96 protein-coding genes and 1 tRNA gene (2 of these 97 cut by a window edge) are annotated in these 115,343 nt (G+C 37.5%); 67 read left to right on the forward strand and 30 right to left on the reverse strand.

Annotated elements, in window-relative coordinates:
- The 3 genes in view from N0B48_RS09360 to N0B48_RS09370 are tightly spaced (at most 41 nt apart) and all read right to left on the reverse strand, a layout consistent with a single transcriptional unit that may run on beyond the window.
- Positions 1 to 1,289, reverse strand: partial view of a hypothetical protein gene (locus tag N0B48_RS09360; RefSeq protein WP_259838482.1) — the 5' end (the start) only. Its footprint begins 2,365 nt before the window's first position; only the first 1,289 of its 3,654 coding nucleotides appear in the window; its start codon is at positions 1,287 to 1,289; its stop codon lies off the left edge, out of view.
- 41 nt (positions 1,290 to 1,330) lie between these two features.
- Positions 1,331 to 1,750, reverse strand: coding sequence for a hypothetical protein (locus N0B48_RS09365; protein ID WP_259838483.1), 420 nt, complete (start codon positions 1,748 to 1,750; stop codon positions 1,331 to 1,333).
- On the reverse strand, positions 1,713 to 2,063 hold the full coding sequence (locus N0B48_RS09370) for a hypothetical protein (RefSeq protein ID WP_259838486.1): 351 nt from the start codon (positions 2,061 to 2,063) through the stop codon (positions 1,713 to 1,715). Before N0B48_RS09370 ends, N0B48_RS09365 begins: the two co-directional genes overlap by 38 nt.
- A gap of 1,137 nt (positions 2,064 to 3,200) precedes the next feature.
- On the opposite strand from N0B48_RS09370, the gene N0B48_RS09375 reads away from it, so the two are divergent.
- The 4 genes from N0B48_RS09375 (at position 3,201) to N0B48_RS09390 (ending at position 11,714) form a co-directional block, all read left to right on the forward strand.
- Positions 3,201 to 9,920, forward strand: a complete 6,720-nt coding sequence (locus N0B48_RS09375) for an RCC1 domain-containing protein (RefSeq protein WP_259838488.1) — start codon at positions 3,201 to 3,203, stop codon at positions 9,918 to 9,920.
- A gap of 139 nt (positions 9,921 to 10,059) precedes the next feature.
- Positions 10,060 to 10,470: a 5-fold beta-flower protein gene (locus N0B48_RS09380; RefSeq protein WP_259838491.1), complete on the forward strand. Its 411-nt coding sequence runs from the start codon at positions 10,060 to 10,062 to the stop codon at positions 10,468 to 10,470.
- Positions 10,471 to 10,618: 148 nt separating this feature from the next.
- On the forward strand, positions 10,619 to 11,026 hold the full coding sequence (locus N0B48_RS09385; protein ID WP_259838493.1) for a hypothetical protein: 408 nt from the start codon (positions 10,619 to 10,621) through the stop codon (positions 11,024 to 11,026).
- Between the two features lie 22 nt (positions 11,027 to 11,048).
- Positions 11,049 to 11,714: a hypothetical protein gene (locus N0B48_RS09390; protein WP_259838494.1), complete on the forward strand. Its 666-nt coding sequence runs from the start codon at positions 11,049 to 11,051 to the stop codon at positions 11,712 to 11,714.
- Positions 11,715 to 11,816: 102 nt separating this feature from the next.
- On the opposite strand, the gene N0B48_RS09395 is transcribed toward N0B48_RS09390, so the two are convergent.
- Positions 11,817 to 12,497: a hypothetical protein gene (locus tag N0B48_RS09395; protein ID WP_259838496.1), complete on the reverse strand. Its 681-nt coding sequence runs from the start codon at positions 12,495 to 12,497 to the stop codon at positions 11,817 to 11,819.
- Positions 12,498 to 12,876: 379 nt separating this feature from the next.
- On the opposite strand from N0B48_RS09395, the gene N0B48_RS09400 reads away from it, so the two are divergent.
- Entirely contained in the window at positions 12,877 to 13,587 is a 711-nt protein-coding gene (locus N0B48_RS09400; RefSeq protein ID WP_259838497.1) for an ATP-binding protein, read from the forward strand.
- Positions 13,588 to 13,887: 300 nt separating this feature from the next.
- On the opposite strand, the gene N0B48_RS09405 is transcribed toward N0B48_RS09400, so the two are convergent.
- The 5 genes from N0B48_RS09405 to N0B48_RS09425 all read right to left on the reverse strand — a co-directional run bounded on the left by N0B48_RS09405 (position 13,888) and on the right by N0B48_RS09425 (position 20,714).
- Complete coding sequence (locus tag N0B48_RS09405) at positions 13,888 to 16,290, reverse strand: hypothetical protein (protein ID WP_259838498.1); 2,403 nt, start codon at positions 16,288 to 16,290, stop codon at positions 13,888 to 13,890.
- A gap of 213 nt (positions 16,291 to 16,503) precedes the next feature.
- On the reverse strand, positions 16,504 to 17,049 hold the full coding sequence (locus N0B48_RS09410) for a DUF3575 domain-containing protein (RefSeq protein WP_259838499.1): 546 nt from the start codon (positions 17,047 to 17,049) through the stop codon (positions 16,504 to 16,506).
- 89 nt (positions 17,050 to 17,138) lie between these two features.
- Positions 17,139 to 18,275, reverse strand: a complete 1,137-nt coding sequence (locus tag N0B48_RS09415; RefSeq protein WP_259838500.1) for a helix-turn-helix domain-containing protein — start codon at positions 18,273 to 18,275, stop codon at positions 17,139 to 17,141.
- Positions 18,276 to 18,354: 79 nt separating this feature from the next.
- The gene (locus N0B48_RS09420; protein WP_259838502.1) at positions 18,355 to 19,434 is read right to left on the reverse strand and encodes a serine hydrolase domain-containing protein; all 1,080 of its coding nucleotides are present in this window, start codon (positions 19,432 to 19,434) and stop codon (positions 18,355 to 18,357) included.
- A gap of 155 nt (positions 19,435 to 19,589) precedes the next feature.
- Positions 19,590 to 20,714 carry a helix-turn-helix domain-containing protein gene (locus tag N0B48_RS09425; RefSeq protein ID WP_259838503.1) on the reverse strand — a complete coding sequence of 375 codons (1,125 nt, stop codon included), beginning with the start codon at positions 20,712 to 20,714 and terminating at the stop codon, positions 19,590 to 19,592.
- A 372-nt stretch (positions 20,715 to 21,086) separates the two neighbouring features.
- Here N0B48_RS09425 and N0B48_RS09430 point away from each other — a divergent pair, with 372 nt between their 5' ends.
- On the forward strand, positions 21,087 to 22,205 hold the full coding sequence (locus tag N0B48_RS09430; RefSeq protein ID WP_259838504.1) for a serine hydrolase domain-containing protein: 1,119 nt from the start codon (positions 21,087 to 21,089) through the stop codon (positions 22,203 to 22,205).
- A gap of 186 nt (positions 22,206 to 22,391) precedes the next feature.
- On the opposite strand, the gene N0B48_RS09435 is transcribed toward N0B48_RS09430, so the two are convergent.
- On the reverse strand, positions 22,392 to 22,598 hold the full coding sequence (locus N0B48_RS09435) for a hypothetical protein (RefSeq protein ID WP_259838505.1): 207 nt from the start codon (positions 22,596 to 22,598) through the stop codon (positions 22,392 to 22,394).
- A gap of 454 nt (positions 22,599 to 23,052) precedes the next feature.
- On the opposite strand from N0B48_RS09435, the gene N0B48_RS09440 reads away from it, so the two are divergent.
- The 13 genes from N0B48_RS09440 (at position 23,053) to N0B48_RS09500 (ending at position 38,565) form a co-directional block, all read left to right on the forward strand.
- Entirely contained in the window at positions 23,053 to 23,724 is a 672-nt protein-coding gene (locus tag N0B48_RS09440) for a hypothetical protein (RefSeq protein ID WP_259838506.1), read from the forward strand.
- A gap of 504 nt (positions 23,725 to 24,228) precedes the next feature.
- Positions 24,229 to 26,733 carry a PIG-L family deacetylase gene (locus N0B48_RS09445; RefSeq protein WP_259838508.1) on the forward strand — a complete coding sequence of 835 codons (2,505 nt, stop codon included), beginning with the start codon at positions 24,229 to 24,231 and terminating at the stop codon, positions 26,731 to 26,733.
- A 100-nt stretch (positions 26,734 to 26,833) separates the two neighbouring features.
- Positions 26,834 to 28,525, forward strand: a complete 1,692-nt coding sequence (locus N0B48_RS09450; protein ID WP_259838510.1) for a sodium:solute symporter family protein — start codon at positions 26,834 to 26,836, stop codon at positions 28,523 to 28,525.
- Between the two features lie 19 nt (positions 28,526 to 28,544).
- Complete coding sequence (locus N0B48_RS09455) at positions 28,545 to 29,063, forward strand: DUF2911 domain-containing protein (RefSeq protein WP_259838512.1); 519 nt, start codon at positions 28,545 to 28,547, stop codon at positions 29,061 to 29,063.
- A 421-nt stretch (positions 29,064 to 29,484) separates the two neighbouring features.
- On the forward strand, positions 29,485 to 31,017 hold the full coding sequence (locus tag N0B48_RS09460) for a toxin-antitoxin system YwqK family antitoxin (RefSeq protein WP_259838513.1): 1,533 nt from the start codon (positions 29,485 to 29,487) through the stop codon (positions 31,015 to 31,017).
- A gap of 65 nt (positions 31,018 to 31,082) precedes the next feature.
- A complete protein-coding gene (locus N0B48_RS09465) occupies positions 31,083 to 31,715 on the forward strand; it encodes a hypothetical protein (protein WP_259838515.1) in 633 nt (210 codons plus the stop codon).
- A gap of 393 nt (positions 31,716 to 32,108) precedes the next feature.
- Complete coding sequence (locus N0B48_RS09470; RefSeq protein WP_259838516.1) at positions 32,109 to 32,258, forward strand: hypothetical protein; 150 nt, start codon at positions 32,109 to 32,111, stop codon at positions 32,256 to 32,258.
- Between the two features lie 28 nt (positions 32,259 to 32,286).
- The gene (locus N0B48_RS09475; protein ID WP_259838517.1) at positions 32,287 to 32,901 is read left to right on the forward strand and encodes a hypothetical protein; all 615 of its coding nucleotides are present in this window, start codon (positions 32,287 to 32,289) and stop codon (positions 32,899 to 32,901) included.
- Positions 32,902 to 33,084: 183 nt separating this feature from the next.
- Complete coding sequence (locus tag N0B48_RS09480) at positions 33,085 to 33,777, forward strand: hypothetical protein (RefSeq protein ID WP_259838518.1); 693 nt, start codon at positions 33,085 to 33,087, stop codon at positions 33,775 to 33,777.
- Positions 33,778 to 34,140: 363 nt separating this feature from the next.
- Positions 34,141 to 36,309 (forward strand): SEL1-like repeat protein, encoded by a 2,169-nt coding sequence (locus N0B48_RS09485; protein WP_259838519.1) that lies wholly within the window; start codon positions 34,141 to 34,143, stop codon positions 36,307 to 36,309.
- A gap of 397 nt (positions 36,310 to 36,706) precedes the next feature.
- Positions 36,707 to 37,432 carry a hypothetical protein gene (locus N0B48_RS09490; protein WP_259838521.1) on the forward strand — a complete coding sequence of 242 codons (726 nt, stop codon included), beginning with the start codon at positions 36,707 to 36,709 and terminating at the stop codon, positions 37,430 to 37,432.
- A gap of 97 nt (positions 37,433 to 37,529) precedes the next feature.
- Positions 37,530 to 38,090: a hypothetical protein gene (locus N0B48_RS09495; RefSeq protein ID WP_259838522.1), complete on the forward strand. Its 561-nt coding sequence runs from the start codon at positions 37,530 to 37,532 to the stop codon at positions 38,088 to 38,090.
- A gap of 4 nt (positions 38,091 to 38,094) precedes the next feature.
- A complete protein-coding gene (locus tag N0B48_RS09500) occupies positions 38,095 to 38,565 on the forward strand; it encodes a hypothetical protein (protein ID WP_259838523.1) in 471 nt (156 codons plus the stop codon).
- Positions 38,566 to 38,741: 176 nt separating this feature from the next.
- Here the strand turns inward: N0B48_RS09500 and N0B48_RS09505 are convergent, their stop codons facing one another.
- Positions 38,742 to 41,669 carry a reprolysin-like metallopeptidase gene (locus N0B48_RS09505; protein ID WP_259838524.1) on the reverse strand — a complete coding sequence of 976 codons (2,928 nt, stop codon included), beginning with the start codon at positions 41,667 to 41,669 and terminating at the stop codon, positions 38,742 to 38,744.
- 56 nt (positions 41,670 to 41,725) lie between these two features.
- Entirely contained in the window at positions 41,726 to 42,895 is a 1,170-nt protein-coding gene (locus tag N0B48_RS09510) for a T9SS type A sorting domain-containing protein (protein WP_259838525.1), read from the reverse strand.
- Positions 42,896 to 43,312: 417 nt separating this feature from the next.
- Between N0B48_RS09510 and N0B48_RS09515 the strand changes: the two genes are divergently transcribed.
- Positions 43,313 to 44,791: a tetratricopeptide repeat protein gene (locus N0B48_RS09515; protein ID WP_259838527.1), complete on the forward strand. Its 1,479-nt coding sequence runs from the start codon at positions 43,313 to 43,315 to the stop codon at positions 44,789 to 44,791.
- Positions 44,792 to 45,365: 574 nt separating this feature from the next.
- Here the strand turns inward: N0B48_RS09515 and N0B48_RS09520 are convergent.
- Positions 45,366 to 45,442: transfer RNA gene (locus tag N0B48_RS09520), tRNA-Arg, on the reverse strand.
- Positions 45,443 to 45,501: 59 nt separating this feature from the next.
- On the opposite strand from N0B48_RS09520, the gene N0B48_RS09525 reads away from it, so the two are divergent.
- The 3 genes from N0B48_RS09525 to N0B48_RS09535 are packed head-to-tail and all read left to right on the forward strand — an operon-like array spanning position 45,502 to position 49,282.
- The gene (locus N0B48_RS09525; RefSeq protein WP_259838529.1) at positions 45,502 to 46,548 is read left to right on the forward strand and encodes an ABC transporter substrate-binding protein; all 1,047 of its coding nucleotides are present in this window, start codon (positions 45,502 to 45,504) and stop codon (positions 46,546 to 46,548) included.
- Between the two features lie 45 nt (positions 46,549 to 46,593).
- Positions 46,594 to 47,238: a monofunctional biosynthetic peptidoglycan transglycosylase gene (mtgA, locus tag N0B48_RS09530; protein ID WP_259838531.1), complete on the forward strand. Its 645-nt coding sequence runs from the start codon at positions 46,594 to 46,596 to the stop codon at positions 47,236 to 47,238.
- Between the two features lie 13 nt (positions 47,239 to 47,251).
- Positions 47,252 to 49,282, forward strand: a complete 2,031-nt coding sequence (locus N0B48_RS09535) for a transporter-like protein (RefSeq protein ID WP_259838532.1) — start codon at positions 47,252 to 47,254, stop codon at positions 49,280 to 49,282.
- Positions 49,283 to 49,636: 354 nt separating this feature from the next.
- On the opposite strand, the gene N0B48_RS09540 is transcribed toward N0B48_RS09535, so the two are convergent.
- The 4 genes from N0B48_RS09540 to N0B48_RS09555 all read right to left on the reverse strand — a co-directional run bounded on the left by N0B48_RS09540 (position 49,637) and on the right by N0B48_RS09555 (position 52,503).
- A complete protein-coding gene (locus N0B48_RS09540) occupies positions 49,637 to 49,933 on the reverse strand; it encodes a DciA family protein (protein ID WP_259838534.1) in 297 nt (98 codons plus the stop codon).
- A 200-nt stretch (positions 49,934 to 50,133) separates the two neighbouring features.
- Positions 50,134 to 50,508: a four helix bundle protein gene (locus N0B48_RS09545; RefSeq protein ID WP_259838536.1), complete on the reverse strand. Its 375-nt coding sequence runs from the start codon at positions 50,506 to 50,508 to the stop codon at positions 50,134 to 50,136.
- A gap of 132 nt (positions 50,509 to 50,640) precedes the next feature.
- Complete coding sequence (gene recF / locus N0B48_RS09550; RefSeq protein WP_259838538.1) at positions 50,641 to 51,744, reverse strand: DNA replication/repair protein RecF; 1,104 nt, start codon at positions 51,742 to 51,744, stop codon at positions 50,641 to 50,643.
- Between the two features lie 3 nt (positions 51,745 to 51,747).
- Positions 51,748 to 52,503 carry a UbiA prenyltransferase family protein gene (locus tag N0B48_RS09555; protein ID WP_259838540.1) on the reverse strand — a complete coding sequence of 252 codons (756 nt, stop codon included), beginning with the start codon at positions 52,501 to 52,503 and terminating at the stop codon, positions 51,748 to 51,750.
- Between the two features lie 18 nt (positions 52,504 to 52,521).
- Here N0B48_RS09555 and N0B48_RS09560 point away from each other — a divergent pair, with 18 nt between their 5' ends.
- From N0B48_RS09560 to N0B48_RS09670, 23 genes are all read left to right on the forward strand, one after another.
- Positions 52,522 to 58,416, forward strand: a complete 5,895-nt coding sequence (locus N0B48_RS09560; protein WP_259838542.1) for an alpha-2-macroglobulin family protein — start codon at positions 52,522 to 52,524, stop codon at positions 58,414 to 58,416.
- A 45-nt stretch (positions 58,417 to 58,461) separates the two neighbouring features.
- Complete coding sequence (gene eco, locus N0B48_RS09565) at positions 58,462 to 58,950, forward strand: serine protease inhibitor ecotin (RefSeq protein WP_259838544.1); 489 nt, start codon at positions 58,462 to 58,464, stop codon at positions 58,948 to 58,950.
- A gap of 614 nt (positions 58,951 to 59,564) precedes the next feature.
- Positions 59,565 to 60,974 (forward strand): TolC family protein, encoded by a 1,410-nt coding sequence (locus N0B48_RS09570; RefSeq protein WP_259838546.1) that lies wholly within the window; start codon positions 59,565 to 59,567, stop codon positions 60,972 to 60,974.
- Between the two features lie 18 nt (positions 60,975 to 60,992).
- Positions 60,993 to 61,949: an HlyD family secretion protein gene (locus tag N0B48_RS09575; RefSeq protein WP_259838687.1), complete on the forward strand. Its 957-nt coding sequence runs from the start codon at positions 60,993 to 60,995 to the stop codon at positions 61,947 to 61,949.
- 2 nt (positions 61,950 to 61,951) lie between these two features.
- On the forward strand, positions 61,952 to 63,142 hold the full coding sequence (locus N0B48_RS09580; RefSeq protein WP_259838548.1) for an ABC transporter permease: 1,191 nt from the start codon (positions 61,952 to 61,954) through the stop codon (positions 63,140 to 63,142).
- A gap of 265 nt (positions 63,143 to 63,407) precedes the next feature.
- A complete protein-coding gene (locus tag N0B48_RS09585; RefSeq protein ID WP_259838550.1) occupies positions 63,408 to 63,863 on the forward strand; it encodes a DUF1569 domain-containing protein in 456 nt (151 codons plus the stop codon).
- Positions 63,864 to 63,872: 9 nt separating this feature from the next.
- Positions 63,873 to 64,343 carry a hypothetical protein gene (locus N0B48_RS09590; RefSeq protein WP_072922324.1) on the forward strand — a complete coding sequence of 157 codons (471 nt, stop codon included), beginning with the start codon at positions 63,873 to 63,875 and terminating at the stop codon, positions 64,341 to 64,343.
- 2 nt (positions 64,344 to 64,345) lie between these two features.
- Positions 64,346 to 64,741, forward strand: a complete 396-nt coding sequence (locus N0B48_RS09595) for a hypothetical protein (protein ID WP_259838552.1) — start codon at positions 64,346 to 64,348, stop codon at positions 64,739 to 64,741.
- A 92-nt stretch (positions 64,742 to 64,833) separates the two neighbouring features.
- Positions 64,834 to 65,205, forward strand: a complete 372-nt coding sequence (locus N0B48_RS09600) for a VOC family protein (RefSeq protein ID WP_259838553.1) — start codon at positions 64,834 to 64,836, stop codon at positions 65,203 to 65,205.
- Between the two features lie 9 nt (positions 65,206 to 65,214).
- Complete coding sequence (locus tag N0B48_RS09605; protein WP_259838554.1) at positions 65,215 to 65,757, forward strand: SRPBCC family protein; 543 nt, start codon at positions 65,215 to 65,217, stop codon at positions 65,755 to 65,757.
- Positions 65,758 to 65,796: 39 nt separating this feature from the next.
- Positions 65,797 to 66,246 (forward strand): VOC family protein, encoded by a 450-nt coding sequence (locus N0B48_RS09610; protein WP_259838556.1) that lies wholly within the window; start codon positions 65,797 to 65,799, stop codon positions 66,244 to 66,246.
- Between the two features lie 195 nt (positions 66,247 to 66,441).
- Positions 66,442 to 66,843 (forward strand): DUF1398 domain-containing protein, encoded by a 402-nt coding sequence (locus tag N0B48_RS09615; protein WP_259838557.1) that lies wholly within the window; start codon positions 66,442 to 66,444, stop codon positions 66,841 to 66,843.
- 102 nt (positions 66,844 to 66,945) lie between these two features.
- Complete coding sequence (locus N0B48_RS09620; protein ID WP_259838558.1) at positions 66,946 to 67,623, forward strand: DUF2490 domain-containing protein; 678 nt, start codon at positions 66,946 to 66,948, stop codon at positions 67,621 to 67,623.
- A 91-nt stretch (positions 67,624 to 67,714) separates the two neighbouring features.
- Positions 67,715 to 68,719 carry a bestrophin family protein gene (locus N0B48_RS09625; RefSeq protein WP_259838559.1) on the forward strand — a complete coding sequence of 335 codons (1,005 nt, stop codon included), beginning with the start codon at positions 67,715 to 67,717 and terminating at the stop codon, positions 68,717 to 68,719.
- A 284-nt stretch (positions 68,720 to 69,003) separates the two neighbouring features.
- Positions 69,004 to 70,617 (forward strand): Na+/H+ antiporter, encoded by a 1,614-nt coding sequence (locus tag N0B48_RS09630; protein WP_259838560.1) that lies wholly within the window; start codon positions 69,004 to 69,006, stop codon positions 70,615 to 70,617.
- A gap of 21 nt (positions 70,618 to 70,638) precedes the next feature.
- Positions 70,639 to 71,064: an SRPBCC family protein gene (locus tag N0B48_RS09635; RefSeq protein WP_259838561.1), complete on the forward strand. Its 426-nt coding sequence runs from the start codon at positions 70,639 to 70,641 to the stop codon at positions 71,062 to 71,064.
- A gap of 5 nt (positions 71,065 to 71,069) precedes the next feature.
- Positions 71,070 to 71,579, forward strand: a complete 510-nt coding sequence (locus N0B48_RS09640; RefSeq protein WP_259838562.1) for a GNAT family N-acetyltransferase — start codon at positions 71,070 to 71,072, stop codon at positions 71,577 to 71,579.
- Positions 71,576 to 71,953, forward strand: a complete 378-nt coding sequence (locus N0B48_RS09645) for a bleomycin resistance protein (protein WP_259838564.1) — start codon at positions 71,576 to 71,578, stop codon at positions 71,951 to 71,953. Before N0B48_RS09640 ends, N0B48_RS09645 begins: the two co-directional genes overlap by 4 nt.
- Before the next feature lie 35 nt (positions 71,954 to 71,988).
- Positions 71,989 to 73,011, forward strand: coding sequence for a glutaminyl-peptide cyclotransferase (locus tag N0B48_RS09650; RefSeq protein ID WP_034724972.1), 1,023 nt, complete (start codon positions 71,989 to 71,991; stop codon positions 73,009 to 73,011).
- A gap of 320 nt (positions 73,012 to 73,331) precedes the next feature.
- On the forward strand, positions 73,332 to 74,357 hold the full coding sequence (locus N0B48_RS09655; RefSeq protein ID WP_259838688.1) for a glutaminyl-peptide cyclotransferase: 1,026 nt from the start codon (positions 73,332 to 73,334) through the stop codon (positions 74,355 to 74,357).
- 191 nt (positions 74,358 to 74,548) lie between these two features.
- Complete coding sequence (locus N0B48_RS09660; protein ID WP_259838567.1) at positions 74,549 to 75,514, forward strand: hypothetical protein; 966 nt, start codon at positions 74,549 to 74,551, stop codon at positions 75,512 to 75,514.
- Positions 75,515 to 75,544: 30 nt separating this feature from the next.
- Positions 75,545 to 76,159 (forward strand): deoxynucleoside kinase, encoded by a 615-nt coding sequence (locus tag N0B48_RS09665; protein WP_259838569.1) that lies wholly within the window; start codon positions 75,545 to 75,547, stop codon positions 76,157 to 76,159.
- An 86-nt stretch (positions 76,160 to 76,245) separates the two neighbouring features.
- Positions 76,246 to 76,596 carry an arsenate reductase family protein gene (locus N0B48_RS09670; RefSeq protein ID WP_259838571.1) on the forward strand — a complete coding sequence of 117 codons (351 nt, stop codon included), beginning with the start codon at positions 76,246 to 76,248 and terminating at the stop codon, positions 76,594 to 76,596.
- Between the two features lie 42 nt (positions 76,597 to 76,638).
- On the opposite strand, the gene N0B48_RS09675 is transcribed toward N0B48_RS09670, so the two are convergent.
- Both N0B48_RS09675 and N0B48_RS09680 read right to left on the reverse strand, forming a co-directional pair.
- The gene (locus N0B48_RS09675) at positions 76,639 to 76,944 is read right to left on the reverse strand and encodes a DUF493 family protein (protein WP_047451706.1); all 306 of its coding nucleotides are present in this window, start codon (positions 76,942 to 76,944) and stop codon (positions 76,639 to 76,641) included.
- Positions 76,945 to 76,984: 40 nt separating this feature from the next.
- Positions 76,985 to 77,656 carry a DUF4197 family protein gene (locus N0B48_RS09680; protein WP_259838575.1) on the reverse strand — a complete coding sequence of 224 codons (672 nt, stop codon included), beginning with the start codon at positions 77,654 to 77,656 and terminating at the stop codon, positions 76,985 to 76,987.
- A 349-nt stretch (positions 77,657 to 78,005) separates the two neighbouring features.
- Between N0B48_RS09680 and N0B48_RS09685 the strand changes: the two genes are divergently transcribed.
- The 7 genes from N0B48_RS09685 to N0B48_RS09715 all read left to right on the forward strand — a co-directional run bounded on the left by N0B48_RS09685 (position 78,006) and on the right by N0B48_RS09715 (position 88,123).
- A complete protein-coding gene (locus tag N0B48_RS09685; protein WP_259838577.1) occupies positions 78,006 to 80,828 on the forward strand; it encodes a SusC/RagA family TonB-linked outer membrane protein in 2,823 nt (940 codons plus the stop codon).
- A gap of 13 nt (positions 80,829 to 80,841) precedes the next feature.
- Positions 80,842 to 82,260: a RagB/SusD family nutrient uptake outer membrane protein gene (locus N0B48_RS09690; RefSeq protein ID WP_259838578.1), complete on the forward strand. Its 1,419-nt coding sequence runs from the start codon at positions 80,842 to 80,844 to the stop codon at positions 82,258 to 82,260.
- A gap of 72 nt (positions 82,261 to 82,332) precedes the next feature.
- Positions 82,333 to 83,718, forward strand: a complete 1,386-nt coding sequence (locus N0B48_RS09695; RefSeq protein ID WP_259838579.1) for a glucoamylase family protein — start codon at positions 82,333 to 82,335, stop codon at positions 83,716 to 83,718.
- A 101-nt stretch (positions 83,719 to 83,819) separates the two neighbouring features.
- Positions 83,820 to 84,527: a carboxylesterase family protein gene (locus N0B48_RS09700; RefSeq protein WP_259838580.1), complete on the forward strand. Its 708-nt coding sequence runs from the start codon at positions 83,820 to 83,822 to the stop codon at positions 84,525 to 84,527.
- Between the two features lie 188 nt (positions 84,528 to 84,715).
- Entirely contained in the window at positions 84,716 to 87,043 is a 2,328-nt protein-coding gene (gene bglX, locus N0B48_RS09705; protein ID WP_259838581.1) for a beta-glucosidase BglX, read from the forward strand.
- Between the two features lie 86 nt (positions 87,044 to 87,129).
- Positions 87,130 to 87,516 (forward strand): hypothetical protein, encoded by a 387-nt coding sequence (locus N0B48_RS09710; RefSeq protein WP_223605479.1) that lies wholly within the window; start codon positions 87,130 to 87,132, stop codon positions 87,514 to 87,516.
- Between the two features lie 193 nt (positions 87,517 to 87,709).
- Positions 87,710 to 88,123 (forward strand): hypothetical protein, encoded by a 414-nt coding sequence (locus N0B48_RS09715; protein WP_259838582.1) that lies wholly within the window; start codon positions 87,710 to 87,712, stop codon positions 88,121 to 88,123.
- 107 nt (positions 88,124 to 88,230) lie between these two features.
- On the opposite strand, the gene N0B48_RS09720 is transcribed toward N0B48_RS09715, so the two are convergent.
- Entirely contained in the window at positions 88,231 to 88,380 is a 150-nt protein-coding gene (locus tag N0B48_RS09720; RefSeq protein WP_167375224.1) for a bacteriocin-like protein, read from the reverse strand.
- Between the two features lie 403 nt (positions 88,381 to 88,783).
- On the opposite strand from N0B48_RS09720, the gene purB reads away from it, so the two are divergent.
- From purB to N0B48_RS09755, 7 genes are all read left to right on the forward strand, one after another.
- A complete protein-coding gene (gene purB / locus N0B48_RS09725; RefSeq protein WP_259838583.1) occupies positions 88,784 to 90,211 on the forward strand; it encodes an adenylosuccinate lyase in 1,428 nt (475 codons plus the stop codon).
- A gap of 45 nt (positions 90,212 to 90,256) precedes the next feature.
- Positions 90,257 to 91,216: a WG repeat-containing protein gene (locus tag N0B48_RS09730; protein WP_259838584.1), complete on the forward strand. Its 960-nt coding sequence runs from the start codon at positions 90,257 to 90,259 to the stop codon at positions 91,214 to 91,216.
- Between the two features lie 9 nt (positions 91,217 to 91,225).
- Positions 91,226 to 92,650, forward strand: coding sequence for a serine hydrolase (locus tag N0B48_RS09735; protein WP_259838585.1), 1,425 nt, complete (start codon positions 91,226 to 91,228; stop codon positions 92,648 to 92,650).
- 75 nt (positions 92,651 to 92,725) lie between these two features.
- Positions 92,726 to 96,421 (forward strand): phosphoribosylformylglycinamidine synthase, encoded by a 3,696-nt coding sequence (locus N0B48_RS09740; RefSeq protein WP_259838586.1) that lies wholly within the window; start codon positions 92,726 to 92,728, stop codon positions 96,419 to 96,421.
- A 458-nt stretch (positions 96,422 to 96,879) separates the two neighbouring features.
- Complete coding sequence (locus N0B48_RS09745; RefSeq protein WP_259838587.1) at positions 96,880 to 97,302, forward strand: barstar family protein; 423 nt, start codon at positions 96,880 to 96,882, stop codon at positions 97,300 to 97,302.
- 68 nt (positions 97,303 to 97,370) lie between these two features.
- Positions 97,371 to 97,997, forward strand: coding sequence for an SGNH/GDSL hydrolase family protein (locus N0B48_RS09750; protein WP_259838588.1), 627 nt, complete (start codon positions 97,371 to 97,373; stop codon positions 97,995 to 97,997).
- Entirely contained in the window at positions 97,997 to 98,329 is a 333-nt protein-coding gene (locus tag N0B48_RS09755) for a gamma-glutamylcyclotransferase family protein (protein WP_259838589.1), read from the forward strand. The genes N0B48_RS09750 and N0B48_RS09755 overlap by 1 nt, the downstream gene beginning before the upstream one ends.
- A gap of 101 nt (positions 98,330 to 98,430) precedes the next feature.
- Here N0B48_RS09755 and N0B48_RS09760 read toward each other — a convergent pair whose 3' ends face one another.
- The 3 genes from N0B48_RS09760 to N0B48_RS09770 form a co-directional block, all read right to left on the reverse strand.
- Entirely contained in the window at positions 98,431 to 98,973 is a 543-nt protein-coding gene (locus N0B48_RS09760) for a hypothetical protein (RefSeq protein ID WP_259838590.1), read from the reverse strand.
- A gap of 2 nt (positions 98,974 to 98,975) precedes the next feature.
- Complete coding sequence (locus N0B48_RS09765) at positions 98,976 to 99,353, reverse strand: hypothetical protein (protein WP_259838591.1); 378 nt, start codon at positions 99,351 to 99,353, stop codon at positions 98,976 to 98,978.
- Positions 99,354 to 99,831: 478 nt separating this feature from the next.
- Positions 99,832 to 100,188, reverse strand: a complete 357-nt coding sequence (locus tag N0B48_RS09770; RefSeq protein ID WP_259838593.1) for a diacylglycerol kinase family protein — start codon at positions 100,186 to 100,188, stop codon at positions 99,832 to 99,834.
- Positions 100,189 to 100,446: 258 nt separating this feature from the next.
- On the opposite strand from N0B48_RS09770, the gene dnaN reads away from it, so the two are divergent.
- From dnaN to N0B48_RS09790, 4 genes are all read left to right on the forward strand, one after another.
- Complete coding sequence (gene dnaN / locus N0B48_RS09775; protein ID WP_259838594.1) at positions 100,447 to 101,577, forward strand: DNA polymerase III subunit beta; 1,131 nt, start codon at positions 100,447 to 100,449, stop codon at positions 101,575 to 101,577.
- Between the two features lie 66 nt (positions 101,578 to 101,643).
- Complete coding sequence (locus tag N0B48_RS22880; RefSeq protein WP_283950700.1) at positions 101,644 to 102,477, forward strand: M23 family metallopeptidase; 834 nt, start codon at positions 101,644 to 101,646, stop codon at positions 102,475 to 102,477.
- Positions 102,478 to 102,783: 306 nt separating this feature from the next.
- Positions 102,784 to 105,186, forward strand: coding sequence for a phenylalanine--tRNA ligase subunit beta (gene pheT, locus N0B48_RS09785; RefSeq protein WP_259838596.1), 2,403 nt, complete (start codon positions 102,784 to 102,786; stop codon positions 105,184 to 105,186).
- Between the two features lie 590 nt (positions 105,187 to 105,776).
- A complete protein-coding gene (locus N0B48_RS09790) occupies positions 105,777 to 106,187 on the forward strand; it encodes an META domain-containing protein (RefSeq protein ID WP_259838598.1) in 411 nt (136 codons plus the stop codon).
- 50 nt (positions 106,188 to 106,237) lie between these two features.
- Here N0B48_RS09790 and N0B48_RS09795 read toward each other — a convergent pair whose 3' ends face one another.
- From N0B48_RS09795 to N0B48_RS09825, 7 genes are all read right to left on the reverse strand, one after another.
- Positions 106,238 to 106,477, reverse strand: a complete 240-nt coding sequence (locus N0B48_RS09795; protein ID WP_007845674.1) for a DUF8828 family protein — start codon at positions 106,475 to 106,477, stop codon at positions 106,238 to 106,240.
- 37 nt (positions 106,478 to 106,514) lie between these two features.
- On the reverse strand, positions 106,515 to 107,831 hold the full coding sequence (locus N0B48_RS09800; protein WP_259838599.1) for a hypothetical protein: 1,317 nt from the start codon (positions 107,829 to 107,831) through the stop codon (positions 106,515 to 106,517).
- A 4-nt stretch (positions 107,832 to 107,835) separates the two neighbouring features.
- Entirely contained in the window at positions 107,836 to 108,726 is an 891-nt protein-coding gene (locus N0B48_RS09805; RefSeq protein ID WP_259838689.1) for a 3-hydroxybutyryl-CoA dehydrogenase, read from the reverse strand.
- A gap of 12 nt (positions 108,727 to 108,738) precedes the next feature.
- The gene (locus tag N0B48_RS09810; RefSeq protein WP_259838600.1) at positions 108,739 to 109,149 is read right to left on the reverse strand and encodes a hypothetical protein; all 411 of its coding nucleotides are present in this window, start codon (positions 109,147 to 109,149) and stop codon (positions 108,739 to 108,741) included.
- Between the two features lie 70 nt (positions 109,150 to 109,219).
- Entirely contained in the window at positions 109,220 to 110,098 is an 879-nt protein-coding gene (gene bla-A / locus N0B48_RS09815) for a CGA/CIA family class A beta-lactamase (RefSeq protein ID WP_259838601.1), read from the reverse strand.
- A gap of 64 nt (positions 110,099 to 110,162) precedes the next feature.
- Positions 110,163 to 111,893: a cellulase family glycosylhydrolase gene (locus tag N0B48_RS09820; protein WP_259838602.1), complete on the reverse strand. Its 1,731-nt coding sequence runs from the start codon at positions 111,891 to 111,893 to the stop codon at positions 110,163 to 110,165.
- A 226-nt stretch (positions 111,894 to 112,119) separates the two neighbouring features.
- Entirely contained in the window at positions 112,120 to 113,082 is a 963-nt protein-coding gene (locus tag N0B48_RS09825) for a Gfo/Idh/MocA family protein (protein ID WP_259838603.1), read from the reverse strand.
- A gap of 138 nt (positions 113,083 to 113,220) precedes the next feature.
- Between N0B48_RS09825 and N0B48_RS09830 the strand changes: the two genes are divergently transcribed.
- From N0B48_RS09830 to N0B48_RS09840, 3 genes are all read left to right on the forward strand, one after another.
- Complete coding sequence (locus N0B48_RS09830) at positions 113,221 to 113,871, forward strand: protein-L-isoaspartate(D-aspartate) O-methyltransferase (protein ID WP_259838690.1); 651 nt, start codon at positions 113,221 to 113,223, stop codon at positions 113,869 to 113,871.
- 630 nt (positions 113,872 to 114,501) lie between these two features.
- The gene (locus N0B48_RS09835) at positions 114,502 to 114,657 is read left to right on the forward strand and encodes a hypothetical protein (RefSeq protein ID WP_259838604.1); all 156 of its coding nucleotides are present in this window, start codon (positions 114,502 to 114,504) and stop codon (positions 114,655 to 114,657) included.
- 187 nt (positions 114,658 to 114,844) lie between these two features.
- Positions 114,845 to 115,343 carry the 5' portion of a 2-hydroxyacid dehydrogenase gene (locus tag N0B48_RS09840; RefSeq protein WP_259838606.1) on the forward strand. The gene runs 479 nt beyond the window's last position, so the window shows 499 of its 978 coding nt (coding positions 1-499); the start codon lies at positions 114,845 to 114,847; the stop codon falls past the right edge of the window.

Genomic DNA, 115,343 nt, shown 5'->3' on the forward strand with positions numbered 1-115,343 from the left:
TTGGCCCACGCTGTCAGATAAGTGCTGTCGAGTACGGGTTTATCAGTGCCGGGATTGGCCAGGGATACTTCCTGACCAGGGAAATTGGCGGCGAAAGCAGCCTGTTTTGAGGTAAAACGTATGGTGTCGCCGGTTAAAGTGCCGGCGTTGTTTTTATAGGGAGTAAATGAAACCACTTCTGTACCGGAAAGACCGGGCAGTAAACTGTACTGTCCGTTTTCATCGGCAAAAGCAGCCTGTGATGCGCCTGGGTCGAGGTAGAAATCACCTTCGGGCGACAGGTAAAATGATTTGATCCCTGCAGCATCCTGCGGGGATATAACAAAGCGTGCACTGTTGTCTGTCGGAAAAAGATTATTGACTGGTGCTCCTGAATCCACCATGTCCACTGCAGGCCATAAAGTAAGAGGGTAGCCGGTATTGATGGCATAATAACTAGGGAGGCTGGCTGCTCTTGTCTTACCGGTATTTGCATTGTAGATTTGGCCAGTGATAGCGAAATAGGTATTCAGTCCGTCATTATTGGCCACGTCAAGCAGATCGATTTCAGTCTGAGTAAGGAGATAATCATTGGTACTGCCTGTCTGCAGGATGGGATAAGCAAAGTAAGAAGGTGCTGCGCTGTCACCATAGTAGTAGTTGTTTTGAAGACCGTATCCTTTAAAATCAAGATTCATATTCAGACCCAGCAAAAAACGGAAGGAGCCCGTACCCGGGCCGCTGAAAGGAATGGTAATGTCGCTTCTGAACAGAGAGCTGGTACCGAATACTTTGTTGGCAAAGGTCATATTGGGGTTGCCGGGTGTCCATGTGAGGCGCAAGGCATTGGAGTCTTCGTCCGGTTGCAGCTGCATCACGGTATTGTTCTGAATAGAGAGCGTACCGAAGCCGCTGCCAATGGTTACAGTAAATGGCTGTCCTACCACAAAAGGGGCGGTGGGGCTAAATTGTGCGAAGTTGAGGACGGTTGTATTTTGGGTGGAGGGTGTTTTGTCCGGGTTGGTTAGCCATGCTGTCGTGAGGTTGGCAATAACACTCTGCCGAAACTTAAACAGGTAAGGCCGGTAGCTGTCAATAAAGGTTTTTACATCAGCGGGGGCTGTTTTGGCGAACAGGAAGTAGACCTGCTGTTGTATAGCTACCTTCAGGCTGATGGTAGGGTCGGTATAAGAAGATCCATCAGGAAGCAATAAAGCGGTCCAGTGCTGTCCTATCTGATTACATATATAGAGCGCAGGATTTCCTGAATTTTCATTGCTGAATAGAGTCTCTGTTTCGGATGGTGCCATAAGAATAGGTATTGGTTCTCAAAATGGAATAAAGTGAATACTTAACCAGGGCAGAATAGCATAACAAGAATCACAACACCCATCAATGACAGGTTTAATACAGTGATTTTCTTGCCTTCAAAATTACCTACAACAATGAGCTGCTGGCCGGGCCTTAAAGAATGTATACCATTGAAGGTTGCCGCACTGTCTAGTTGGATGGCATCAGGTGCACCGGTTAAAACGGTCATCGCTATATTAGCCTGACTGGTATTGGTGATCGAACAGATACAATCGCTTCCGTTATTGGTTAATTTTTGTGCAAATTCAAAACGGGAAAGCGATACGGTATCAGCTTTAGACCTGGCCAACCCCTGACCCATTGCCAGGGTATGGCCAAGAATAATTAGTAAAAGGATCTGAAAGTGAAGTTTATAGCTGCACTTAGCTGGTTTGGCACTGAATAGTTGCCTCAGCATCATTTTGAGCATTAGTGATGTTTGTGATAGTGACTGTTGAGCCTCCAAAATCACCAAAAGCAGTCACTACAACGTTAGGAGAATTAGGTTTTAAAGAGTAAACTCCATCGAACACTGATCTTGAATTACCTGCGTCGTCTACAATAATACCGCTTCCGGGTGCTCCCGAAATAGCGAATTTCAGTACGTTGCTTCTGCTGGCGTTAGCAATAGTAATAGTCGAGTTTGTGCCGTTTGCAGTGTTCCAGGTACAAAATTGACCTGATTTAATGCTGGCCGTTCCGTTTTGGTTGATTACCGGGTTTTGTGATGCCATAATTATTAGTTTTAAGGTTATAAAAATTATATTTGAAAAATGTAATGTTATTACAGGATAAGTCATGATAGCTCTCCTTCATTTCTAACCTCAATTCTCTCTTATCTGAAACCTATCTGGTCTTCTCTCTTTTCTATTGTATTTTAAAATCAGGCTTTTAAAATTTGCCTGTCACTATAGATGAGAAGCTTCATTAAAGAACAATTCAAAGTAAAGAAAATAAAATAATCCCCTGCTAAGTGAAAATACCGGAATTATGAATTACGTATTTATACGTAGTATTTTAACTAGTTATTATATAGTTAGTTATGAATTAATGTAACACTACCACTGTAGGAATAAGGTTCTTTATATTCAAATTAAAGATCGATAGTTTTAAAGACCGAAAACTTGTAAAAAGACAATTTGATCATCGTACATTGGAGATAGAGAAACGCAAAAAAAAATCTCATTAAACGCAAAAAATTATTTTACATGAAATGGAGTGTTTAAAAGTATAATATTAATAAAAATGTAAAATTTATCCCTAAAAGTGTGGTACCATACGTGTTAAGAGATAAAATTATTATGATTATTTTTTTATAAACTGTTTGAAGATCCACAATAAAAATATATTTTTGCACTCAACAACATAAAATCCTAATGGATAATGGTTGTTTCAAAAAAAACTAAAAACCAAAAACTAACCTTGAAAACTAATTAAATCATGAAAATGAACAAAACTACACTGTATTTCATTTTACCTATTCATCACAACTCATTGTTTCAAACAATTTAAAATCAACAGTAAGTACTCAAAATTTCTACGGAGCACACGTCGTATTTAACCAATATGGCCGATTCGAATATTTCCACCAATCTGATGGAGACCCTACCGGATAATGAAAAGCATTACAGGTATTCCACTATCAATCCAGGGGAAAAGAAGCGTCTTTAGCGATGCTTGAGGAAGTTTGCTGTTGTATCAGTGATGATGTTACATTCTTTGATCATCCAAAATATTTTCAAAATCAATGTTTATTCATTGATTAAAACTCCTGTTTTTGGATGAGATCATTTTTTTATGGAGCTCAGAAACCATTTAAACGAAGCGGAACCGAAAAGCTAAACGAGTAGGGAAATTATTATAACTTAAATATGAAAAAAAACCTCTTTTTTCTATTATTATTTATCAGTTTGCAGTCATTTGCTCAATGCTGGAAAAGCATAAGCACCGGATCAAGCCATTCGATAGCAATAAAAACCGACGGAACACTTTGGGCCTGGGGAAATAATGGCAGCGGAGAATTGGGAGACGGTACAGCCGTAAGCAAAAGTGTACCTGTGCAAGTAGGAACAGGCAATAACTGGCTCAAAATATCTACCGGCAGCGCATCTACGATTGCTATTAAAACAGATGGAACACTCTGGTCCTGGGGATTTAATATGTATGGACAAGTAGGAGATGGCACAACTTCAAATAAATATTCACCTAAACAAATAGGAACAGCGACAGACTGGCAAAGTATCAGTGCAGAAGGTCCCCACGTATTGGCCATAAAAACAAACGGAACTCTATGGGCATGGGGATATAATCTTCACGGAGAATTAGGGACCGGAGCTACAGGGACTATATTAACTCCCGTTCAGGTAGGTACAGATACCAACTGGCGAACTGTTACGCTGGGAACATCTCATACCCTGGCTGTAAAAACAAACGGAACACTTTGGGGATGGGGAACCAATGGATCAGGTGAATTGGGTGATGGAACTACAATTGGCAAAAGTACTCCCGTTCAGATAGGAGCAGCTACGGACTGGAAAGATGTTGCTGCAGGTAATGGTCATTCTGTAGCTACTAAAACCAATAATGTTCTTTACACCTGGGGACGAAATGATGTGGGGCAAATGGGAACGGGTACTACCAACTCATACAGTTCTACGCCAACTGTAATTTATCAGGGAGTTCAGAGTATTGCAGCAGAAGGTGTACATTCCGCGTTCATTTCCTCCAATGGTTCTCTTTACACATTTGGATGGAATGCACATGGACAATTAGGAGATGGAACAACGACCGATAGAAATACACCGACACTTATCGGAACGGCTGTTGATCGTAAAAGTATTGAAGTAGGCTCAAGAAATACAATGGTTATCAATGTAGATGGGTTTTTGTCAATTTGTGGAAATAATGAGGTTGGACAAATAGGTGATGGCACCACTGTTCAGAGAAAAACACTGACTCAGGTTAGCTGCTCGGAAATTTGTAATCCTCCAACCCAGTTATATACTTCTAATATTACTTCTACATCGGTTACCCTAAACTGGTTACCACCAGCACCGGTACCGGGTGGAGGATTTTTATATGCTTATTCTACAACCAATGTTACTCCGGCGAGTGGTGGAGGCAATGGTATTATCAATTCCACTTCAGGCAGTGTAACCAATTTATTACCAAGCACCACTTATTATTGGTGGGTGGCATCTAATTGCTCATCCGGCCAGGTTAATTGGGTACCGGGAGGATCTTTTATGACCCTTCCTCCGGCAGGCTGCTGGCAAAAAGTTTCTGCAGGGTATGGTCATTCATTAGGAATAAAATCAGATGGAACATTGTGGTCATGGGGATCTAATGACAATGGAGAGTTAGGAGACGGAACAGTGATATACAGAAATGTTCCGGTACAAATAGGTACAGGTAACGATTGGTTAAAAGTTTCCGCAGGTTTACATTATTCGGTGGGACTCAAAACAAACGGAACCCTTTGGGCGTGGGGTTACAATAGTCATGGTCAATTGGGAGACGGAACGACCACTGACAGTTATCTCCCAAAACAAATAGGAACCGCTTCAGACTGGGCAAGCATCGTTACCGGAAATAACCATACATTCGCCATAAAGACCAGCGGAAGTCTTTGGGGTTGGGGAAGTAATTCAACAGGTAAATTAGGTGACGGAACTACTGTTAACAGAACTTCACCTGTTCAGATAGGAAATGCCTCCTATTGGAAGAGTGTTGCAGCGGGTGCCGGCTTTTCTCTGGCGGTAAACACCAATGGAACCCTTTGGGCGTGGGGTATAAATATGTATGGACAAATTGGTGATGGTACCACCACCACACGACTTGTACCTACACAAATATCAACAGATATCACCTGGTCAGATGTGGCTGCAGGTAACACTCATTCCTTAGCAAGAAAAACAAACGGATTACTGTATGCCTGGGGAGACAATAGTGAGGGCCAACTTGGTGACGGTACCACTGTAGATAAATCAACACCAACCCTTGTACGTGATGGAATTCAAAGCATGGATGCAGGATGGTTTCATACCACAGCCATAGCGACATCCGGAAACCTTTTCGCATGCGGACAAAATGATTATGGTCAGTTAGGTAACAATACGACTACCAACAGCACCAGCTGGGTTCTTATAGGAAACGCTACCGATCATATACTGGTTTCTGCAGGTGCATACCATATTTCATCTGTAAGCAACAATGGTTCTCTGAAAATGACTGGAGCCAATTTTGCAGGACAGATAGGAGATGGTACCAATATTCAGAGACCTGTAATTACTCAGATTGCCTGCCCTTCAGGCTGTAGTCCTCCAAGCCAGCTGTATACTTCAAATATCACTTCTACGACGGCTACCTTTAACTGGTTACCATCAGCATCAGCACCAAACGGAGGATATATATACAGCTATGGGACTACACCAACTGTGGGAAGTACAAATGGAAATACAGTTTCTACAACAGCCAATGCTACCAATTTATTACCTAATACCACCTACTATTGGTGGGTAGCAGCTGATTGTGTATCCAGCCAAAGCAGCTGGGTACTGGGAGGATCTTTTACGACACTTCCATCCTCTACTGGCTGCTGGCAAAAAGTGAGTACAGGATATACTCATTCAGTAGGAATAAAAACAGACGGAACGCTTTGGGCATGGGGATCTAACAGCGACGGCCAATTAGGTGACGGAACGCTTATCAACAGAAATGTTCCGATACAAATAGGCGCAGCAAACAATTGGTTAAAAGTTTTTGCAGGTGATCAACATACCTTTGCCATTAAAACAGATGGAACACTTTGGGCATGGGGTGGAAACTTAGCAAATGAATTAGGAGACGGAACCACTGTTACCAGAAAGACTCCCATCCAGATAGGTACTGCTACTGACTGGGTAAGTGTGGCTGCCGGCGATGTTCATACATTAGCTGTCAAAGCAAACGGGACCCTTTGGGCCTGGGGAAGTAATGTAGTAGGTCAGTTAGGTAATGGAACCAATACTAATAGAAGTACACCTACTCAGATAGGAACTGAAACCAACTGGAAAAATGTCGCAGCAGGTGCCAGTTTTTCGCTGGCGACAAAAACGAACGGTACCCTTTGGGCCTGGGGTTGGAATTATCAGGGACAACTTGGAGATGGCACAACAGGAACATCACGAACTTCACCTGTACAGATAGGAACAGATACTAACTGGGCCGAAGTTGCTGCAGGAAGCGCTCATTCTGTAGCAAGAAAAACAAACGGATTACTCTATGGATGGGGTAAAAATGAAATTGGACAATTTGGTGACGGTACCACTGTAGATAAATCAACGCCAACCCTTGTCCGTGATGGAGTTCAAAGCTTTGATGCAGGATGGTTTCATACCGTAATCATAACAACATCAGGAAATATATTTTCGTGCGGACAAAATAGTTTTGGTCAGCTGGGTAACAATACGACCAATCACAGCACAAGCTGGGTTTTTACAGGAGCGGCAACCAATTATATGCTGGTTTCTGCAGGAGGATACCATACTTTAAGTATAGATAATACTGGTTCCTTGAAAGCTGTCGGACTTAATAATAATGGGCAACTAGGGGATGGTACCAATACTCATAAGTATACACTCACCGCTATTGCCTGTCCTTCAGTTTGCAACCCTCCAAGCCAGTTGTATACTTCCAATATTACTTCTACGACGGCTACCCTTAACTGGTTACCATCAGCAACAGCACCATCCGGAGGATATGTATATGCTTACGGTACTTCACCAACTATGGGAGCTGCCAATGGAAATACGGTTTCTACAACAGCCGACGCAACCAATTTATTACCTAGCACTACGTACTATTGGTGGGTGATGTCTAATTGCGAATCCAGCCAAAGCAGTTGGATTCCGGGAGGTTCTTTTACGACACTAGCTCCTGCAGGCTGCTGGCAAAAAATGAGTGCCGGTAGTACGCATTCGTTGGGAATAAAGTCAGATGGAACACTTTGGGCCTGGGGAAGTAACCAGTTTGGCCAGATAGGTGATGGAACCAGTACGGATAAAAATATTCCAACACAGATAGGGACGGCAAATAACTGGAAAAAAGTTGTTGCTGGTGCTTTGTATTCAGTCGGAATCAAAACAGACGGAACGCTTTGGACCTGGGGATATAACTGGACAGGTCAGCTCGGAGATGGAACTACGGTCAACAGAAATATACCTACACAAATAGGAACCGCTACCGATTGGGCAGAGGCCTCCGTAGCAAGTAATCACACATTAGCTATAAAAGCAAACGGAACCCTTTGGGCTTGGGGTAAAAATGGTGACGGACAATTAGGAGACGGTACCACCATCACTAAAACTGTACCTACACAGATCGGAACAGCTACTAATTGGCGAAGCATCGCAGCAGGTATTGATTTTTCTCTTGCGATAAGAACAGACGGTACTCTTTGGGCCTGGGGAATCAATGGATCGGGTCAATTGGGTGATGGTACCACAGTAACCAAAACGATACCTACTCAAATAGGAGCAGACACCGGCTGGGTACAAATTGCTGCCGGAGCTTTCCATTCTGTAGCTAGCAATACGAATGGATCACTTTATACCTGGGGACGAAATAACCAGGGACAACTTGGTGATGGCACCAATACCGACAGATCTACCCCTGCTGCTGTATCTGATCAGGTAAAAAGTATTGATGCCGGATGGTATTATACGGTAGGGGTAAAAACAACCGGAAATATGTTTGCTTGCGGGCAAAATAATTATGGTCAGTTGGGTAACAACACGACCAATAACAATTCAAATTGGATTTCTGTAGGAAATGCTACCGACTTTAGCATTGTTTCTGCAGGAGCATACCATACTTTAGCGATAAATAATGATGGCTTTTTGAAAGCTACCGGAAATAACGAGGGAGGACGATTAGGTGACGGCACTGCGATTCAGAGAAATGAATTTGTTTCTATTGCCTGTCCATCAAGCTGTACTCCACCAAGCCAGTTGTATACTTCCAATATCACTTCTGCAACGGCTACCCTTAACTGGACAGCATCAGCATCAGCTCCGAATGGAGGTTACCAGTATCTTTACAGTACCAATTCGATTATTGGAGGGATAAATGGAACTAGTCCTTCTACTACGGCAAATCTGACCAATTTATTACCTAATACCACTTATTACTGGTGGGTAGCATCTGATTGTGTATCCAGCCAAAGCAGTTGGATGCAGGGAGGTTCATTTACTACACTTCCTACTGCTGAAACAGGTTGTTGGGAAAGTGTGAGTTCAGGTTCTTTTCATTCGTCAGGAATAAAGTCAGATGGTACACTATGGGCATGGGGATCTAATGTTGCCGGTCAACTAGGTGACGGAACGACAAGCTCAAAAAATACCCCAACACAAATAGGAACCGGAAATAATTGGCTGAAAGTAGCTGCCGGAAGTAGTCATACTGTTGCCATCAAAACAAATGGTACGATATGGACATGGGGAAGTAATCAAAATGGTCAATTGGGTGATGGTACCACAGTCACTAAAACGATACCTACACAAATAGGAACCGCAACAGACTGGGTAAGCATCTCTGCCGGGACTAGTTATACATTAGGAATCAAATCGGATGGAACACTATGGGCCTGGGGATTTAATTATTATGGGGTATTAGGAGATGGTACAACCATCAGTAGAAACGTACCGGTACAAATCGGGACTGCAAACGATTGGAAAATAATCACAGCAGGCACTGAACATACTCTTGCCATCAAAACGAATGGAACACTATGGGGTTGGGGAAATACCAGTTATGGACGATTGGGTGAAGGAACTACGACTTCAACTTCAACAATACTATCAACCCCTACTCAAATAGGAACCGCTACAGATTGGAAAAGTGTGAGTGCAGGATCTTTTCATTCGTTAGGAATGAAAACAGATGGAGCGTTATGGGGCTGGGGAGAAAATTTTGAAGGGCAATTAGGTGATGGAACCTCAACCCTTAGAAGCACTCCAACAAGAATCGGAACCGCAACAGACTGGAAACATGTGGCTACTAACCATTTTCATTCGTCTGTGGGAATTAAAACAGATGGAACACTTTGGGCGTGGGGTAGAAATACTTATGGGCAATTAGGTGATGGGACTAAAATCGCCAGACCTATTCCCACTCAAATAGGAACAGCTACTGATAGAAAAATTGTTGCAGCAGGGGAATATACTACACTTGCTATAAATACCAATGGATTTTTGTCAGCCACCGGTCGTAATGAAAATGGGCAGATAGGAGATGGCACAAATGTTCAAAAAACAATTTTCACACCTATTGGCTGTCCTACAGGTATTGTTTTAAGAACTGAGGAAGTTTCAACACAGAAAGATCAGCTGAAAGTCTACCCGAATCCGGTACATGATATCCTGACGGTTTCTTTTGATCAAAAGATTCTTTCCGTTACGGTTTACAATATGGCGGGGCAACAGGTACTTACTAAAACGATCAACGACACTAAAGGAACCATTGATGTTTCTGCTTTCGCATCAGGAGTTTATCTGGTGAAAGTCAATGCAGTCAATGATTTTGTAAAAACAGTAAAAGTGATCAAGCGATAAGCATTATCATGGTAGTGCGGAAGCAGGATCTATAAAAAATAGCGTCACTTATTTGTAAGTGGCGCTGTTTTTTTAAAACGAATCGCTATTTTTAAGACATCAAAAAACAAAAACAATAACCGTTAAAAAATTAAAAATCATGAAAAAAATAGGAATCATTGGTTTCCTTCTCTTCAGCTTTTCCGTTGCAAGTGCACAAACCATCGAATCGGGAAGCCGCAGCACGACAGGCTACATCAAATCCGACGGAACCATTGAAAACAGTAGCCGTTCCACCGTCGGGTACATCAAGTCGGACGGAACCATCGAGAATAAAAGCCGCTCGACCATCGGTTATATCAAAAGCGACGGCACCATTGAAAACAGCAGCCGTTCTACGGTAGGGTACGTTAAAAAAGACGGAACCATAGAAAACAGCAGCCGTTCAACCATTGGTTACATCAAAGACGATGGAACGGTAGAAAACAGCAGTCGCAGTACTATAGGCTATGCCAGAGGAATTAAAAAAGAGTGGGCAGCAGTAGTTTATTTCTTTTTTAAGTTAGATTAATCATCTGCTTTGTAAAGACGAAATGAACCCATTGAGTGGATCAGTTCAAAAATCCGGGCTTTTATTCAATGAAATTACACCTCGTTCCGGATCAATGATTACATCGCCGCTTTAAACCCTATGTTGAAAGATCATAAATAATAAAAAGATGAAACTGAATATTTCTTACCATCTTGAGGAAACACGTTTTATATTGCATATAGAAATAACCAACGATACCGATAAGGAAAGGAGTTTTTACTGTTATAATGACACGGGTGGATTGGCCAGGAATGGAATAAGGCTTTTTAATGCAAACCATGAGCAGGCAGAGCCCTATGAAAGAGCTTTTATCTCACCTCTATATACCGGTGAGCAGGTGCGCGCTGATGTATTGACTCCCAATGAAACCGGGCAGTTTGAATTACCGGCTAAGATTTTAGAAGAAGACGGTGAACTGATTTTATCTTTCAAAGGAATTTCATTCAGGATTGTGAGGGGTGAAAAATTTTATATCACGTTTAATTTTTTAGGAGCGATATCTAACTTGCTGGAAGTCGTGGCTGAATCTGAATAATCATATCAAAAACAAAGCTTCAATGGATAAGAACACCCTAGTTTATATAGATTTAGAAGACAGGTTAACAAAAAAATACTATCGTGAAATCGTTGAAAAAGCTTTAGCGCGGGCCAAAGAAGAATATGAGCAATTCCCCGATGATCCCATGAACATTTCTTTTTACCGTCAATTGCTGGATATAAAAAAAACGGTTATTGATGAGCATACAATATATGTGGAAGATGAAGCGTATCAAAAATATCCAATGGCCATCATGGTTGTAAGGAATTTTCTCGGTGAAGAATCCAATACAGAGTATGCAAAAATGCTGCAAGATATCGTTTGGGGCATATCATTATATCCTGCTATGATTGAAAATATCAAAATAATCAGACGAAAATTATTTGACGGAGAAGAAGAAAAAGCTCTCAAACATGTTTTTGCAATTGAAAATCAAACGTTCAAACTGATGGATTTTTACAACCATCCATTACGAGAATTAAAAAAAGAAATAGGGGGGAGAAGTTTTAATATCATCATGAAAGAAAGCAAGTTCAGTCTGGTTAATAGCTTTGTTGAAAAGTATCTCTCTGAACATGGATTGGAAATTCATTATGTAAAGAAAAATGAGGCTATCTATCTGTTTTCCTATGGAGAATATCAACCGGGAAGGTATCTGTTGTTTTTAGAAGGTATCTGTCATTAAGTAGTGTGAGAAAAACGGGTTTGGCAGAAAAAAGAAACTGTATAATTTTTGTGGACGAAATAAAAAAGAGTGTACCCCGCTGCATGATTAGCAGAAATTCGATTAATAATACTCAAATTCTCTTTGTATTTTTTGTTGTAGCGTTCCATGATCATCCACTAATTCTTCATAAACAGAATTTCCATGGGAGTCTAGCTTTATATTTTTATAGAGAAGCTTGGACTTTTTGTGATTAATTAAATCCTCAAAAAGCACTTCACTTTTTATAGCATCGGTGTAAGTGTAAATAATGACATTTTTAATCGGGGTTCCATTAAAATGTCCGGTTTCTTCTGTTTTTATAAGGCGGTTATTTTTGTCCAGATACAATAACTTATCGAGAGACATGACGGTAATCTCAGAATTTGAAACCCTTCTGTACAACGAATCGGAAACTTTCTCAAAATAGCCTTTAGCTTGTACGTTTTTGTTTTCAGCATTAATGGTTTCGAAATGGCGTTTAGCTTTATCCTTTGAATCATAGATAATAACGTCACTAATCAGTCTTTTACCTGGAAATTGGCTTTTGCCTAAATTATGACTTTCAATTCTTGTCAGAAAACCGTCTTTATCAAAATAAGAAATACTTTTATCCACATTCTGATTGGCAAAAGTGACCATCTCCGTAATCTTTTTAGGATGCCCAACATAGTTAGAAAATGTCAGATCATTAACGATTGATTTTTCCTGACAGCTGACAAGGGCATATAATAGAATAAACAGATAACTCAATTTTAGGTTCATAGGGAAGCGTTTGGTGTTCTATGATTTTTGATGAAGCTCAAATATAGGTAAATAGACCAGTTTATTGTTAATTCTATATGTCAATTATTACAAATAGAGTTCTCTTTACGGTTTTCCTTAATTTCTGCCTATTACTTTAATTTATATTTGAAAAAAAATTGGTCAAATAGGGGAAAAATAATCCGCGACTCTTTACATTTTGAAGTTCACAAAATTGATCAAGCTTTAAACTCCAACCGTCAATATTAACTAAAACTATTTTATTACCATGATAACTTTTGCAACAATTCTAATATGTTTATTTATTGTATTTCTAGTAAATTTTTTAATAGTAGAATCTACACAAAGTAAGTTTCCCCAAAAGACCAAAACTGAAAATTTGAAATCAACAGAGAAAGCCAGACAAACAGTATTGATTTTAGGATTAGTAATGATATTTATTTCAACGTTTTATATAAATTTTTTTTATAAATCAGAAGAGGAAATATTCGCTGAAAAGGAGAGGAAAGAAGAATTAGATAAAATTTCTGTTAAAAAAATTGCAGAAGAGAATGAAATAAAACGATTGGGACTAACTAAAAATGAAATTGAGATTTTAAATCAACATGAAATCGCTGTCAAAAATTTATCCGAGGAAGTTAAAAACGCTTATTACATATTGAAATCACAAAAATATTTTATTGATACTGAAATTATAAGATTTACTGGGTTGGCTAAAAAAACTAAAGGTTCTGAATTTGAAGATAAAGTTATAAAAACTAGAGATTCATTAGTGAAAAATGAAAAAGCAATTGGCAGAAAACAGGTTGCTGATTTAGATAAAAAACAATCCACAGAAGAATCTGAAGGACGATTAAAATATGGAGGAGATTTTAGGAATTTATTACTTGACAGAAATTTGGATATTAAGGTTAAGGTTTTTGGAAAGAATAATAAAAAAATAAAATTAACGTATGTTCTTTTTAATGACGTATGGTTTAGAAAATTTGAAACACTGGGCTATTTTGATATGATACACGAAAAAGGCTTCACACATATTGAATTATCAGATGGTTATGGATATGGTAGAGGTGTGCAATATAGCAACTAATAAATTATAGCATTACCTCTCAAGAATACACCGAATATAACCACCTCACCCACGAAATGGAGCTACACTTTATAGCCACTTACACCTTTGTTTATGTAATATTGTGAGAATGTTATTTTCGGTGAGGAAAGCGTTTCAGTCGGCTGCTTAATCGGCGGTGAAGCCGCCATTCTTTGCTTCTCTTAAAATCATAAAGGTCTTAAAAAACCTTTGCGTTAAAGAAAAAAAATTGTGTACTCTCTAACTTTTAAACGAAAAAGCCTTTCAGTTTCTGAAAGGCTTTTTAATCCAAAAAACATACTACTTAAAGATTTGTTGATCATACAAAAGATTATCATCTTCATCAAAACTTATGATCAGTACTTTGTATTGTTTTGCGCTGTCATTATTAAAGAATTTAATTCTTGGAGGAACGTAGTCGCTGTCAAATAAATTAGGATTCCAGTACAGGGTTTCGCGGGTGTCATTGTCAACTTTCTTGGCAGGATCATCATTATCCAGCATTTCGATAGGAAATTCCGAAGGTTGATCATAGCCTTTTATGACCGCTGAGTTGTTCTTCGGCGTTTCTTTTTCATTGCTTTTAGATTTCATATTCCCTTTCATGGTATAAATGAGAACGGCATCACCTATCAATCCTGCTCCTTTAAGGATTTTTACCATCGCAATATTGCTTGGCGGAAGGTTGGCAATCATTGAAGGATCAGTAGGCGTTTCATCTAAATACAGCTTAGCTTGCTGGCCACGGATATAAGGGACATTGATCCCTGAATTATTTCTTTGAAACGTTAAACCGGCAGCTCTTCCCTGGAGCCAGTCTAATATATTACTGGATCCGGCAATATGTTGGTCTTCATTGACGAAGTCGAATATCGTAGAATTCATAGAACTAAACATTCCGGTGGACAGTTGTTTGTCTAAGTCTTCTTTCGGATCTGTCTTTTTTCCTACTATTTTTACTTCTTCAATCTGTACATCATTATGATCTGTTTTCTTGATGTTTTTTTGAGTGTTAATGGCTCTGGAAATGGTTGGAGAAAGGGTTTTATGTTCACCGGCTTTTACCAATGTATATTTGGTGCCGGGGAAATTGCCTTTAAATGATACGGGATTGACTAATGGTTCTATGGTGACGAATAAATTATCCGTATTAGAGTCTTTATTATCTTCTGAATTCACAAATAATGAAACATTCAAAGGTTCATCATAGTTCAGATTATCTAAATAGACATATCCGTTTTGATCCGTTTGATATTGATTAAGAGCAGCTTCACGGTTACCTAATTTCAGCATTAAACTTACGGTAGCGTTGACCAGCATGGAGCCGTTTTTAATAGGTTTTACCTTGTAAGAAAGGTATTGTTGAGAATTGGTTTTAATGGTTGGTGCAGATCCGCTAAGTACGGAATTCCAGTCAAATCTTGACCACTTTTCAGAAATAAGGAGCGCATCCAACGCTTCGGTATTGGCAGTTTTAGAAAAATATTGTGCCGGGCTGTCTATTTTTGTTGTAAAATCGCCTGTTAACCAAAGTCTGCTCAGAAGATTTTCTTCTTCCGGACTGGAGGTGCCGTCATCCTCACTGACTAAAACCGTATAATTTTTAAAATAGGACTCGGGAGAAAGATCAATGCTGTTGAAAGATCTTGGGGTTTGTTTTATGCTCTGAGCTACAATTTCTGCTTTTTCAATTTTTAACTGACCGGGTTTTACAAAACAAAGTCTTTGGGCAACCAGATTGTCCTGATCGTCAAAAATGGCTAATTGCAGAATACAGTTAGCTCCATTGCTGATTTTTGTAGGAATAAGACTGGTCGCTTCATTGGTTAAATTGTTGATATTGGCTTTGTAAGCCAGGTGGTTATTGATGGTTCCTACAACTTTATAATTCTTAAGCTGTTGCTTTAAATTGACGCCTTTTAGGGTGTATTTAATCCCTTCTTTAGAGCTGTAAACTTCTAAATGGAGACCGCTGTCTGCAACCGGTGGCAGATCTATGGTCTGACTTTTCCCTGTATTATCCTGAATGATTGCCTGGTATTTTTTTCCTAGAGCAGGAGTTATTTTAAAAGAGGCAACATTTTTGTCAAAAGATTTAAATGTAGTTATTGGAACATTCGGGTTTTGTGCATCTATGACTTTTCCCGTCCAGTTGTCCGGCAGGGAAGTAGGACTTGATACTCTTACGGCAAATTTTGAAGGCATTCCGTTAATGAAATTCCCGCCTTCCGGAAAGGCTTTTGCAGACCAGTCGGAACTTTTAGAAATCACCAGTGACTCAGTGGATTTAGGATTGTATACCGGAATGGTTTTAACAATCTGAAAATCTTCGTTAAAATTGGTCATGTAAGGCGTATAAGCTCTTACAAAATAAATTTGTTCAGGAAGGTCTTCTTTCAGTTGAAAATCTCCGCTGCCTTCCCCATTGGTCAGAAGTATCGTTTTCCAGTCTATTAATTTTTTATCAGCATTGTAGAGCTCAACAAATAGAGTAGTAGACAATGCAGAACGGTTATATCCATCAAACACAAAGCTTTTAAACCACAGTTTATCACCCGCTGCATATTGTGATTTATCCGTAAGTAAGTATACTTTCTCCTGGTTGTAATTATTCTCAAGATTGGTAAGTGCTTTTTCTAATTTAGTCTGTGCCAGTACAGGTTGTACTATTGAAATAAGCAATACAAAGAATATATTTTTCATAGAAATCTTAGCGCATTTTAATTCAGTGCTAATGTAATCATTTAAAGGCTTCGAGAATTGATATTTTGTTTCTTATTTCAGAAAAAAACAAAGAAATAAGATGGGTAATATATTAAACAAATCCCAACTCTCGTCAGGATTTTATTCATGCTTCAGTTTTGTACCTGATCCACCGCAAACAATAACCTTGTTATGTTTTAGACAGAGTTGATATTAAAATCGATAGCCAATACTCAATCCATACTTTGCAACCACGCCATGATCTGTTTTGTCTGCATTGAACAAAAGTTTTCCGTAGCCTGCGTTGGCTTCAAAAACCAATCCTTTCTTTGTGACCAATTTATAGCCCAGACCAGCGCCCAGTGCAACATCATAAACATCTTTATTTTCAGTGAATGTCAGGTGGTCTGCGGAGTATATTTTTTTTCCATCAATGGACGTAAACGCTCCAAATCCTTCGACGAAAAAACCGGAAGCATATTTTTTTCCAAAATAATATCTGTAATAGGGGGAGATGAAGTAATTCATATCCTCATTTTCTGTATTATCATAAACAAAAAATGCAGAGATTCCCAGTGATGAATTTTTATTGAGGTGTCGTTCAAAATTTACTTCTACAGCACCGGTTAATGGCGCGATTAAATTTAATCTGATTTCATTTTTTTTCTGATAAGAATTTGCATCAGTTCCATTTTCATTTTGAGCCTTAACAGAATAAAAAGCAAACAACATGATGAATAGTAAAAAGGTTTTTTTCATAAAAAATTAATTTGAATTATTTAAATGCAAAACTCAAATAATTCAAATTAGGACGGGTTCCAAAAGCTTAAAAATGGAGAAAATGGTACTTATTTGCTGCTATTTTTGTATTCATTGGGTGTCTGACCGGTCACTTTTTTAAAGGCATTATAAAAAGTCGTTTTTGAAGTGAACCCGGATTCTAACCCCATCGTCAACAAAGTATAGTTTTCATATTCGGGATCTGATATCATTTCCTTCACAGCTTCCACCCGATATTGATTGATATAATGAGCAAAGTTGTCTCCTGTTATCGTGTTTACAATTTGTGAAACATATCCCGCGCTTATGCCTAGTTTTTCAGCGACTTTTTCTCTGTTTAATGTACTGTCGGTATAAATGTGCTGCTCTTTGCAAAGAAGCTCCAGTTTTTGAAAATAAAGATTATCCGCTGTGATTGATTCCTTATATTCCTGCGGTGTACTGTTGTCTGCAGTTTGCAGATGGGGATACGAAATAGTTGGATCATTATTTAGAAAATGGTAGACAGCCTCTTTGTTTTTTGCGAGCTTGTATTTGTAAATGCCTATATAGGCTGTCCAGTGCATGATAAATGTTGCCGATAAAGCCAGCCCACTCATGGTAGAGGAAATGTCTATTCCAAAAAAGAAGCCAGTCATATACGTAATTAGCCAGGTAGATAATAATAAATAGAGCGTAGTTAATAAGGTAATGACCCATTTTTTCTCTTGTGGGTCTTTTAAGTGCCTTATCATAAAATAAGAGTAAAAAGGTGGAAACAGGATGATGATAAAGGCAAATAAAAGCTGAATCAGTGTAAGTATATTGATTATGAAAATGCCTGAACCTGTGATTTTATAAATTCCTAAAATATCATTAAGATGGTATAGAATAACAAAAGTAGAGGAATAGACAAACGGAATGTAGTACAAGTAAGTTCTTTGCCTGTTCCTTACAGTATCATCAATTCGGTTTATTATAAAAAGGAAAATGAAGACGGGCAGTAAAAATATCCATTCAATACAGTCCAGAAAACGCAGCAAAGGATAGGATGTAAATGCACCTTCAAGTTCAAAAACATAATTCAGTAAAACAATGGAAAGTGCAAATAGTAAGTAGGCTAAATACTTATTTGAATTACTATTGAATAGGGAAGATTTTAAAATAACTACGCCTAAGACTATTCCCTGAAAAATAGCAATATTTAAAAGTGTTGTATAGATCAATTTTTTATAAAAGTGGTTAAAAATTTGTGGTGGCTAAATGTAGCTCTTTCATGTGAATTGATAAAAAGAATTAACTTTTTTAAGGATTGGGAAAATTGATGTCCCTGCTCAGCTGAAATGAATTGATGTCATCATACAAGTTATCAACTACTTTCTCTAAAATTTCTCCTGTTTCATTAAAGCTGGTGTTGGTTAATATGGATATTCCTATATTCTGTTTGGGATAAATCACAAACCAATTCTGCATTCCGTATATCCCTCCATGATGTCTATACATTAATTGATTACCATTTTCTATGATGTACCAATGATAACCTTCCCAAAAATCAGAACCTTCTTTGTGTAATTTTCTATGAGATTCGTTGACAATAAGATTGGATTGGTCAAGTTGCAATTTCATATATTTCACTAAATCCGTAGTCGTAGAGTGCAATCCTGAAATTCCACCCCATAATGTTCTGTTGAAGTTAGGCATTAACTCGTTTTTATCGTTATAGCCTTTTACCAGTCTTGTTCTGTCATTTTCATTGAGCGTAAATTTAGTTTGGTTCATTGTATTGGGTTTCAAAATAAATTCAATCACCAGTTCCTCAAAAGATTTTTGATAGACTTTTTCAAGAATATAGGCGGTCAGCTCCGGAGCCGTGTTTGAATAGGAATAGACTTCTCCGGGCTTCGTTTCAATCTTGATGAGTTTTAATCCTTCAAAAAAGGCTTTTTTATTTTCGCTTTTTATTGGGAAATTAGGAAATCCACTGGTATGGGTGATGAGATGTTTGATTGTTATTGGTTCACCTTTAAATGCTAAATTGGGATAAGGTTCGTCAAGATAGATTCTGATATCATCCTCTAGATTGAGTTTTTGATCAAGTACGGCTTTAGCGGCTATATAACCTGTAAAGGTTTTGGTTACAGAAGCTAATTCATAAAGGGTAGAATCGTTAGGCTTGTTTCCTTTTCCAATAGTTAATTCTCCAAAATGTTTTATGGTGGATTTTCCATCTTTAAGGACTGCAATGGAAACTGAATGAAATCTTTTGTCCTTTAATAACTGAAGCGCATTTTTTGTAATCGCATGTTCAACATTTTGTGTATTGATGGGGTGAACAATTTTACATCCAAGTAAGGCAAAAAATAAAATAAGGGTTACATATTTCATGGTCAGAATTTTAATTTGATACTTATAATCTGATGCAAATATGCTGTAGAGAATCCTAAAAAAAGTCTGTATAAAAAAGTAGGACTCATTTTAATGAATACAATGAGTCCGATTATCTGCAATCCGGAGTTTGAGTATTTACAATTTATTAATTATCAGCTGTTTCTATATGCTGTTGGCGTTTGGTTTGTGTATTTTTTAAAAGAGGTGTGAAAAGAAGATTTTGAATTGAAACCTACTTCATATAAGATTTCCAGCACCGTATATTCTTTTTTCGTGGGATCTTTCAGCAAGGTCATTGCTTTTTTAACGCGGTACTCATTCACAAAATCAAAAAAATGCTGATTGAGGTGATGGTTAATTAATACAGACAATTCACGAACAGGAATGTTCACTTGATCTGCCAGTTCCTGAATCGTTAATGAAGGCTCTAAGAAAGGCTCTTTTTCAACCATGAAATTTTTAAGCTGTTCGATCTGAATGCTTTTTGTTTCGTCGGTTTTATTTTCGGTTTCCAGCGTTTCAGCAAAATCTTTTGTCGGCTGCAAGGTAGAATCAATTCTTCGGAAAAGCTCAGGATAATTTAATGCCTTTAAGATAAACCAGCAGGCAGCCAGTAAAAATACGGTTCCCGCCACAATATTCAGCCAAATAAACAAATCTCTATGTTGGGTGTATCTTACGATGTTTTTTAAAATAATACATACATGGATGACTAAGAAAATCACGGTAAGCTGAGACAGCCATTTGTATAGCAAAGTGTTGGGATTGGTATAGTTTTCAAGATAAATCTTCCTGTATTTTTTAAGGACAAGGAATACGCCAACGATATAAAAGAAATATTGCAGTTCTCCGATGAGTTGATAAACCAACATTTCAGGAGAGTTCCACATCGTTGTAAAGAACTGTTCTTTAGCAGCACCTTCCGCCAGATAAAGTTTTGGAACTAAAATTAAATTAACAATAATAAAAGGAATAAGATGCAGTAAATGCTTTCTTTTTAAGGTGAAATCAGAATAACAGACGGCATTCACATACAGATAGAAAAGAGGCATTACCAATAAGTAAGCAGATATTTTGAAAGCTTTCAGATTATAACTATCCACAAAAAGGTGCATGAAAAGCCCGCTGATATCAATGGCATTAATGATAAGGAAAGCTGCAAATAATCTGTTTTCCAGTTTCCTTTCTGTTTTTACCGTTAATAAAAATACGGCAAGCAGCAGCGATACAAAAACAGCCATCGCAGCAATAACTTCCAGAAAACTTAATTTGTCCATGTATTCTTTTTGTAAAAATAAGACATAAGTGAGACACAAAAATATTGTTAGTCATCATTTTTTAAATATTGTATTTCATCATCAACAGTCCTCTGCTGCACAAAGTCTCCCAACTTTGAGCTACTAATAAAATCATTTTCTTTAAGCTTGCTGCAAAGTCAGGAGACTTAGGAGAGCGGGCGATAGGATGAGAATAGGGCTTTAATTCAAAAGTAACTTTTTGTAAAGCCGTTAAAAAAAATGCAGGCCAGACCCCAAACGAATATAAAAATACCAGCAAATAAGTACCAATTTATGCACTTTTAAGCTTTTGAAACCTCTTCTCAATTTTCTTACGTGAATTTTGCATTTGAATAATTCAAATTACATGTTATGAAAAAGTTTTTATTACTGGCTGTTGTTATTTTTATCACCTCATGCAGCCATGACGATTCAAACCCTGCACCTGATAGAAAAGCGCTGGCACAGCAAAAACTTAATACAGCTCTGTCCAACTTTCCCGGCTTAAGCCTTAGTGTAAAGACCGCTTCCGGGAATTATACCCTGGTTGCAGGAGACGCGGTAATTAATGAAAAGCCGATGGCCGCTTCTGCACTTCACTATATGCAGAGTATCTCAAAAACCTTTACCGCAGTCGCTGTCCTAAAACTGAAAGAGGAGGGCAAAATTAATCTCGATGCCAAAGTAAACACCTATCTTCCTGATATTTGTAATCATCTGCCAAACGGAAATATCATTACGGTAAGGCAACTGCTTACGATGACATCAGGCCTTCCTGATTATTTAGATAATGATCAGTTTTTAAACGATGTTGTTTCAGGGCCACTGCCTATGACAAGCGAACAGGTATTGAGCTATATATACGATCAACCCGCAAAATTTGCACCCGGCACCTCATTTGGTTATTGCAATATAAATTATCACTTGCTGGCTCTTATTATTGATAGCGTTACTCCAAACGGGCATCGAAAGTATATTACGGACAAAATAATTAACGCCATTGGACTTTCCAACACCTATTATATAGCGGGCTCGGCAAGCACTACGGCTCCCGAAGGGACAACGGCTAATTATCTGGAAATAGACGGCAGTTTTACCAATATGAGCGAGTTGCAGTTGGGTACCGTGCTTACCTTCATTGGCGATGACGGTATTGTTGCTTCCGTTCAGGATATAGCTGGATTTTACTACAAGCTGCTCCATGACAAAACGGTACTGTCATCCGCATCGCTGGAAGAAATGAAGGTTGCGGTTATTTATCAGGGTACTCCGGTATATGGCCTAGGGCTACATTTTTATAAAACCAAAGGTGGCCTGCAGGCAATCGGCCACGAAGGTAGTGGTGTCGGAGCCGGAGCCTATGCTTTTTATTTTCCTTCCAAAAATACCAGCGTCGTCCTGTGTACAAACGTGGGAACGCTTACCGATGCTATAAAAGAGGAACAGTTACGGGCATTGTATGAGGAAATTATAGGTATTTTGCTTGAGTAAAATCAATACTTTCAGCAGAGGGCTCTGCTACGCAAAGTCTCCCGACTTTGAGCTGGTAAAATAAGATCATTTTCTTTAAATTTGCTCTAAAGTCGAGAGACTTTGGAGAACTAGGATTATTTGAAAGGAAATCTCCGAAGTCGTAAAATTTCGGAGAGTGGAGGATAGTAGATATAACTACACAACTTATTCTATTTTGTTGATTTTTTTTCTAAACCAATTCTTTATATTTTTTAAAAACTCTAGATGAATATTTTCTAATCTATATAAAAGTTCATCTAATTCCTTTAATAGTTCAAATTGTTTTTCAATATACTCATTTTTACTAATGACCTTATCTTCATAAAGCGTTTCATTTTCTAGCTGAGCTTTTTCAATTTCTTTAAGCGTCATAAATTTATCGGTGATTTTTTAGACTTTTTACTACTTAATTTTCAATATTTCTATCATGAAAATTATTACTAAGCTCAAATATATTAAACAAATTATTACAGGCATTACGGTTTTCCGCAATCAAAAAACCCCAGCGTACATTCGTCGAAGCATATGTATAAGCATATCGCTTCATCAGCGACAAAGTCGCATGACTTTGCCCACTTAAAATAAAGCGGAATTATTAATGAACTTTGCGTTTAATCAAAAAATAATTTCAAACATAACCTATTAAGTACTGTATATTTTATAATCCATCTGGTTTATTGGTATAAGAAGCAGAATTAACATTTTTATAAAATACAGTCAGGCACATTCAGGTATATAATGCCATAATTTTTCTATATTTAGAAGAAGTATAATAGTATATATGCACTCTGTCGCATGTCTACAAATATTAATATAAAAAAAGACAATGCCCATAAACCAAATACCTCCGGACGGAGGCATGTTATATAAAGAAACAGATATGGCTCAGTTTTTCCCGGAGCCATTCAATGCAATAACTGCTCTCTTATTTTTAGCCATAGCTATTTTTTGGACCATTAAAATGAAGGGTAATTTCAAAGAATATCCTTTTTTAACCTACTGCCTGGTTTTATTATATATTGGTGCCATAGGGGGAACTATTTACCATACATTCAGACAATGGCCGGTATTTATCATGATGGATTGGATGCCCATTATGTTACTCTGTTTGTCTGCCGGATTTTATTTTGTAGCTCAGAGCACCAGATGGTACTATGCTGTTTTAATGATTCTCGTATATCTGATACTTATGTTGGGCTTGAGAAATTGGATTTTGAGAGGTAACACTTCTCTCTTTATCAACGTAAATTACGCAATCATGGCTTCATTTGTGCTTTTTTCGGTCTTACGTTATTTGATTTATACCCAATGGAAAGCTGGCAAATGGGTAGGCTTTGCTTTATTGTCGTTTGCGCTCGCACTCACTTTCCGGATCATTGATAAACGGGAATGGTTGAGTTTCGGAACACACTTTTTATGGCATACGTTTGGGGCGGTAGCCACATTTTGCATGTTTAATTATATCTATCTTACGCGGAATACCATTAGAAAAACGTAAGAGTCTGTTTAAATTTTATTTAAAAAAATGTATACATGATTATCAAGCCTTTGGTTCCTTTTACCTTCGTCAATCCTTGGAGTCTTGATTAAAAGAATTTCCCACAGATTCCACAAATTTCACGGATGTTTGTGAATGTTTTTCTCTCGCTTATTTTGCAGATGACGCTGATTTTAGGGACTAAACCTTATAGGTTTTAATATACATAAGCTCTAAAACCTATAAGGTTTGATCCGATCATTTCCAAAAGATCTCAGAATTCTTATGAGTAAAAAATTTGCTCAATCTGCGACATCTGCGGGAATAATAAAAATCTTTGATTTTTTAAAACTTAAGTGCTATTGTCAACATTTAGTTTGTCACTAAAATAAAGTGTCCAAAATCTTTTGTGACTTTTGTGGTTTAATAAAAAATTTTAAACAGTTTTTTTGTGAAATTCAGAGTATAATTCTTTTAAGGTTGAAAGAAACGATTTACTTATATTTGCCCGCAAAGCAAATCTAAATGTTCAAAAAAGTAATCATTGTATTTATCCTTGGCTTTTACGCGGTTTTTTGTTCGGCTCAACAGATTCGGCCCTCCAAATCATCTGAAATTTACCGCGAAATCAAAACCCTTAAACATATTCCTAAAGTTTTATACTTGGCTGCTCATCCCGATGATGAAAATACGGGATTACTCTCCTGGTTAATCAACGACCAAAATGTAGAAACGGGTTATTTGTCTTTAACCAGAGGCGATGGGGGTCAGAATTTATTAGGCACAGAGCAAGGTGCTGCATTGGGTTTAATCAGAACGCATGAGCTTTTAGAGGCAAGAAAGTTAGACGGCGCCCAACAGTTTTTTACCCGGGCGATTGATTTCGGGTTCTCTAAAAATACCACCGACACCTTTAAACAATGGGATGAAAATAGCATTATAGCGGATGTTGTTTGGGTAATCCGTCAATTCCGTCCCGATGTTATCATTTGTCGTTTTCCTCCTACTGCTGCGGCAGGCCACGGACAGCATGCGGCTTCGGCTGTGGTTGCAGAAAAAGCTTTTAAGCTGGCAGACGATAAAACGGCTTTCCCGGATCAACTAAAATATGTTAATGTATGGCAACCCAAACGCGTATTGTGGAATACTTTCCGTTTTGGTGGGGTCAATACGACCGCTGAAAATCAACTAAAAGTTACCGTTGGGCAATATGATGCGCAACTGGGAATGGGCTATGGTGAATTGGCTGGATTAAGTAGAAGTTTACATAAAAGTCAGGGGGCGGGAACACAGTCCGTAGCCGGGATCAGAACTGAATATTTTGCCCATGTTGTTGGCGAACCAGCAAAAGCAACACTTTTTGACGGAGTAGCTAAAACCTGGACTGCAAAAGGAAATGCTGATATTGACCAATCGTTAGATAAAATTATTTCCGCTTTCAATTTCAATAATCCTGACCTCAGCTTACCTGCTTTGCTTGCTTTGCGAAAAAAGGTCATGGCACTGCAAGATGCAGACCTGAAAAAGGATAAAATCAAATCCCTTGACAATATCATTTTAAGCTGTGCCGGGTTTATGGGCGAGGCAGTTACCAATCAGGCTGAAGCTGTTGCCGGGGATCATTATAATTTCAGATTAAATTTGATTTCAAGAGCTTCAGATCCTGTTGTTGTAGAAAATATAAAATGGTTAAGCAAGTTGGAAAGTTTCAACAGAAAACTATCAAAAGATTCTTTAATTACCATTCAGCATGACATTCAGATTCCTGCAGATGCAGCACTCACAGAGCCTTACTGGTTGGCAAAATCTCCCACGAACGCAGCAACTTTCTCTGTTCCAAATGATACTTTAATCGGTTTGCCTGAGGCAGAATCACCATTGAATGTTTTGCTTGGTTTAAGAATTGGTTCAGAAAAGTTTCAGGTTAAACTTCCTTTATCTTTCAAGAAATTAGACCCGGTGCGTGGTGATGTGGTTGAAGCCTTGCGTATCGTTCCTGCATTGGAACTGAAATTTACACAACCGCTTTATGTGGTCAAAGAAAATGAAGATTTACATTTGAGTTTAAATGTTAAGGTCAATTCCAGTAAAAAGTTCAATAATGGTAAAATAAACCTGATGTACAACGGAGAACGATTAGGCGGTGCTGATGTAAGTTTGCTCAATGGAAAAGATACGACCATCGATTACGTTATTCCAAAAATGAAGCTTGCCTCAATACATTCATCTCGCTTACAATTGGATGCCGATTTTGTTGCAGATGGAGTCACTTATAATAAAAAACAACTATTAATTCAGTACCCGCATTTACCCTCCTTACAATATTTTACGCCTGCAACGGTAACCGTAATGAAAGGCGATATTCAGGCGAAGGTTAAAAAAGTGGGTTATATAGAAGGAGCGGGGGATTTCATTCCTGAGTTCCTACGCATGGCAGGTATTCAGGTAGATGTCCTGAAAGACGAAGATTTTTATGGCAAATTAGATGAAATCGGCGGAAACGGTAGTCAAAACAAGCTGTCGCAATATGATGCCATCGTATTGGGTATTCGTGTCAATAATACAGAGAAAAAGTTGGGTCGCTGGATGCCTTTTTTATGGTCATATGTAAAAGCCGGAGGTAATTTGGTGATGCAGTATAACACCAACCAGGATACAACCGTTGACCAATTGGGGATGTACAATTTTAGTATTGCCAATAAGCGGGTTACCGAAGAAAATGCTGCGGTTACGTTTTTAAGTCCCAATCATAAATTACTGAACTTTCCAAACAAAATTACTGCGGATGATTTTAAAGGGTGGGTACAGGAACGTGGTGCTTATTTCCCTGCTCAATGGGATGCAGCATATGAACCACTTTTTGAAATGCATGATACCGATGAAGAACCTTTGCAAGGATCAACTTTATATGCCAGGTACGGAAAGGGGAATTTTATTTATACACCATTGGCATTTTTCAGACAGCTGCCTGCGGGAAATGTTGGGGCAGCACGATTATTTTTAAACTTTTTATCTGCACAGAAAAACTAATGAATAAACCACTTAAAAATTGGAATACCTGGTACATACTATTGGCAGTTGCATTAGTATTGCAGATCGCATTTTATTATTTGTTTACTAAATTCTGGGCATGAGTACTATAGATTGGACCGTTCTTATTTTTACACTTGTTGCAGTGGTTGTTTACGGCGTATTGATTGGTCGTGGCCAAAAAAGCAACGAATCCTACCTGAAAGCAGATAATAAAATGCCCTGGTACATTGTGTTGATAGGGATTATGGCTACGCAGGCAAGTGCCATTACTTTTCTTTCAGCACCGGGTCAGGCTTATACAGACGGGATGCGTTTCGTTCAGTATTACTTTGGTTTGCCTTTGGCGATGATTGTGATCTGTATCACTTTCATTCCTATTTTTCAGCGTTTAAATGTTTACACCGCTTATGAGTATTTAGAAAACCGTTTTGATAAAAAAACAAGGGTACTCACTTCACTGCTTTTTCTATTTTCCAGAGGCTTATCAACAGGAATCAGCATTTACGCTCCGAGTATCATCTTATCAAGTGTTTTAAACTGGAATATTTATTTAACCAATGTTTTAACAGGTGGCATTCTGTTGATTTATACCTATGTTGGCGGAGCAAAAGCGATCGCTCACACCCAAAAATTACAGTTTCTCATTATTCTGGGAACCATGGCTTTTGCAGGTTATTTGCTTATTCAAAATATGCCGAACGGAATTGGTTTTAAGGATGCGCTTTATCTGGCGGGGAAATCCGGAAAGCTCAATGTCATCACCACAGAATTCGATTGGAAAGATAAATACAATATTTGGAGTGGATTGATTGGTGGTTTTTTTCTGGCCCTTTCTTACTTCGGTACTGACCAGAGTCAGGTCGGAAGGTATATTACGGCGAAAGATGATACCAATGCAAAAATGGGCTTGCTGTTGAACGGATTGGTTAAAATTCCGATGCAGTTTTCTATTCTGCTGATTGGTGCTTTACTTTTCGCATTCTTTTCTCTCAAACCGGCTCCGATTTATTTTAACGAACGGTCTTATCAACATTTAAAGGAAACACAACCTGAACAGGCTGCGGTTTTTGAAAAAGAACATCAGGATTTACAAATAAAATTTAATGCAGAATCGAAAGAAATTCTAAAGTTGAAAGAAACTCATTCTCCCCAACTCAAAAAAACAATTCAGGATTTTAAAAATACACAAACTCAGGTAAAAGATCTTCACGGCAGGGTAGAAGAAGCGATCAATCATTCAAACTATAATGCGGAGAAAACAGATACCAATTACATTTTCCTGTATTTCGTAAAAAATACCTTGCCTGTAGGAATGATCGGTTTACTGTTTGCCGTTATTTTTCTGGCCAGCTGGGGTTCAATTTCCGCAGCGCTGAATTCCCTTGCCGCTTGCTCATTAAAAGATGTTCATTTGATATTTAAAAAAGAAATTCCTGATGATGCCACCGAATTGAAATACAGTCGCCTGCATACGTTGGCCTGGGGGATTTTCTCAATCGGCGTAGCCATGTTTGCAACTCAGATGGGTTCTCTGATTGAAGCGGTGAATGTATTAGGTTCTCTCTTCTACGGCCCGATATTGGGGATTTTTCTGGTCGCCTTTTATTATAAAAAAATCACCGGTTCAAATGTATTTATTTCTGCAATTTTATCAGAAATTACGGTTATTGCCGTTTATAAGTTTGATATCGTTTCTTTCCTTTGGCTCAATGTCATTGGGGCAGCGGCAGTCATTATATTTTCTGCAATTGGTTTACTGTTTTATAAGCCGAAAGCCGTAAATTCGTAAACCAACAAACAAAAATATTATGAAAACAATGATCAAATCTGTTACCGTACTTTTTGCTGTAATGACAATGTCAGTAAATGCCTTTGCACAGGATACTAAAAAACCTGCCAGCCCTCCGGCTACTGCTACAGGGAAAATTAAAGATGCAACCATTACCATAGCCTATAGCAGTCCTTCTGTTAAAGGGCGTGCAATCTGGGGTGGTTTAGAAGCGTATAATAAAGTTTGGCGTGCGGGTGCCAATGAAGCAACAACTTTCGAAACGGATAAAAATATTACCGTTCAGGGTAAACCGCTACCTGCAGGTAAATATAGCTTTTTCCTGATCCCTAAAGAAAGCGGAACCTGGACTGCGATTTTTAACAAAGAGCCCAAACAATGGGGCGCTTATAAATACGAAGAATCTAAAGATGCTTTACGGGTTGATGTAAAAACAAAAGCTTTACCAGCAACACAGGAAACTTTAGTGTATAAAGTTAACAGCAATGGATTCACAATGGATTGGGATAAAATCTCAGTTCCTGTAGAGATAAAATAAATTTAAATATGAGAAATTAAAATCCCGTTAATGCGGGATTTTTTTTTGTTTAAAATTTGGTGACGATATACTTTAATGTACCAATTTTAATTCCAGCATTTCTTTTAGGCAAAAACATGCGAAGGTTTAATAAAAAAGCACCGCAACACTAATTTCATAAGCATTAATTAGGGTACATTAAAGTATATTATTATCTAAAATTATTTCTGCAAGTAAAATATAACCCAAAAAGTAAGATCCAATTAGCTGAAATTTAGCTGAAAGCAGGGATTTTATGCAATTATGATTTTACAGATCTTTGCTTCTGTCATTTCCAGGCACAAAAAACACAATGATGGAATCTTTCTATGTGTCGGAAATATAAAATTATGATAGAAGCTATTATTTATGGCTTTTGCATATGTCTGAACCATAAAAAAGCATGAAAAAAATATTTACAGCAGCGGTTCTCGCTCTGATTATAAGTACTTACATAGCTGCGCAGGAAAAAACCTATTTTGATGAAAACTGGGAGAAAACCACTCAAAGCAAAATGGAATTTTATCGGGAAACACAGCATAAGGGAAAACTCACATTAATCAAAGATTTTTATAAAAACGGAAAACTTCGTATGGAAGCCCTTGCTTCAGATACCACACCAGGCAGTGAGATCTATGAAGGTAAGGTGATCACATATAATCCTGAAGGAAAAATATTAAGTACAGTAACATTTTCAGGTGGAAAGCAGTTAGGGCCCGCTCAGACATTTGATGAGAAAGGGCGGTTACTCAATGATCTGGTCTATAAAGCAGATGGTAGTTTTATTGGGAAAGCTTACGGCTATAAAGATCCGGAAATATCAATCTTCTATAACAACATTAGTAGTTATAAAAATAATGGTTCGTTCAAAACCATAATTTATGATGAAGATATCAAGGGGATTCGGTCAGAGATTAACACTAATGATAAGGGAGAATACGAAATTAAATTTTATGGAGACAACGGAAAATACATTGGAAAAACATATACTAACAATGCTCTTGAAGGTGTGTCGGTAGAATATTATTATAATCCAATGAAAGTTTCTAAAATTAAGAAATATAGAAGAGACGGAAGAGATGGAATAGTGGAAGAAACTATAATCTATTCAAAAAACGGAGAGATATTGCAGGAAGAAAAGAAAAATAAAAAAGATGGCTATAAAACGACATATGATGAAACAGGAAAAAAAATAGGAAATCTGACCTACGTTTACGATAAGGAATCTAATTCTTATAAGCCTCAGGACGGCGAAGATTACCAGTTCAATGCTAATATTTCAGGGTTCTCAACAATTGAAATGTACAAAAATGGTCGGGTTGTCTCAGGCAAATATTTTGATGAAAATGGAAAATTATATTCCGAAAATGTACTGGAAGATGAAATGATACAGGAGATCAGGTATTATCATCCGGACGGAAAACTAAAAAGTACCCTAAACTATAAAGACGGCGTTCCTTATAAAGGTACTTTTTATGATGAGGGCGTGGAGCAACAATATGATGATGGTATTTTACTTCTTTCAAAATCTTTCAGGGAGGGTGGAAAAATAAAATCTGATAAAAAACTTAACGCAAAGAAAGCGGGCTATGATTCAACAGTATATGATGAAAAAGGAACTGTTATTTACACCTATATCCAGACGTTGGAAGAAACTGACCGTTTAGATTTCACAACGCAGATCTTACAGTATGTGAAAGGCAAACCAGGTAATAAGGCTGTTGTAAAAGATGGGGTGCTTCAGAGTGGGAAAATCAAGTATGAATCTGATTCCGGTTTAAGAGAACTTGAACGTACAGGAAAATGGATACTATTAAAGATTTATGATTCTGAAGGAAAACTTGTTCTGGATAATAAAATTAGTGCAGACATGCAAGAAGAGGAAAGTTTTCTTAACACCATCATTCAGGAAAATGATCTGCTGTATGAGTTTTAAAACAGTAATTTATAATTTCAATGTATCCTTTTAATAGGAGCATAACAGAACATAGTATATTCAAAATGAAAAATATCAAAATACAATTAACTGGCCTTATGTTATTATCAGCTACAATCATCTTTGGACAGGTGGGTGTCCATACAGCCAATCCACAGGGAGTATTTCATGTAGATGGAGGCAGAGACAATTCTTTTTCAGGGAATCCCACTATAACTCAACAGGCTAATGATTTTCTTGTATCTTCCACTGGTGCAGTGGGAATTGGTACTACAACACCCAATAGTAATTTGCAGGTCAATGGATCATTATCTATGTCTATAGTAACGACAAATAGTGACTATACTTTTACTGACAGAGATTACACAGTTATTTTTACAGGAATATCAAAAGATGCTGCAAGCCATGTGACTTTTACTATACCAGATCCTGTGACATGTAAGGGTCGTATTTATAAGATCAATTCTTTAAATGGAGGGGGGAATAGTCATGGAGAATATAATGCCGATTTTTCAGTATTTACAGATTATGGTTTAAGCTTAAGTCGTCCTGTTATTTATGCAAAGGATGATGATGGAGTAGTTTATTCTTCTACCATAGTTTATAGACTTGGAAATGATTTCAACGGCACTAAAGGCCCGGCAGACAGAATTACAATACAAAGCGATGGCATCAATTGGTACTGTATTGACTATTGATTAAAGGTATTTAATGTATTAAGATAACTAAAACTTCATGTTTCTTCTTTAGAATAAAAATACCATTGAAACTAAGAAATACACAGATGATAAGCTCTTGATTTTTGTCAAGCCGAAACCGCAAATTAAAACAGTTCTTTGTGCTTTTTACTGCCATCAAAAAATACAAAATATAATATTTTACAAATGGTGAAAAACTGTGTTAAAAGGCTTAGCCAAAGCCTGCATGAACCTTTTTGGGTTGAAGATGATGAAAAATACACCGGACCTTCTGAGCGATCCTGGAAAAATTCCTTCAAAAAAATTAAAACCTCATTCTGAATTAATCTATTATCTGAGAGAATAATAGAGCTTGGAGAACTTGAAGGATACACGGTATTAAGAAGTTATCTATTGGGATTAAAAGAAAAAGCTTTTGAAACCTGGGATGAAGGCGAAAAAATGGGATGCTTAAAATCTCCCCTTGCCAAAGCCTCAGTGGAAGTTCAGGGAGAATTGGATCAGGAAGATCAAAAAAAAAATAATTATAAAATAGGGTACTGAATAGGACGTTTTATTAAACCTTTATCATATGCATTTAAACAAAAGATACTTTTCATTACTATTGGTTGCAACTATTTTAAGCTGCAGCCCCAATGAAAAGACAAGTCAGCAAAATAAGAAAATCACCGATACTGTTCATACCAATCGCATTATTATAAAAAACCGGAAGGATACTCTTTTAGAAAATAAGGAAGTGCCTTTTATTGATTATAAGGTAGTATTGGTTGCTTTTAATAAAGCTATAAAAACGGCCAAGTTCAGTAAAGAATTGAATTTTAATTACCAGGATAAGCTAGACGTGACTATTTTTGATTGGGAAAATCCAATTCTGATTGGTGATTTGAATGATGATCATTTGGATGATGCTATTGTGCCCTTTACTATAGAAGAACGACAGGGTGGTTGGAATGCATGCTATGCTATTTTTATCAATAATGGTGGTATTCTTGAATATAAATATTCATTTAATAGAGGGGGTGGTCTTGCGGAAAGGAGGATTGATTTTAAAAGTATAAAAGACGGAATCATAAAGGGTATAGGAGAACCGGGATTCTATTCTGAAGAAGGAAATAGTACGCCGGTAAATTATATGTACCGACCTACAGACCTTTCAGAAGTCGCTACTGCTTCAGAAGCAAAATGAAAAACGGATGAAAAAAATAAAATCTATCTGCCTTATTTTAACGAATCTATAAAAAGTAAATTTTAAGTCTGCCAATTATTTTGTTCAGAAAATAGAAAGCAGGCTGCAGGTTTCATTTTATATCAATCCTTTTGCAGGAAAAGAGAGTAGGGAATAATTATTATTGATTTAACAAGAAGAAACATGAAATACAAAAAAACAGTTATTCTCACTAGTTTATTAGTCCTTATTGGTTTGTTCTTCGTCTTAAAAAAACAATATAATCAGTATGTATGGCGCAAAACCATCGTTACTCCCGAACATAAGCTGAAGGTAGGAAGCATTATTTTTTCGAAAGAATTACGGGTAGATGGGGGAAGCCAATGGTACAAAATGAATTATTCCTTATTCAAAGTTATTCGGATAAAGGGAGACTTTGTGAGGATTGCTCCGATAGATAAATTGTACACCAGCAGGGACTTATCGGCAGATAATGATTTGCCGCCCGCTGCAGAATACGAATACATGAAAAATAATATAGGACGTACCATTGTAACCGGAATATTGAGAGAAGACCTGTACGCCAATGGAGCACCTCCATTTATTTTAACCGCAGATTTAAAAAAGAAATACCCAAGCTTATTTAAGTCAAGATATTACTATGAAGAATTATCTGAAAAGGATAAGAATACCTCAATTCCTAAAAATAAGATTACTGATATTGAAAACTGGTTGGGACTTACCTATTCGGTAAAACAGATTGTAGAACATGGGGTACTTGTTCCCTATACCTTAACCGATAATTTTGAGAATTATAGTTTACTTCCTTATTTAGCTGATGGTTATGACATAAAGATTGATCTAATCATCAACTCGAGAAACCCAACTAATCATTAAAATATGTCACATAGAGTTTATTTATATAATATCAGTGAACCAGGAGAATCTTCGGCCGATGACACAATGATGATAGAATGGGGATATGAAATTCCAATTTTTTTACAACCCTTATTAATTGACGGAGCAATCATTGGAGGGAATAATTACAATACCCATACTCCGGGTAATGATTCGGGATTATTCTATAACGCTCCCAAAGGAATAGAAAACTTAAAGCGATTTTATAATTTCATTGAAAAGCATCAGGAAGAATTAATTGATGATATTGAAAGTTTTAAAACAGCCAAAGAAAGCCTTTTTAATTATATTGAAAAGCTTCATCAGCCCTTTTTCAATTTAGATGCCTGGGATGTCTTTAATATGAGTAGTACCAGCCACAAACAACAGGCAGAAGAGTGGCTTGAGAATATTAAAAATAATAATGCAGTCATTGATAATGCTATTGATGCAGACAACATTTTTTTACTGAAACTTTCTTTATTTTCAAAAGATGTTGGAGAAGGATTTGAGGACTTTAGGTCGCTGTTTAATTATTCAAATTATGGCTATGGCTGGGACATTATTGAGCAACCCGAGCCTGTGGGACCCGAGATTTTTGAGAAAAACAGTCTTTGGGGATTAAGAGATGCAACCGGAAAAATTCTTATTCCTCCTACATATGAAGAGTTTTATGATTTTAATGATGAAAATATGGCGGTCGTTTTTTTGGATAAAAAGTACGGCTATGTCAGTAAAGATGCTAGCAGAATCATAACACCGCAATTTGATGACGCCTTTGATTTTATTGGAGGTTGCGCAAGTGTTATGCGATCTGAAAAATATGGACAGATCAATAAAAAGGGAGATGTAATTATTGATTTTATCTACCAGGATATGGATAGTATTAGCTATGAGGGAGAATTTTTCACAGCAAAATTAAACGATAAATGGGGCGTCATAGATCACCATAATAATACGGTACTCCCTTTTGAATATGAAGAACCTATAGAATCCGGCAACTATGGAGAAACCTATATCACTGCGATAAAAGGAAGAAAAACAAAACTCATTTTCACAAAACAATTTAGATTTTTAGCAGAATGTGAAAATCGTTTTGTCAAAAGTATACTGGTTCCCAATGAACAGTATTTATATGAAATCGTAAAGAATAAAAAGTCAGATCAAAATCAGCTATTTGATGATGATGGAAAATTACTGTTAAGCGGCTATGAAAAAATAGCAAAAAATCTGTTTTACGTTTTTATAATCCGGAAAGAAAAAAAATATGGATTGCTGAACTATAAAGGAAATGCTATCCTTGATTTTGAGTATGAAACAATAGAACAGCTTGATGTTGTTTTAAATACTAAAGACCGTGATTTTTGTGCCCATTTGCATGATATCTTTTTAAAAGTAAAACGTGCACAAAAATACAGTTTACATCTTGTTGTCAACAATTTCAACAAGCCAATAAGTGATTTTATTTACGATGATATGGTCTCTTTAAACAACTCTTTCCTTGCTGTTCAAAAGGATGGCTTTTGGGGGATAATTCATGCCTTGGGCGAATTAAAAGTTCCGATGGAATATCACATGATCTTAAGAGGAAATGATGCTTATTGTTTAAAAGACGATATGGTTTATACTTTTAATGGAAACAATATTGAGGAAGCTAATAAGGCAGATTTGCAAACCTATATTTATTCAAATCAAGAACTAGGTTACTATCATTTTGATAGCGGAGTTGCGAGAAGACTTCAGGCTTATATAGATAAAGGCCTCCCGCAGAATGAAATATTTTATCAAAAGGCCTTGGCACTTTTCGAATTAGACAATGAAACTAGTCTTGCAGAGGCCGTAAATAACTACCAACAGGCAGTAGATTTGGGGCACGCTGGCGCTATGAACGAATTGGCTATTATCTATGAAGATGCCAGAGGAGAAAATCCTCAATATAAAAATGAGGAACAATCTTTTCAGTTGTTTTTGAAATCAGCGCAATCAGGATCTAAAACGGCCATGTTAAATGTAGGTTTTTGCTATGCGGAAGGAATGGGAACTCCGGTAGATCAAAAACAAATGCTATACTGGTATACAGAAGCTTACAAGGCAGGCAATAGGGCTGCAGCCCTTGAACTCGGACATTATTATTTCCATAGTAAGGATGGAAATGAAAACTATGAACTGGCATTGAAATATTATTTGAAAGCTGAAAAAACAGGTAAATCTGTAGATATGGAACTTGGCTGGCTGTATGATTATTTTGATTATACAGATCAAGCATTGCCTTATTTGTTAAAAGCAGCCATTGATGATGATCAGGGGTATGCTATCTGGCAATTAGGCGTCTATGCAGAATCCGGAACAGAAATGGAAATTAATATACCACTTGCTATTAAGCGTTTCGAGGAAGCTGCCCACATGAATTATAGCGAAGCTTTTCTAAACCTACATAAAATCTATAAGAATCACAAAGACTTTGAAGATAAGGTACTAGCAGATAAGTACGCTATTAAAGCTATAGCAGCAGGTTTGAAAATAGAAGAATAGATCTTACCTGATAAGCTTTTTAAAAGAATTAATAATAAAAAAACAAATGAGTTTGAATTTCACCGGACCTTATATAATGATTACTTTACTATTGAGTACAGCATTCTTTTTTTTGGGCTTAACAGGCTTCACAAATCCTCAGTTGTTTAAAAGAAAGAATTCATTGAAAGTACCTAATAAATTCGTTTTATTATTGATTTTCTTCCTGATTTCAATTGGTTTTCTTATAACAGCAGTAGGCTTATTCGCAACACAAATTCATAAACGTAAATTCGCAGACTATGAGAATAAACATCAGCAAAGGTTTTTCATAATAAATCCAATATGTTATAGCAACTTTGTTGCCTTAAATTGATTAAAAGTATGTTTTAAACAGAATGATATAATTAAATTATTAATGGACAAAAAATATGGTCTACCGCCTTTTAAAGCTTGTCAGTCCAAACCCAATATAGTGGCTAAAGGAATTATTATTTCTTTTTTTATAGGGCTTAGTTTACTTAGTGTTATCTTCTTAGGATGCTCCATAACCTGGCTCCTAACACCGGATAATGATGAGACAATACTTATAAAGATCGTTATTGTTTTAATGCTGCTGGTCTTAACGGGGTTACCCATTTTCCTTTCTTTTTATTTTTGGAAACCTTCAGGCTATACAGGGATCATCGTTGACGAAACCGGAATTACACATTATTACAGGGATAAGAAACATATTGTGAAGCAACTGCCCTGGAGTATCTTCTTAAAGAATCCAGATGAAGAATCTGGACAAGCCGTGTATGACATTAATGAACTTAGTCACTCCTCAACAGGGAAAGCGCTGCAATGGTGGGAAGTAAAAGACGGAAATACCGATAAACAATCATACTCTTTTGTGGGTGAAAATCATTTTTTTCTGAACCGTTTCTCCTTGGTTTCCACTTTTTTATTAGGCATTGCTCATTTCAGACCTGATCTAAACGTAAATCCAAATGTTTTCAGCGAGTTCTATATTGACTCAAATGAATATGTTTTTCAAAAAAAAAAATATATCAAGGACATTATTATGGGGCTGCTTATTCTTGTTGTCATTGCAGTCATCATATACTTTGGAGTGTTATTATCTTTTGAAAAACATAATTAAAAAATTATCTAATCAGATCTGATTGGTTAAATTATTTAAGTACCTACGTAAGAATTGGTAATTGAATTAGAATAGAAATACTACTAAATTTAAAAAGATGAATAAATTTTTAATAACAACTGTGATTATGGCACTAGGAACAGTTACTCAGGCTCATGCACAGAAAAAGAATACAGGTAATAAGGTGGCCGTTGAGCAAAATGCCGTAAAACAATCTAAAGATATTGAAAAAGCAAAAAACTGGATCATTCATGTCGTTGCCAGTACGCTCAATAAGGCCAATGGCCTGGCAGAAAATACCAATGAAGAAGCCGAGGGTAAGCATAAAGAAATTTATACTGACAAATATATGGCTTATAAGAATGATGCTATAGAGGTGGGAATGGACTGGAAAATGACCTTGAAAGAGTTTAAGAAGAAATGGGCTAAAGATTTTAACTGTGAATATGCAGGTATTGGTACAGGTTATCTGGTCTCGAACGGTGAGTACGGGTTTATAGAAGTGACCCGTTGTGTTTTCAAGAAAAAAATAGGAAATTCTTATCTGTTTGAAACAGTAATTACAGATACAGATGCTAAGATTGATTATAAAAGAGAGATTAGAATAGTTCCTTCCGGAAATGCTTTTTTAATTGAAGATGTACTCGAATATAAGTAACCGTATGGATTCTCAAATAAAGAATAGAAATTTAAAGTATCTAGGAATAACTTGTTTTATCTTCAGCTTGCTGCTACCCGTTCCTATTCCTTTATACGATGAAGGGAGTATCAGTTTTGATGATGCTGGAATTTGGTACCTTTTATTGGGTTGGAGTGAGGCTTTTAGCTGGGAAGGTATCAGTTGGTGGGCAAATGTTTTCCTTTTATTATCATGGTTTAAGAGAAGAAATCTTAAATTATCTTTGATATTTATTTCTATCGCCGTATTTCTAGCTTTAATCTTTATGGTGAACGCACACGCTTTTCAGGCAAACATGGGAATTGTAGGAGGTGGAGGAGGTTCAGTGGAAATAATAAGAATGTTTCCCGGCATTGGCTATGCTTTTTGGTTGGGAAGCTTAATTCTTTTCTTGTTAAAGTCCCGGGAAAAGTTTTTAAGAAACCGGGATATTGACCAGTCAACGGATCAGTAATTTTCATTTGATCCTAACTGGTTTTTGAGTGAAAACCCTTCTTTAATTTTAAACTATTATAATTGAAAATTCATCCAGATCGATTTAATATATAGAATAAAAAATAGGACTATGAGAAATATAGTCCTATTAACTAAAAAATGATAAAGTTTGAGATGAAATTATAAGAATAAATTCTAATTTTTAATAAATTTCTTTGTGATGAGACCTATTTGTAGTATATATATTCCTTTTATAAGATGATTTACGTTTACCGCACCTCTCTCAAGTTTCCCTGAAGTTATTAATTTTCCACCCATATCCAGGATTTTGTATTCTTCTGATGTTGTATTTGAAACATTCAGGATATCTTTTACAGGATTAGGGAAAACTTTAAAATCAGTCAGTACATCATTGGTGCTGAGTAAATCTCCTTTGGCTGCAGAGCCAATATTAAGCGTGTAGTCTTCTACTTGCCCATAAGTATAAGTTCCACAAGATGATGAAGGAAGAGAACTATATTTCAGCATTACTCTCATTCTTGTTGAGCCTGATGCTGCGGAAGCTGGAATTGTAATACTTCCCGTGGCTGGAGTTGTTTTGGATCCTGTTTTAGACCATGCTAATTCTCCACTATCAGTAAAATCGCCATCTTGGTTATAATCAATATACACTGCATATGCTTCGTTATAAATTGTTGAAGTCCAGGAAGGTGTTATAGAAACTGGATAAGTATTGCCTTTTATGACAGCAGTTGAAACAGACGTGAAGTCTTCATATCCTGCTGTTCCTGTAGAGCTATTATTTATTGTTCCGAATTTTACATTCCCAATTCTTTCATCTGAGGTATCCATTGCAGATGCGGAACAGTAAGTCACACTAGGCCCTGTAAGAGTAGTTACACTCACAGAATTACTGGAAACAGAAATATTTCCTGCTGCATCTTTTGCTTTAACCGTAAAGCTATAAGTGGTAGATGGGCTTAAGCTTGTTGCGGTATAAGAAGTGGAAGCTGTAGAACCTATTAACGATAATCCCTGATATACATCATATCCTGTAACTGCTATATTATCTGTAGCACCGTTCCATGATAAATTAGTGCTTGTAGAAGTGGTTCCTGAAGCTGCAAGAACCGGTGCCGTAGGAGCTATTGTGTCGTTTCCTGCCGGTACTGCATTTACATTGATATTGGCATTGTTTATATCAAAAAATATATGATTGGAACCCTTGACCATAAGTCTTCCTTTTGTGGTGGTAACGTTGGGAATGGTTACCGCCTGAGATCCATCATTTGGAGTTGTGGCCAATAGGGTAGTCCATGTATTTCCACTGTCTGCAGACCAAAGAATATCTACATTGGCAGCATTCACGCCATTGGCTGTAGTTCCTGCTATATCCCACGTTACAGTTTGAGCGCTGTTACCTACATAGTTGGTTACAGCATTTTGTGAAGAAACGGTGAATGGTCCTGCCGTTCCATTTACAGTGATTACGTTGTCATCTGAATTATTTGCCGATCCTCCAGCCCTGTTATCACGAACTGTGAATCTGAAATTTAATGCTCTTGCAACATTAGATAATGCTTCAACAGTAATTTCTGAGCCTGCAGTAGTAGTTGCACCTGCCAGAACGGTTTCCATTCTAGGAAAATATCTTATAGGTGAAGTGGTTGGTGTCCATGATCTGAAAGTAGGACCGGAGGTCTTTGTTGCACTTGCTGCAGAGTTGGCACCGGTTTGTGAGGATGAAGCAGCATCCATCTGTTCCCAGATATATGTTAAAGCGTCGCCGTTTGCATCTGCCCCTTGTCCTGTCAGCATGAATGGAGTGCCTTTGGGAATAGTATAGTCTAGACCTGCATTAGCAGTTGGAATTGTATTACCGGTATTTGTATTTACTGAGCAAAATTTATTTTTAATATTATTCGTAACCTGTTGAATGCTTACCGCATGAAAAAATGCATCTGAGTGTGGCTGTACATCCTGAGAAGTAATTCCTGCGTAGCCCATAATGGTAGATCCTGAACCAGTTTCCATATTCACACTATATGGTTCTATATTATGAGAGAATGTATGGTTTCCACCAAACTGATGACCCATTTCATGAGCTACAAAGTCAATATCAAAATTATCACCTGAAGGAATCGCATCTATAGGAGAAGTGAAGCCACTCCCTTTGGATCCATTTTCACAGACACATCCAATGCACCCTGCACTTCCACCACCTCCGGTAGCTCCAAACAAGTGGCCAATATCATAATTGGCTTCACCGATTACAGAAGTTAACGTGTTTTGAAGTTGATTACTCCAGCTAAGCATTGAAGAAGCCGCAGAATAGGGATCCGTTGAAGCATTGGTGTAAATTACATCTTCGTTATTTGCAATCAAAACCATTCTTGCCGCAAAATCTTTTTCAAAAACACCGTTCACACGGGTCATTGTGTTATTCATTGCTGCTAAAGCGTTGGCCTTTGTTCCTCCAAAGTAAGTAGTGTATTCTCCGGTACAGGAAAGGGCGAGCCTGAATGTTCTTAATACAGCATCATCAGCGTTGGGTCTGGCTGTAGAAGTGTTGGCGACTCCTTTTTGAGCGACATCAAGTACTGTACATTCAAATGCACTCAGGTTGTTTTTTTTGTCCGCTTTTTTATACACTACATAAGCCGATAAGTCCTTAGCGAAAGGTTCAATAAAAACAGCAGATTTATCTCCATAAATCTCCATGGATGAAAGCCCTAATGGAGAAATACTAAAGTAAACAGTTGAATTGGGATCTTCCAGACCTTCACCCACATAAGACCTGATATCCGGATATTTAGCGGCAAGTTGAGGATCAAAGTTTGAGTTTTCTTTTACTTTAAAGTTTTCTATTTTTCCTTCGGAATTAGGAAATGAAATAATGAGTTCCGATTTTTCACCGGCTGCCAGTCTTTTTGGAGCCTTGGAAAGTACATTTTTTAATCCGATAATATCTAATGTGTAGATTTTCGGATTGGCAATACTCATTTTGTTCTCAAAAATGTCTGTTGATGTTTTTTGTGAACTTTGCGACCAAAGATTATTAGTCTGTGCGAAAGAGATACCCGAAATGAGCAGCATCCCAATCACTGATAGGTTTTTTTTCATATACTAAATAATTTAAAAAGGTGATTGATAGAATTTCAATAGATACAGGTGAGGATCTATTTGACGATTAGCTTTTTATGAATGGTGTCCGTACCGTTTCCTGTTTTGACAGTTACCAGATAAACACCGCTTGTCAATGCATTTTCTCTTAGGTTCAATCTGTATTTTCTGTCGACGGGCTTAAAAGTCTTGGACAATACTGTTTTTCCTGTTAGGTCGTTGATTATTATTTCTGTGGCAGAACCAAAGTTCGGGTTGTTTGATGAGAAATTAAATTCTACATAATCAGTAGCAGGATTGGGTGCCATTGAAAAATCAACACTTGCGGAGGTTTCATTTATAGATAATGTACTGCTGTTCCGGGTGAAAAACTCCCATATTTTTTGAGTGTAGGAAATGTCGTTTTGTGAACTAAGCCATGTATGACCTGCATTGTTTACTTTAAAAAGCTCTATAACAGAATTATTAACGGTACTTGTATACTTGTAATGATCTACACTGTATCCATCATTAGCCGTATCTGGAAGTAGGGTATGCACAGGAGTGCTTACTGATTGATTATTGGTTTTCCAATAGCTGATCATAGTATCTACAGAACTCCCATAGTTGTTGGTTGTGTATCCAATTGTGTTGTCAGCTGTACCGTGGAAATGGGCAATGGAAACAGGTCGTCCAGGGGTTCCTGCCGCAACCGGAAGTATAGCGTTTCCAAAGGTTCCTGCGACAGAAGCAAATACCTTTATTTTATCATTTAAAACAAGGGCTAAACGTTCCGTCATAAAACCACCCATAGAAAAACCGCAGGCAAAAACCTTATTGGGATTAATACTGTAATTTTGCTTTACCTTATCAATAAGTGAGCTCAGAAATCCTATATCATCAACATTTGCATTAGGAGTATATAAACTTAATCCGGCACCGGAGTTCCATGAGGTACCTGCGAACGGGTCAGCTATTGCCTGGGGACAAACGACAATGATATTGTTTGTTTCTGCCAGAACATCAAATCCTATGTTTCTAAAATTGGTCATATTATCCCCGAGTCCATGTAAAGTTAGGACCAAAGAGGCTGGATTCTGAGGATTATAATTGGAAGGGACATATATTGAGTATTCTCTCAAACCTGAAGAATGCTGCAACGTTGCAGTTTGCCATTGCTGGCTATAAAGGTTTGCAGATAAGAATAAAACTAAAAATAGCAGTAGACCAGTAGATTTGTTTTTCATTTTATAATTTTTTAAAAGATTTTAAATTAAGATTAAACGATATATTAAATGATTATTACTTATAGAGAGATAATTTTTAGGCTTTGAAATCAAAATTTTCTTTTGATATTATTCTATTCTTATGAAATCAAAACTAGTCTATTGTTTCTCTTGTTATAACCGATATTTTTATTTTACAAAACATACAGTATTAAATACGTATATAGATTTTTCTCCTACATGAATGCTTTTTCTACTTTACAATATCTTTTAATATTGAGTTTTTTTTTAGTTTTATTTCACCAGATTTATTTTATAAACATTTATCTATTAATGAGTGTTTCATTATTATTAATGCAGTATTAGAAATATTATTAAAGTTTTTTATCTACTTTGATAATAGATTTAATATTTTAGCTTGCTAAAATTCGGTTTGTAATGACAAAATATATTCTTTCATTTATTTTTTTCATAAACATCACTGTAAGTCTGATTGCCCAAAGTCCTAAAGAAAATCAGCTGAACGAAATAATAAAAGATATATCAATGAGTTCAGCGGGAGATACAGAGATTAAAAAGCTAGAGGAGATTATAAAGACCTGTAAAAATTCAGGTTATAAAACTTGTGAAGGTTTGGGCTATTTAAAGGCGGCTTTAATCTATTTCAAAAATAATAATACAGCAAAGGCGGTTTATTATACCGATAAAATAGAAAAGGAAAAATTAATTACAGTAGATACAAGTTTAGAAGCCTTTTTCCATCTGAAAACATTACAGTGTAATATTTTTCAATCCTCAGGAGAATTTTCAGCGGCATTACAAATATTAAAAGAGATTCCTGAAAACGAAGATCAATATCCATATTTTACGTATTGTATATTTTTATTGAAAGGAGGGATTTATTCAAATATTGCAGATAATAATCAAGCGATCCAGTGTTACAAAAAAGCTTACATAATTTCCAGGAGGTGCCGGGAAGAAAAATACCTTAAGAGTCTGGATATTAAAAGAGAAAGTCAGATTGGGAATAGTTATAAAGCAACACCACACCTGGCAGATGCATTTCTCAAAACAAACCAAATTGATTCGGCCAAGATCTATATTGAAGAGGCTTTGAGTGATCTTAAAAAATTTGACGATCTTAAAGATGCGGATATAAAATACACTACTCATTTTTATGCCGGATCTATTTATATGGCGGAAGGCAATTATGCAAAGGCCCAGGATAACTATCTGATAAGCAAAAAAATTATTGATCGTTATTTCCCTATCGAAGTTATGCAGAAAGAAATGTATTCTTCTTTATTGCATTTATATGAAAAAACGGGAAAATCAGACAGTGTTAATTATTACTCGAAAAAAATTTTTGAAATTGAAGAAAGCAATGAACTTAAAAACATTGCCGTCAAAAAAGCAATTGATAATAAGAGCAATCATATTAAACAGGAATTGGCCAATGATCACAGAAAACTTATTTATATATTATCCGCATGTCTTTTAATGTGTCTGCTACTGTCCTTTTTAACCATTAGTCTTCATAAGAAATATAAAAGCAGAGTATTAGATAAAAAAGATGTTCCGAAACAGATGAAAGAGATTGAAGTTCAAGACCTGAAATCCACAAAATCATTTGATGAACTGGTGATGCTTGCTAAAGAAAATAAACCTGAATTTCTAACTAAATTTAATGAGTTATATCCGGAATTTACACACCGGATTTTATCTGTCAATGATAAAATTCAGAATACAGAAATACGGTTCTGCGCACTTTTATATCTTAATTTTTCGACAAAAGAAATCGCAGAATTTACCTTTACTTCAATACGCACGGTCCAAACTAAAAAATACAATCTGAGAAAAAAACTTAATATCGCTTCGGATGTTGATATTTACTTCTGGTTTAGAAACTTGTATTAACTTTTCTATTTTCAACTAAGTGGAATCATAAATAATTAAACCAGAGCAAATTTATTTTTGTTTTTATAAGTTTTCATTTTGATTTCCTTTTGCTATTTTGCATACTCTGAACGTGGATGAGCTAGGTAATAATTAAATTGGGAGATGGGGAATCTGAGATTATTATAAAGCAGAAATCATCTATTTTCCCCCTGAAAAACTATTATTCGATAAAGAAAATATTTCAAATATGCTTCTTTACTCAATTAAGTCAATTTTTAGAGTTACTGATTCTAAAATAGATTATTCTTTTTGATTTTGAACGTGTATAAGAGTAATTCTAATAAATCTTTGATTGTTAATGTGTTATGTGCTTAGTGTTCGATAAATCCTGTTAAGTCAACATAACTGACGTATTTTTTCTTGAGAATTAGCAATTATTTAATACAAGGTGTTGATTTTCAATATCATATTATGGTTTTTATAGGTGGGAATAGATTTAATTATAATGAATAAAAATCTCTTAAGATATTGATAAGTATCGTTTATAAAAAAATGGCGCCATGTGGCAGTGCTTGACTTCACATGGCGCTTTTGGTGACCTCGACAGGATTCAAACCTGTAACCTTCTGAGCCGTAATCAGATGCGCTATTCAGTTGCGCCACGAGGCCGTCGTTTCCTTGATGTTTTAAGGTTTGCAAATATAGCACTTTTTTCCGTTCTTTGAAAGATGAAACAGAGAATTTTACTTTTATTTACGGTTGTAGCGCTAATCTCCTGTAAAAGAGAACAAAAAATTTCGTCCTCAGACTGGACTCAAATTTCAAATCGTACCCAATTTAAGGAGCATGACGGTCTTTTGGAGCTGAAGTCGGGAAATTTCACTTATAATTTTAAGCAAAATCAGACTCCATTTAAGAAAATCATCCTTTTAAATGCAAGCATGGCAGGGTATATTTCCGAACTGGGAGCTGAAGATCTGATCATCGGCGTTTCAAGTCCGGAGTATATTTATTCGGAGAAAATTCAAAATCTTTTAAAGTCGGGGAAGATCCAGAATGTGGGAAGCGAGCAGAAGTATGATGTAGAAAAGATCATTTCCATGAAGCCGGATGCTATTTTCACCAACTATATTGCCAGTTTTGACAATGCATATCAATTGTTGAAAAATAATGGAATTCAGGTTGTTTTCCTGGATGAGTACATGGAACAGCTTCCGTTGCAGAAAACCGCTTATATCAAACTTTTCGGGGAGTTTTTCGGAAAAGAGAAAGAAGCTGAAGCAAAATACAAGGAAATTGAGAAAAATTACAGCGACCTGAAGCAACTGGCATTAAAAGCAAAAGATAAACCTGTAGTGCTTGCCAATGAAATGTACGGCGACGTTTGGTATCTGCCGGGCGGAAAAACATCGGTAGCGAATTATATTGGTGATGCCAACGCTTCTTATATCATGAAAGACAATAAAGAAGAAAAGTCTCTGACCATGAGCTTTGAAGAGGTATATGCTAAATCACCCGGCGTACAGTATTGGATAAATGCCGGAATTCACACGTCTAAAAAAGAAATGCTGGGGACTAATCCTTTCTACGGAAAACTGGAAGTATTCAATAAAGGAAAAATCTACACCATTGCCGGGAAAGAAAAAAATAAAGCCAACGACTTCTTTGAAAGCGGAGCAGTGAGAGCTGACCTGATCCTGAAAGATTATATCAAGATCTTCCATCCTGAACTTCTTCCGGAATATCAGCTTACCTACATGAAAGAGCTTCAATAACTCAGACGAATTGTTTATTTTTGCAATTCCTTTTTACAAAAAATTATGTGGAAAAAAATTAAGCAGCTTATTTTCATCGTTCTTGTTCTGAATGTGGTGTTCATTATCTGGGGCCGGTTTTTCAATCCGCCTATTACCATTACACAGATAGGAGGTATTTTCGAATTTGGCAAGCTGCACAGGGATTATATTTCCTATGACGAAATGGGAAACAACGTTAAAAAAGCAGTTATAGCTTCTGAGGACCAGAAATTCTTTGATCACAACGGTTTTGATTATACCGCGATAGAGAAAGCGATGAAGAATAACGAGAAAGGAAAAAAGATCCGCGGTGGAAGTACTATTTCACAGCAGACCGCAAAAAATGTCTTTCTCTGGCAGGGCAGAAGCTGGTTCAGAAAAGGACTGGAAGCGATGTATACCTTCATTATTGAGAAGGTGTGGAGCAAAGATATTATTCTGGAAAGATACCTGAATTCCATTGAAATGGGGCAGGGAGTATTCGGTGTGGAAGCTGCAGCTCAGTACTATTTCGGGAAATCATCCAAAGATCTGAGCGCTTCAGATGCTGCTTGGATCGCTGCTGTATTGCCAAATCCCAAGAAATATGATCCTAAAAATCCATCACCGTATTTAAGAAAGAAACATAATTGGATCATGAGACAGATGAGGAATGTGAGTTTGAAATAGTATCTTTGTCCTAATGAAATTTTTTAATTCCAGCACAAGTTTTGAATCAGTTCTTAAAAAATACTTCTCTTTTAAGAATGAAACCTTTTCTTTAGAGCCTTTTGCCGAGTTTTTAGAGAGCATTAAAAGGGCTGATTTCACGGATGTACTCAATTTCCTTAAAAGTAATCCGGATTTTGCTGAAAATTTTAAACATTACATCCATAATGTTTTTAAAGGAAGACCCTTCAACCTTTCCCTGACCGAAGCCAATATTCTCTCAGAAAATGCCTTCTTTCCGGAGCTTAAAAAGAGGATTTTAAATAAAATACTGCCACCCGTAGAGAATGAGAAAACGGTGTGGTACATGATTGACAATGTCAGTCTCAGACCTAAAAAAGATCTGCAATACCTGCATAATCTTCCTGAAAATGAAATTGACGAGTTTTTAGACCTTCTCGACGCCTCCAGTTTTATCACTCAACCCAATGTCAAAAAAGAACTGATCTTTTCGATGAGCATTCTTTCCTGGCGTGTGACCGGAATGGCGATGGAAGTAGAGGTCGTGAGAATGGCTCCACAGTACAGAAACCTGGACAACCCGTTCCTGGCCCTTCAGAACGAACTGGAAGCACTTACCGAAGACCTGAAAAATGATCCTGAACTCCAGCTGCATTCCAAAGACAGCCGATACAAACAGATCAAGATCTATACGGAACACTGTCATGAATTCGTGAATATTGCGTTTAAAAATTCTGCTAAATACGGAATCTCGGGGAAAATCAATCAGTCACTGCTTAAAATCCGTCAGCAGACCGAAAGGATCTATGAAATCGTACAGCTTCTGGTGATTGATAATGAAGAAGATATTACCATAAAATCAAAGCAGCTGATTTTTAATATACTCAACTATAAATCTCATAAAAATAATATAGCAGATCTGATCAACGACAGTACACGTCTGATCTCACACCTTATTACCAACCACACGGCAGAAACCGGCACCCATTACATTACATCTACCCGAAAAGAGTATATGACGATGTTCTACAAAGCCAGTGGCGGTGGAATTATCGTCGGTGCACTCTGCGTTCTGAAAATGCTCTACGGCTATATTCCCGGAAGTGATTTTTCCCATGCATTTTTATACTCGATGAATTATGCGATGGGGTTCATCATGATCTATCTGATGGGCTTTACGCTGGCCACTAAACAGCCTGCAATGACGGCAGCGACGATGACCAAAGTCCTTTCAGAAGAAGGAAACAGCAAACGCAACAACACCGAATTTGCTCATCTTGTCTCCAAGCTTTTCAGAAGTCAGTTCATTGCGTTCGTAGGAAATGTACTTCTTTCCTTTCCGATAGCATTAGCGATAATCTATGGTTTGGACATCTTTTTCTCCCAGAATTTAGCGGTAGAAAGATCAGATAAACTATTAAAAGACCTCGATCCGTTTAAGTCAAAAGCGATATTGCACGCCAGTATTGCTGGATTCTATCTTTTTATTTCAGGGATCATTTCAGGAAATATAGGAAACAATTCAGTGTTTTATCAGATTCCGGAGAGGATCGCAAAAAACCTTTCTATCAGAAGCTTTTTGGGTAAAAAATTCGCAAAAAGATTGTCTAAATATTACGCTAAAAACTGGCCGGGAATCGTTTCCAATTTCTGGTTTGGGGTATTTCTGGGCGCAACGGCTCCGATCGGTCTGTTCTTCGGATTAGACCTTGATATCAGACACATTACTTTTGCCGCCGGAAACTTTGCGTTGGGACTTTATGGAAAGGATTTCTCTGTTGATTCCTATACGTTCTGGATATCTTTTGTTACGGTCTTCCTTATTGGATTCTTCAACTTCCTGGTAAGTTTTAGTTTATCCATGTTTCTGGCCTTCAGATCCAGGAAAATGAACTTTGGACAGGTGAGTGAAATTTATAAGGAGATTTTCAAATATTTTGTGAAAAATCCGTTCAAGTTTTTCTTCCCGTTAAGTTCAGGGCTGGATAAAAAGGCCGATGATCTGATGAGCAGTACCCTCACCAATAAGCCGGAAGAACACTAATGGCATTGAATATAATATCATCTATATACTGAAAATGCTCCTGAAAAGGAGCATTTTTATTTTTTACAGATAGGTCAAAATCAAATATTCAACCGATCAAAAATGACTGCAAATTTAGTCTTGTTATACGCAAGGTTCTAATATAGGACATCTGGCTGGAAGAACGGTATAGTAATTACATTCCCCTGTAGCACAAACTGTTTGACAGCATACCTTTCCCCCGGAACCCATAATTTGTCTTAAATTTTCTCTGCTTAGTTTTTTAATTGAGTTTTTCATGTTGAGGTGATTTAATATTGTTCTCAAATATAATATTAAATTCAACACTGTCGAATAATTTCATGTAAAATATCTTTATAAAATGCGGATGTCATTGAATTTATCCTCTCCAAACTTATCCTGAAACTTTTTGAGATAAAAGCTTTTACGCATCTGAAAATCGTGCTTCAGAAGAGGAGAATCAATCTTGATCATAATGCATTGATCTTCAATATTCACGCTTCTGATCTCTTTGAAAAGACTTTCATCCAGATAATCCTCAAGAAAATCTTTAATTTCAAAAGCAATCAGCTTATGCTCAAAACCATGAATCCTTGCAAAAGATTTTACAAGTTCTGAGGATTGAAATTCACGTTTTTTGTTTCTTTTCATAATGCGGGTTGCGGGATACGAGTTCCGTGGTTCGGGATTCGAGTCATGTGGTTCGGGATTCGAGTTGCGGGGTAATGCGCTTAAGGATGGATCTAAAGATTTCAAAATTACAAAATTTTTATCCAATCTCTATTTCTTACCTAAAACTCGAATTGTCGAACTTCGGAACCCGAATCCCGAATCCCGAACCTCGTAACTCATTACATTTTCTTCTCATTCCAGTTCTCTCTGGCCCATTTTTTATAATTATTAATTTTTCCACCTAATGTATTATACTCATTTCTTAATATTTCAAATTCTGCAGCTTTATCAGGGTATAATGCCATAATTTTTTCTATGTGATTAATTGTTTCATCATTGCTGGCATGGCTGTAGATCAGAAAACGGATGTACTCATTTTTATAAGATGACCTTCCGTATCCTTCCACAATATTAGTGACGACAGAGTCAGCAGATCTTCTCAATTGGCTGCCTAATTCGAATAGTTCATACTTTGGAAGAAGGAAAGTCGCCTTGTGTGTTTTTAAGAATAATTCAAAAGCAGTTTTATAGATATCTAAATTTCGATAGCTCATAATCATTTGTGTTTAGGCTAAATTTAGCAATTAAAACCTATCCAACCATAACTAAACATCTAAGCACAAACTTCCATCTAAACTTTAGATCCTATCTCTAAAACCTCGAATCCCGAATCTCGTATCCATTAATCAAATATCAAAAATGATGCTTTCCTCGTTAATCTTCTTCACCACACTTTCCGTACGTTCCCGATGGGTATCTGTAATAAATATCTGCCCGAAATTCTCCTGATTCACAAGTTCAATAAGTTGCGAAACACGGGTATCATCAAGCTTATCAAAAATATCATCTAATAGAAGAATCGGGGTCTTTTTGGTCAGTTCTTTTACAAGACTCATCTGAGCCAATTTCAACGAAATCAGGAAAGATTTCTGCTGTCCCTGTGAGCCTATTTTCTTAATCAGAACATGATCCATTTCAAAAAGCAGATCATCTTTATGGATTCCTTTTGAAGTGTACGTCAGCATTCGGTCTCTTTCAAGGCTTTCCGTTAAAAGGGTCCTGAAAACTTTGTCAGGCTGAGCGGAGTCGAAGCCTTCGCTTAAATCAGACTGGTACTGAACTGAAACCGTTTCCTTTCCTCCTGAAATAATCCGGTAGAAATTCTGAATAATAGGATCAAGTCTCTCCACAAAATTTCTTCTTTTAATGAAAATACTGGTTCCAAACTTACTGATCGGATCATCATAAATTTCCAGAGAATCTCTATCCCAGGTTCTGTTCTTAGCGAAATATTTTAACAGTGCATTTCTTTGCTGTACCGTTTTTTGATATTGAATCAGATCAAAAAGATATTCGGAATCCGTCTGAGAAATCATAGAGTCCAGAAACCTTCTGCGGCTTTCCCCGGAATCTGAAATCAAATTTGAATCATAAGGAGAGATCATCACGCTCGGCAGATACCCGATGTGGTCTGCAAGGCGGTCATAGCTTTTATCGTTCTTTTTAATAATCTTTTTGGCTTCTTTGGGCTGAGAGATCTTGATGATATCTTCACTGTCCTCATTCTGGATCTCGGCGTCGATGGTGAAAAAATCTTCCTCCCTTTTGATATTATTAGAATCCGTGTTTCCTAAAAAACTTTTTCCGACAGATAAATAATGCAGTGCATCCAGAATATTGGTCTTTCCGGCACCGTTGTTTCCCACAAAACAGTTGATTTGAGGAGAGAATTCGAATTTCTTCTCCGAATGGTTTTTGAAATTGTAAAGGGAAAGCTTTTTGATAATCATTCGTCAAAAATACTCCATTATTAGTAAAAATAAAAAAGGAAGTGCAGAACAGGTTTCGATCCAGAAGGAGAAATAAGTGTCATCTCTTTTATTTTCAGAGAAATAGATTAAAATAAAGGTAATAATTCCCGTCAGAAAAAAAGCGGTAGCGTAAATCAGCTTAAGGTTAAAAATAGCAAGAATTACACTGATAAAGACCAATAGATAAGCAATGTATTTGGTGTTCTGAATTCCTATCATCTTAGGAAAAGTCTCTACTGTATCACTTTTCATGTCACGGATATCAAAAGGAAGAACCAGAGCAGTTATAAAAAAGAAACTGATCAGAAAAATCGGAAGATTAAATTCCCAAAGAGTAAGCCAGCAGTTGACCAACGCCCAGACCAGCCCCACATAAAAAACTTTAAGCAACGGAATCTTCCGGATATACACATCCAGGAAAAAGCTGTTGTAAAGAAGTCCTAAAATCACAATGACAAACCATTTCAAAAGTCGTACTTCATTATGATTATGGATGATCAGAAACGCACAGATAACGCCGGCTGCTGCATTCAGAGCCAGTATTTTTAAAAAGTGCTTGGTATATTGGTATTTAGTGTAAATATAACCGCTAAAATAAGTAATGAAAATTAACAGAATGGTAGGGAAACGGAATGTGTTTTGCTCTTTCATGAAAAATACTGCGAAAAGAGTTCCCATAACGGAGACATAAATCTGGCTGTCGATGACAGTTTTTTTCAGTATTTTTAAGAAATTCATTTATCAAAAATAACATTTATGAAAAGATTTTCCAAGATTTTTATGCTTTTGCTTTTAATGCTGAGCTTTTCCGCTGTTTCGGCGCAGAAATACTACGACGACCAGTGGAAGAAAGTGACTGAAAACAGTGCGAAAGGTGCCTATAAATCTAATCTTCCCATCATTTTAGACATACAAAACCACGCAATGAAAGAAAATAATGCCATCCAGCTCATCCGTTCCCTGAAAGCGGAATTCAGTGTTGTGAATCTTACCGTAGACGACGATAAGAATGATGCAGCCTCGAAGTTTTTTGTCAAGCTTAAAGAAGCCGACAGCAAATTGAAAGGCGAAGAGAAATTGGTATATACGGTTCTTCTGAACGGATTTTTTATGGATTATTACAATCAGAATTCGTGGGAAATAGAGAGCCGAACCAATATCAATTCACAGGATCTGGCTCAGATTGAAACCTGGAGTAAGCTTGATTTTAAAAACTACCTGAAAAAAAGCTATCAGGAACTCGATCAGCAGAAGACAGAGATAAAAAAAATACCTCTGGCGAAATACAAGGATATTTTTACAGAAATCAAGGATATGGCTTTTTTTCCAACCTTGTTTGAATGGTATTCTATGAGGAAGATCAGTTTTCTTTCTGAAGGCAGTCTTTTCACAAAAAATGAATTAACGGAGAACAGAACACAGATTAATGCGACTTTTGATGAACTGATTGCACAGAATAGCGGAAATCCTAAATTGTATTTCTCAAAGGAAAAACTGACGGAAAACTGCAATTACAGTCAGTGTAAAGATAAACTGGAACAACTCCAAACTCTTTTGAAATCTGATACGGAAGGCGATTACAAAGTGATCATCATGGAAGATATCATGAATGAGTTGATCGCGAAAAAGAAGGAGAAAGAAGCTTTGGCTATTGCTGATCAGGCGAAAAAGCAATATCCGAAATCTCCATTCATTGAAAATATAAAAAACAAAGAAAATCAGGTCACCAATCCGTTTCTTACCATTAAATACGAACAGCAGACCCAAAACAATCTGCCGATTCATTTCGTAGCGGAACATAAGAACGTAACGGATTTTTCACTGAACATTTATGAAGTAAAAGAAGATTTTACGACATTGATGCAATATGTACAGAATTCATACAACAATACTTTTAGTAAGGTTAAAAAAAATCTGGTAAGAAAAGAGACATTCCAGCTTGGGGATTCCAAAGATTTTCAGATCCACAAAACTTCACTGGAGATCAAGCCTCTTCCTTCAGGTGTTTACGTTTTAGAGTATGCTGTGGCAGGATCTGAAGCAAAAGACAGTGATTCAAGACAGAATTTTTACTTTCTGGTTTCAGGAAACAGAATAATTTACCAGACCAAAACAGATAGAAACCAACTTTCCAATACTTTGAAACTGGTCAACAGTGAAAACGGAAAACCGGCAGCGAATGAAAGTCTTACTTTTTATGAATTTGTTGCCAATAAAACTTTAAATAAAATTGATGGAAAAACGGATGCGAACGGTGTTTTTAAGTTCCCTTCCACAGCCAGCAATGAATATTACAGAACCTTCCTGATCCGCCAGCCGAAAACCAATGATTTCCAGATCATGCAGGTATATGGAAACAGCGGAAATGTAGAAAACTACAATCCCAATAAACAAGCGCGCAGCTTAGCTCAGATCTTTACGGACAGAGCGATCTACAGACCGGGACAAACCGTTTATTTCAAAGTGATCAATACAAAAATCGATAAGGAAATAGAAGCTGTCACCTCAGGGTTAAAACAAAAAATCACCCTTCTGGATGCCAACAGTCAGGAAGTGTCTTCACAAAACTTTACAACCAATGAGTTCGGATCTTACCACGGAAGTTTTATCCTTCCAAAAGGTCAGCTGAATGGCGTTTTCTACTTAAGAACAGATGAAGGAAGTCAGGGTTATAAAGACATCAGAGTTGAAGAATACAAGAGACCGAAATTTGAAGTGACTTTTGATCCTGTAAAAGACGAATACAAATACGGACAGACGATTGAGCTGAAAGGAAAAGCAATGATGTTCTCAGGAGTAGCATTGAGCAATACCACAGTAAATTACGAAATCAAAAAGCATAACATCAGATGGAGATATTTCTGGTGGTATCCGCGTGGTAACGATAACGAAAATTCAATCCTTGGTGAGGCAAAAACCAATGAGAAAGGAGAATTTGTCATCCGTCTTGATCTTAAAAAAGATGAAAAGCTGGAAGGAATCCAGATCGATAACTATGAGATCAATGCTTCAGTAACGGATATCAACGGAGAAACACAGTCTGCAAATACCCAATTGAAAGTAGCTTCGGTTTCTCACTATATTAAAGCTGACGGAATCAAGAACACATTCAGTGACGAAAATGTAAAACTGAAGGTAGAAACCCTGAATTACAACGAGCAGGATCTTAAAAAATCATATAGCGTGAAATTATCAAAACTGAGCTCTCCAAACAGGATTTTCAGAGATAATTTCGCACAGGAAGTTCAGAATCTGCCTAAATATTCCAAAGAAGAATTCATCAGCAAATTCCCACACGATCTTTTTGATAAAGAGGATGAAGCTAAAAACTGGAAAACAGAAAAACTGATTGCTGAAAAACTTCAGCAACCGTCTGCGGAACTGGATTTAGGAAAACTGGCAGCTGGTGATTATCAGCTTGAGCTGTATAATATGGAAGGAAAAGACACCATAAAATCTTCTCAGAATTTCAGTATTTGGGATAAGGGATCTTTACAACCTTCACAGAAAACATTCCTGACCGTTATCGAACCTAAGAATGAATTTTCAAGAGGGGAGAAGGCTAAGGTATATGTATATTCAGCGATTCCGGATGCCCTTGTGAATGTATTTATTCAGGATGGTTCAGGAAAAACAGTTTCGGAAGTCCATCAGATGAAAAAAGGAGTTCTTGAGTACACTACAGATATTCCTAAAGACAAAAGTGTAGCAACATTGAATGTCCAGTTCCAGATTGCAGCATTCAACGATGTGCAGACCCAGTCTGTGACTTTAAGAATAAAAAATACGGAACAGCCCGTAAAAATTGAAACTGTTACCTTCAGAGATAAACTTGAACCGAATTCAAAAGAAAAATGGACGGTAAAAGTTTCAGGAAGCGATAAAGAAAAAGTAAATGCTGAGGTACTGGCCAATATGTACGATATGTCATTGGATCAGTTTGCAGCAAATACCTATAGCTGGCAGAATCTTTATGCACCATATTCTATCGTAACTTCTTATGATGTCAGACAGTATTTGCTTCAGCAATACTATCAGAAAAGACTGAAATATTACAATGGGAAATATGTAGATATACCGAATTTTAACTGGTTTGATGGTGATTATAATAGTTATGGATTAACAGGGAGAGTGGCCGGATTACAGGTTGAAGGTATGGCAATGCCAGCTCCTGTTGCTTCTGCAAAAATGGAAAGTATTGAACAGGTTGTCAGAATAGGAGCCGGACAAAAAAGATCAATGAAAGTGAGTGCAAACGCAGGTGGTCAGGAAGCTCAGGCTGATGCAGCAGTATCTTTAAATGAAATGGCCGTTGAGAAAAAAGACCTTGAAAAAGTTCCCGTACGTCAAAACCTAAACGAAACCGCATTCTTTTATCCTGATCTGAAAACAGATGCAGAAGGAAATGTAAGCTTCGAATTCACGTCTCCGGAAGCATTGACGAAATGGAAACTGATGTTCCTGGCTCACACAAAAGATGCGAGAGCGGCAGTACTGGAAAAACAGGTGGTGACGCAGAAAGAATTCTCAGTGACTCCAAATTACCCTAGATTCCTGAGAGAAGGAGACGAACTGAATCTTCAGTCGAAACTGTCTAATCTTACCGATAAAAAATTAAGCGGTTCAGCAGACCTTCAGATCCTGGATGCCTTTACGAATGAAAATATTTCTTCTCAGTTCGGGATCAATGCAGGAACACAGAATTTTAGTTTAAATGAAAAAGGAAACAGCGCATTAACATGGAAACTTAAAGTTCCGAATAATGTGTCTTCCATTATATTAAAAGTGGTAGCTAAAGCAGGCGCGTATTCAGACGGAGAGCAGCAGGCTATTGCTATACTTCCGAACAGAATGCTCGTGACGGATGCAGTACCGGTTTTTGTGAAAGAAGGCGAAACGAAAACGTTTGTTTTAGATAATCTTAAAAATACAAACTCTACAACAATCACCAATGTTTCGAATACGTTGGAACTGACCACGAATCCGATCTGGGAAATCATGTTTGCCTTACCAAGTTTGAAAAATGATCAGAACAATTCTGCCGATGTGATCTTCAACAAATGGTTCGCTGATGTACTGGCTTCTGAAGTGTTCAAAGCCAATCCGAAAATGAAGACCGTTTTTGAAGAATACCAGAGCAAAGGATTGCTGAATTCAAATCTTGAAAAAAATCAGGAACTGAAGCAGCTTCTATTGGAAGAAACTCCATGGGTGCTGGAAAGTAAAAATGAAGGTGAGCAAATGCAGAAATTGGCTTTATTATTTGATGCTAACACCATGAGAAATTCCATCAATCAGGATTGGAGCGATCTTAAAAAACTGCAGAATCCGGACGGAGGTTTCTCTTGGTATCCCGGATATCCGAGTTCTTACGGAACATCGCTGTACATCCTTAAAAATCTGGGTAAGATCAATACCTGGTTAAAAGAAAGTGCGAAAGATTATCAAAGTACAGATCAGAAAGAATTGGTAGCACAACTGGTTCAGTACGTAGACAATGAGATCAATAAATACTGGGATGCGAAAAAAGATAATGTCTGGAACAACTGGACCATGGATTATCTGGATACCCGAAACTATTGGGAAAAGCAGTATCCGTTAAAAGGAAAAGGTGCTTCATTGAAATCACTGGTAAAACAGAAAGCAAAAACAGCGAAGATCACAGATTTCACTTTCTTCGGACTTCACCGTGCTGCTTTACTGATGAATGATTACGGCTTAAAAGATGTTTCAGATAAATTAATGAATTACCTGAAAGAAACTTCTACCGATACAAAAACTCAGGGCGTTTACTGGAAACAGAACCTTAACGACTGGGGCTGGTTCGGATCTAAAGTAGTAAATCAGGCTGGTGCTTTAGAAGCATTCAATAAGTTGAAATCTAATGATCAGAAATTTATTGAAGATATGAAGATCTGGCTGATCACGCAGAAAGAGGTGAATTCATGGGGAAGTTCAAGAGGAACCTCAGAAGTAATCTTTACGATCTTAAACTCAGGTAAATCATGGACCAGTGCTGAAAGTGACAAAGCAACCATCGTTTGGGGTGGAAAAGAACTGGCTCCTCAAACGAAAGCGACTGGTTATGTGAAATCAACCGTGAAAACGGATGTGGTAGACAAAAACTTAGGAACCGTTACCGTTACCAAACCAGGTCCTGGAATTGTACAGGGAGGCTTGTTCTGGCAGTATTATGAAGATTTGGATAAAATAAAATCTTCCGAAAACTATATCTCAATTACCAAAGAACTTTACAAGAAAGTGAAAACAGTAAACGGAGAAGAACTTCAGAAAATTTCAGCCGATACGCCTTTAAAAGTAGGAGATAAAGTAACCGTAAGAATGATTCTGAATACAGACCGAGCGATGGAATTTATTCACATTAAAGATATGCGTGCGGCAGGATTTGAACCCACAGATGTACTGTCCGGTTACCAATGGAAAAACAGTTTAGGCTACTACCAGTCTACGAAAGATGCTTCCACGAATTTCTACATCGAGTACATGCCGAAAGGGAAATACGTCTTCGAATATGACCTTGTTTCCAATGCAGCCGGTAAGTTCTCCAATGGAATCACCACCATGCAGAATTACTATGCACCGCAGATGAATGCCCATACAAAAGGAACCAACGTTCAGATTTTGGAATGATTTTTGGCTATAGGGAAGAAGTAAAAATTTTAAAACAAAAATAAGATGAGATTTTCAAAAACTTTAATGGCGGGACTTATTATGTTGGCAGGTGTAAATGCTTTCGCACAAAAGAAAGCAGAAAAGTTTGAGAAGCTGGAAATTGAAATGTTCCCTAAAGCGAAAGACGGATTCAAGCAGGTATATATTCAGCTGCCTGTTGCAAAAAATGAAAGCGATTTAAAAGTAGAATTTTTTGTAGGTGCTGAAAAAATGCTGGACTGTAACAATTACTTTTTAATGGGAAATGTAAAAACCCAGGATCTTCAGGGATGGGGCTACAACTATTATGAAATAGAATCAAACGGTGAAGCCGGGGGAACCTTAATGGGTTGCCAGGATCAGAAGAAAACAAAGAAATTTGTGACCCTTCAGCCGGAGATCGTAAGATACAACAGCAAGCTTCCTTTGGTATTCTATGTACCGAAAGACCTTGAAGTTCGTTACAGAGTTTTACGTCCTGATGCGAAAATGAAATCCGCAGTACAGAGATAAACCCATATCTTTACATATAAACTCCTCACATTTTGTGGGGAGTTTTTGTTTGCACTAAATCGGCCTTTTGAGTAAACGTTATATTTTCTCTCGCTGATCAGTTTGATTAGGCAGATTTAATTCTTGTCATATCTGGGAAAAATTATTCACCACAAAAGTCACAAAAGTTTTTCTAAGCACTTTAGTTTATCTGAAGTTTAATTAATACAGCAAAGAAGAGCACCTAAGTTTTATAAAAATTAAATTTTTATTTGTTATAATAAAAAATCTGCCCAATCTGAGAAATCTGCGCGAGACCAAACCAATTGAAACATTAAATTTTAGAGGATATATACGCAATCATCTGTGTCCATCCGTGAAATCCGTGGTTAATATTTTTTCAATAAAATTTTCACCAATCAAACAGCATAATAAAATCCCATGAATAAAAGAAAATTCAACTTTTTTCCAATTAAAACATCCCTCAAATTAAAGTTAAACGGATCCTATATAATCATCACAAATAGAAGATTAAAACTAAACACATTTTAAACTTACTTTAAATTCACCATATTGATGAATTATCTTCGGGGATTTAACGAATTTTTGCATTATATTTGTTATAAACATAAACCATGAAAAACAATTTATTGATTTTTACGTTTAGTTTTTTGGCTTTCCCTGCTTTCTGCCGGGCACAGTCTGCGCCGGATTTTAAAGAACTTTTAGACAGTGCTATGGTCCGTGATTCTGATCTCAAGATGCAGATTACCCAGAACAAACTCACAGACCTTGACGGACACAAACTGAAAGACATCTTTCTTCCCACATTGGAAGTGAGCGGACAGGTCGGATATCTAAATGCAACTGCAAGACTTACGTCGCCGGAAATTAATCTGGCACCTTTTATCAATATTCCCGAAGGAAGTTTTAACAATAATCTCAATGTTTCCGGATTCTCAGGGATTGCAAAAGCAGATGCCAAAATGCTTCTCTATTCAGGTGGAAAGGTGAAATACCTGAAAAAAGCCATTGAAGAAAAGAAAATGTCAGAAGATATTCTCCTTGAAAAAACAAAAGATGATGTAGTGGCTGCTATTTCCAAGGCGTATGATCAGCTTGCTCTTATCCATCAGTCTAAAAAGGTGCTGGATGAAAGTAAGAAAAGACTCGATATCAACAGAAAAACAGCAGACAAAGCTTTAGGGTACGGCCTGATCACTCCATACGATCATAAAAAAATAGAACTCGCGCAGGCGACTCTGGATGCCAAAATGGTAGAGTATGAGGGCAAAAAAGAGCTTCTTCTTACCCAGCTTTATATCCTGAGCGGAATCAGTAAAGAACGCCTCAGAATGATTGATCCCGTACTAGCTCCGTTGGAATTGCTTTCCGCACAGAAAGGTATTGAAGAAAGAGCGGAAGTCCGTGCTTTGGAACATGGTATATCAGCGGCAGACTATAAAATAAAAGCCGAAAGAACCTGGATGATTCCTAAAGTACAGCTGATGGCATCCGCCTATTATATTGGACTTTACGGAAGCCGTATCAAAACCTCGGAAAATGTAATTCCTGCAGTTCCGGCGCTGGGTTATGAAGGCGCAAAACTGGACTGGAGACCAACCAATGTTAATATCCTTCCCTTATTAACAGCTGGTGTCGGCTTTAAATGGGAAATCTTTGACGGAAAAGAAGGAAAACATGCAGAAGAAACAGCGAAAGTTGGAAAAGAAGTCCTTCAGAATAAAAAAGAAGATGCTTTAAAAAAATTAACGCTGAATCAGGCGAATAATCAAACCAATTATGATATTGCGACCGCTCAGATCACTTTAAAAGCTAAAGAAAAAGAACTCGCTAAAAGCGCACTGATGCAGGCTGAGAAAGAATTCAGATATGGGATGAGCAAATCTTCACAGCTCATCGATGCAGAAAATGATCTTGAAGTCGTGGAGCTTGAATATCAGAATGCCCTTTTCAACCAGAGAAGAGCCGGAATAGAGCTCATGAGATCGACTCAGGAGCTTGATATCACCAAACTTTACTAATCCCTAACTATTAAAATGATGCATAAAAATATACTCACCCTCTTTGCTGCTCTTTTTCTATTAGGGAGCTGCAGTGAAAAAAAGAAAAACCTGAATGATTCCGCGGGAAAGACTAAAAAAGATGTCGTTTCTTTTGCGCCTAAAGTCACCGGAAGAATTCTGAAAATATATGTAACGGAAGGACAAACCGTGAAAAAAGGTGACACACTGGCCTTACTGGATGTTCCGGAAGTTTCTGCAAAAATTGCTCAGGCTCAGGGTGCCGTCAGCGCGGCAACAGCTCAGGAGCAGATGGCAAAAAACGGAGCAACGGGAGATCAGTTGAGACAGCTTCAGGCTAAATATAAAGGCTTGAAAGAACAGTATGAATTTGCCCAGAAATCATATAAAAGAGCTAATAATATGTTCCGCGACAGCTTAATGTCTCCACAGGCACACGATGAGGTGTATGCTAAACTTCAGGGTGCAAAAGCCCAGTATGATGCTGTGGTAGCCGAATTGGATGATGTACAGAGAGGAACCCGCATTGAAAAAGTGGAAATGGCGGCCGGACAGGCTTCACAGGCTAAAGGAGCCCTTCAGGAGGCCAATGTAGCCTATTCCGAAAGATACATTATCGCGACCAATGATATGGAAGTAGAAACCATCAGTTTGAATGCAGGAGAATTGGCTACGGCTGGTTTTGCTTTATTCAACGGATATATTCCGGAAAGTACCTATTTCAGATTTACAGTTCCTGAAAGTGCCATTTCAAAATACAAAAAAGGACAGGAGGTCAGTATGCAGGTGGTTTATAATAAAGAAACTTTAAAGGGAACAGTCGTATACATCAAACAGCTGACAAGGTACGCAGATATTACCACTGCTTATCCGGACTACCAGCTGCAGGACGCGGTTTATGAGATCAAAGTAAAACCCACAGACATGAATAAGGCTAAAGGTATATTGGTCAATGCTAACGTTATCCTGAAATAATTATGAAAGAATTTTTCCGTCTTTTAAAACGAGAGTTCAGGCTTTTTATAGGCAATTCTACCCTAAGGACCGTGTTTTTTCTGGCCCCGGTATTCTATGCCACGCTCTTAGGTTTCGTGTACAAAAGCGGAAAAGTGGAACATACGCCGGTACTTGTTATCGACCGTGATAATACACCGTTGTCAAGTCAGCTGACAGATATGCTGGGTGACAATAAAAGCATCAGCATCATTAAATACGCTCAGGAACCTCTGAGTATAAAAGATGAAGTGATCAGACATGAAGCAGCTGCTGTGGTGATTATTCCGTCAAGGTTTGAAGCTGATATGCTTCAGAAAAAATATCCGGAACTGAATGTATATGTCAATACCGGAAACGTCCTTACCGCGAATTTTGCTTCAAAGGCACTTCAGCTTACGATAGGAACTTTTTCAGCCGGAGCTTCCATTAAGGCTTTACAAAAAGCAGGAATGCCCGCTACAAAAGCAGCTACTCAATACGAGCCTTTCAAAGCCAATTATATCACACTTTTCAACACCACGGGAAACTATCTGATCTTTATGTGGCCGGCAATGCTGGCTGTCGTTCTTCAGCAGGTTATTCTTCTGGCCATGGCGGTAAGTTTTGCAACCGAATTTGAAAGAGGATCTTTTGTGAAAGAATATCTGAAGATGAAAAGATGGGCTTTCCCAACCATGCTGATTAAGGTGATCCCGATCTGGGTATTCTCCATTCTCATTGTCGGAGTCTATTACTTTATGCATATGATTTTCCGGGTACCGATGCCGGAAGGAATATTCAATTTTATTCTTCTGACGGCAGTATTTGTCGGCTCCGCTTCATTTTTAGGAGTGCTCATCAGCATATTGATTCCGGATGCTTTGAAAGCCACTCAGATTCTGATGGTGATTGCATCTCCGGCATTCATTATCAGTGGATTTACATGGCCATTGAGCGCAATGCCTGCCTTCGTCCAGTTTATTGCTAATATCATTCCCCTGACACCTTTCCTTCAGGCTTTTAAAATTCTACTGATCCAGAAAGGTTCCGTTGAACTTACATTTCCCTTCTTAAAACATTTAAGCATCTTATTGGTCATCTATGCCATCCTGGGCTGGATTGCTTTAAAGATCAAACTGTGGTTTATTTTTAGAAATACAGGTTCTAAAGAGGTTGTGGAAGTTGTAGAGTAGGAGAGTTTTAGGGTACTAGGGTTTTAGAGTGCGTCGAGACTAGTGATCAACTACAAATTCACTAATTATTCACCTTGCATTCCGAAAACATGTATCCCGTAACTGACAACCAATAACCCGCAACTCTCACCCCGCATCCCGCACTCCGTATCTCGGAACCCGCACCCCGGAACCCGCACCCCAAACACGTCACCGTTTTTTTCATTCTCCTATAAAAATCAAAAGAAAAAACTGATATATTTGCTTTTAGTTAATTAGAAAGTATATGGAAAATGTATTTGACGCAAAAGATGCTCAAAACTATATTGATAGGATAAATAATCTGGTAGAGGACACTCACGGTTTATGGGGGAAAATGACGGTTGATCAGATGCTTGCGCACTGCAGCGTATCTTATGAAATGGTTTATGAGCCTGAAAAGCATAAAAAGCCGGGATCTATTGCCAAGTTTATTTTGAAGACGTTTGTAAAACCAAAAGTCGTTGGAGAAAAGGCGTATTCAAGAGATTCTCCTACGGCTCCGCAGTTTTTGGTTACCGGAAGAAAAAACTTTGATGATGAGAAGAAAAGACTGATTGGTTTTATTCAGAAAACACAACAGTTGGGACATGAAGCTTTTGACGGTAAAGAGTCGTTCTCTTTTGGGAAATTAAATTCTACAGAGTGGAATAATATGTTTGCAAAACATCTGAACCACCACCTGTCTCAGTTTGGAGTATAAAATCACCCTATGAAAAAACTTTTATGGATCCTCATTCTTGCCTGCAATTTTGCATGGGGGCAAATGCCTGATATTTCAAATGTCTGGCTGAACAATAGCAAACCTTATATCGGAACCATTGGCAACAGCGGCCAACAACTGAAACTGAAGGTCAATATTTCCGAACAGAATAAGAAAAATGACCAGGAATACTTTATTTCCGGGTATTCTCTTGTGGATGATAACTACGCGAAATATGAAGGGAAAATCACGATTTCGAAATATAGAGATGCAAAAAGAAAAGGAGTGGTTTTCGGGGATTATGAACTGGCGGAAGAAGCGAAAGGAAAACATTCTGGTATTTTTAAAGGTAAATTTATTTATACCTTCAAGTGGAATAAAAAAACTGAAAAAATAGAAGGACAGTATATAGAATTTATTGGAGATTGGAAAAGTTATGACGGAACACTGGACTTTAAAACCCGTTTAAAAAATCAATAACCATGTTAAGAAGAATATTGGCTGTCCCGGCCGGACTCATTGCAGGAATTATCTGCATTACCATCGTTGAGAAAATAGGTCATCAGGTGTATCCGCCTCCGGCAGCAGCGGGAAGTGGTGATATGACAGCGATGAAAGAATATGTGGCGACTGCTCCTTTTATGGCGTTGTTTTTCGTGATCATTGGTTATGCACTGGCTGCCTTCGTTTCAGGATTTACAGCTTCCAAAGTGGCGAACAATGGAAAAAACACTTCTGCAGCAGTTTGTGGAGTTATTTTTCTGTTCATAACGATTTATATGATGTTTTCTCTGCCTACGCCGATCTGGTTCTGGGTATTGGGAATTGTCGTTTGGGGATTAGTGTTTGTGGGAAGTAAATTGGCTTTAAAAAAATAAAAACTAAATATGAAATCGCTGTCATTGGGTAAATTAAATAGTCATGATAATACGCGATTCCATATGACCATTAAAAAAAATCAAAAATACATATGAAATTAGGAGCATTTTCAATCAGTCTAAGTGTCAAGGATCTTCAGAAGTCTAGAGATTTTTACGAAAAACTGGGGTTCTCAGTGATGGCCGGTAAAATGGAGCAGAATTATCTGATCATGAAAAACGGAGGCACACTGGTAGGCTTATTTCAGGCGATGTTCGACGGAAATATGCTGACATTCAATCCGGGATGGGACGAAAATGCCCAGAATCTGGAATCTTTCGATGATGTACGCGATATTCAGAAACATTTGAAGGAAAACGGAGTGGAGCTTGAAAAAGCAGCAGACGAAAGCACTTCAGGTCCGGAACATATCTTCCTGAAAGATCCGGACGGAAACATGATCTTAATAGACCAACACAGATAATCCCGAGTTATGAAAATATTAAAGAAAATTATTCTCGTTCTGGCTTCTATCCTGATTTTATGGATGGTTGTGGCTGCTTTTATCTCAGGAGACTGTGTGTATGAGAAATCAATCACCATCAATGCTCCGGTTGAAAAAGTATGGCAGCAGACGAATACTTTAAGAGCAATGGATCAGTGGAGCCCATGGAACGACCTGGATCCCGCCATGAAAAGAGACTGGACCGGAACCACCGGACAACCTGGCGAAAAAGTATGTTGGGACAGTAAGAAAGATGCGGCCGGAAAAGGCTGTCAGGAAGTGAAAAAAATAGATGCAGCAGGAAAAAGAATTGATACGGAACTCCTTTTTTTGACACCTTATAAAAGTGAAGCCAATGCGTTTGTGAAAATTGTTCCGGAAGGAAACGGCAGCAAAGCGACATGGGGATTTACATCAAAAATACCTTATCCGTTCACGGTAATGAAATTGTTTATGAATATGGAAGATGCTATTGGAAAAGATTACCAGAAAGGACTTTACAGATTAAAAGAATTATCTGAGAAACCTTAAAAGAAACTCATTAAAACTTAACTCATAAAAAAACAATCAATGGCATCAGTAAACGTTTATTTAACATTTAATGGAAACTGCAAAGAAGCATTCGATTTCTACAAATCAGTTTTCGGAGGAGAATATCCTTACATCGGAACTTTCGGAGAAATGCCTCCAATGGAAGGCAAAGAAACTTCCGAAGAAGACAAAAACAAAATCATGCATGTTTCTCTTCCTATTTCAAAAGAAACCATCTTAATGGGTAGTGATACTGCCGGAGAATGGTCATCTCAGTTGAAAGAAGGGAATAATTTTGCTATTTCCATCAATGCAGAATCTAAAGAAGAAGCTAATCAGTTATTCAATGGGCTTTCTGCTGGAGGACAGGTAACCATGGCATTGGCAGATACTTTCTGGGGAGCTTATTTCGGAATGTTTACGGATAAATTCGGAATCAACTGGATGGTTAATTACGATGATCCTGCCAAAATGCAACAGCATCCTTAAGATGTATATTTTGTATACGAAATATAGTTAAAACTAACCGGCGGAAATATCTGCCGGTTTTTATTTTACGATACATTTTTTTTAAATTTGGAAAAGGTGGCAGGTTGCAGATGACAGTTAGCAGGTGAGATGGATTAGGATGTGGCGATGAAGCCTACTGTATAAAGCTTACAGCCTCCAGCATAAAAAAAAGCTATGAAATTGACCATTGAACAAATCAAAGCAGAACATCAGAAAGTAAAAAGCGGAGCAGATTTTCCTGAATATATCCAGGCTATAAAGACTCTTGGCGTTTCGGAGTATACGGTTTCTGTTGCAGATTTGGGTATAGACTATCTTGATAACGAAAACAATTCGGTTACTACTAGAGGTGAAGATGATGGAGTAAGGAGTATTTCAGGTATCGTTAAACTTGAACATTTTAAAACAAGGTTAAAACTTCACCAGCAAGGCGGAACGGATTATCTTACATTCTGCAACGACTGCGCAGAAAACGGCGTAGAAGGCTGGAAAATGGATCTCAATGCTATGACTTGTACCTATTTTGATACAAAAGGCAACAAAATCCTGATAGAACAGATTCCAGCACACTTGTAGCCGTTCACCAATAGCTATTAGCCAACAGCTCATTTATTGTTGCAATTATTGATTTAAATTATTAATTTTGTTCTGCACGATAGATAATAGTAATTGGTAATTATGAGAAAGGTCTTTACGAAGCTGGCGTTTACAGTATTGAGTCTGGGGTCAATAGCAACCTATGCACAGAAAAATGATTTGGGAGCGTGGTATATGTATTTCGGGAATAATAAGATCGGCAAGAAGCTGAATCTGCACAACGAAATCCAGTACCGTAACTTTGATGCAGTAGGAGACCTTGAACAATTATTGATCCGTACAGGAATCGGGTATGACCTGACTGAAAATAACAATAATGTTTTGCTGGGGTACGGTTTTATTTTAAGCCAGCCTTATGTAAACGGCGAAAAAAAGGAGAATATAGAGCACAGGATCTTCCAGCAGTTTATTACAAAACAGAAATTCGGACGCTTTAATCTGCAGCACAGATATCGTCTGGAAGAGCGTTTTCTGCAGGATAATTTCAGGATGAGGTTCCGTTATATGATCGGTCTGAATATTCCGATCACCCAAAAAGAAATGCTTCCGAAATCGCTCTACGCTTCGGTGTATAACGAGATCTTCTTAAGTTTTGACAATCCCGTTTTTGACAGAAACAGAGTTTACGGAGCTTTAGGATACGTTATCAATAAAAACATGAGGATAGAAGCCGGTTATATGAACCAGATTCAGGAAAACAAGAACCGCGGACAGATCCAGATCGGGTTTTATAATAATATTCCTTTTAATAAAAATTAATACTGACAGCCTTTGCCGGATGCCATGATGATGAAAAAAAACTGTTAGTTTAGACAAGATAATCAACAGATCACAAAATAAATAAACACATATGCATTCAGGGAAGAGATTTGGAGCGATAGAATTCGCAGTTTGGACGAGACGCAGTATTTATGTACTCACGGTATTATCGGCCATACCTACAGTTTTATATTTTTTAGGATGGAAATTTGTTTCCGTTCCGTGGCAGCCGATCGCTATTTTAGGAACAGCTGTCGCTTTTATTGTAGGTTTTAAAAACAATGCGAGTTACAGCAGACTTTGGGAAGCCAGACAGATTTACGGAGCGATTATCAATGACAGCCGTAGTTTCGGATATGTTTTAAGAGATGCCCTTTCCAACAAGGATCCGAAAAAGGTAAAAGACATGTTTCACCGTCATTATGCATGGCTTACCGCCCTTCGTTTTCAGCTTCGTGAGCCGAGAACCTGGGAAAATATGGGGACGGCACAATATGACGAATATTCTAAGAAATATGATATTCCGGAGAGACTGACCAAACTGGATGATGAACTGAAAAATTATCTTTCCGAAACAGAACTTCAATACATTTTAAGCAAAAAAAATAGAGCAACTCAGCTGATGGCAAGCCAGAGCAAAGAATTGTCCGAAGCCTATGCCAGAGGAGATATCAATGATTTTCAATGGACACAGATCAACCAGCAGCTGGTGAAATTTACAGATGATCAAGGGAAAGCGGAAAGAATCAAGAATTTTCCATACCCGAGAAATTTTTCATCGATCACCACGTATTTATTGTTGCTGTTCATTCTTTTTGTCCCGTTTGGATTATTGAAAGAGCTAGATAAATTAGGGGAAGGAACCGTTCTGGAAGGCTGGACAATATGGTTTAATATTCCGTTTTCACTAATGGTTACCTGGTGTTTTCATACCCTCGACAGTGTAGGAGAAGCATCCGTAAACCCATTTGAAGGAAGCCCGAATGACGTACCGATCACCCAGATCAGCCGTACGATAGAGATTGATATGAGAGATATGCTGGATGAATCAGATCTTCCGCCGGCCATTACTCCAAAGAATAATATTGTGCTTTAAGGTAAAGGTAAAGGTAAAGGTAAAGGCTGTGTTCTTTAGATAAAAATCCAAACCTTATAGGTTTCCCAAAACCTATAAGGTTTAAAAAAGGTAAAAAGGTAAAAAAAGTAAAAAACCTAGCTGAAAATCTTAGATTTTCTTGCGCCTTAAAAATACTCCCCTTGGACAACCTTGCGCCTTTGCGATAAACCAACAAAAGAAAACAACTGGAACGTAGTAGAATTTTTGCACACTGCGTTTAGCCAATTTCAAACTCAAAAAACAACTTAAAAAAACAATTCAAAATGATTCACAGTTATGTTATAATATCCATTGCAGTCCTGCTGTCTGTGATGATATTGGTGATGATAGGGCAAAAGCTGAAAGTAGCTTATCCCATCTTCCTGGTGATTGCCGGTCTTGCGATCAGCCTTATTCCGGGAATGCCGCATATTGAAATAGAGCCAGATCTCGTATTTCTTATATTCCTTCCTCCGATATTGTTTGAAGCTGCGTGGTTTACCTCATGGCAGGACTTTCACAAATGGAGAAAGCAGATCTTTTCCATGGCTTTCGGGCTTGTATTTCTAACCTCAATTGTTGTAGCGTATCTTTCATCTTCCATTATTCCAGGGCTAACCATTGCGATGGGATTCCTGTTGGGAGGCGTAAATTCACCACCTGATGCAGTGGCAGCTACTTCAGTGTTAAAACATATGAAGATTCCTAAAAAGATCACCAGCATCCTTGAAGGCGAAAGTTTGATTAATGACGCTTCCAGTTTAATTGTATTTAAATTTGCTTTAGCGGCCGTAATTTCAGGGCAGTTTATCTGGAGAGATGCTATTCAGGATTTCTTTATGATGGCTGTGGGTGGAGTAGTAATTGGTATTGCTACAGGCCTTTTGTTTGGGGCTTTGTTAAGGATTATTCCTTCCAACTCGAATATTGACACCGTGATTACCCTGATCGTTCCTTACATCATGTATGTGGGTGCTGAGCATTTCCATTTTTCGGGCGTATTGGCGGTCGTTGCGGGAGGGCTTTTGATGTCTTATAATTCGCATTGCTATTTAAGCCATACCTCGAGGATACAGTCTGGAAATGTCTGGAGTGTGCTCATATTCCTGATGAATACCATTATCTTCATCCTCATCGGCCTTGAGCTTCCGGTAGTGGTTGCAGCGATGAAAGATTATACCATTTCGGAAGGAATTTTTTATAGTGTAGTGATTGGTGGTGCTATTATTCTTACCAGATTGCTGTACAGTTATGCCGTAATGTATTTCCCAAGACTTTGCTCGAAAGAATTAAGATTAAAAATTCCTAAACCGGACTGGCGCGAACCTTTTATCATCAGTTTTGCCGCGATGAGAGGAGTGGTTTCACTGGCTGCCGCACTTTCCATTCCTGCATTTTTACCGAATGGAGACGCTTTTCCGCACCGAAATATCATTTTATTCGTAACTTTCGTTATCATTCTGATCACGTTGGTAGGACAGGGACTTCTTCTGACTCCGATCTTAAAATGGTTAAAAATAGATGATGCCGGAAGCGAATTGCCTGAAGAAAAACAGGAAGTAATCCTGATGCGTAAACTTAAAGAAACAGCATTACACAAAATGGAAAATGATTTTTCCGAGCTTGCCGTTACGAATACGTTGGTGCGCCATCAGAAACATAAACTGGAAACCGAAATGATGCTTATGGCAGATAAGGCCCAGTGTATGGCTTCCACAGGAGATTATGTAAATGCGATCAATGAAAATAAAGATGTGCTTCGCCAGATCATTCAGGCTCAGAGAAATGAACTGCACCGGATGAAAAGAGAGAAGATATTTGATGATCATGTGATGAGATCTATAGAAATGCAGCTGGATTTTGATGAAGCAAAGATCACAGGATTTTCACACAGTTAAATCTTAATTAAATCTGAAACTATGAATACACCCATCACTGTTCAGTATAAATTCAATGCATCGGCAGAAAAAATATGGAATGCGTTGACCGATAAAAACGAAATGCAATCCTGGTATTTTACGATCCGGGATTTCGAACTGGAATTAGGAAAAGAGTTTGATTTCTATGAATCCTGTGACGGAGGGAAATATCTACATCACGGCCGTATTTTAGAAATTATTCCCAACAGAAAATTAAAACATAGTTGGGCCTATCCTGAACTTTCAGATGCCGTTACCACAGTGACCTGGGAGCTTCAGCCGGAAGATGATGGAACGCTAGTAACACTGACGCATGAGAATATTGAAGGCTTTGAAGGTCTGGGAGAAACTTTTTCCAGAACAAGCTTTACAGAAGGCTGGAACTCTATTATTGGACAGAGTTTGAAAGAATATTTAGAAAAATAAAAGATATGATCGAGCTGCAGATTTTTAAAGCAGAAAATGCTTCTGAACTGATATCTAAAATAAAAAACAAAAGAGAACTTTTACAGTTTGCCGGTCCTGCCTATCATTTTCCATTGACGGAAGAACAGCTGGAAAGTGACCTGGCGAATGAAAACCGCTTGATGTTCAGTGTTTTCGATACAACAGACCAGAAAGCAATTGGACATGCACAGATCTTTTTAAAAGATGAAACTTTTCTTCTCGGAAGAATCCTGTTATGGGATGAGAACAACAGAGGAAAGGGCTACGGAAAGAAAATTGTACAGGAACTCCTGCAATACGGCTTTCATCATTTTGATCGGGAAACCGCTGAACTTAATGTATACGACTGGAACACTGGAGCCATTGAATGCTATAAAAAAGTAGGTTTCGAAATTGATCCGGACGTGATGAGCGAAGTCAGTATCGATAATGAACTTTGGCTTTCCATTAATATGAAAATCAATAAGAACACCTTTGAATCCGGGAAAATATGACTTACTCAGCACTCCGTCCGATACTCTGGACCGATAATATAGACGAAACAATAGGATTTTATACCCAGATCCTTGGCTTTACTTTGATGGGAAGAAATGATGAATGGCAGTGGGCTTCACTTAAAAAAGATGATGTACAGATCATGCTTTCTCAGAATGACTATGAAAAACCCAATGGGATAGGCTTTACTGGCTCATTTTATTTTAACGTAGATGATGTGGATGAAATCTGGGAAGACCTTAAAACAAAGGCAAAAGTATGCTACGAAATCGAGACTTTTGAGTGGGAGATGAGGGAGTTTGCCATCTATGATAACAATGGCTATCTGTTACAATTTGGCCAGCCCGCGGATAATATTGGCAATACGGAATAAATTTTGCTATTTTTGGGGAAATATTTAGAAATTCAATGAAAAAGAATATAATAGTAGGTTTAGCGGTAGTTTTGATGTTGGCGTCTTGTAACAAAGATGAAAAGATCCTGAACACGCTGAATGAATATAATAATACAATGGTAGAAAAAGGGTATCACTTCGGTGATAAACTTGAACTTCCGAAAGAGGTAACGGAGAATGCAGAAAGCATCAGCATCAGCTTTGGAGACAAAGAAACTTCAAGTTTGACAGTTGATCCCAAATTCTTTACGTTAGGTGATAATGCCGTTACTTTTAACATCAAAACAAAGGGTGGGAAAGTTCTTAATCAGGATGCAACCATCAACGTATTCGCAAAAAATCCTGAAAAAAATATCGCCTACCAGATTATTGCAGAATATCCTCACGATCCAAAGAATTTCGTACAGGGTTTCCAGATCGAAGGCAATACCATCTATGAAAGTGACGGGCAGAACGGTTCTTCCCAGATCCTGAAGTATACATTGGGAACTACCACTCCGCTGGCTTCTACCAAGCAGGCTCAGGAAGATTTCTCAGAAGGAAGTACCATCGTTGGTGATAAAGTATATCAGCTGACATGGCAGAGCAAAAAAGGATATATCTATGACAAAAGCTCTTTGAAACTGCTTTCAGAATTCGCTTACCCGAATGTTTTGGGTGAAGGTTGGGGATTAACTTATGATGGAAAAAACCTGATCGCATCAGACGGAAGTAAACTTTTATATTTCCTGGATGCCAACAATCCTTCAAAACTGATCAAATACGTAGCTGTAGCAGGAAGTTCTCAGATTTACGACCAGCTGAACGAACTGGAATACCACAACGGATTTATCTATGCCAATGTATGGCAGAAACCTGTGGTGTTAAAAATCAATCCTGCAACGGGAGAAGTAGTAGGAACATTTGACTTTACAGATATCGCGAAACAGAATACCAAAGGAAGTGACGATGTACTGAACGGAATTACTTTCAAAGGCGACAATATGCTCGTAACCGGTAAAAACTGGCCGAAGATCTACGAAGTTCAGATCAAATAATATCATTCAGCTGACGTAAAATATATAGTATACTTCAAAAACATAAAGAAGTCCTTGTATTTCGTAAATAAGTGAAACGCCTTTATTTATCTTAGATTAAGAAACTAAAATAATTTCTTTGTTTAACCTTGTGTTTAATCATCGCAAGGCTAAACAAAGTTTTTGAAATAAAAATCTTAAATAAAGATAGAGAAGGGCATTTCATTTAAATAAAGTAAAACAAATAAATATACTTAATCATTTGTTGCTTAAAATTGCTTTCAACGTCCACAATATGAAGGATTAAATTTTAGTATTTTTGAAGAATGATTAAGAATTCACTGAAAAGAAATATCATAGCCGGTTTAGCCGTCATTTTCCTGCTGTCATCATGCAATAACAATGAGAAAATGATGGATGCTCTGGCTGATTATAACAATTCAAAAGAGACGAAAGGGTATCATTTCGGAGATCAACTTAGTTTTCCGAAAGAAGTGACGGACAATGCGGAAACGATTACCATCAGTTTTGGCGACAACGAAACTTCTAATCTGACGGTAGATCCCAAATTTTTCACATTAGGTGATAATGAAGTGACCTTGATCATTAAAACCAAAGGTGGAGAAACCTTAAATCAGGATGCTACTATCAATGTTTTCGCGAAAAACCCTGAGCAGAATATTTCCTACAACATCATTGCAGACTATCCGCACGATCCGAATAATTTTGTGGAAGGATTTCTTATCGAAGGCAATACGGTCTACGAAAGCGACGGGCTGGACGGCTCTTCGCAGCTTATAAAATATACTTTAGGTTCAGCGACTCCTGCTATTATCGAAAAACAATCTGCTGAAATTTTTTCCGAAGGCTGTGCGATTGTCGGGGATAAAATGTATCAGCTGACTTATAGAAATAAAATAGGGTTTATTTACGATAAAAATTCATTGAAAAAAATCTCTCAGTTTCCTTTACCCAACGTCATTGGTGAAGGCTGGGGATTGACTTATGACGGTAGAAATCTTGTCGCTACAGACGGTTCAAAAAATCTTTATTTTCTGGATATCAACGATCCTTCAAAGGCAGTCCGGACTGTTCCCGTTGCCGGACATACCGAAACGTACGACAAATTGAATGAGCTGGAATACCACAACGGTTTTATATATTCTAATATTTGGCATAAACCTGTTATTTTAAAGATTAATCCTGCGACAGGAGAAGCGGTTGGTAAGTTTGACTTTACAAAACTGACCGGTGAAAATGATCAGGGGAATAGCGAACATGTTTTAAACGGAATAGCTTTTAAAGGAAATAATATGCTGGTAACAGGAAAAAACTGGGCAAAAATTTATGAAATTTCCGTTAAATAATTCAGTGGCGTTATTGAACGGTTGACAATTTTATCGCAGATAAAATCCTTGCGCCTTAAAGCACCATTTTTTCAAATTTCTTTGCGGCCTTTGCGCTTTTCCAACAAAAAAGTTTATTGTTTAAAATTCAAATAAAAGAATGTAAATTGCTGACGTTCCGTATAGGAAAGTTATCTTTACCAAAATAGATTTTGAGACTACTTTATATCATATTCATCTTCCTTTTCTGTACAGTGAATGCGCAGAAAGCTCTTCCTTTGGACACCTTGAAACTGAAGGAAGCCAAAGATATGCTGGCAGACGATTACGGCAACCTGTACATCTACAAAAACAAAGATTTCAGCTTTACCAAATATGATTCTCTGGGAAAACAGCTCGGAAAAATGATGCTGACGGTTCCTTACAAAGTGCAGTCGGTGCAGAATCCTCTGAGTCTGGCCTTATTTTCTGAAAATGCTCAGGAAATGAAATTTGTGGATCAGAATATGAACGAGATTCAAAAGGTTGATTTCAAGCAGAAATTCGGATTTATCAAAATGGCGTATGCGGAAGATCTTCAGCAGCTCTGGCTTCTGGATGACAGCACAAAACGTCTTATTCAGTATAATTTTAGAAATGATACCACCATCAATTCCTATCCTTTTGACGTCAGTTTTGATGATATGATGGATCTGCTGGTCTTTGAAACGAAAGTCTATATTTTAACCAGGAAACATATCAGAGTCTTCTCGCTGAAGTTTGAAAAACTCTTCGAAGCACCACTGGAAAACGGAAAACGTTTCAGAAGGGAAAATGACGTTGTTTTGGTCGTCGCAGACAACTCGATTCTGAAATACGATCCCGAAAAAGGGATGGTGAAGATTTTTGAAGATAAGGACGCACAAATTGTGGATAAAAACATCCTTTCTTATTTTGAAATCAAAGCGAACAAACTCTATCTTTACAACTTAGAAAAAATAAAGGAAACTAAACTGCAGACAGAGCCCGACACCAAGCCGACTACGGCGCCAGTCACAGAATCATCATCTGAAAAACCGGCTGGGGAAGAAGGAAACAAAGCTCACGACGAAAAGAAGGAATCTGAAGAGAAAGCTACGGACAATACTTTGCAGAAGCTGATAGAAGATTCTTCCGAAGTTCAGGCCGTTGGAGTTTAGTCAAATTAAATTAAAAAAATACTTAGAAGAATGCATATTGCAGTTACAGGAAATATTGGAGCAGGAAAAACCACTTTGACCACGATGCTTGCCAAGCATTACGGATGGGATGCACAGTTTGAAGATGTAGACCATAACCCTTATCTGGAAGATTTTTATGCGGACATGAGCAAGTGGAGCTTTGCCCTGCAGATCTACTTTTTGGGAAGCAGATTCCGCCAGGTGAAGGAGATCAGAGAAAGTGGGAAGAATATTATCCAGGACCGTACGATTTATGAAGATGCACATATTTTTGCAGAAAACCTGAATGATATGAAGCTTCTTTCCGACAGGGATTTCAAGAACTATATCTCTGTTTTCGGCCTGATGAAATCATTTGTTTCTGCACCGGATCTTTTAATTTATTTAAAATCTGATGTTCCGAACCTTGTAAAAAAGATTTACAAAAGAGGAAGAGAATATGAAGCATCCATCAGTATCGAATACCTTTCCAAACTGAACCAGAAATACGAAAAATGGATCTCCGAGTATACAGAAGGGAAGCTTCTTGTGATCGAGGTAGATGACCTGGATTTCGTAGAAAAACCCGAAGATTTCGGATTTATCCTTGAAAAAATCGAAGCAGAGCTGAACGGTTTGTTTTAACAAATTTTTATCAGAATTTAAGACAGCTTTCCAATCATTTCTTCCTAAATTTGAGAAGAAAGTTTAATTTTTTAAATGATTATATTATGATGGTTAAGGTTTTACATAACGGAAGCTGCTCAAAGTCCAATGCTGTTCTGGAGTATCTGGATGAGAATGGGGTGCCTTTTGAGATCATCAACATCGTAGAAGATCCATTGAGCATATTAGAGATCAAAACAGTATTGAAAAAGCTGAATCAGAGCGTATTTCATATGATCCGCAAAACAGACAAACTGTATACGGAGAACTATGCCGACAAAAATTATTCTGAAGAAGAATGGATCAAAATCCTGTCTGAAAATCCTTCCCTGATCCAAAGGCCTATCCTGATTAAAGGATCTGTGGCAATGCTGGGAAGACCTATTGAAAATGTGAAATTTTTTATTGAAAAATAATAAGCATAAAAAAAAGTCAGCGGAAGCTGACTTTTTTATTTTCTACAATAGAATAACGCCTTCTATTTTAGCTACATCTTTATAAATATTCACTACCTGATCAGCATCCAGAACGAACGCATTGATATTGCAGGCCGTGTACTTTCCATTTTTGCTTTCGCGGTTTCCTAGTGTAAATTTAATACCATCGAAAACTTTATAAATTTCTGTAAGTTTAGCCTCGTCTGTAGGAATAATAAATTTAAATAAATAATCTTCCGGAAAGTCATGGTGACCTTCCAGTTTTTCCTTCAGAGAACTATAAAAATCCTCCTGGTTTGCGTGTTGGTTTCCTTGTAATATGTCCATCTGCCTTGTTAAATTATATATAAATATAGCGAAAATTTTTCTATTTTCCAAGAGGCCCAAGCAGGGCTTTGGAGTTCTGATGCTCGTAATCTTCAATGATGTTGAACAGTCCGTTTACCAGTTGTTCTGAGGCTAGTTTGCTCAATCCTCCGGTATTCACATTGCTGTTGCTTCCTCCAAGAAGACTTCCCAGAAGATTGTTCCCGGAAAGAGCGGTATTGATGGTTTTTGCAATACCATATTCGTTCAGTTTTTCATCCACTTTAGGGGCGATGGCTGCTACGAGTTGCTGAGAGGTTTTTTCCTTTAAGATCTGCGTTGCCGTTGTGCCCTGGATGATTCTTGTGACATCCTGTGCATTCAGGCTGTTGACCGCGTCCTGTAGAATAGGTTTTGAAAGATTAACCGTATAAGCAGCTGCCTGCGCGATAAAATCTCTCTCTTTGGCTACTAAGGACGGAGCAATCTTTTCAAGGGTGGAATTGATGTCTCTAAGCTCTTTTGGAAGTGCCTTGTCCACCATATTGTTCTGAAGGAAGGCTTCCTTATTACTGTAAATACCCATTCCTTTATCAATGCCGTTCAGTAAAACTTTTTTAATGATCGATAGACCCAGGTCCGTGGTAGCCATGGTTTGGCAGGATTGTACCGTCGTTACAACCAGTGTTCCGGTTCCGATTAACAAAGCTGCCGTTATAATGTATTTTTTCATTGATCTTTTGCTTACTTTTTCAAATATTACGCCAAAGGTAAATACTATTCCTGTATTAACAAAATATTAAATACCTGTTGCCAATTTGGTGAATTTTCTGCTAAAAATGCAATAATTTTAATTGGGTATTTTGTCATAAATTCAAAGTTATAATGAAATTTAATTTGGTTAAATAGGTATTATAGGACCTTCTGTTTAATATTTGTTTGTTTTTTTTAAATTTTTAAGATATGTTAACAATGTTCGTTTTTTTTTCTATTTTTGACTAATGTCTTTTTTTGAGAATTTAAATAACTCCACTAAGAAGGGCATTAATTGAAATTTGATTGTACGAATAAAATTGAACTATATGAAACAACGTGATTTAAAGTATTCATGTCTCATTGCAGTTTTATACTTCGGTATGAACGTCAATGCGCAGACTGCTCCCAAAGATACTACTGCCAAAGAGCAGAAGATCGAGGAGGTAGTTCTGATAGGATATGGATCTCAGAAAAAGGAGAATGTTACCGGAAGTATCGGGATCGTTTCTGCCAAAGACCTGGCCAACAGACCGAATGCTAACCCCATCAGTTCTATACAGGGAAGGTTATCAGGTGTACAGGTTTTAAATTCCGGTGCGCCGGGAGGTTCGCCAAGAGTGGATATCAGAGGGGTAAGTTCTCTTACCGGTAAAACAGTTTTTATCGTAGACGGAATGATCACTGATGATATCTCTTTCTTAAGCCCTCAGGATATTGAATCCATGAGTGTTCTAAAGGATCCGTCGAGTTTAGCTATTTACGGAGCTAGAGCATCTAACGGAGCTGTGATTATTAAAACAAAAACCGGAAAAGGGAAAAAGCCTGTTTTTAACTTTAATTCGTACTTAGGGATAAAAACAGTAACTAATATTCCTAAAATGGTTAATTCAGATCAGTACATAGAATTGTATAATGAGAAATTAATCAATGATAAAATAAAGGATCCTATCTTCTTAAACAGAACTTCTTATCCGGCAGATAAAGACTGGTTCAAAGAAATTTTCAGAACGAGTATTATTAACTCTAATGACATTTCTGCATCCGGAAATCTTGGAAAACTAAACTATTACTTAAGTGCAGGAAATCTTCAGGATGAAGGAAACCTGGCTGCAGGACGGGGAATTAATTCAGGTAGCGGTTTTAACAGATTTACAACTAAGGTGAATCTTAGTTATAAAGTGACGGATAATATTACCATCGGAAACAATTTCACGTTTTCAAAAATGCGTACGGATCATGTGCTGAATACCTTGCTTGATGCTTATTCATCACCACCGCTTTATGACGTAATGAATCCGGCTACAGGAGACTATCAGTATTTTACATTGGCCAAAGTACCTAATTCAAGGGCAAAAATGGATCTATTCAGATCTCAGACCAGAGATGAAAGACTGTTGAATAATATCTGGGGAGAATATAAATTCCTGAAAGACTTTACTTTGAGAGTAAGCTATAGCTCTGACAATATTAATTCGAGCAAGTATGAATTTACGCCGACGTTTGGTTATTTTCCTTCAGCAGACCAAAAACCAACTAAATTAATAACAAGAGACTCCAGAACCAGAAATTATATCTGGGACAATACTTTGAGCTGGAAGAAAAGTTTAGGGAAACATAATATAGAATTGTTAGCCGGTTTCTCCAGAACAAGAAGTTCTTATGCTCAGACTTATGCAGAAGCATTAAATGTGAAGTATGATGGAAGTAACGCTTCATTAGGTATATCTAATGGAACAGATATTTTTATAACTGGTTTTGAAGAAGGTGAAAGAAATGTTATTCCATACCAGGACAGAATAGAATCATTTTTTGGAAGACTGAATTATGATTATGGAGGGAAATATTTATTGAATGCCTCCATTCGTAGAGACGGAACATCTAAATATTCTTCCAATGACAGATACCGTGTATTTCCAGCTGTAAGTGCAGGATGGGTGATTTCAAAGGAAAACTTCATGAGCGAGCAGAATGTTTTCAGCCTTTTAAAGCTGAGAGCAAGTTGGGGTAAATTAGGAAACCCGGATGTACAGAGAGCGTATACGCTTAATACAACAAAAATCATTGAAGGGGCATACTATGGACCAAATGGTGCACCGGCACAGACCATTGATAAAATTATAGACCCTAATATTGGTTGGGAAACTACAACCGGTAGAGATTTTGGATTGGAAATGGCATTGTTCAATAATAAGCTGAAAATCGATGCTACTTATTTTGATAAAGATACCAAAGATGTGGTTTATGGTATTGTGCAGGGAACTGTTTCTGGTGCGGGTAACTGGAATAATTACATTACTAACGCCTATTCTTTTAACAACAGAGGATTGGAGTTTTCAGTAAACTATGATGCTAATCTTAGCGAGAATGTAAAGCTCGGTGTTTATGGAAACATGACTACCCTGAAAAATAAAATTACCTCTGTATTTAATGGATCTTATTTACAGACAGGAGCCAGTTTATACGGCAATAATATTATAAGATTACAGGAAGGACAGGCCGTAGGTTCTTACTATGGGTATCAGGTAGAAGGTATTTTTCAGAATGCTTCGGAAGTAGCAGGGGCACCAACACAGAATGGAGCAACACCAGGAGGCTTTAAATTTACAGATATCGACGGAAACGGAGTAATCGATGCCAGAGATAAAACTTTCCTTGGAAGTCCTATTCCAAAAGGGACTTATGGATTTGGTATTAATCTGAATGTGTATGATTTTGATTTTGCGATTGATTTCCAGGGTGTATTTGGTAATAAAATCTACAATTTCAACAGAGAGCAGCGTTACGGAAATGAAAGCTGGGATTTAGATTTCTATAATAACAGATGGCATGGTGAAGGGACCTCAAATACTTCTCCGATGGCTACCAATGACCAGTCGATTATCTTACCTAACAGCTTCTACGTAGAAGATGGAAGCTATATCAGAATCAGAAATATTCAGGTGGGTTATAATTTACCTAAATCATTTGCAAATGCCATGTCTATTACTAAATTAAGATTGTATGTAAGTGCTCAGAATCCTTGGACAAGTTTCAAATATCATGGATTCTCACCTGAAATTTTGAATACAGACAGAGTGCAGATGGGTGTTGATAATAACATTTATCCAATTTCAGCAATCTACACGATCGGTATGAACTTAACATTTTAATTAAGAAAGAGTTATGAAAAAGATATTTTTAACAATCGCTTTATTTTCGCTTGCAGTAAGCTGTAAAGACGATTATTTAGACATAAAGCAGGAAGGTCAGACAGAAGCTGCATCATTTTTCAAGACACAGGAAGATGCGTTACAGGCTACCAGTGCTATCTATAGTTTTCTGAGAAGCTGGGAAAATTCAGCATTTCCTTATCAGTTTGTTTTCGGGGTTCCGGCAGATGATGTGGTAAAAGGTTCTAACCCGGGAGATTCCTCTTTCATTAATGTATATGATAATTTCACCTATACAGTGAGTGATGAAGGAGTAAGAGGATACTGGATCGGGCAGTGGCAGGCGGTGAACAGAACCAATCAGGTGATCACCAATGTTCCAGCCATAGACATGGATACTACTTTAAAGAACAGGTTGATCGCTGAATCCAGAATGTTAAGAGCTTACTTCTATTTCAATTTAGTAAGAATTTATGGAGGCGTTCCTATTTATGATAAAGTGGAAACTGTTTATGAGAAACCTAGAAATTCGGTAGAAGAAGTTTATAACTTTATCATTGCTGATCTTCTTGCTGCGGCAGAAGTTCTGCCTCAGACCTATCCAGCTTCAGATCTTGGAAGAGTGACGAAAGGAGCTGCATTGGGATTACTTTCTAAAGTGTATCTTTATAAAAAAGACTGGCAGAAAGCATATGATACTTCTAACCTGGTTATCGGTATGGGATATGATCTGGATCCTGATTTTAACCATTTATTCAGACCGGCTGGTGAGTTCGGTAAAGAATCTGTTTTTGAAGTGAACTGCGGATGTGAACCACCATACAAAGGAAGTCAGTATGCTGAGGTTCAGGGAGTAAGAGACCAGTTCGGATGGGGCTTTTTCACGCCTTCCAGTGCACTTGAAAATGCATTTGAAACAGGAGATATCAGAAAAGAATTGACCATCCTTAGAAACGGAGAAACTACCCCTGAAGGCGATTTGATTGCTATGGGAGATGCCAACTCTGTGACTACCTACAACCAGAAAATATATGTTCCGAAAGCATTGAATAACAGTGCTTGTGGCTATGGATCTATCCAAAACATCAGAATACTGCGTTTTGCTGAGATCCTTTTGATTAATGCAGAAGCGGCTAATGAGTTAGGTAATGCCTCTACGGCAAAATTAAATCTGGATAAAGTTAGAGACAGAGCTGATCTTTTACCAACAACAGCTACAACCCAGATAGCTTTACGTCAGGCAATATGGCACGAAAGAAGAGTGGAATTAGCTTTGGAAGGAGACCGATTTGTTGATTTGGTAAGAACCGGGCAGGCAGCCACTGTACTTGCTCCCTACGGATTTAAAGCTGGGAAAAATGAAATATTCCCTATTCCTTTAGATGCAATGGATCAAAGCCACGGAGCTTTCACGCAAAATCCTGGTTATTAATCTACAATACTATAAAATGGCCAAAGTTTACTTTGGCTGTTTTTTTATCATCCATCTGAAAATGTATATCTTATGAAGTTAGGCCTTATTTCTATTCTTACAGTATCCTTACTGTTTTCATGTAAAAATTCTCAGATCAAAAACACTGAAACTGCTCAGAATGAAGCCGTAAAAAGCAATATCACCGATGAGCAGCTCATGGACAGAGTTCAGAAAGATGCCCTGAAATATTTCTGGGACTATGCCGAACCTAAATCTATGCTGGGAAGAGAGCGTTACCATGAAGACAATATTTATCCTGACAATGACAAGCATGTCATCACAACAGGTGGATCCGGATTCGGATTGGCTACCCTTTTAGTAGGCGTGGAAAGAGGATTTGTTCCAAGAAAAGAAGCGGTAAAAAGACTGACTCATATGATGGATTTTCTGGCAAAAGCAGATCGTCATAAAGGCGCTTGGTCTCACTGGATCAATGGAGAAACAGGAAAAACAGTTCCTTTCGGGAAAAAAGATAACGGCGGCGACCTTGTGGAAACTGCATTCCTTACTTCAGGAATTCTGATGGTACGTGAATACTTTAAAAACGGAAATGCTGAAGAAAAAGCCCTCGCTTCAAAATGTGACGAGCTTTGGAAAGGAATTCAATGGAACTGGTATACAAAAGGAGGTGAAAAAGTACTCTACTGGCACTGGTCACCGGAATATCAATGGGAAATGAATTTTCGTTTGGAAGGATATAATGAATGCCTGATCACGTACATCTTAGCCGCTTCATCACCAACCCATCCCATCGATGCGGAAACTTATTACAAAGGCTGGGCGAGAAACGGAAATTATCTTTCAGACAAAACAAAATACGGACTTCCTCTGTATGTAAAACACAATTATGCCGAAGAATACGGCGGACCGCTTTTCTGGTCACAATATTCCTACATCGGTCTGGATCCTACCGGACTTTCTGATAAACTGGTGAAAAACTATTTTGACTTAAACAAAAATCAAGTCCTTATCGACTATAAATACTGCGTTGAAAATCCAAAACAATGGAAAGGCTACGGCCCGAACTATTGGGGACTGACAGCCGGTTACACAAGAAATGAAGACGGAAGCACAGGCTACACGGCTCACATGCCAACCAATGACAATGGCGTAATCACACCAACCGCCTCACTAAGCAGCTTTCCGTACACTCCAAAAGAATCTATGGATTTTCTGAGATTCCTGTACACACAAAAACCTGAATTCATAGGATCAGCAGGACCTTACGACGCAACTTCCGTGAATTACAACAACTGGTTTACGCCAAGATATTTAGCCATCGACCAGGGAACCATTGCTCCTATGATAGAAAACTACAGAACAGGATTCCTCTGGAAACTATTTATGAATGCCCCTGAAATTCAACAGGGACTTAAGAAATTAAGTTTTCAGTCTGAGAAATACGGGATAAAATAATCTGATTTTTAAAGACTATTTTCTTTCAATAGAAACGGGCTTTAGCCCGTTTAAATAAAAACGACACACCAAACGGCTTTAGCCAAAACCTATATATTACTATGAAATTAAAACTAAAACACCCTTCCTTTTTACTCCTGTCATTGTCACTACAGATCAATGCACAGGAAATAAAAGGAGAATTAAATAAAGAAATTAAAAGGACAGAAAAAATATCCTACATTCTGGATTACCCTCAGAAAGCAAAAGGAAATGTTCCGTTGATCGTATTTCTTCATGGTTCCGGAGAAAGAGGAAATAACCTTGAGGCAGTTAAGGCTCACAGTCCGTTTACCTATAAAAATCTGATGAAGGAACCTGTAGCGATTTTAGCACCGCAATGTCCTGAAGATTCATGGTGGGATACTGTAACGGTCTATAATCTGATCAAGGAAATTCAGAAAAAATATAAAATAGATGCCTCCAGAATTTATCTCACAGGACTTTCACTGGGAGGCTGGGGAACATTGAAACTGGCCATGGAGCATCCTGAAATGTTTGCAGCAGTAGTACCAGTTTGTGCACCTACAGATTTGATTATGTACGCGAATATCAATCAGTATAAAGATTTGAATATGAAAATTTTCCACGGAGGAATGGATGATATTGTCTTGCCGGAGAATGCTTTAAATTTTTATCAGAGATTGCATCCGGTAAATCCTTCCGCAGAATTAGTCATCTTCCCCAATGACTACCACAACTCATGGGACTCCACCTATTCAGACCCAAAACTGTATGAATGGATGTTCTCTAAGAAAAAAGGAGAATAAATTTAATTAGAATAAAGAATAAAGAATAAAGAAGCGAGCTCTACCCTCAATCAATTTTATCGCAGATAAAATCCTCGCGCCTTAAAACATAAAGCTTGAAAAAAAAATAGCGCCTTTGCGTTTTCCAACAAAAAACGTTTCCTCGTTAAAATAATAAAATTAGAACTATAATTTAAGAAGATAGATTTATGAAAAAGTTAATTGTACTCGCAGCTTTAGCACTTTCGCCCGTTTTTTCCGCACAGGAAATGGTAACCAAACCGGTGCAGTCTTACCAGACGGCCCAGTATCAGGCGAAAAGAAAAGCTTTCGTAGAAAATCTTTTGTCTAAAATGACTTTAGATGAAAAGATTGGCCAGCTCAATCTGCCGACCTCCGGAGATTTTACCACTGGACAGGCTCAAAGTTCAGATATCGGAAAAAAAGTAGAGCAGGGATTAGTAGGAGGCTTATTCAATATAAAAGGGGCTGAAAAAATCAAAGCCGTTCAGAAAGTGGCTATGGAAAAAAGCCGTCTGAAAATTCCTTTGATCTTTGGTATGGACGTGATCCATGGCTACGAAACTACTTTCCCTATTCCATTGGGACTGGCAGCTTCATGGGATATGAATTTGGTACAGCAGTCTGCGAGAGTAGCGGCGAAAGAAGCTTCTTCAGACGGGATCAACTGGACATTCTCACCAATGGTGGATATTTCCCGCGAACCAAGATGGGGGAGAGTATCTGAAGGTTCAGGGGAAGATCCGTACCTAGGCAGCGAAATTTCTAAAAACATGGTTTACGGATACCAAGGAAAAGATCTTTCCGTTGGGAATACAATTTTAGCCTGTGTAAAGCACTTTGCATTGTACGGAGCAGGAGAAGCCGGCCGTGATTATAACACGGTAGACATGAGCCACGTGAGAATGTTCAACGAATATTTTCCACCTTATAAAGCAGCTGTAGATGCTGGAGTAGCTTCTGTAATGGCCTCTTTCAATGAAGTGGATGGAGTTCCGGCAACCGGAAGCAAGTGGCTTCAGACCGATGTTCTAAGAAAAATGTGGAACTTCAAAGGTTTCGTTGTCACCGATTATACGGGAATCAATGAAATGATCGAACACGGAATGGGAGATCTTCAGCAGGTATCCGCTTTAGCTCTGAAAGCAGGAGTAGACATGGATATGGTAGGAGAAGGATTTCTGACCACCCTTAAAAAATCTCTGGATGAAGGAAAAGTTACCCAAGCGGAGATTGATATAGCAACCAAAAGAATTCTTGAAGCCAAATATGACCTTGGATTATTCGATGATCCTTACCGTTATGGCGATGCAAAACTGGCTGCAAAAGAGGTTTACAATATGGAAAACCGTAACATGGCAAGAAGTGCAGCAGCTCAGTCTATGGTTCTATTGAAAAACGAAAATCAGGTTCTGCCATTAAAAAAATCCGGAACGGTAGCGGTAATCGGACCATTGGTGAATAATTCATTGAATATGGCCGGAACATGGAGCGTGGCTACCAAACATGCAGCTTCAGTTTCGTTAATGCAGGGGCTTCAGGCTAATTATGGGAAAGAAGTGAAATTCCTTTCTGCAAAAGGAGCCAATATTGATTATGATGCTAAATTAGAAGATATTTATGCAGCTCACGGAAAAAAAACAGATCGTGACAATCGATCTAAAGAAGAATTATTGAAAGAAGCGGTTGACGTAGCCAACAAAGCAGACGTTATCGTTCTTGCCATCGGAGAATCTGCGGAAATGAGCGGAGAGTCTTCTTCAAGAACTGAGATTACCATTCCTCAATCTCAGGTTGATTTATTAAATGAATTAAAAAAAACAGGCAAGCCAATAGCGATGGTTCTTTATACAGGTCGTCCATTAGCTTTGACGAATGTGAAGGATACACCAGATGCAATTGTTAATGCATGGTTTGCAGGTTCAGAAGCTGGAAACGCTATTTCAGATGTTTTATTCGGAAAAGTAAATCCTTCAGGAAAACTTCCGATGACCTTCCCGAGAAGCTTAGGACAAGTGCCTATCTATTATAATGCAAAAAATACAGGCCGTCCGCTAAGTCAGGATAAAGTAGATAAATGTGTCTACGAAAGATTCCGTTCCAACTATATGGATGAGTGTAATACGCCACTGTACCCGTTCGGATATGGTCTGAGCTATTCTAAATTCAGCTATTCTGACCTCTCTGTTTCTAATTCGAACCCGAAAGGAAATCAGACGGTTCAGGCTACAGTAACGGTAACGAACTCCGGAAACTATGACGGTGCTGAGGTAGTGCAGCTTTACATCAGAGATATGGTAGGAAGTATTACCAGGCCAGTAAAAGAATTGAAAGGTTTCCAGAAAGTATTTCTGAAAAAAGGAGAATCTAAGAAAGTCACCTTCGACATTACCCCGGAAAGTCTGAAATTCTACAACGGAGAATTGAAGTTTGACTGGGAACCGGGAGAATTTGATATCATGGTCGGAACCAATTCTGATGAGGTAAAACATTCAAAAATCAACTGGACCAAATAATAATAACCAAAGCTGCTCAAAAGAGTGGCTTTTTCCTTTTTTGGCATGATTTTTAATAGCACATTTGTAACTCTAAAATAATAATTATGAAAAAAACGATTGTACTTAGCGCAATGTTTCTGGGTTCTTTTACCTTTGCACAAACGGTGGGTGGTGACAGAGATGCTCACGGATGCATAGGTTCTGCTGGATATACATATTCTCAGATCAAAAAAGACTGTGTAAGGGTTTTTGAGCAGAAGATCAAATTAACGGAAGTTGCTCCGAAAGGAAGCTCCACTTCAATGGCTGCCGTGATTTTCAGCAAAGACATGAAAAAAGCTGAAGTTTTCGTTCCGGATACAGATGGAGAAAGCCTTATCCTGACAAGATTGGGTAAAGGTAAAGCATGGAAGAAAGACGGCTATATATTGGTTCCCTTTAAGAAAAACGGATACCAGCTTAAGAAAGATAATGTTGTGATTTATCAATAAATCCAAATTTTATAAAATACACCTGGAGGCTGTCTGTTAAGGCAGTCTTTTTCTTTTTAAATTTCTCCGAAATCAACAGAACTAAAAAATATATGTATAAGTCTCTCGAAATGAGAGATTTTTTGTATCTTGGATTTACTAATACCTTGTTACTGTTGTTATTTTACAAAACTCAAACCATTAATATTTTACTATGAGAAAAACTATTTTATTGGGCGCAATGTTCCTCAGTTCTTTAGCCTTTACCCAACAAAAATCTCCGGTTGTAGGAGGTGATAGAGATATTCACGGCTGTATAGGCTCGGCAGGTTATACGTATTCACAAATCAAAAATGATTGTATAAAGGTTTTTGGACAGAAAATCAAATTAAAGGAAGTGGGATCAGATAAAAGTTCCACTTCAATGACGGCTGTTATTTTTAGTAAAGATATGAAGAGGGCTGAAATTTTCATCCCGGAAGGAAATGCAAAAAGTATTATTCTTGACAAAGAAGGAAAAAGCAAAATGTGGAAAAGCGGAAGCTATATCAAAGAAACATATATGTTAGTTCCTTTTAAGAAAAACGGATACCAGATTAAAAAAGATGATGTTGTAATTTATCAGTAAATCCTGATTGAAAATATAAAAAGCTATTCGTCTGAATAGCTTTTTTTTTGTTTTTAATGATGAATAACCACAAAAAAGAAGCCTGAATCAATCAGGCCTTATTTTTATTAGATGCATAATGCTTCATCATATCTTCTGCAGGCACCGTTTTCTCTGTATTGGCATGTTCCGGAAGGACAGCTTTGTCCCGGTTGCGGAACCCATCCTCCTGAAATCATTTTTAAATCGGACTTTGATAGTTTTTTTAGATTTTTCATAATAAGTTTGGTTTTAATTTGTTCTCTACTCTGTTAGCTTTTCGAGCGCCGCTGTAATGACGAATTTAATAAATAAATTGAAATAAAATCACCACTTGTTGAAAAATTAAATCAATGTTCTGGAAATTATTCAATAAAATAGAGGAAAAGATCTGTGTAATCTGCCGGATATATCTGAGCTTTAAAAGTTTTCACCAACGAAACCGGCTTCTTTTTTTTCTGTAAAAATACATGAAACCCATCCATAAGATTCTACGGAATAAAAGACTTTCAGCATTTGATTCAGTCTTTAAAAAAATATAAAAAAGATCATTGGTTTTAGTTAAAATTTAAAAGCACCTTTACAATTTTCATCTCTCACTGAAAATCCTTATTTTTGTACATCTAAAAAGTAAAAGAAAGAATGAATTCCTACAAAAATCCATTGGAAGAGCGCTATTCCAGTGAAGAAATGTTGTTTAATTTCTCACATAATAACAAATTCCGTACCTGGAGAAAGCTTTGGATAGCTTTGGCTGAAATAGAAAAAGACTTAGGTCTTGATATTACAGACGCACAGATTGCCGAGCTTAAAGCGAATGCCGAAAATATCGATTACGATAAAGCGGCTGAGTATGAAAAAAAATTCCGTCATGATGTAATGGCTCATGTTCACACGTATGGTGATGTGGCGCCTTCAGCAAAAGGAATCATCCATTTGGGAGCTACTTCGGCTTTTGTAGGAGATAATACAGACCTTATTCAGATCCGTGACGGGCTTTTAATCTTAAAGAAAAAGCTGGTGAACGTAATGAAAAACTTAGCTGATTTCTCTATTCAGTATAAAGATCTTCCTACTTTAGGATTTACCCATTTCCAGCCGGCTCAGCTGACGACAGTTGGAAAAAGAGCTACCCTTTGGTTACAGAGTTTGGTTCTTGATATCGAAGAGCTGGATTTCTTCTTGGAAACACTTCGTTTCAGAGGAGTAAAAGGAACTACCGGTACTGCTGCTAGTTTCTTAGAACTTTTCGACGGTGATTATTCAAAAGTAAAACACTTAGATAAAGAACTTTCAAAAAGATTCGGTTTTGAGAAAGTATTCGGAGTTTCAGGTCAGACTTACGACAGAAAAATTGATGCTAAAGTTGTGGCTTTATTAGGAAATATTGCTCAGTCTGCTCATAAATTCACCAACGATTTACGTCTTCTTCAAAATCTTAAGGAAGTTGAAGAGCCATTCGAGAAAAACCAGATCGGTTCATCAGCGATGGCTTACAAACGTAATCCAATGAGAAGCGAAAGAATCGGAGCATTAGCAAAATATGTGATGTCATTAACGACAAGTTCTGCTATGGTCGCTTCTACTCAGTGGTTCGAAAGAACACTGGATGATTCTGCGAACAAGAGACTGACGATTCCTCAGGCTTTCCTTGCGGTTGACGCTATTCTATTGATCTGGAACAATATCATGAATGGTATCGTTGTATATCCGAACAGAATCAACAAGCATATCATGGAAGAACTTCCTTTCATGGCGACGGAATATATCATCATGGAAGAAGTGAAAGCTGGTGGTGACCGTCAGGAAATTCACGAAGTGATCAGAGTTCATTCTATGGAAGCTTCCAAGAAAGTGAAAGAAGAAGGAAAAGAAAATGACCTTATTGAAAGAATCTTAAATGATGATTCTTTAAAATTAGATAAATCAAAATTAAAAGAAGTTTTGGATCCTAAAAACTTTATCGGTTTCGCACCCATCCAAACGGAAGAATTCATCGCGAATGAAGTTCAGCCGATTCTGGATCAGAATAAAGACCTGATAGGATTGGAGGCTGATCTTAAAGTATAAAACAGATGCAGTCTTTTGGGCTGCATTTTTTATTTTAGATTCAACATGAAAAAAACTCTTTTACTCATTACCATGATACCCATCCTTTCTTTTTCCCAGAAGAAAGAGGTTTTAAAGTATTTTATTTCAGAAGATACCTTGGCGGGAGTAAAAGATCAGGACGGAAAAATTATCGTTCCTGCCCAGTTTAAAATATATTCGGATCTTGAAGATAGAGAGCTTGTAAAAGAGGAAACTATTTATTTCGACGGTTCCAAAAAAGGAGAAACCAAAGAAAAAAATGCATGGGGATATGTGTATGATAAAAAAGGAAATTTCCTGTACAGACCCTTCTTTTATGACAATGGAGCAGATTATTTCAAAGAAGGAGTCAGAAGATTCGTTAAGGATGGAAAAGTTGGTTTTGCAGACCGCAACGGAAAAATAGTTATAGAAGCCAGACATGATTTTGTTTCCTATTTTGACTATGGTTATGCAGTATTTTGTGACGGTTGTGACTGGGAGAAAACAGAGGATGAACATAAAGGAATTGTCGGTGGAACCTGGGGCGTGATGAATACCAAAGGAGAAACCGTTAAGCCCATTGCGAAATCATCTGATAAAGACAAAGAAATCCAGGGGAAATATTATCCGAATCCGTTTCATTACAACGAAAAAGAAAAGAACATTCTTCAGTTTTTTGAAAAGCAGAATAAAACACTCTCAGGATTATATTACATCAATGTTTATCCTAAAATGTCTGATGCCGAGAAGAAATTACTTTTTGAAATTGTAGAAAGACCAAAAGAAAATTTTCGTTATTACCAGATCAAAACCTATGCTTCGAGTATGGACAGTATGGTTTCTGACCGTTTTACATTCATGGTTTCAGAAGATGGCAAAGAAAAATATACCATGGATTATAATGAAAAGATTCCTTACGAAGAATGGCTGAATAATGAAATAAAAGACGCGGAGCAGTTTCAGAAAGAACATCCCGATAATCCCAATAAATTTGTAAAATAACAATAGCCCATGAAAAACCTGTCGATTTTTTTATTGATTCTTGTATCTTCAAAGAGCTTTTCACAAAGCCAGAAAGAGATGTATTCCATCATGGAGACCAATGCACAAAAATTAAAAGAAAAATCAGGGGCTTATTCCGTATCTGTCGGAATAGTGAAAGACGGAAAAGTATATACAAAACATTTCGGGGAAATAGATAAAGGAAAAGGAAACAAGGCAGATGACAATACCTATTTTGAAATAGCATCTGTAACAAAGCTTTTTACCGGACAATTGTTGGCTCAGGCCGTTTTGGAAAATAAAATTAATCTTGAAGATGATATCCGTAAGTACCTGAAAGGATCTTATCCCAATTTAGAATACAACGGAACTCCTATTAAAATTAAAGATCTGATTTCCTACAGAACAGCGCTGCCGCGTAATCTGCCTGATGACACCGAAATCAGGAAAAAAATGTCAGATGAAACGCCTTTTCAATACAACAAATTAAGCGAAAATTATACAAAAGATCATTTTAGGCAGGACCTTCAAAAAGTAAAACTGGATACGATACCCGGAGTCAAATATAGCTACAGCAATCTAAGTCTTGAACTGACAGGTTTGATGCTGGAAAATATATATGGTAAAAGCTATGAAACGCTCCTTAAAGAAAACATCCTGTCAAAAGCAGGAATGGATCACACCAAACTGGAATTGGGTAAAGGTGAGGCCTTAGCGAATGGATATCATTCAAGCGGACGTCTGATGCCAAAATCCATAAGTTTTTTATGGGGTTCCGGTGGTTCAAAAACTAAATCGACAATGGGAGATCTGGTGAAGTTCTTACAATATGAACTGGATTCAAAAAACTCAGTTGTTCAGGAGTCTCAACGAAATATCAGTAACAGTAAGGGAGATTGGTACGGGTATTTTTGGGATGGTTATGGCCTTAGCGAACATGGAAAAATGGGGTATAAGCACGGAGGAGCATTCGGAGACCAGTTATGGTTTGCGATTTATCCCGAACTGAATATAGGGATTTGCGTTATTGTAAACGTCAGCGGTTCGGATACATTTCCGGCGCTTTATAATTCAGTGGCCAGATTAATGAATGATCTGACGACAAAACCGGGCAAGAAGGAAACAGAAGGATACTATCTGAAAGGAGATAACGTTGTATTTACGTATACACATCCAAAGAATTTAAACTCAAAACTGATCAATAGTGCTTCTGTGGCCGGTTCTTTCAATGATTGGAAGACAGACAATAAGAGCTATCAGTTAACGAAGAAAGAAGATAACCGCTTCGAGTTGGAAGTTCCGAAATCCAGTTTTGAAAAAGGAAAAACCTATACTTTTAAACTGATTCTGAACGGAGAGGACTGGATCAATGCATCAAAAAATGCTTCCAATACAGACGGAACAGACGATAATAATCTGACGTTGAAGCTTTAAAATATAAAGGACCATTATGGGTTCTGAAAAAGTAAAAAGAAAGTAATAAATCTAATATTTAAAATCTGACATCTAATGTCTAATAACAAAAGAATTTTCGTAGAAAAAAGAGGAATTTTCGATGTTGAAAGTCCAAAAATTTTTGATGAAGTAAAAGCAGTCGTTCCGGCGGTCAAAAATGTGAAAGTGTTTAATGTGTATGATATTTTCGGCCTGAATGACGGAGAATTCGAAAAGGTGGTTAACAGCACTTTTGTAGATCCGGTGACCGATATTTTACATACAGAAAACCCTGCCGCAGAGATCGGGTTTGCCATGGAGTTTCTTCCCGGCCAGTACGATCAGCGTGCAGATTCTGCCCAGCAATGTATCGCTTTACTCACGGAGAATGAGAAATCTAAAGTAAGAAGCGGAAAACTGATCCAGTTTGAAGGCGTTTCCGAAGCAGATCTTGTCAAAATCAAAGACCTTCTGATCAATAAGGTGGAATCTCAGGAAAAAGATCTTTCCATCCTCAACATTCCTGCAGATGAAGTGCCATCAAAAGTTTTGATCCACGAAAATTTCATCAACTTCAATGATGCTGAACTTGAAAACTTTTACAACAATCACGGTTTTGCATTAGGATTGGATGACCTGAAATTTATTCAGGAATACTTTAAAACAGAAAAGAGAAACCCTACCGAAACGGAACTGAAAGTTTTAGATACCTATTGGAGTGACCACTGTCGTCATACCACTTTTGAGACAGAATTGTCAGACATCCAGTTTGAAGGAGCATTCAAGCAGACATTGGATACTATTTTCAGTGACTATATCGAAAAAAGAAAATTCTTAGGCCGCGAGCTGAAACCAATCTCTTTAATGGATCTTGCGACAGTTTGTGGTAAATATTTTCATAAAACAGGGAATCTGGAGAACCTTGTCATCTCAGATGAGATCAATGCATGTACCATTAAAATCGAAGCTGAATACGATGGTAAAAAAGAACCGTGGTATTTATTATTCAAAAATGAAACCCACAATCACCCTACGGAAATTGAACCTTTCGGAGGAGCTTCAACCTGTTTGGGAGGCGCGATCAGAGATCCTTTGTCCGGAAGATCATTTGTATTCCAGGCCATGAGATTAACGGGTGCTGCCGATATTTTAGAATCGGTTGATAAAACGTTACCGGGAAAATTACCTCAGAAAACCATTACAAAACAGGCAGCCAACGGATATTCATCTTATGGAAACCAGATCGGCTTAGCCACTACTATGGTTTCTGAAATCTATGACGAAGGCTATAAAGCTAAAAGAATGGAAGTAGGATTCGTTACCGGAGCCGTTCCTGTAGATTGGGTAAGACGTGATAAGCCGGAAAATGGTGATTCCATCATTATTTTAGGAGGTGCAACAGGTCGTGACGGAGTAGGTGGAGCGAGCGGAAGTTCAAAGGTGCAGGATGAAAACAGCATCCACACCATGTCTACTGAAGTTCAGAAAGGAAACGCCGTTGAAGAACGTAAAATCCAGAGACTGTTCAGAAATCCTGAAGTAACGAAACTGATCAAGAAATCAAATGACTTCGGAGCAGGAGGTGTTTCTGTAGCCATCGGTGAAATTGCTGATTCCTTAGAAGTAAATCTTGATGTTTTACCTTTAAAATATGAAGGATTGAACGGAACGGAGCTGGCTATTTCTGAATCTCAGGAAAGAATGGCCGTTGTTGTTGATCCTCAGGATAAAGAAAAGTTCATCAAATTCTGTGAAGACGAAAATATTGTTGCCGTAGAAGTAGCAAAAGTGACTGACTCAGGAAGAATGCAGATGTTCTGGAAAGGCGATAAAATCGTTGACCTTTCAAGAGAATTCTTAGATACCAACGGATGTTCCAAAACTCAGGAGGTGAAAATTACCCACCTTGAGGAAGTAAAAGAAGAAACACCTGCTTTTACAAAAGAGAACTTCATTACCATATTAAGCGACAAAAATGTAGCTTCCCAAAAAGGACTGTTGGAAATGTTCGACTCTTCTGTGGGTGGAACTACGGTTGCGATGCCTCTTGGAGGAAAATACCAGCAGACATTGATGGAGGGAAGTGCTCAGACACTGCCGATTTTAAGAGCAAAAGATATCGAAACGGTTTCTTTTGCAAGCTGGGGATTTGATACAGGAATCTCAAAACAGAATTCACTCTTAGGAGCTTCTTATGCGGTCGTGGAAAGTGTCGCTAAGATCGCTGCCATGGGAGGAGATTACAAAAATATCAGATTAACGTTCCAGGAATATTTCGAAAAACTGGGTCAGAATCCTGAGAAATGGGGGAAACCTTTGGCTTCTCTTTTAGGAGCTTATGATGCTCAGATCAATCTTGGTCTTGCTGCGATCGGAGGAAAAGACTCGATGAGTGGTACGTATCAGGATCTGAATGTTCCGCCGACATTGATTTCATTTGCTTGTGCTAATGGTGAAAAGAAAAACGTTATTTCTCCGGAATTCAAAAATGCCGGAAATAAATTGTACTTCTTCAGTCATGTTCCTCAGGAAAACGGACTTCCTAATTATGAAAGCTTAAAAGAAATCTTCGGATTTATTTTTGACAATATCAAGGCCGGTAAAATTGTTTCTGTGAAAACCGTTAAAGAAGGCGGTGCAGCAGTAGCTTTAGCGAAAATGAGCTTTGGAAACAGATTGGGAGCAGACATCACAATTGAGGAGAATGCTTTATTGGCTAAAAATATAGGTAGCTTAATCATTGAATCAAAAGAAGACTTGAACAATGCTTCTCTTCAGCAGATTGGTGAAGTAAAAGATTCAGGTGTTTTAAAAATCAACCATCTTGAGTCTCAAATTTCAGAACTAGAATCTGCGTACACAGGGACTTTTGAAAACCTTTTCCCAACGCAGGAAAAAGAAAAATTAACGATTGAAATCGATGAGAAATCAAACTCAATCAACCCACGAAATATCATCATTAAAAAACACGGAATTGCTCAGCCGAAAGTATTTGCTCCTGTATTCCCGGGAACAAACTGCGAGTACGAAACGCTGAATGCATTCCATAAAGAAGGAGCGGTCATCAGCAGCCTTCCGTTGAAAAACATCAGTCACCAGTTATTGGATGAAAGCATCGATGCGTGGGTGGAAGAGATCAGAACCTCTCAGATTCTTGCATTCTCAGGTGGTTTTTCAGCAGGTGATGAGCCGGACGGTTCAGCGAAATTCATCGTTAACGTTCTTAAAAACGAAAAGATGAGAAATGCTGTCCACGAACTATTGGACAGAGATGGAATGATCATCGGAATCTGTAACGGTTTCCAGGCGTTGGTTAAATCCGGTCTGTTGCCTTACGGAAGAATTAAGGATCTGGATGAAAATTCTCCGACACTGGCTCACAATGCCATCAGAAGACATATCTCACAGATGGTAAATGTAAAAGTGATCAATGACGAAAGCCCTTGGTTAAAAGGAATGAAAGATCAGGTATTCACCATTCCAATCTCTCACGGTGAAGGACGTTTCATGGCTTCAGAAGAAGAAATTAAGAAATTGTACGAAAACGGGCAGATTGCCACTCAGTATATCGATCTTGACGGAAACATCGCCCACGGAATGCCATTCAACCCAAATAATTCATTATTCGGAATTGAAGGCGTTACCAGCCCTTGCGGAAAGATTTACGGAAGAATGGGACACCCGGAGCGTTTTGCAGAAGGCCTCATGAAAAACATACCGACCGCAAACTACCACAACATATTCAAAAACGGAGTAGAATACTTCAAATAAAAATAGAAATGATCGCCACTGAATGGCGGTCATTTTTTATATCAGAATTCTATTAACGGATATTTTATTTACGCTTAAACACTGGCGAAGTCAGAATTCTTTGCTTTTCTTAAACCAAGTATATATTCATTGAAGTTTTGCGTTGAATCCTTAATGTATGACTGATAAAAATGTGAATTTTTATTGGATCAATTTCAAAACATGGAAGCATACTTTTTTAAAACATTAAGACATTAAGATCTTAAAAGATGGAGTGCTTAAAGAACTTAAAAAAATCAATTTATTGATTTCTTCATTTCTTCATTCATAACAATAAGCATATTGCTTAAATTCTTAATGTTTAAAATTTAGAAATAAACTAAAGTTCATTGAAGTTAAGAAAATTAAGATCAATTTTTATTGGATAACTAAGTCGAAAAAAAGTCTTTTTTATATTTACGGAATAAAATCTTACAAGAATGATGTTGAATTCAGATCAAAATAAAATAATCACAATCGATGGCGGCCATTTCTCAGATCTGCCCGGTTTCTATGATGAAGCTTCTTTGGTGTTCATGAAAGATACAGACTGGAAAGTAGGAACACTGGATGGCTTCAATGATATCCTGTACGGCGGTTTCGGAGTATTTGAAAACGAAGACGAAGTTGAGATCACATGGAAAGAATCCCAAAAATCAAGAAAAGATCTCGGTCTGGATACGACCCGTATTTTTTACGAAAATAAAATCAGACAGGGAAAACCTTTTAACGTAGAACTGATTCAGGAAAAACTGGATGAACTGCTTTCAGGAAACGGCCAGACCTTATTTGAAATTTTAATAGAAATTATAGAATCACACAAGAATATTACCCTAATTTTGGATGAGTATTTGAACGATTAAATGAATAATAACCCAAAGAGTCACGAAGTGACGACTTAGCAAAAGATAGGATGAAGTCCTATTAGAGAATGAAAAAAATGATTTACGGGCTGTTCTTCGGCGACAGCATTACATATGGAGAATACGACGGAGTATTCGGCGGATGGGTAGATATTCTGAAAAGATATGCCCTGCAGCAGTTTCATGAAGGGAGCAACGAACTAATCCTTTTTAACCTTGGAATAGGCGGCGAAACGACAGAAGGCTTACTGAAAAGAATGCCTCATGAACTGGCTGCCAGAAATTCTGCAGAAGGAAATATTATTTTCATCGGGTACGGAGCCAATGACCTTGCCGTAAAGGAGGGAAATCAGCTGGTAAGTCCTGATCAGTTCAGGGATAATATCAAAACAGCAGTTCAGCACGCAAAACAATATTCCGGGGATATTTATTTGGTGAGTATTCTTCCGTTCTCTGAAAAGGTAGATGGGGTAGAATCGGCAACAGGAAAATTACGGATCAACGGAGATGTTTTAATATACAATCAAATCCTTAAAAATATTGCTACTGAAAGCGCTTTACACTATATTGATTTCTATGCTTCGCTTGCAGACGATAAAGAAATTCTACTTTCTGCAGACGGAGTTCATCCTAATGAAAAAGGATATGGAGTGATGGCTGAAACGGCAATACCAATCATAGAAAAATATTTATAATGGTGCATTTGTTTTCTTATGGAACCCTGCAAAAAGAGCAGGTACAGCTTGAAACATTCGGAAGAATTCTGGAAGGTGAAAAAGATATTCTGACAGGCTATACAATGAAGATGGTAGAAATTACCGACCCAGAAGTGTTGCGTAAAAGCAACCAGAAATACCATCCGATCCTGGAACTTTCCGGAGATATTGGTGATGAAGTGGAAGGAATGCTTTTCGAAGTGACGGAAGAGGAAATTCTTCAGGCTGATGAATACGAAGTGGATGATTATAAAAGAATTGAAACGGTTTTTAAATCGGGAAAGAAAGGTTTTATTTATGTAGGAAAATGATTTCAAAACCTAGAGTGATCTGATAAAATAAACAAATATCACTTGTGGTATAAAGAAAAAACGGGCTTTAGCCCGTTTTTTTGTAGATCGTCAATACCTGATTACCAGACATTGATCCATAAATCTCCTCCGAAGGTCACTGCTTCTGCTTTAAATGCATAGTTGATTCCATTCAGTGTACTGGTTCCTGAGATATAATTGGGAATACCCGTACACGGATAAAAACCTACAGATCCTCCCAGAGTTGGATTCATCAATCCCGGATTATTAGGATCTCTGAGCTCAAATTTCATATAACTCCATCGCTGAGCATCAGCTACCGCAGGACTAATGGATGTAGCTGGAACCACCGTACTGTTGTGCCAATAACTGTCAATAGGATAAGGATGTGGCGATGATGCAAAAGATGATGATTTTAAAAAGGTTGTATAATCGGTAATCACGCCCGGAGGCAGCGGTATACTGGGGCCTAAAGCCTGATAACCATCACCACACTGGGAAAGGTTTACGGTAAATATGGTATAGTGTAAATTTAAGCTATGGTAAGAATCATCATTAAATACATGTAAGGTTCCTGAACCGTTTTGTGCAAAAGCCGCAGATCCGATACTTAAACCGAGAAGAATGGTGAATATCTTTTTCATAATTAATCGTTTAGAGTTTTTTGAGGAGTTTTGTTATTTTTTTCGTTGTAAATTTTCACAGCCCAGGTAAGGATCTTATCACGGTCTCCCTGGGTGTTTTTTGTAATCTCCTGATCAGAAGTACCGGTAGATTTTATTAACTCTAAAGCGGATGGAATCAGGATGTCTTTACGACGGTCACTCAGTTCCAATGATTGTTGATTTCTTTTTTCTTCCTCAGTAGGAAGATTTTGAGGAAGAGCCAGGCTTTTAATTGATTTTTCAAAATTAGTAATCTCCTTGCTCTTTTTGGCATCAACCGGAGTAACAACTGCGGTCGATTCTGTACTGCACGAAATAAATGCAGCCATCAGAATCGCATAGAATAGTTTGCTTTTCATACGTATAAATTATTATTAGGTTTTTATAAATGTATTGATTTTACATATATCATGTAACGGTGAAAAGTAAAATTTATTTTAAATATGTATTTATTTAGCAATTATTTTGTTAATACTTTATATTTGATTGAATTAATACTGAAAAATGATATTGTTTATTAATGGCAAAATATCCTATAGTTTGAAAAAATCAGAAAAAAGCCATACAATTACTGACCTCACTGTATGATGAGAGATATAGAAGTGAAAATATTACTGAAAAAAATCAACAGTAGGATGTACGGTAATTCAAATGAAGAATATCTTTAACATGACGATGTCAATATTCAATAGGAATGGGCTTTAGCCCGTTTTGTATTTAAAATATTTAAGATCAAAAACATTCAATTCAATCCTCAACGTTTAATTTTAATCCCTAATCCCTAATCCCTAATCCCTAATCCCTAATCCCTAATCCCTAATCCCTAATCCCTAATCCCTAATCAAAAACATATTTCCAGTACACAAAAATTCCGACAACAACTGACGCGACTGCCATCAATACAACAGCTCCCGCAGCAATATCTTTAATAAAGCCAATCCTCTTGTCAAAATCAGGTTGGATGATGTCACATATCCTTTCTATAGCGGTATTGAAAATTTCGGCACTTAAAACAGCTAAGGAAGCTATGAGAATGAGTACAGTATCTACGGCTGAAAGCTTAAAATAGAAAATCAGAAAAAGATTAATGAAAAAAGCGGCCAGTTCGATCTGGAAATTTCTTTCCGTTTTTATCATCAGGAAAATACCGCGGAAAGCGTTGATGAAACTTCTGTGAACAGGCGGTTTTTTCATGGATTCTTTTTCACAAATATAGTATTTGTATTTTGATGAAAGCTGGAGATGAAATGCCGGTTTTTAAAATTAACAGACTCTTATCACAAAAAAGATGGAATCTCTGAAATCTTGTGTTTAAAAATTAATGATGTGAGAAATCTGACCATAATGTCAAGTCTGAAAACCAATTAGTGATATTTGTGAAAAACTCGCTATGATTATTTTTTTCATTATAGTTTCTATTTATTATATTTGTAGAAACTTATTTTTAAATCTATGAAATTTATTATTTCAAGTGGTGAACTGCAGAAAGCATTGCAAACTGTAAGTGGCGTAATATCAAGCTCTCAATCGAGACCGATTTTAGAAAACTATCTTTTTGAATTAGACGGAAATAACGTTACCATTACAGCTTCTGATGGCGAGACTACTCTTGTTACTTCTTTGGAGGTAAAGTCTGACGATTCGGGTAAATTTGCCGTTCCTGCTAAAATTTTTCAGGATTTTATCAAGACTTATGGTGAACAGCCTCTGACGTTCGTTGTGAAGGATAATGCGGAAGGAACCGGAAGCCAGCTTGAGATTTTAGATGAAAAAGACAATTTCGCGGTAGCACTGGATAATGCTGATGATTATCCTGATCTTCCGGAATTTGATGCCTCTCAAAGTGTAGCGATGCCTGCCGGAGTTTTATCTGAAGCATTGACCAATACTCTTTTTGCAACAAGCAATGACTCTCTTCGTCCTGTAATGACAGGCGTATTGTTCCAGTTTGGAGAAAATGAAACCAATTTTGTTTCTACAGACTCCCATAGACTGGTCGTGTATAAAAGAACAGACCTGATGAATGCCGAGCCAATGGAATTCATTATGCCTAAAAAGCCTTTGAACATTTTCAAAAATATCCTGGCCAGCTCAAACGAAGACGTTAAAATCGACTTCAACGAGAATATGGCTAAATTTACTTTTGGAAAACATATCTGGATCTGTAGACTGATTGATGGGAAATATCCTAACTATACAGCTGTAATCCCGAAAGAAAATCCAAACGTACTGACGATCAACAGAAACCTTCTTTTAGGAGCGATCAAAAGAGCATCGATCATGTCTAACAAATCTACCAATCAGGTGAGATTTAAATTGTCTGCCAATATTCTTCACCTTCACGCAGAAGATACGGAATACGCAAACAAAGCAGATATGCAGATCCCTTGCGACTACAACGGAGAAGATATCAATATCGGTTTCAGCTCTAAGTTTTTGACGGAAATGCTTACCATTTTAGGTTCTGACGATATCACTATGAAAATGTCTCAACCGAACAGACCAGGGATCATTGAACCTCTTGACGGTCTTGAAGAAAGTGAAAATATCCTTATGTTATCAATGCCGGTGATCGGATTGTAATATGATTATACATACAATTAAAAGAGACTGGGCAATCCAGTCTCTTTTTTAATGGACTTGAATCTAATGAAAAGAATACTTATATTCACCTTACTACTATCATTCATCAATTTGTTTTCTCAGAAAAATATTAAAATATACCATGAGAAAAAAGGAGATACTGTAATATTTTATGCTGACAATCAGGAGATCTATCCTATGTCTGTTGTTTTTTCCGGCCAACCGGAATTAGAAAATATGAAAACTCCTGAAACGTTTAAAATCACTCAGGTTATCCCCGCTAAATCATTGAAAAACAGAATAGCCTATTTTGTTATTGCTGATAAAAAAAAGAAATGGGCTGTAAAACAGATCCCGGGTTATTTGATGTATATAGGAGATGTTACTTTGAAAGATTATGACAGGGATTATCAATATGACCTGCCGTTTAAAAAAGGGAAATCGATTAATGTTTTTCAGGGATATGATGGCGTTTTTTCTCATCAGAATGAAAATTCTTTAGATTTTAAGATGCCTGAAGGAACAGAAATTACAGCTTCCAGAGAAGGGGTGGTAACAGATCTTGTTAAGCATAACAATACCGGTTGTCCCTCAAAAAGCTGTGCAGATCAGGGCAATTATATTACCATCATGCATTCAGACGGAACTTTTGCACAGTACTATCACTTACAGCAAAACGGGGTTAAAGTAAATATCGGAGATCATGTGAAAAAGGGCGATATCATTGGCTTAAGTGGAAATACAGGTTGGAGCAGCGGTCCTCATTTGCATTTCATGTGCTACCTTCCAAAAGCAGAAAAGGATAACGCCAGAGAAACAATAAAAACTCTTTTTAGAACAGGTAAAGGAGACAAAGCAGAATATTTGCTGCAGAAAAAAAACTATTCAAAAGAATATTAAAAGACAGGCTTTGTAGGTTTTGTTCATGATTTTAAAGATTAATCGTGACATAATGATAGCAAACAGTTCTGATTTTTGTTGAAAAAGTAAGCCGAATTGACCAAACAAAGGTTGAAAAAAATTAAAAGTTATTCTCTTAAAGTGATCTCTAAATTTCGCTGTTTCTCAAAAAAACACGACATTTGTACCGCGGAAAATTCGAATAAATTTTCAAAATAAGAAAAGGTTTTTAACCTTGGAAAAAACAAAAATGATCAGATAAAAGGCTAAAAACCGATGTCTGACCAATAAAAATAGATTGAGCAAATGAAAATATCAAACAACTGGCTGAAAGACTTTATCAAAACGGAACTGAAAACTGAAAGAATCGGAGAATTCCTTACAGATATTGGTCTTGAAGTAGAGGGGATAGAAAAATTTGAAAGTGTAAGAGGCAGCCTGGAAGGTATTGTCGTAGGAAAAGTATTGACCTGCGAAAAACATCCGAATGCAGACAAGTTAAAGAAAACAACAGTTGACGTAGGAAACGGGAAAATATTGAATATTGTTTGCGGTGCTCCGAACGTAGAAGCAGGACAGACGGTACCTGTAGCTGTTGTGGGAACTAAAATCTATGACAAAACCGGAAACTTTTTTGAGATCAAAGAAGCGAAGATCAGAAGCGAGGTTTCTCAGGGAATGATTTGTGCGGAAGATGAACTTGGCCTTAGCGAAGACCACGGAGGAATTATGGTGCTGGATGAAACCAAATATGAGGTAGGAAAAAACTTTGCAGATTATTTTGAACTGGCCAATGATGAAGTGATCGAAATCGGTTTGACGCCGAACAGAACAGATGCAATGTCACACTATGGCGTTGCTAGAGATCTTCACGCATTCCTTTCCACCAACCAGCAGAAATCAACGTTTGAAAAAGTTTCTTCTGAAGCTTTGAATAACGAAGGTTCACACAATTTCACTTTAGAAGTTGAAGATGCCGAGTTGTGTCCAAGATACATCGGAGCTGTGATTGAAGAAGTAAAAGTAGCAGAGTCTCCGGCCTGGTTAAAAGACAGATTAAAAGCAATCGGTTTAAACCCGATTAACAATATTGTAGATATCACCAATTATATCCTTCACGGGTACGGACAGCCTCTTCACGCATTTGATGCGGACAAGATCACCGGTAGTAAAGTGAAAGTGGGAACTGTGAAAGCAGGGACTAAATTCACAACCTTGGATGGTGTTGAAAGAACGCTGAACGGTTCTGAAGTGATGATCAAAGACGGAAAAGATAATCCTATGTGCATTGCCGGAGTTTTCGGTGGTGCCAATTCAGGAGTTTCTGATGAAACGAAAACCATCTTCCTTGAAAGTGCTTACTTCAACCCTGTTGCTGTAAGAAAAGGTGCTAAGTTTCATGGTTTAAATACAGATGCTTCTTTCAGATTTGAAAGAGGAGTAGATCCGAATATTACAAGAACAGCGATCACACATGCCATTAAAATGATCCAGGAAATTGCTGATGGAAAATTGGTGGGAGATCTGTTGGAAGAATATCCAAAGAAAATTGAAGACAATTATGTGATCATCAGATTCTCAAAAATTGAACAGATTTTGGGAACGAAGATTCACAGAGAGAAAGTAAAGGAGATCTTAAAAGCTTTGGAAATCCAGGTTTTAAACGAGATCCAGAACGGACTTGAAATTTCTGTACCGGCTTACAGAGCGGATGTAACGAGAGAAATTGATGTGATTGAAGAAATCTTAAGAATTTACGGATACAACAAGATCGACGCTCCACAGAAAATTTCATTTACACCGGTTAAGCTGAGCGCCAACGATCAGGATGAGCTGGAAAACAACTGGGCAAGAACTTTACAAAGTATTGGATTCAATGAAGTGATGAACAATTCACTGACGTCTGTAAAAGATGAAACCGATGCTGTAAAATTACTGAATCCGTTAAGTGGTGACCTTGCGTTCATGAGAAAATCTTTATTGGAAGGTCTTCTTCAAAATGCGGTGTACAACATCAACAGAAAGAATCAGGATATCAAATTCTTCGAATTCGGGAAAATTTACCATAAAAAAGATAAATACGAGGAAAGAAAACAATTAGGGATTCTTGTTACAGGAAGAGATGTAGCAGAAAACTGGTTGCAGCCTAAATCTGCAGTAAGCTTCTACAACCTTAAAGCGTATGTAAAAGTTTTATTGGAGAAACTGGCTGTCACTTATAAAGAAGTGGCTTTAAACGATGAGAGATTCTCTGATTCATTAGCCTATGAAGCGGACGGAAAAACGTTAGTAAGAATCGGGAAAGTATCTCCTGTACTCATGAAAGATTTTGATATCGATCAGGAATGTTTCTACGCAGAAATCGAGCTTGAACTGGCACAGGAATTACGTTCTAAAAACGAGCTTAAGTTTAAGAATATTCCTAAGTTTAACAAGATCAGAAGAGACCTTGCCCTGTTGATCGACAAAAATGTAAACTATCAGGATCTGTATCAGACGGCGAAAAAGAATAAATCTCCTTTCATTAAAGGCATCAATTTATTCGACGTTTATGAAGGGAAAAACCTTCCGGAAGGTAAAAAGTCCTACGCAATGAGCTTTGAGCTTCTGAATGAAGAGAAAACATTGGAAGAGAAAGAAATCTCCGAAGTTATGGATTCTCTGATCAAAGCTTTCCAGAAAGAATACAATGCAGAACTAAGATCTTAATTCAGATTAAAATATACTATTAAAACGGGCTTTAGCCCGTTTTTTTGTGTCCTATTTCGCGCAGATTAAACAGATCAGGCAGATTTAGAATGGTTAATAAAAATCTGTTCAATTGGCTGGATCTGCGAGAGAATAAAAGTCATTTCCAATAATCATTCAATAGGAGTGGGCTTTAGCCCGCTTTCAAATGATCCCAATTCTAAAATGGCTTTAGCCAAAATAAAGAACAGTTTTTGTTTCTCGCAGATTGAAGAGATTATGCAAACAACTATAGTAATGATAATTTCTGATATAAAAAAAGAAAACCGACTTCACCAGCAAGATCTGCGCGAGAAAAAGGAAATCCTAATCTCCCGGATTCCAGATCAATATTCAATAGAAACGGGCTTTAGCCCGTTTTAAAAGAACGCCCCCAATCAATTGGCTTTAGCCAAAAAATAAAGAACGTGATCTAAGTTATCGTGAGAATTTTAGCCGCATGGGTGATTAAAACTAATTCTAAAATAGAAGTCTTAAAAAGTAATAAAATCCCCTGCATCCCGTTTAAATAATATAATTTCCTTAAATTTGAGTAATTCAAAAAGAAAAAAATGAAAAATCTTTTTTTAAGTATAGGTGCGGCTGCTATTCTGGCGTCGTGTGGTACCATGTCCAGCGCTTCTGCATCTAAAGTAGGAAAGGCTCAGCCTGCATTGGCGAATACAAAATGGACGTTGGCAGATAACGTGAAAGGTAAGGTTCCGACCCTGAATATTGAAGGGGAAAAAATCAATGGAAACGGCGGATGCAACAACTATTTCGGAACAGCTAAAATAGATCCTTCTACCGGTGATTTCTCTGCAGGACAGATGGGATCTACCAAAATGATGTGCAACAATATGAGCATTGAGCAAAACTTTATGGATATGGTAGGGAAGGCCAACAAATATGTGATTTCCGGAACTACACTGGAGCTTTATAAAGACAATCTTCTCCTGTTGAAATTCAACAAAGCTGAATAAAATAAAAAAGGAACTCAATTTGAGTTCCTTTTTTTATGTTTAGGTCGTTATTATTCTTCCTCTTCTTCGTCGTACTTAGCCAACTCTTCATCACACCATTTGAACGCAGCCTCTACTACTTTTGTAGCTTCGTCTGCCATAGTTTCTTCATCGTCACCTTCCAAATCATCTAGCCACTCAACTTCTTCTTCCTCAACGTTTAAGATGAATCTTGGATATTCTGTGTGAACTACGAATAAATCTTCAGGAAATTCCGAATTGTCTGCTAATAAAAACTTTGGTAATTTCATTTTTTAAATATTTTAACTTTAATCAAAGATAATAAAATTATTGATATTTGTTCTTGTCGATTTTAATTTTTTGCAAAACTTTATACCTTGTAAGTGTGGTTCTGCGGAGCGTATCTTCAGGCTTGAACGTAAGGGTAATATCTGAATTTACCGTACTTAAAAGTTCTGCAACCTGTATTTTTTCCAGACTCTCTTCCTTTAAAACATAAAACTGTATAGGAACTTTGTCCAGTTTCTCACTTTTTAAAAAATCGGACACAGCTTTTCTGTTTTCAAGGTAGTTTCCTTTAGACAGCCAGGTGAAGGCCAGCCCGGACAATAAGCTCAATGCGGTAATCGCATAGGTTTTAAGGTTGAAAATCCTGAACAGACGGTTAAAATAAATCAGCCATACCGGAATGGTAAAAGGCCCTATAATTCTATAATCAATAGGATTCACAGAATAAAAATACTGGATAAAATAAGAGCATAAGATACCGGAAATACTGATGACCGTAAAGAACCATTCAGTTTCTGACAGTTTATTTCTTACAAAAAGGTAAATCATCAGGAGAATATTCAGGACACCAATGCCATAAATCCCATAATTGACGAAACCTCCGCGGGGATCTGCAATATGAATGAATGGATTCAATGAAGTGGCTAGTCCCTGCATCAATTCTGTCAACAGCTGCGAACTAGGGTGGATGCCTACGGATAAAGCCTGTTGGACATAATTTTCATTAAAATAATCAATAAATAAAAGCTTATAAGCCCCAACAAACAAGAGTCCTATAATACCGGAAGTAATGAATACAGATGAATATTTTTTCCTCAAAAATAACAACCCATAAAGACCTGTCCCTCCGATAAAAAATAAGGCACTGTATCTGATATTATAAAGCGCAATTAACGAAAGGGAAAGATAAAAAACAGCCTTTCCTTTTTCAAGTTTTCCTGTAATGATCTGCGAGGCAGTGTACAGAAATAAAAATACAAAAGGAAGAATAAGGGCTTCGCTCATCGTATAGGCAAACAGTGAAACAAAGCTGAACAATCCGCCTACAGCAATAGCCTCGCGTTTATAAAAATCTTTTTTCCAGCAGAAATAAACAATAAAAAGATAAGCAGCAATGCCCAGCGCTTTACTTCCCCAGAATTCATCGAACCCCAGAAAAGTAAACAACCTGATGCCAACGGGATAGCCCATCGGAGTGGTTGTGTTATCAATGGTCGGGAGAACATGCGCAAATCTCATAAACCGGATAGAATCGGGATTTATTCTTCCTTTTTCATTGAGCATAAAACGAAGAATGGTCATCATTACTGTAACGATGACCATTGCTATCTGAATATTTCTTTCCTTTAATTTCATTCAGTTATTTCAAAAACATTTTTGAAACTTTTTCAGCTTTTTTGCTTTCAGAATAATCATAGAAACCTTCACCGGACTTCACCCCCAGTTTTCCTGCCATTACCATGTTCACAAGAAGCGGATTCGGAGCATATTTAGGATTTTTGAAACCGTCATACATCACATTAAGAATCGCAAGACAGATGTCAAGACCGATAAAATCAGCCAGTTGAAGAGGACCCATAGGATGAGCCATTCCAAGCTTCATTACCGTATCGATTTCTTCTACGCCAGCCACTCCGTTATAAAGCGTTTCAATAGATTCGTTGATCATCGGCATAAGAATTCTGTTTGCTACGAAACCGGGATAGTCGTTCACTTCTACAGGAACCTTCCCCAAAGTCTTGCTCATGTCATAAATCACATCAAAAGTCTCTTTAGATGTAGAATATCCTTTGATAATTTCTACCAGTTTCATGATAGGAACCGGGTTCATAAAATGCATCCCGATCACTTTATCAGCTCTTTTGGTAGCCGCAGCGATCTTTGTGATGGAAATAGAAGAAGTATTGGTCGCCAGGATACAGTTCGCAGGTGCCAGCTCATCCATTTGTCCGAAGATCTTCAGTTTCAGATCCTGATTTTCAGTAGCCGCTTCTACGATAAGGTCTGCATTTCCCGCAGCATCCTTAAGTTGTGTAAAAGTGCTGATGTTTCCCAGTGTTTCAGCTTTTTGCTCTTCCGTAAGGTTTCCCTTTGCAATTATTCTGTCAAGGTTCGTTGTAATTGTTTTCAGTCCTCTGTCCAGTGCATCCTGAGATACATCTACCAGATTTACTTTGAATCCGCTTTGTGCAAAAGTATGCGCAATACCGTTCCCCATGGTTCCAGCTCCAATAACTACAATGTTTTTGATCATTTTTTTCTTTTATTTTTTATAGATAGTTAAATTTTTAATGTCCGTCAGGTCAGATTTATAAACAGTCACTGCCGGATCGAAATCCACTGTACCGTCACTGTCCTGTTTTCTGGTTTTGTTTTGGGAAGTAATAACAGACTGAAGGCCTTTTGCAAAAGCTGTTTTCTGCTTTTTACCCAGTTTATCTGTTCCGATGTATAAATTAAATTCACCTTCTCTTCCCAGGCCGCCCTGTTTAAAGATTTCAAAAGTGCTCAGTCGATTATTTTTCTCAAACTTTTTCAGATAATCCGTCACTGGCTTTGTGGAAGGTGTTCCACAGCAGATACTGCCATAGCTTATACGTACATAGTTCATGTTCTTTTGCGAAAAAAGGAACGCAGAACAGAACAAAAATGTTATTAATCCTATTTTTTTCATATCAATGGTTTTCCGGGTTGAAGAAATGATATTCTATCGCTTTTTCAGCTTTAAAAATAAGCTTAATATTTTACTTATTAAAATCATCCCAGACCGCCTTAGAAATGTCTGAAACCATTTTACAGTTCACAGCATCTGTTTCCATGGAATCGTTTACAAATACGGCAATTGCGTAATGATTTCCGTTCGGAAGGGTGATGATTCCCATGTCATTTTCTGCGATGGTAAGTCCGTTGTCATTTTTCCCTGAAGAACCGGTTTTGTGGGCTACTGGCGTGTTTTTGGGAAGCTGTTCAACAATTTTATTCGTACCGGTTTTGGTTCCGATCATAATCTTCATGAGATAATCTGTTGACTTTTTGGTAAGAAGTTTTCCATCATAGAATTTTTTGAGAACTTGAATCGCAGAATTAGGTGTACTGTAATTCTCATATAAAGCCTTCCAGCTTTTATGCATCTCAGCTTCGTTGTGCCTGATCTGGAAGCCTTTTACTCCTTTCGAATCCATAAACTTCTGAACAGTCTGCGGTCCTCCGATAAGTTTAAGTAAAACGTCACAGCCATTGTTATCACTTAATGCAACGGTGTAATCCAAGACTTCACCCAAAGGCAGAGAAATATTGGCATCAGGATATTTATCACGGATCGGCGACCAGGTATTTTCCAGCATATCTTCTTTTTTGAAGAAAAGCTTCTGATCCAGAGACAGCTTTCCCTGATCGACAAGATCCAGTACTGCACAGGCAATATGAAATTTGAATACGCTTAAAGTGGGAAGCGGTTTTTCCCCGTTTTTGCTGTATTTGAAATTATTTTCGAACCCAAGAACTGAAACTCCAACGGTTGCTTTTTTACCTGCTGTAATAGCATTTATTTTTTGTTCCAAAACAGATTTCTGAGCCGTTGCCAGTGACGTGATCAGAAGAAAGAAAAGTCCTATTTTTTTCATAATATACAGCTTAAAAGAAGATCCCTTTTAGACGCTAAAAGGGATCTGCAATTTAAGATAATTATTACTGTATTTCAAAATAATTCAGATTCGAACCGCTGCCTTCAAAGCGTAGCCTGATTTTGTTTGTTCCTTTCTTCAGCGGGACGTTTTTAACGGATACTGTTTTCCAGTTTTCCTCTCCACCGGTAGACGGCAGTGAAACAGTAGCTAACTGTTTTCCTGAAGCATCTTCAAGCTTAATGTCGGTATCATTGCTACCTGCGTACCGGATACTGAGCGTATAGTTTTTGTCAGATTTGACAGTGACAGTATACTGAAGCCATTCTCCCGCTTCCGTTTTTCCTACATAATATTGATTGGTAATAGCATCATGACAAAGATAAATGTCCACACCGTCATTTCTCATCTGCTGTCCGGAATTCCATTCAGATCTTTTCTTGGGATCGCTGACCCAAAGGTTGACAAAATCATGATCAAGATAAGCAGAGCCCATTCTTCCCAAATCATATTCGGATGCAAATATTCTTCCGGGAACCTGATGGTTTTTGAACGGTTTTGTGGTGTCATCCGTTACCTGTCTGAACATGGCATCAATAACATCATTTTTGATCTCTACATTACTGAATTTGTAATTTTCTGCAATCTGCATCAATGCTTTTGTTGCAAAATCTTTAGAAGGTTTTTCACCTCCGTTTTTCCAATAATTCAGAAGTTTTTCATATTCAGGAGTGATCTTAACATTGGTGATTCCTGCAATATTATCGATCTTTTTCATGGGCCAGAATGCATAACCGATATTATGTTTGTCCAGAAGCTGGATCAGCTCCGTAAACCACACGTTGGAATTCTCTCCGGTTTCTCCCAACCAGATTGGAATGTTATGTTTTTTTCTGAGTTCAAGGATAGACTGGATGGTTTCGTCATTGTTGTAATTCCAGTATTTATGAAAACTGAAAACTATATTGTTGTCCCAAAGCGGGATCAATCCGTTGTAGTTATTTCCCCAACCGTTTCCTTCAATAAATATGATGTGCTTTTTATCGGTCTCACGGATGGCAGCTGTAATCTCTTTCTGAAGTTTCCAGAGTGGAGCATTGGACATTTCATCAGTACCGTTCGGATTTTTCCCTGTGAAATTAATATTCGGTTCGTTAATCAGGTCGTAACCTCCGATCCAGGGCTCATCCTTATACCGTTCGGCAAGCTTTTTCCATAGAGCAATTGTTTTTGCCTGGTTTTCAGTGTTTTCCCAAAGTGAAGGTTTTGTTTTATCATTGTCTGAAATATTGACGTCATTTCCCTGTCCTCCCGGTGCTGCATGGAGATCCAGGATCAGATATATTTTATTGGCCGCACACCATTTCAGAAGATCATCCGTCATTGTAAAGCCTTCTTCCAACCATGTATTTTGCCCTTTTACCGGTTCTTTTTCGATCGGAAGCGTGTACAGGTCATAATGCATCGGCAATCTTATAGAATTGAAGCCTGCTTTAGCAAGAAAATCAATATCCTGTCTGGTAATACCGTTTTTAAGATAAGCTTTATAGAATTTCTTCATTCCGTCTTCACCAATTAATTCAGAGATCTTTTCCTTGATCTTATACTGAGGACCGGCAAAATCAGCCGTTTTCAGCATATAACCTTCCTGAAGCATCCATCCTCCGAGGCCCAAACCACGCAACTGAATGTTTTCACCTTTGTCATTAATTATTTTCTGTCCTTCAGTTTTTAACAATTGAGATGTCCCAAATTGAGACAATGATAAGGTGGATAATATGATGGCTCTTTTCATAGGGATTTATGTATTTAAATTATTGGAGAGAATTGTAGAATAATTATTTTAAGAAAGACAAATATATTTAAAAAATCCAGAACAAAGATTAAAATTATGTAACGAAACCATATTATTTTCATGGAATTGCAAATAAAATCAATCCATGTAAAAATAGCAAGCTAAAAATAAAGCAGGCTGCCATATATACAACGACAGCCTGCTACAATATGATGGTGAGATCTTTTTAAGAAATCAGTTTTATAATTTCAAGAGCAACTTTTAAAGCCTCCGTTCCGTCTTCCAGAGAAACTTCTACATTTTTACCATCGGTAATAGCATCTGCAAAAGAATTTAATTCATCAAGAATAGCATTATTAGGCTGAATATCCGGATATTCAAACAAAATCTGGTTCTTTTCTCCATCTGCATTTTCAATGATCATATCAAAAGGAGTAGGGTTTTCGGGAGCATCTTTCATCCTGATCACTTCTGCTTTTTTCTCCAGGAAATCTACAGAGATGTACGCATCTTTCTGGAAGAAACGGCTTTTTCTCATCGCTTTCATTGAAATCCTGGATGTGGTAAGGTTCGCTACACAGCCGTTTTCAAACTCTATTCTTGCATTCGCAATATCCGGAGTTTTGCTCACTACACAGACACCACTTGCATGAATATTTTTAACCTTTGATTTCGCCATGCTTAACAGGATATCCAGATCGTGAATCATTAAGTCCAAAACAACAGAAACATCTGTTCCTCTCGGGTTGAATTCTGCCAGTCTGTGGATTTCAATAAACATCGGATTATTGATATATTCTTTAGTGGCAATAAAAGCAGGGTTATATCTTTCAACATGTCCTACCTGCGCCTTGATGCCGTTTTCCTGACATTTGTGAAGGATTTCTTCTGCCTGCTCAAGCGTTTGGGTCACCGGTTTTTCAATGAAAAAATGAAGCTTTTTCTCAATTGCTTTTAAAGCATAATCATAATGATAGACTGTAGGCGTCACAATATCCAGCATATCGATCTGCTCAAGAAGGTCATCAAAATTTTCAAAATATTTATACCCGAATTCAGCTTCTATTTTTTTTCCGTTTTCAGTGTCTTTATCGTGGAAACCTACCAGCTCGTACTTATCTGACTGGTTAAGAAGTTTTAAATGGATCTTTCCCAGATGTCCGGCACCTACCAAACCTGCTTTTAACATAGATTTTTTATTTTGGTAAAGATAAGAATTTTAGGTATTAGGAAATACGTTGTTGTATTTAGGTTGATAAGTATTGATAGTTTTTTTACTTTTGTAGAAACTACTACACGTAACCTAATAACTACTATCTTACTAATGATGCATGATTCGTTTGTACATAAAGGAAAAAGAAAAATCTTAGTTGAATATTTAAGACATAAGATCGGGATATCGGATGAGAATGTACTTTCGGCAATGAGTGAAGTTCCGAGACACCTTTTTATCGAGAGCATTTTTGAGGATTTCGCCTATGAAGACCGGGCATTTCCTATTTTGTCACACCAGACTATTTCCCATCCTTCAACCGTTGCGGAGCAGTCTGAGCTGCTGCAGGTGAAGCCGGGAGAAAAAGTGCTGGAAATCGGAACCGGTTGTGGATATCAGACCGCTGTTCTAATAGCTATGAAAGCATTGGTATACACAGTGGAAAGACAGAAAGATCTTTTTGATTTTTCAAAGAAGAAGTTCCGTGAGCTGCATTTAAGTCCAAAATTTCAGAGTTTCGGAGATGGTTTTGCCGGACTTCCTACCTTTGCCCCTTTTGATAAAATCATTGTGACCTGTGGTGCCTCCGTGTTGCCTACAGAATTATTGAAACAACTGAATATTGGCGGAAAAATGGTGATTCCATTAGGTCCTACTGATGAACAGATCCTGTACAGATTTACAAAAACAGCTCCCACTCAGTTCGAAAAAGAAGAATTTGGGGCTTACAAATTTGTTCCTATGTTGGGAGATACCAATCATTAATGTAAATTTTACCACAAAAGTCACAAAAGTTTTTTTAACACTTTAGTTATTTAAAGATTAGATACATTGTGTATATAAAGTACACTTAAGTTTTCTTTGAATATCTTTGATTTTCTATTTATGTGATCTTAATTATTTCAAGACGATAATCTTTTGAAACTAAAGTGACCTGAAGTGTTTAAAATTAAACTTTTGTGCCTTTTGTGGTTGTTGTTTTTCTCCTGCAGATTTTACAGATCACATAGATGATTCAGAGTTTATCACAAGGGTAGACAAAGCAATTTTGAAATGATCATATTTTAAGATAAACAAAGGCGTTTCACTTATCAAAGGAATACAATGTAAAGATATCATCCGTTTCCGATTCAAATCTTAAGATTTATAATTTTCCGATTTCACAGATGATACAGATTTTCATGAATATTATTCTGGATAAAAATCTTTGATTTTTTCCGGAACTTATGTGAGCTTCTTTTGCATGAATCATTAAGCTTAAAATTTACTAAAGTCTTAGAAAACTTTTGTGCCGTTTGTGGTTTAAAAAAAATCTCACATTTTAATAAACATTAAGACCGCTTCGGAATAGTAATTGGATTCACTAGAAAACCTAATCACTTAAATTGTATTATTATGGACACGAATAGATTTAAAGCATCCCATGACTTTAGCAATATTCAGAAAAACCTGCATAATAATCCCGGATATCATGTAGAAAGCTATGGGAAGCAGGTGAAGGATTATTTGAATGATATGAAAACAAAGAATCAGGAAGCAACCAGACAGTGATTTATGGCTCATACACAGAAATCTACAAAAGATGTTTGGGAAGAAATTCAGGAGATGGCTTCAGAAACCTGGGATAAAAATAAAAATGAACATCAGTAATTTTTAATACAAAAAGTTAAAAGAACCTCACTTGTAAAAGGAGTGAGGTTTTTTGTTGGACTACACGAAAACTAAATCGAAATAAATAATGAAAGTATTTGTAAACAGAAGAATTCCGGAAACGGGAATTAATATGCTGAAGGAAGCCGGATTGGAAGTTTTTATCCCGGAACACGAAAATCTGTCTCACGAAGAATGGTTGATCTATTGTCAGAATCACGATGCTATTTTAAGCATAGGTGGGGAATTTAAATACGACAAAGATTTTTTTGATCAATGTCCCAATATAAAAACAATCGCTTTATATTCTGTAGGTTTCGATCATGTGGATATTAAAGAGGCGAACCGTAGAAATATCCCTGTGGGAAATACCCCTGATGTACTCAGTAAAGCCACTTCAGATGTCGCTTTTCTGTTGATGCAGTCGGTAGCAAGAAGAGCAAGTTATAATTTTCAGAAAGTAAAAGAGGGCAACTGGGGCGACTTTGATCCATTGCATGCTTTAGGACAGGAGTTGTATGGTAAAACTCTGGGAATATTTGGTTTGGGAAGAATAGGTTTTGAAATGGCTAAAAAGTCAGGAGCGG

The organism is Chryseobacterium herbae, from assembly GCF_025154075.1.
Taxonomy (GTDB): domain Bacteria; phylum Bacteroidota; class Bacteroidia; order Flavobacteriales; family Weeksellaceae; genus Chryseobacterium; species Chryseobacterium herbae.

Bases quoted from the DNA above. Each gene is read 5' to 3' on its own strand.
- N0B48_RS09365 (WP_259838483.1), bottom strand. From the start codon at position 1,750: ATGATGCTGAGGCAACTATTCAGTGCCAAACCAGCTAAGTGCAGCTAT.
- N0B48_RS09370 (WP_259838486.1), bottom strand. From the start codon at position 2,063: ATGGCATCACAAAACCCGGTAATCAACCAAAACGGAACGGCCAGCATT.
- N0B48_RS09375 (WP_259838488.1), top strand. From the start codon at position 3,201: ATGAAAAAAAACCTCTTTTTTCTATTATTATTTATCAGTTTGCAGTCA.
- N0B48_RS09380 (WP_259838491.1), top strand. From the start codon at position 10,060: ATGAAAAAAATAGGAATCATTGGTTTCCTTCTCTTCAGCTTTTCCGTT.
- N0B48_RS09385 (WP_259838493.1), top strand. From the start codon at position 10,619: ATGAAACTGAATATTTCTTACCATCTTGAGGAAACACGTTTTATATTG.
- N0B48_RS09390 (WP_259838494.1), top strand. From the start codon at position 11,049: ATGGATAAGAACACCCTAGTTTATATAGATTTAGAAGACAGGTTAACA.
- N0B48_RS09395 (WP_259838496.1), bottom strand. From the start codon at position 12,497: ATGAACCTAAAATTGAGTTATCTGTTTATTCTATTATATGCCCTTGTC.
- N0B48_RS09405 (WP_259838498.1), bottom strand. From the start codon at position 16,290: ATGAAAAATATATTCTTTGTATTGCTTATTTCAATAGTACAACCTGTA.
- N0B48_RS09410 (WP_259838499.1), bottom strand. From the start codon at position 17,049: ATGAAAAAAACCTTTTTACTATTCATCATGTTGTTTGCTTTTTATTCT.
- N0B48_RS09420 (WP_259838502.1), bottom strand. From the start codon at position 19,434: ATGAAATATGTAACCCTTATTTTATTTTTTGCCTTACTTGGATGTAAA.
- N0B48_RS09425 (WP_259838503.1), bottom strand. From the start codon at position 20,714: ATGGACAAATTAAGTTTTCTGGAAGTTATTGCTGCGATGGCTGTTTTT.
- N0B48_RS09430 (WP_259838504.1), top strand. From the start codon at position 21,087: ATGAAAAAGTTTTTATTACTGGCTGTTGTTATTTTTATCACCTCATGC.
- N0B48_RS09435 (WP_259838505.1), bottom strand. From the start codon at position 22,598: ATGACGCTTAAAGAAATTGAAAAAGCTCAGCTAGAAAATGAAACGCTT.
- N0B48_RS09440 (WP_259838506.1), top strand. From the start codon at position 23,053: ATGCCCATAAACCAAATACCTCCGGACGGAGGCATGTTATATAAAGAA.
- N0B48_RS09445 (WP_259838508.1), top strand. From the start codon at position 24,229: ATGTTCAAAAAAGTAATCATTGTATTTATCCTTGGCTTTTACGCGGTT.
- N0B48_RS09450 (WP_259838510.1), top strand. From the start codon at position 26,834: ATGAGTACTATAGATTGGACCGTTCTTATTTTTACACTTGTTGCAGTG.
- N0B48_RS09455 (WP_259838512.1), top strand. From the start codon at position 28,545: ATGAAAACAATGATCAAATCTGTTACCGTACTTTTTGCTGTAATGACA.
- N0B48_RS09460 (WP_259838513.1), top strand. From the start codon at position 29,485: ATGAAAAAAATATTTACAGCAGCGGTTCTCGCTCTGATTATAAGTACT.
- N0B48_RS09465 (WP_259838515.1), top strand. From the start codon at position 31,083: ATGAAAAATATCAAAATACAATTAACTGGCCTTATGTTATTATCAGCT.
- N0B48_RS09475 (WP_259838517.1), top strand. From the start codon at position 32,287: ATGCATTTAAACAAAAGATACTTTTCATTACTATTGGTTGCAACTATT.
- N0B48_RS09480 (WP_259838518.1), top strand. From the start codon at position 33,085: ATGAAATACAAAAAAACAGTTATTCTCACTAGTTTATTAGTCCTTATT.
- N0B48_RS09485 (WP_259838519.1), top strand. From the start codon at position 34,141: ATGAGTAGTACCAGCCACAAACAACAGGCAGAAGAGTGGCTTGAGAAT.
- N0B48_RS09490 (WP_259838521.1), top strand. From the start codon at position 36,707: ATGGACAAAAAATATGGTCTACCGCCTTTTAAAGCTTGTCAGTCCAAA.
- N0B48_RS09495 (WP_259838522.1), top strand. From the start codon at position 37,530: ATGAATAAATTTTTAATAACAACTGTGATTATGGCACTAGGAACAGTT.
- N0B48_RS09500 (WP_259838523.1), top strand. From the start codon at position 38,095: ATGGATTCTCAAATAAAGAATAGAAATTTAAAGTATCTAGGAATAACT.
- N0B48_RS09505 (WP_259838524.1), bottom strand. From the start codon at position 41,669: ATGAAAAAAAACCTATCAGTGATTGGGATGCTGCTCATTTCGGGTATC.
- N0B48_RS09510 (WP_259838525.1), bottom strand. From the start codon at position 42,895: ATGAAAAACAAATCTACTGGTCTACTGCTATTTTTAGTTTTATTCTTA.
- N0B48_RS09515 (WP_259838527.1), top strand. From the start codon at position 43,313: ATGACAAAATATATTCTTTCATTTATTTTTTTCATAAACATCACTGTA.
- N0B48_RS09525 (WP_259838529.1), top strand. From the start codon at position 45,502: ATGAAACAGAGAATTTTACTTTTATTTACGGTTGTAGCGCTAATCTCC.
- mtgA (WP_259838531.1), top strand. From the start codon at position 46,594: ATGTGGAAAAAAATTAAGCAGCTTATTTTCATCGTTCTTGTTCTGAAT.
- N0B48_RS09535 (WP_259838532.1), top strand. From the start codon at position 47,252: ATGAAATTTTTTAATTCCAGCACAAGTTTTGAATCAGTTCTTAAAAAA.
- N0B48_RS09540 (WP_259838534.1), bottom strand. From the start codon at position 49,933: ATGAAAAGAAACAAAAAACGTGAATTTCAATCCTCAGAACTTGTAAAA.
- N0B48_RS09545 (WP_259838536.1), bottom strand. From the start codon at position 50,508: ATGAGCTATCGAAATTTAGATATCTATAAAACTGCTTTTGAATTATTC.
- recF (WP_259838538.1), bottom strand. From the start codon at position 51,744: ATGATTATCAAAAAGCTTTCCCTTTACAATTTCAAAAACCATTCGGAG.
- N0B48_RS09555 (WP_259838540.1), bottom strand. From the start codon at position 52,503: ATGAATTTCTTAAAAATACTGAAAAAAACTGTCATCGACAGCCAGATT.
- N0B48_RS09560 (WP_259838542.1), top strand. From the start codon at position 52,522: ATGAAAAGATTTTCCAAGATTTTTATGCTTTTGCTTTTAATGCTGAGC.
- eco (WP_259838544.1), top strand. From the start codon at position 58,462: ATGAGATTTTCAAAAACTTTAATGGCGGGACTTATTATGTTGGCAGGT.
- N0B48_RS09570 (WP_259838546.1), top strand. From the start codon at position 59,565: ATGAAAAACAATTTATTGATTTTTACGTTTAGTTTTTTGGCTTTCCCT.
- N0B48_RS09575 (WP_259838687.1), top strand. From the start codon at position 60,993: ATGCATAAAAATATACTCACCCTCTTTGCTGCTCTTTTTCTATTAGGG.
- N0B48_RS09580 (WP_259838548.1), top strand. From the start codon at position 61,952: ATGAAAGAATTTTTCCGTCTTTTAAAACGAGAGTTCAGGCTTTTTATA.
- N0B48_RS09585 (WP_259838550.1), top strand. From the start codon at position 63,408: ATGGAAAATGTATTTGACGCAAAAGATGCTCAAAACTATATTGATAGG.
- N0B48_RS09590 (WP_072922324.1), top strand. From the start codon at position 63,873: ATGAAAAAACTTTTATGGATCCTCATTCTTGCCTGCAATTTTGCATGG.
- N0B48_RS09595 (WP_259838552.1), top strand. From the start codon at position 64,346: ATGTTAAGAAGAATATTGGCTGTCCCGGCCGGACTCATTGCAGGAATT.
- N0B48_RS09600 (WP_259838553.1), top strand. From the start codon at position 64,834: ATGAAATTAGGAGCATTTTCAATCAGTCTAAGTGTCAAGGATCTTCAG.
- N0B48_RS09605 (WP_259838554.1), top strand. From the start codon at position 65,215: ATGAAAATATTAAAGAAAATTATTCTCGTTCTGGCTTCTATCCTGATT.
- N0B48_RS09610 (WP_259838556.1), top strand. From the start codon at position 65,797: ATGGCATCAGTAAACGTTTATTTAACATTTAATGGAAACTGCAAAGAA.
- N0B48_RS09615 (WP_259838557.1), top strand. From the start codon at position 66,442: ATGAAATTGACCATTGAACAAATCAAAGCAGAACATCAGAAAGTAAAA.
- N0B48_RS09620 (WP_259838558.1), top strand. From the start codon at position 66,946: ATGAGAAAGGTCTTTACGAAGCTGGCGTTTACAGTATTGAGTCTGGGG.
- N0B48_RS09625 (WP_259838559.1), top strand. From the start codon at position 67,715: ATGCATTCAGGGAAGAGATTTGGAGCGATAGAATTCGCAGTTTGGACG.
- N0B48_RS09630 (WP_259838560.1), top strand. From the start codon at position 69,004: ATGATTCACAGTTATGTTATAATATCCATTGCAGTCCTGCTGTCTGTG.
- N0B48_RS09635 (WP_259838561.1), top strand. From the start codon at position 70,639: ATGAATACACCCATCACTGTTCAGTATAAATTCAATGCATCGGCAGAA.
- N0B48_RS09640 (WP_259838562.1), top strand. From the start codon at position 71,070: ATGATCGAGCTGCAGATTTTTAAAGCAGAAAATGCTTCTGAACTGATA.
- N0B48_RS09645 (WP_259838564.1), top strand. From the start codon at position 71,576: ATGACTTACTCAGCACTCCGTCCGATACTCTGGACCGATAATATAGAC.
- N0B48_RS09650 (WP_034724972.1), top strand. From the start codon at position 71,989: ATGAAAAAGAATATAATAGTAGGTTTAGCGGTAGTTTTGATGTTGGCG.
- N0B48_RS09665 (WP_259838569.1), top strand. From the start codon at position 75,545: ATGCATATTGCAGTTACAGGAAATATTGGAGCAGGAAAAACCACTTTG.
- N0B48_RS09670 (WP_259838571.1), top strand. From the start codon at position 76,246: ATGATGGTTAAGGTTTTACATAACGGAAGCTGCTCAAAGTCCAATGCT.
- N0B48_RS09675 (WP_047451706.1), bottom strand. From the start codon at position 76,944: ATGGACATATTACAAGGAAACCAACACGCAAACCAGGAGGATTTTTAT.
- N0B48_RS09680 (WP_259838575.1), bottom strand. From the start codon at position 77,656: ATGAAAAAATACATTATAACGGCAGCTTTGTTAATCGGAACCGGAACA.
- N0B48_RS09685 (WP_259838577.1), top strand. From the start codon at position 78,006: ATGAAACAACGTGATTTAAAGTATTCATGTCTCATTGCAGTTTTATAC.
- N0B48_RS09690 (WP_259838578.1), top strand. From the start codon at position 80,842: ATGAAAAAGATATTTTTAACAATCGCTTTATTTTCGCTTGCAGTAAGC.
- N0B48_RS09695 (WP_259838579.1), top strand. From the start codon at position 82,333: ATGAAGTTAGGCCTTATTTCTATTCTTACAGTATCCTTACTGTTTTCA.
- N0B48_RS09700 (WP_259838580.1), top strand. From the start codon at position 83,820: ATGAAATTAAAACTAAAACACCCTTCCTTTTTACTCCTGTCATTGTCA.
- bglX (WP_259838581.1), top strand. From the start codon at position 84,716: ATGAAAAAGTTAATTGTACTCGCAGCTTTAGCACTTTCGCCCGTTTTT.
- N0B48_RS09710 (WP_223605479.1), top strand. From the start codon at position 87,130: ATGAAAAAAACGATTGTACTTAGCGCAATGTTTCTGGGTTCTTTTACC.
- N0B48_RS09715 (WP_259838582.1), top strand. From the start codon at position 87,710: ATGAGAAAAACTATTTTATTGGGCGCAATGTTCCTCAGTTCTTTAGCC.
- N0B48_RS09720 (WP_167375224.1), bottom strand. From the start codon at position 88,380: ATGAAAAATCTAAAAAAACTATCAAAGTCCGATTTAAAAATGATTTCA.
- purB (WP_259838583.1), top strand. From the start codon at position 88,784: ATGAATTCCTACAAAAATCCATTGGAAGAGCGCTATTCCAGTGAAGAA.
- N0B48_RS09730 (WP_259838584.1), top strand. From the start codon at position 90,257: ATGAAAAAAACTCTTTTACTCATTACCATGATACCCATCCTTTCTTTT.
- N0B48_RS09735 (WP_259838585.1), top strand. From the start codon at position 91,226: ATGAAAAACCTGTCGATTTTTTTATTGATTCTTGTATCTTCAAAGAGC.
- N0B48_RS09740 (WP_259838586.1), top strand. From the start codon at position 92,726: ATGTCTAATAACAAAAGAATTTTCGTAGAAAAAAGAGGAATTTTCGAT.
- N0B48_RS09745 (WP_259838587.1), top strand. From the start codon at position 96,880: ATGATGTTGAATTCAGATCAAAATAAAATAATCACAATCGATGGCGGC.
- N0B48_RS09750 (WP_259838588.1), top strand. From the start codon at position 97,371: ATGAAAAAAATGATTTACGGGCTGTTCTTCGGCGACAGCATTACATAT.
- N0B48_RS09755 (WP_259838589.1), top strand. From the start codon at position 97,997: ATGGTGCATTTGTTTTCTTATGGAACCCTGCAAAAAGAGCAGGTACAG.
- N0B48_RS09760 (WP_259838590.1), bottom strand. From the start codon at position 98,973: ATGAAAAAGATATTCACCATTCTTCTCGGTTTAAGTATCGGATCTGCG.
- N0B48_RS09765 (WP_259838591.1), bottom strand. From the start codon at position 99,353: ATGAAAAGCAAACTATTCTATGCGATTCTGATGGCTGCATTTATTTCG.
- N0B48_RS09770 (WP_259838593.1), bottom strand. From the start codon at position 100,188: ATGAAAAAACCGCCTGTTCACAGAAGTTTCATCAACGCTTTCCGCGGT.
- dnaN (WP_259838594.1), top strand. From the start codon at position 100,447: ATGAAATTTATTATTTCAAGTGGTGAACTGCAGAAAGCATTGCAAACT.
- N0B48_RS22880 (WP_283950700.1), top strand. From the start codon at position 101,644: ATGAAAAGAATACTTATATTCACCTTACTACTATCATTCATCAATTTG.
- pheT (WP_259838596.1), top strand. From the start codon at position 102,784: ATGAAAATATCAAACAACTGGCTGAAAGACTTTATCAAAACGGAACTG.
- N0B48_RS09790 (WP_259838598.1), top strand. From the start codon at position 105,777: ATGAAAAATCTTTTTTTAAGTATAGGTGCGGCTGCTATTCTGGCGTCG.
- N0B48_RS09795 (WP_007845674.1), bottom strand. From the start codon at position 106,477: ATGAAATTACCAAAGTTTTTATTAGCAGACAATTCGGAATTTCCTGAA.
- N0B48_RS09800 (WP_259838599.1), bottom strand. From the start codon at position 107,831: ATGAAATTAAAGGAAAGAAATATTCAGATAGCAATGGTCATCGTTACA.
- N0B48_RS09810 (WP_259838600.1), bottom strand. From the start codon at position 109,149: ATGAAAAAAATAGGATTAATAACATTTTTGTTCTGTTCTGCGTTCCTT.
- bla-A (WP_259838601.1), bottom strand. From the start codon at position 110,098: ATGAAAAAAATAGGACTTTTCTTTCTTCTGATCACGTCACTGGCAACG.
- N0B48_RS09820 (WP_259838602.1), bottom strand. From the start codon at position 111,893: ATGAAAAGAGCCATCATATTATCCACCTTATCATTGTCTCAATTTGGG.
- N0B48_RS09825 (WP_259838603.1), bottom strand. From the start codon at position 113,082: ATGTTAAAAGCAGGTTTGGTAGGTGCCGGACATCTGGGAAAGATCCAT.
- N0B48_RS09830 (WP_259838690.1), top strand. From the start codon at position 113,221: ATGCATGATTCGTTTGTACATAAAGGAAAAAGAAAAATCTTAGTTGAA.
- N0B48_RS09835 (WP_259838604.1), top strand. From the start codon at position 114,502: ATGGACACGAATAGATTTAAAGCATCCCATGACTTTAGCAATATTCAG.